We start from the raw sequence: 115,343 nt of genomic DNA, 5'->3' as shown, positions 1-115,343 counted from the left end.
GCTCGCGGCTGCGCGGACCACGAGCGGAACCGGCTGCTCGACGGCTTCCGCCTGGACTGCGACCAGACGCCGATCCACGTTGTTCCCGCCGCGCGCAGGCTCCTCGCATTCCTCGCGCTGTGCGAGGGGCCCGTGCCGCGCACCGTCGCGGCGACACTGCTCTGGCCGGAGGCCACCGTCCATCGCGCGAGCGCCTGTCTGCGGTCGTCGTTGTGACGGCTCGGCAAGCCGTCGACACCGCTGGTCGTGGTCGCCGACGACGCACTCACCCTCACCGCGGAGGTCGACGTCGACTTCCGGCGCGCGTGCGTTCGCCGCCGCACCGGGAACCAGTCCAGACGCCGTGGCCCTGCTCAAGGCCGATCTCCTACCGGGCTGGCGGCAACCGTGGGTCCAGGCCGAGCAGGACTGGTGGCGTCAAGCCCGGCTGCGCGCTGGAGGTGCTCAGCGACAGGTCCAGGTCGTGCGGTGACCACACAGGCGGTGCGTCAGTACCACAATTACCGAGCCCGGCTGCGCGCCGAACTCGGCCTCGAACCGTCCCGCCACATCCACTCAGCCCCTGGCTCGTCGTCATTTGCTCCGCCACCGTCGCGGCTGGTCTGTCGTTTCAACTCTGACGATGAACGAGGGCCGTGAGTCTCGCGGAAAGATCCCGCCAGCTGTCTGCTCAACCGCCGGAACCGTCCGGCCCACGAAAGCGTCGCCGCACTGACGCGGCCACCTAACGTGCTACCCCACTGGGAACGAAGCACACCGCGCGTGTCCGGTGGGCGCCGGCGGGATACCCCACACGTCATGAACTACGACAAGGTGCGGGATGACCTGAGGCAGTTCGTGCTCGGCCGGCTCGCCGAAGACGAGCAGCGCCTGGCGGACGACGAGTTGCCGTTCCTCGACGAGGCCGAGCGGCGAGGCAGGCTGCGGATCTTGCGGTCTGACGACGGCAAAGGCCTGCTGCTCATCCCTGGGCCGGTGCAGGCCCAGGGCGAACGGGCGCCTGTTCCGTTCCCGGAGAAGGTGGCGATGCTGCGCACCGAGATCGAGAACACCGAGGACGAGTCGCTGTTGCGGTTCCTGGCGCTCGCTTACGACACCCATCACAGCTGGCAGGAGGAGTGGCGTACGTGAACGGGACGCTGCGGTCCGATACCCGCTAAGAGTGCCAATAAACCGGTCCCACGTGCTTGTTCTTCAACCGGTGCATGCCTAGCGTGGTGATTCCGGGCGGCCACCGGCTGCCTGGAGGAGTGGCAATTCCGGGTTGAGGAGACAGCTCGCTGTCATTGCCCTGTGGCACAAGGGGACCTCACCGATGAATCAGCACGCCACCGAACGTTCAGGGTTGATCACCGATCACGTCCGTCGAACGCGACGGAGGTGGCAGGCATGAGGATCGCGATGGTGTCCGAGCACGCCAGTCCGCTCCCGGCACCGGACGCAGTCGACGTAGGCCCGCAGAGTCGCCACGTCGCCGAACTCGCGGCCGCGTTGTGCCGGCACGGGCACGAGGTCACCGTGTACACCCGCCGAGACGCCCCCCACCTGCCAGATCTCGTGCGCGCGGACCGCGGATACCAGGTTGTGCACGTCCCCGCCGGGCCCGCCGAACGACTCGAATCGTTGCCCCACTTGGGAGACTTCACCAACGTGCTCGTCGAGCACTGGAACGCGAACGCGCCCGATGTGGTGCATGCGCACTTCTGGACGTCCGGCCTAGCGAGCGTGCTGGCGTCACGCCGGACGGGTGTTCCCGTGGTGCAGAGCTACCACGAGCTCGGCATCGCTGCCTCTTCCGGCGACGGGAGCACGTCCAAGAGGACCGATGTCGAGCGGCTGCTCGCCCGCGAGGCGGCGCACGTCGTCGCGAACTGTTCGAACGAGGCGTTCGACTTGATCCGAATGGGCATGAACCGGTCTCGCATCTCGGTCATCCCGTCCGGTGTGGACATCGACGCCTTCACGCCCGACGGTCCGCGAGCGGGTCGCACCCTTCCGCGCCGCGTCGTCACCTTCGGCCACCTGTTGCCGCGCAGCGGTCTTGACCACATCATCGCCGCACTGCCCGCCCTCGATGACGCAGAGCTCGTGATCGCGGGACGCTCGGACGACGCTTCCGAAGCGAAGCGGCTGCGGGCGCTGACCGTGGAGTTCGGTGTCGCGGAGCGAGTTGTGTTCGCGGGCGAGGTGGCACGCTCCGCACAACCGGCCCTGTTGCGGTCGGCGGACGTCGTCGTGTGCGGCCCTTGGTGCGACAGACCCGACGCACTTGCGTTGGAAGCGATGGCCTGCGGCGCACCGGTGGTCACCACTGCGGTCGGCGGACTCGTCGACGCCGTCGTGAACGGCGTGACCGGCCGGCACGTGCCACCACGCGATCCCGGCGCACTGACGCGCACGCTGCACTCGCTGCTGGCAAGCGACACCGACCGCTACGAGTTCGGTATCGCGGGGCGGGACCGGGTCTGCGCTCGGTACTCCTGGGACCGCATCGCCTCCGACACGCTGCGCGTGTACGAACGCGCGCGAATGCTCGCCCGACAGGCCCCCGGCGCACGTGTGGCCGACCGGCCCTCATCGGGCTGACGCAAGGCGTCGACGTGTTTGCGGGGGGTCGCGCCCACCCGGCGGTGGGGGCCAGACGCGGGCAGGTCATGGCAGGACCGGACTGCTTCGTACCGGCCAGCTCGCTGATGTAGTCGTGGCACTGCTTGGCTCGAGCGGAGTCTTCCTCCATCACGCGGCTGAAGAAGTCGGCGATGTCACTCCTGCCCGCGTTCTCGGCGTCGCGGACGTACTGGCCGTAGTCGTGCCCCGCCTTGAGCGAGTGGTACTGCACCGAGATCAAGTCGAACGTGACGTCGTCGACGCCGGTCTCTCCAGTGGCCATTGCTTCCTCCTCGAACAGGCACATGAGACCTCCGAGACCTACCCCTGAACCACCGACCAAAACGACTGTCTCGCAATGACTTCTCTTGCTCCCGCTGCGTTTGCACGGAGTGCGGCGGGGTAGCTCGCAAGACGAGTACACGTCGACCGACGAGGAGTCCGTCGTGACGGAGAACCAGGTGGGCGGTGTCCGCGAAGCCGCCCAGCAGGAAGGTGCCGCGGTGGCGCACCACGCCAAGGAAGCTGCAGGAGAGGTGAGTGCGGCAGCTCAGGAGCAGGTCGGGCAGGTCGCACGGGAAGCAAGAGCCCAGGCGAACCACGTCGTGCGGGACGTGCGGGACAAGGTGGCCGACACCAGCAGGCAGGCGGCGCGCTACCTCGACGAGCGAGGCGCCCGCGGGCTGCTCGACTCCGCACAGGACTTCGCACGTCGCAGGCCCGACGCGTTTCTGCTGGGCGCCGCGGCGGCCGGGTTCGTCGTCGGCCGCGTCGCGAAGAGCGCGACCGACCAGCAGGGCAAGGGACAACACGTCGCGCGGCGGCCGGAGCCGGTTCGCCCGCCTGAGGCCCAGACGCGCGCGCCCTCAACACGGGTTTGCGGGCGCGGGAGCCGGGCAACGCCGATGGGGACGACAAGTGGCTGGAGGACTCGATGAAGGCTGTTGCCTGGCACGGCAAACGCGACGTCAGAGTGGACACGGTGCCGGACCCGGTGCTCGAGGAACCGACGGACATCATCGTGCGGATCACGTCCACCGGAATCTGCGGATCGGACCTGCACCTCTACGAAGTGCTCGGGGCGTTCATCGACGAGGGCGATGTGCTGGGTCACGAGCCGATGGGCGTCGTGGAGGAGGTAGGCCCCGAGGTCACCACGTTGAGCGTGGGCGACCGCGTCGTAGTCCCGTTCAACGTGTCCTGCGGCACCTGCTTCATGTGCGGACAGGGCCTGCACTCCCAGTGCGAGACGACCCAGGTCCGCGAACAGGGCACCGGCGCCGCGCTGTTCGGCTACACCAAGCTCTACGGTCAAATGCCCGGCGGCCAGGCGGAGTTCATGCGCGTTCCGTTCGGTGACACGTTGCCGATCAAAGTGCCGCACGGCCCACGGGATGACCGGTTCGTACTCCTGTCCGACGTCCTGCCGACCGCGTGGCAGGCGGTGGAGTACGCGGGTGTGCGCGAGGGCGGCAGCGTGGTCGTGCTCGGACTGGGCCCCATCGGTGACATGTCGGCGCGGATCGCACTGCACCGCGGTGCCGGCACGGTGATCGGCGTTGACCTGGTACCCGAACGGCTCGCTCGGGCACGGGCTCGCGGAGCGACCGCGCTCGACCTCAGGGAGCACGGCAAACGGCTGGCCGAGCACATCCGTGACCTGACGAACGGCCGCGGCCCGGATGCCGTGATCGACGCGGTGGGGATGGAGGCGCACGGCGCACCGGTCGCGAAGCTGGCCCAGGACGTCACCGGTTTCCTCCCGGATCCGGTGGCCGCCAGGCTGATGCGAACGGCCGGAATCGACCGGCTGAGCGCTCTGCACGCGGCCATCGACATCGTGCGGCGGGGCGGCACGATCTCCCTGGCCGGCGTGTACGGCGGGATGGCCGACCCCATGCCGCTGCTGACGATGTTCGACAAGCAGATCCAGCTGCGGATGGGGCAGGCCAATGTCAGGCGTTGGGTCGACGACATCCTGCCGCTGCTGTCCGACGACGACCCGCTGGGCACCGAGGCGTTCGTGACGCACAAGCTGCCGCTCGTCGAGGCGCCGCACGGCTACGAGATGTTCCAGAAGAAGCAGGACGGTGCCATCAAGGTGCTGCTCCAGCCCTGAGGGATCCCGACGGGCGATCGGTTCGGGCGTACCCACCAGAGGTAGCCGCCGGTTGTCGCGATCAGAGAAGAGGTGACCACGCAATGGTCGATGTCAGGACCCGCAATCCCGTGCAGGGCGCCGCCGCAGGAGTCGGAGCGGTCTTCCTGCTGGTCGGTGTGCTGGGTTTCATCCCAGGAATCACGACGGACTACGAGAGCATGACGTTCGCAGGCCCCGAGTCCGGCGCCATGCTGCTGGGGCTCTTCCACGTCTCGATCCTGCACAACGTCGTGCACCTGCTGTTCGGTGTCGCCGGACTGGCAATGGCTCGCACCGCGAGCGGCGCCAGGGGGTTCCTCATCGGCGGTGGAGCGATCTACCTGGTGCTGTGGCTCTACGGGCTGGTCGTCGACAAGGCGAGCGAAGCGAACTTCGTGCCGCTCAACGGCGCTGACGACTGGCTGCACCTCGCGCTCGGCATCGGCATGATCGGGCTGGGGGTGGCCCTTGCCAGGCGTCGAGCGGTCCGCTGAGACCATTGGCGTGGAAGAGGAGTTCTTGTTGATCGACCCGGCGTCCGGGCGCACAGCCGCGCGTGCGGACGCTGTGTTGTCGGTCCTCGAGAACACACAGCTGACGCGGTTCCACGCCGAGCTCGCGGCCACCCAGGTGGAGGCGGCCACCGGACCGTGCACCGAGCTGGCCGAGCTGCGGGTGGCTTTGTGCGACGCGCGGGAACGGGTGCGCGCCGCCGCGCGGCAGCACGGACTCCGAGTCGTGTCGGCGGGCCTCCCTGAACGCGGCGCGGAGCAACCCGTCGGCGGGCGCGGCAAGCGGTTCCGCGAGATCCTGATCCGGTATGCGGGCGTGGTCGCGGACTACGAGGCGTGCGCCTGCCAGGTGCACATCGGGGTACCCGACCGGAAGACCGGCGTGGCGGTGCTGAACCATCTGCGGCCGTGGTTGCCCACGCTGCTGGCGTTGTCGGCGAGCTCTCCGCACCGCGGCTACGCGAGCTGGCGGATGGTGCTCCAGTCGCGGTTTCCGGGATCCGGTGTGCCGCCGTGGTTCTCCTCGGCAGACGACTACGACGCGCACATCCGACGGATGGTCGAGTGCGGGACGCTGGTGGACGAGTCGATGACGTTCTGGCTCGCCCGGCTCTCACGCCGGTGGCCGACAGTCGAGTTCCGCGCCGCGGACGCCGTGCCCGACGTCGAGATGGCGGTCCTCCAGGCCGCGTTGTCACGGGCGTTGGTGCGCACTGCCATCACAGACATCGCTGCAGGGCGGGAGGCTCCGCGCGTCCGCGACGACGTGTGCGCCGCAGCGATCTGGACGGCCGCGCGGCACGGTCTGGACGGTCCCGCTGTGCACGTCCAGCACGAGTGCCAGGTGCCCGCGACGAAGTTGGTCAACGCGCTGGTCGAGCACGTAGCCGCCGCGTTGGAGGAGACCGGTGACACAGACACTCTGGAGAAACTCCCATGACGAAGCTGCCGGAGTCCAGGGGCCCGCTCTCCGCGGGCCTCAACGAGGCCCTGCTCGGCCGCGGGCCGCTGCCGTCCCCTGGTGACCTCCACCCGTTCGGCGAGGACGCGACCATCGCCCTGCACACCATGTACGAGCTGCACTACGCCGGGTTCGACGGGGTGGACGCGGCTTGGGAGTGGGACCCTGACCTGTTGCGACTGCGCGCCGCGCTCGAAAAGGACTTCGTGGAGGCACTGCGGGACGGCGTGACCACACCGTCGCTGGACGAGGCGCTGGACGCGTTGCTGGTCGAGGTCGTGCCCGGCGACGGCGTCTCGCACCACCTGCGCGACCACGGCGACCGAGAGCAGATGCGCGAGTACTTCGCGCACCGCTCGGTCTACCACCACAAGGAGGCCGACCCGCACGCGTGGGTCATCCCCCGGCTGCGCGGCCAGGCGAAGGCGTCGCTGGTGGCGGTTGAGTTCGACGAATTCGGCGGCGGGCGCGGCGACCGCATGCACTCACGGCTCTACGCGGACCTGCTCGCGGCGGCCGGTTTGTCCGCCGAGTACCTGCACTACCTGGACAACGTGCCCGCGCCCGCTATCGCGATCGTCAACATGATGTCGCTCTTCGGGCTGCACCGGTCACTGCGCGGCGCGCTGGTCGGCCACTTCGCCGCGGCCGAGATCACCACCGCTCCGAGCGCCGCGAGAATGCTGCAAGCGTTGGAACGGCTGGACGCTCCCCCGGCGTGCAAGCTCTTCTTCAGCGAGCACGTCGAGGCGGACGCCGTGCACGAGCAGATCATGCGCCGCGACGTCATCGGCGACCTGCTCGCGCGCGAACCGGAGCTGACCGCCGACGTGGTGTTCGGCATCCAGGCCACCGAACTCCTCGAAGCCCGGCTCGCCGATCACCTGCTGTCGTCGTGGCGCTCCGGCTCGACGTCCCTGCGCATGCGCCGCCGGTGGCTGGTGTCGCAGAACGGATAACGCTTGCTGCGACGGCACGCGCACAACGCCACCACGAACCGGTCCGACGCGTGCACCATGCCGTCGACCTCGATCTCGACCGGTCCCTCGATGAGAACCGGGCCGCCCGGCACGACGGTCACCCTACGCGGGCTTATCACCGCGAATCACCACCAGCTCCTCGTGCCGCTGGCCCGGTTCGACCAGTCTCCGCGCCTCGAGGAAGGCGATCCGCCGGCGCATCACCGGACCGAACGGTGTCCAACGCCGGTCGACAACGGATGCCTCGAGCCCGACGCCGCGCAACCTGCTCACAGTGGTGTCCACTCCACACAGGGCTGAGTGGACGAGGAGCAGCACGCCTCCTGGTTGGAGAAGCCCAGATACCTTGGCGCACAGCGGGTCCAGCAACTCACGCCCGTCAGCTCCCGCGTCCCACGCACGAGCCGGTCCCCTCGCAGCGTGGTTCGCGGGCACGTACGGCGGATTCGCCAGCACCAGGTCGAACCGGCCGCGGACGTCGAGCGCATTCCCCCAACGCACGCGAACCGGCCTGCAGAGCGTATTCAGCCGCGCGGTGAGCACCGCCCGCAGCGATACGTCGACCGCTGTCACCGTCGCCGCGCCCGCGCGCAACGCGGCCAGTGCGAGTGCTCCGGTACCCGTGCCGAAGTCGAGAACCTTCGCTCCCCTTGGAATCGCGGCGGCGCGCAGGGCCTCGATCAGGAACCGCGTGTCCTCTTGGGGCGCGTACACCCCAGGGGTGTTCGTCAGCATCACAGATACCAGATACCCGCGTGAGTGCGGTCCACACGGGAGGGGCGCACTTCGTCACACGACGTCGCGGACAACCTTGGACGCGCGCGGATTTCGTTCCGCTGCCGCAGGCGGCCGATGCGGCTCAGTCGAGAGCCGGTGCACCTGAGCCACCAGTCCGCGGTGCGCCACAAGAATCCGGCGCAACGTCAGCTGTCGTTCGGCTCCGTCCCGAACGACCTGCCTTGCGACTGGCCCGACCCGGTGTTCTCCGCACCGGCCGGTCGGAGGCGAACAGGGCGCTCATGTCGTCCACGCCCTCGGGGATCGGGATAGCGGTGTGGTGGGCGAACGGCACCCGCACGTACTGGGCGTGGCTGCCTTGAAACCGCCCATCGCACGGGAGTAGCCGAAGACCCCGCCTGGACCGCGCGGGCGTCACCAGGCGCGGGAGCCGGCCTTGGTGGAGAACCTGAATTCGACGGTGACCGGCAGGGTGTCCAGGTCGAGGGCATGCCGCAGGCGGGGTAGTCCGGTCGTGTCCAGCTCGTGGCGGATGGCAGCAAGGTCACCGTGCTGCTCGACGCTGACCACGAGCGCCAACGCCGCAGTGGCGCGAGTCCCGGCCAGGGTGGCGTGTGCGGCGTGCACTCCTGGGTAGGCGGAGACCTCGTCGAGGAACGGCTCGATCGCCGTGCTCGCCGCGAGTTCGGTCCGACCCCGATCCGGGTCCTGTTCGAAGTGCCAGGTGTGGGTTTTGGGTTTGCGCGCCAGTTGTGCGAGCAGCCACCGCAACGTCAGCAGGCCGATCACAACGGCAGCAACGGCGGTGGCGTAGAGGGCCGAGGTGGGTGGGTCGCCGACGGCGGGGACGAGCGCGGCATCGGGCCTCACCAGGGTCAGCGCGCCGAAGTGGGTCGCGACCGCGAAGCCACCTGCTGCGAGCAGCAGGAGTCCGACGACGGCCAGCAGGCTGCGGTTGAGGCGGGCGGGGCGGTTGAGGTTGGTCATGAAGCGCTCCTGACGGCCCTGACCTTGATCTTGATCTTCGGTCGGGCGGCGGGGGTGATCTGCTCGATCCTGTGCTCGATCGCCGCGCGCACTGCTTCGGCCAAGCCGTCGGTGTTGGTCCGCTGTGTGTTCACAGCCGCGGCGACCGTGTTCCTGCGCAACGTGAGCCGTGCGCCGGACACTCCATCCACTGTGGACGCTGCGACGCGCAGGGTGTTGCAGTAGCTCCGCCGCGAGGCGCCGGAGTCGATCGCGGTATCGCTGCCCCGCAACGGAAGTACCGTCGGTTTGCCGGGCATGACCGCGGCCAGCAGCAGGATCAGCCCCACAAGTGCGGTGACACCACCGATGATCGCGGGGATGGGGTCGTTCCATTCTGCGCCGTGCAGTGCGGCGGCGACCGCGCGGTAGTCCGTCCACGGGGCGCGGCCCAGGATCATCTGGATCGCGATGACCGCGATGAAGGCACACGCCACCAGCCCGACCACTGCGACGAGCACGGCAGGTGTGGTGCGGCGGGGCCTTCGCTTCACTGGACCCTCCTGGCGGCGGTGGCGCCGTGCAGCGCGGTGACGACGATGTCCATTCGCAACACCGTCAGGCCGGTGAGCTCCTCGACGCGGCGCGTCAGGTGCGCCCTGGCCCGTTCGGTGGTTCGCGTGATCGACTGCGGGTAATTGATCGACAAACGCACGTTGAGAACCACGGTGTCGCCGCTGACATGTGCGGTGATCTTCACGGCTCCTTCGCGGTCCTCGCCGCCAACGGCGAGGCCGAGCATGCGCGCGGCCGATCCCCCGACCCCGTCGACTTCTGTGGCCGCTTGAGCCGCGATCCGCTCGACCGCGCGGGCGCCGATCGTGAGCCGGCCACGGTCGGCACCCGGCGGGCTGGTGACCGGGCTCGGCTCGGTGGTGGTCGTCACGACGGCTCAGCCCCGGTCTCGGCCGGCGAGCTGCGAGAGGTCCAGCTTGCCGTCCAGCACGCGGCCAGCGAACAGGCCGAGCGCACCGAAGACGAGCACGGCGAGGAACGCGCCGAACCCGCCGAACGCGGCTGCGAAGCCGAGTGCGAGACCGGTCATGAGGCCGAGTTGGGTGGAGTTCATGGGATTTCTCCTTGCTGTGCCGGTCGGCCCGTGCCGAGACGGGGCCGTCCGAAAAACCAGTGAAGGCGCAGGCGGGACGCCGGGCCCGAGATCTCGCCGATCAGCACGTTCACCGGCCGATCGGTGGCGATCTCACCGAACCGGCCGTGCGGGCGGCGTCGAGATCGACGCCGGGACTCACAGCACGCGGCTGGAGTCAGTCGTCTCGCCGCTCTCGTCGTCACCGGGGACGTGCACATCGGAGACGTTGATGTTGACCTCCACGACCTCGAGACCGGTCATCTGCTCAACCGCGGTGATCACGTTGCGGCGGACCGCACGCGACAGGTCGCCGATGGAGACGCCGTACTCGACGAGGATCTGCAGATCGATCGCGGCCTGCTTCTCCCCCACCTCGACCGAAACACCCTGGCTCGCGCTGGCCGAGGCGCCGGGAATGCGCTCGCGGATCGCGGAGAACGCCCTGGCCGCACCGCCACCGAGGGCGTAGACGCCGGACACTTCGCGGGTGGCCAGACCGGAAACCTTCTGCACCACGACATCGGAGATGGTGGTAACACCCTGGGGGGACACCAGCGCGCTGACGGACGTCTTCTGCACTTCGCCGCTCGGGGCGGACGACTGGTCAGGGGCCTTGGTGGCCGGGTTCGTCATGTTCTCTCCTTGGGTCCACATGTGCTTGCCTGGCGCGAAAGTTCGCGGTGCCCCGCTTGCCTCCACACCAGGTAGACCCGGCCCGGCGCGGATCGTCACGGCATGTTCGCCACGACCGTACGGCGCCCTAATGGGTGACACCGGGCAAAGGCACCGACTCACCGGGCACCCATGACGAACCAGCACCTTGCCGTGTCATTCAACTGCCCGCCTCCATGACAGAGCGGCCGGGAGGAAAGGACGGGTCGAGCATGACCGGTGCAGACAAGTGACAGCCCCCGCCGAGATCAACCTTCGGCTCCCGCCCCCGGACGACGCGGCACTGGACGAGGGCACGCTGGTGGCCCGCGCACGCGAAGGCGATGTCCAGGCGTTCGAACAGCTCGTGCGCCGCTACCAGGGCCCGATGTACCGGCTCGCGTTGCGGATGCTGGCCAGCACGGGCGACGCTGAGGACGTGGTGCAGGAGGTGTTCCTCACCGCGTGGCGGCGTCTGGGGCAGCTCGAGCAGGACGCCGCGTTCGTCGGCTGGCTCTACCGGACCACGACAAACCGGTGTCTCAACGTCATCCGGGCCCGGAAACCGACCACCGACGCGGAGCTCGACCAGCACGAGTCGGCCGGATCGTCCGGACGCCCGGAGCGAGCGGCGGAGACCAGTGCGCAGATGACGGCGCTGACCGCGGCACTGGACCTGCTCACCTCCGAGCAGCGGGCGTGCTGGCTGCTGCGGGAGGTGCACGGGCGGTCCTACGACGAGATCGCGGACGCCACCGGAACGACGAGCACGGCGGTGCGCGGACGAATCGCGCGAGCACGAGCACAACTGGCGGAGGTGATGGCGCCATGGCGGTGAACCAGCCGACGCAGGAGTACCTGTTGCCGTGCGGCCGCGACGTGGAGACGGTGTGGGAACGAATCGACGAGGTCGAGACCGGTCGAGCCAACACACACGACATCCAGTGTCCGTACTGCGGCGCGGCGCGGGAGAGCCTGAAGGTCCTGCGCGACCTGACCGGCGTGCTCGCTGCCGACGACACCGAACCCTCACGCAACCTGACCAACCGAATCATGGCCGCGGTCCGCGCCGACGTGCGTCGCCACAACATGCTCGCGCTGCCGACCGACGAGCCAGGCGGAGTCCGCGTCAGTGAACAGGCCGTGGCCGCGGTGCTGCGTTTCGCCGCGGACACCGTCGGCGGCGTGCGCGCCCGCCGCTGCAGGGTGCGTCAGGCCGACTCGGACGCCTTGGCCATCGAAGTCGACATGAGCATCGCGGTCCGTGCCGGCGGATTCACCGCTGCCGCGATCGAGCAAGTGCGCGACAGGGTCACCGCGGCCGTCGGCGCACGGATCGGGGTGCGCCTCGCGCGCCTCGACCTGACCGTCGAAGACCTCTACAACGCATGACGGGCGACAGCAAGGGACAGCACCGCGATGAAGACCGACCTCCACGACACGGCAGGGGGCGTGCCCCGCACGGAATCGGTGATCACCAGTCCGGTGATCGCCGCGATCACCGCGCACGCCGCGATGACCGTCGCCGGTGTCGTGCGACTCGAACCGGGACTGCTCGGACTCGCCACGTCACTCGCCCACGCCGCACGCCAACGGATCACAGGGCTCGATCCCACGCCCACCGGGGGCGTGCGGGTCGTGACCGATGACACTCACACGGCACCGTCGATACGACTGGAGATCGACCTGGCGACTTCCTGCCACGACCAGACCGCCGCCGTAGCTCGGGACGTGCAACGCGCGGTCACTCGCGCCGTCACGGTCGCCACCGGCCTGACGCCGACAGCCGTGACCGTGTCCGTCCTGGACATCAGCCTCAAGGGAGGCGGCCGATGACCGCTCGCACCGATCTGGTCCGCACCCTGCTCGCCGTGGTGCACACGCTCCCCGGACTGCGGCCCGCCACCCCGTCGACCGACTCGCTGGCGTCCAAGATGCCGTGGGATCTCGACGCGATCGCGGTCGACGTCGACCACGAACTGGTCGAGATCCGGCTGGTCGCGCTGACTTTGCCGTTACCGCCGCTGCTGCGACACGCGGAGACCGTCCTTCGGTCCACATTGGATGACACACCGTGGGAGAAGGCGTTCCTGCGACTGGTCATCACCGACGTCGATGCTTCCGCCTTCGTCAGCGACTGAACGCCGTCGTGCGCATCGCTGCCACGCCAGAACCCGAAGCTGCACCGCTGATCCTCCACACGGCCGGCGCTGACAGTGGCAGCAAATACGTGATGAATGGCCGAAGATGACCCCTCGCCACCATTGGCGGGAGGGACACTCGACCGACCTGATCACACCAGCGAGCCACGATCTTGCTGGAGAAGTCCTCCAAGGACTCTTGTCAGCGCGAACACAAGAGCCCTCAACGAACTCGGTGCGGTTGACCACCGCTCAGCGCAGTTACATGCAGCTTCGCGACGTTCAACTCCTTGCCCCGCTCCAGTCAGCTCCAGCACGTTCAGTGACCCGCGTCCCATCGGAGGCGCAGTGCAGCAGGTCTGCCATCGGCTTCACACCCAGCTCAGCCAAAGACAGCACGTCCATCGAAAGAACTGCACTGCTGTGCCTCGGCGAAGATGCTTCGTGCGCTGGCGGGGCCACGGCAGGGGCCGAGCCGGAGAAGCGCGGTTGCGCCGCCGAGCAGGATTCGATTCGTCTCTGCAAGCCGCTGTGCGCTCACGGATCCATTACGAGCTCGAACTCGGTGTCCAGTAGCCGTCGAGCGTCGAGATCTCCCCATGAGGCGGCCTGCTCGAGCACGTCGGCAGCCTCGTCCTCGTCGCCGTGGTCGAGCAGGAACGCGCCGAGGTGGTAGCCGGCGGCCGGTTCGTCGAGTTCCCCGGCCAGCCGGTACTCGCGCTCGGCGGCCACGAGGTCGTTCCTGTGACGGTGCAGGAACTTCGCGTAGTCGATGTGCGCCTGCTGAGCCTCCAGATCGATGGCCTTGCGCAGCAACTGCTCGGCTTCGTCCTGACGTCCGAGTTCGGCGTAGACCTCGGCGAGGGCGCAGTAGGTGGTCGGTTTGGCCGGATCAAGATGCCGCTCGGCCACGGCGAGCGCGGCGGCGACGTCGCGCCGGTCGTGCAGGTGGGTGCGGGCCAGGTTGGCGGGCGCGAGGGTGTCGTCCAGCTCGACGGCACGCTCGAACATCGTCACCGCCTCGTCGAGGCGGCCCTGCTCGGCCAGGAACAACGCGAAGTTGTTCATCGCCTTGCTGTCGCCCCCGGCGACGGCCAGCAGGTACGCGCTCTCGGCGTCGGAGGTCATGCCGAGGTCGGCCAGCACATCGGCCAGCACATCAGCAAGATCGTCACGTCCGGCGGCGACCAGAGGACCGAGCAACTCCTGCGCCTCGATCAGCCGGCCCCGCTCGAGGTAACCACGCGCCAACAACCGAGCGGCCGCGGGTTCACCCGCCGCGACGGCCTGTTCGAGAACTTCGATCGCCCGTTCGTACGGCCTCCGGCCAGTGCCGCCGTCGAGCAAGTCAGAGCCACGACGGCTCAACGGGCCTAAGTCAGGCTCACTCATCAGGTCACCCACAATCTGCACGAAGGCTAACCCACCAGCAGACGTGTCTAGACCACACAGCGGCGCCGAACAGGCCCGGCTCACAGGGGCGGATCGTCGGGGTGCCGTCGCCGTCGCACATGCCGGATCAGATCGCTCCCCCCGCAGACCGCAGGCAGCAGCATGCCTATGTCCCCTGTTCGAGTAAATCTGTAGTCGCTGAGGTAGACATTCGCGTCTGGCTGAGTGTAGTGTTCTGCACGTTGCGAGAGAGAGAACGTCATATCGGCACGGGAGATGACGAACTACCCGTGGATCTGCGCAAGACGGTCGGACACGCCGGAGCCGATCAGTGGAAGGGGTTCCGGCGGCGACCAAGGACAGTCGGCAGGCAAGACCGGAAGCACGACCGCAGTACGCGTTACCCGGAGCCGACAGTCGCGTGAAGAGCAAGTGCAAGACGCAGTGCAGATGCAGTTGCAAGGCGGTCGGCGAGGTGAAACCGGCATGTGCAAGAGGTCCGGCGCCGACATTCACACAAGAACAGAAAAATCAGGTACCAGAGGAGAAGGGAAGGGTTGCACACCATCGGATCGCCCGTCTCAGGCTGAACATCGCCGGGCGGCTACCGCAGTTCCATCAGATTGGCAGGTGGTCTTCGGTTACGCACAAGCAACGATCCCCGCAGTTCCCGCCCCTGATGCGGGTCACGCGGACACAGGAACCCGATCTCACGGTCGGTTGATGGAAGTGAAACCCACAAACCCTTGGGGCCCCGGTGCTACCGCATCGGGGCCCCTCGTGATGCGGAGGCTCGATGACCCCAGAGACACCCCGGCCAGAAACCAACGAGCCGCACACCGCGGCCGAGAACCTCGACGACGACCACTACCCCGCCTACACCATGGGCCGCGCCGCGGAGATGCTCAACACCACCGCGGCATTCCTGCGCACCCTCGACGACGCGAAGCTCATCGAGCCGCAGCGCTCCACCGGTGGACACCGCCGGTACTCCCGCCACCAACTGCACCTGGCCGCCCGCGTCCGCACACTGATCGACGAAGGCATCGGCCTGGACGCCGCCTGCCGCATCGTCACCCTGGAAGACCAACTCGAAGAAGCCCGAAACCTCAACACCCAGACACCACCACCGCACACTCCCGACGAGCCGTACCCACCTTTGCGAGGCGTGTGACCACCTGAGGTCAGGACGTCGACGCCCCGCCAAGCCCGGCACGACCTGATAGCCAGGCCGAGGTCACACACCTGCCACAGCGATCGCGACCTCGGCCCGCGACTGTCCGACGACGGTGAAGAGGCAGGCCACCTCATCGCCGTCACCGATGACGCCGTGCCGATCTCGTCACCAGCCCGGCCGACCGGCCGTCCGGTCAGAGCGCAACTCAGGTCCGCCACGGCATCGCGCGGTTCCATGCGCCGCACCTCGTTAGCCATCGAGGCCGCCGACAGCGTTACCGAGCCCGTTGACGACAACACCAGTGGCGCCGCTGCCGACGTCGTTGCAGAGACGAGAAAAACACCGACCTGGAACGGCGAACCGCTGATCTTCAAGCCCTCCCGGCTGACAGCGCGACCTGCGACCTGCTCCGCGCCGGACGCGAAGACCCGATCCTGCAGGAACTCGACCCAGGCGACCCGCGATGGCCATGCCCGATGTCACCAGCTCGGACGGCGAACACCGGGACACGGATCGGCTCATGTCCACAAGAGACTGTCAGGGCCTCAGCCACGAGGCGCGTACATGATCACGGTGACGCCGAGCAGGCACACCGCGGCGGCGATTCACAACAGACCCCGATGCTCACGAACTCCCTGCCACACGCCGCTGGGCCGCCGAGGCACTGACCGACCTGACCGACGAGGAACTCGGCGATGTGCCGCTGGTCGCGACCGAGTTGGTGACCAACGCCTACGACCACGGCCGTTCCCCGCGTGAGATCCGGATGCTGCGCCTCCCCGAACCGTGCTCGGTCCGGGCCGGCAAGACCGTCCGGGCCGACATCAACTGCGGGGCGAGCTGAGTACCGCGTGATTCCCGCTGCCTGGCGCCGGAGTGATCCACCGCCCGGGGCGACCGAGCACACCTCAGCCTCGATTGTCGCAGCTTCGGGGGCACCGCGTTTCGTGAGTCTAGTGACGTTCCTCGAGGCCGACGGCTTCGCGCAGGGCCTTCGTGGCGTCTTGCAACTCGGGACTGTTGTTCGCATTCACAGCCATGAGCGCGGCCAGCGTCGTGGCGATGACGTTGAGTTTCTCCTGCGTGGCCTCACGCTCGCGGCGGCCCGCATTGGCGAGCAGCGCTACCAGAAGCAGCGTGACGACGCTTGAGACAGTGTGGATGGCCGTCTGCCACTCCTTGAGATCCGTCCACAGTGGCAGACTGATCAACCATCCCACGACGATGCCCGCGCACACGAAGAAGAACGGCGCTTGGCTGACCCGCAGGTGAGTCCACTCGACGAAGCGGTCGAAGGGTGAGCGGCGATCTCCGCTCGCGCGGGTTTGTGCTGCGGCAGTAATCTCCATCGTCATTCTCCCTCGTCGCAAGCGCAGTCGAAGGCCGGTGATCCTTTACAGGACAGGACACCGTCCACGACGGTGTCCTGTTTGGATGCTTCTAGGTGAACCCAGTCAGACTGCTTCGCTCCGGCACGGGCGGGCGCATGTGAGACGACAGCCCGCTACGTTCACCTCAGCGGCCCGCACCGGGACTTGGAGTGGCCATGGCGTCGCTGCCCCCTTGGCGCGGGCGGGCCGTTGCGGGGGTGCGTCAGCATCGCTACCAGGTTGGTGAGCCCGTTATCGGTTGGCGCGCCAGAAGCTGGGCTTGCGGGCGCCGCCGCTGGCCAAGTGGTAGAGCAGCAGCAGGACAGCGGATCCCAGGATGGCGGTGACCCAGGTGCGGATCTCGAAGAATCCTCCGACAGCGTCGATGCCGAACAGCGCCGATGCCAACCAGCCGCCGAGCAACGCCCCGGCGACGCCGATCAGGATGGTGACGATGACGCCGTGCTTCGCCCTGCCGCCCAGCAGCCACTTGGCGATGATGCCGGCGGCCAGACCGAGCACGATCCAGGCGATGATGCCCATGGTGCACCTCTCAATGCTTCAGATCGCAGACATATCTGCTGATCGGGTCGAAATGGCTCGCTTAACGTCCACTCAGGACGATCGCGAGTCGGAGACCCGGAACCGGCGCCGACGGGATTCCCGGCGGTATCGGCGGATGGCGATGAGGCCGCGTGAGATGTCGGCTGGCGCTGTGAGCGGGAACATGTCCACTGCCTCCTTGGCGCGTCTGCGGTTTCGACGCGTGCGCCGCCAAGGTCCGGAGCGGATTTCGATGCACCACGATCTGCCGTGTCAGGCCGTTGCGGGCCTGGCGGGACGCTGTGACCGGGTGGGTTGTCCACTCAGCGTAGACCTCTACGAGGCCTCTGAACAGGGCTGATGCGGTGTCGGCGAGGTGCGGGATCGGCTCCGCGGGGTTCTCACTCAGCGCGATCGCGCAGCACGTTGGGTGCGCCTTGTGCGGCCGCCGGACAGGTCTACGCTGGGGTTCTCATCCTTTCCGTCCGCCTGGACCCCGCGGTCGCCACGGTCTCGTGAGGAGACCTCCGTGAGCACCGTCATCAACTCTCAGGTGTCTGTTCCTCCGCGCTTCGCGACCGCAGGCCGATCCGCCCCGATCCCGGTTGCCGATCAGCTCACCGTGACGACCCCCACCGCCCGGCCGGGAACGATCGTGGTCACGGTGTGCGGAGAGGTGGACATGTTCACCGCTTCGCTGTTGCGGGATCGCCTGCACGATCAGATCCGCCACTGCGGCCCGGATCTGGTCGTCGATCTCACCGACGTCGGTTTCCTCGCCGTGACCGGTCTTTCCGTCCTGAACACCGCTCGCACCGCGGCGATCGCCGCGGAGATCGGGTTCTGCTTGGTCGCGGACACACCGCAGGTCCTCAGGCTGCTGGGGATCACCGAGTTGCACGGCGTGATCGCCTGCTACCCCGACCTCGACCACGCCCCCATGCGGACCCAGCCGCTGGATGTGATCGGGTCACCCCATCTTCCCGCACCGGTTACTTCCCCCGTCCGTCGAGTCCTGGCACAACTCCCGCCACACCGGCCCGATCTGCGCCCGGCACGGAGTGTTGCCCGGCCGGATCGGAATCTGCGCACGGGTGAACAACCCTCCACAAAGGACGAGTGAGCGCACGAGCGAACTTCCGGAAGACTCCGCGGTGATCGCCCAGCGGTTGCACCTCGCCACCGGCTTCCTCGCGAACGAGCGCGACCGGATCGTGGAACGCCTGGGCGCACTCGGCTCGCGTTTGCGGTCGTTCCGCGACGACCAGGTCGACCTCGAGATCAGCCTGAAGGACCTGGACCACGCAGCAAGCCCGCAACCTCCTCATGGACCTGCAGGACACGGGCACCGCCGTGAAGTACGTGATCCGGGATCGCGACAGCAGATACACCACTCAGTTCGACGCCGTCCTCACCGACAGCGGGATCACGATCGTCAAGACCGGGATCCGCGTCCCGCGAATGAACGCGATCATGGAACGCTGGATACACACCCGCCGAGTCGAACTTCTCGACCGCACCCTCATCCTCAACCGCTCACACCTACTGCACGCACTCCACGAAGACGAGGTTTCCGCACCTACACGGTCGCGGAGCTGCTTCCGCGACCGGCGACGGCCCGATCAAGCCACAGTGGACAGTCCTTTGGTCTCAGCGCTGTCACGGAAGTGCGAAGCCAAGTCAGGCCGGGGTGTACCGCGAGTAGGTGATGCCACAGCGGAACGCCTTCGCTTCGAGCAGCTTCAGTGCCGGCAACTCGAACCCGTCTGGGAACAGGCGACGGCCGCGCCCCTGCACGACGGGATACACGAACAGCCGGTACTCGTCGACCAGTCCTGCCTCGATCAGGGTGTGGCACAGCATGATGCTGCCGGTGACCACGATGTCGCTGCCTGGCTCGTCTTTGAGCGCACGAACCTCCTCGGCGGGGTCACCCGACAGCACCCTCGTGTTCTGCCACTGCGGGTCTGTCATCGTGGAGGAGATCACGTACTTCTGCACCCGGCCGAGGTAGTCGCTGACACCCGTGGCGTCGTCGGACAGAGTGGGCCAGTAGCCACGCAGATCCTCGAACGTCTGACGACCCACCAGGAAACCGTCGGCGTCGTGGCTTTGGCGGTGCATCTCCGCGAGCAGGTCCGACGTGTCCACGCCGGCCTGCCCCTCGGGATCGAACCAGTCCCCCAGCATCTCGATCGAGCCGTCGACCGTGATGTTCTGGGTGATTGCGAGCGTGCGCAACGGTGCCTCCCGGTAGGTAGCGGGGTCTAGCAGAGCGACGAGTGGCTCAGCGGGCCGCCAGTGCTTCCGGCAGGCTGAAGTACAGCTCCAGCAGCTCGTTCAGCGTGGTGGCCCGCAGCGCCCGCAGCACGCTCCCGGCGGGAGCCACCAGCCGCAGCGGCGTGCCCCGGTCGACACCGAGCAGGTGGTACTCGACCAGCACCGAAAGGCCGGACGACGCGAAGAAGGCGACGCCGCTCAGATCCAGCACGACCGGGAGCCCGCCGGACTTCGCGTCGGTGAACGCCGCGGCCAGGCGATCGCGCAGCAGCGGGGCCGTGTAGGAGTCGACCTCGCCCGCGCCCCGCACGACCACAGCGTCCTCACGCCGCTCGGTGTCCACTCGCAGTGGCGCCCCCACGCCGTCGTCCTCGGTGACCATGACACCTCCCTGTCAGTTCGTCTGCATCACGCTACTCAACCGGTCAGTCACAATCCTTCCCGCTGGTTGAACGCCATGACGTCGGTTCTCCGGCGGCGCGACGTTCCGGCCAGCTGGTAAACGTCATGTTGCTCGCGTTTCTCGCACTCCTCCACGGCAATCCTGCCTCTACTGGTCGAGGCGAGGAGAGACACGTTCATGCGTGCATTGCGTTCGTTGCGTTCCGTCGCCCGTGAGCACGTCGGGACGGCGATGCTCGGATTTCAGCTGATGGCCCACCCGGTGTGGCGTAACGCCGATCCGGACGAGGGCGCGGGACTGGGTGTCCTGCTCGTGCCGGGCTTCGGCGCCGCCGATGCCAGTCTGAGCTTCACCAGCACGTGGCTGGCCAGCCGCGGCTACCGTCCCGCGGGCGCTCGCATCGGGTTCAACCTCGGCTGCACCAGCGAACTCGTGGACCGGATCGAACGACGACTCGAGGAGCACACGGACGCCACCGGTGGGCCGGTGGCGCTGATCGGCCACAGCCGCGGTGGTGGTCTCGCCCGGCTCGCCGCCGCGCGCAGGCCCGATCTGGTCTGCGGCCTGGTGATGCTGGGCAGCCCAGTTGTCAATCCAACGGCCGCCAACCCTCGCGTGATGCTCGCGGCACGGGCGCTCGCCAAGCTGACCGCGGCAGGCATCCCCGGCCTGATGGACCAGGAGTGCTTCAGCGGCGCCTGCTACGCCGACAGCACCCGCGCACTGGCCACCCCGCTGCCATCAACGGTTCCGGCGGTGTCGATGTACTCCCGAACCGACGCCGTCGTACCGTGGCGCCTGAGCCTCGACCCGTCCGCCGAATGCGTCCAGGTGAACAGCACCCACATCGGAATGGGACTCGCCCCGGACGTCTACACCGCGCTGCGGCCGCGGCTCGCCGCGTGGGCCACCAGGCAGGCGCCGGCGCTGCGCAGGTCAGGTCGCCGTGATGAGAATTCCCATCGCAGGATCGCGGCTCGCCCGGAGTGCTGATCAGGGGGTAAGTGCCCATCATGGACCCCACTCCGATCGTCTACACCGGGCTCGGCGTCTCCACGCTGCTCGCGGCACTGCTGCCGCGCCTGCTGGGCCGGGCGCCGATCTCGATGCCGATGGTGTTCCTCGGAGCGGGTGCCCTGGTGTTCACCGTCATCGACCGCCTGCCCGACCCCGATCCGGTTCGGAACGCGGGCATCACGATGCACCTCACCGAACTGTGCGTCATCGTCTCGCTGATGGGCGCGGGACTCGCGCTCAACCGCCCGGTCGGCCGGCGCCGGTGGGCCACCACGTGGCGGCTGCTGGCGATCACGATGCCGCTGACGATCCTCGGCGTCGCCCTGCTCGGGTGGGCTGTGCTGGGGATCGGCGTCGCGTCGTCGTTGCTCCTCGCCGCCGCGCTGGCACCGACCGACCCGGTGCTCGCCACGGAGGTGCAGGTCGGCGAACCCGCGGAGAACCCCGAGACCGACGAGGACGAGGCGCGGTTCACGCTCACCTCCGAGGCAGGGCTCAACGACGGACTGGCGTTCCCCTTCACCTACGCCGCCGTCGCGATCAGCGCACTCGGCGCGGCACCCGCGGCGTGGCTGCCGCACTGGCTGGCCGTGGACGTCCTCTGGAGGCTCGGCTGCGGCATCGGAGTCGGACTGCTGGTCGGCTGGTGCCTGCGCACGTGGTTCTTCTCCGCGCCGTCGGAGAAGTTCCGGCTGTCCGAGCACGCGGAAGGCTTCGTGGCAGTGGCCGCCACGTTCCTCACCTACGGCCTCGCCGAGCTCGCGGAGGGCTACGGCTTCATCGCGGTGTTCGTCTGCGCGTGCACGATCCGCGCGGCCGAGCGGTCGCACGGCTACCACCGCGTGCTGCACCAGTACGTCGAGCAGATCGAGCGCGTGCTCACCGTACTGATCATCTTCCTGCTCGGCGGAGCCGCGGTCAGAGGGCTGCTCGCCGGCACCACGTGGCGCGAAGTCGGGGTCGCGCTGGCGGTTCTGCTGCTGGTGCGGCCGCTCACCGGTCTCATCGGACTCGCCCGAGGCCGGACCGGGCCGCGGGAACGCGCGGTGATCTCGTTCTTCGGTGTGCGCGGGGTCGGGTCGTTGTTCTACGTCGCCTACGCCGTCGAAGCCGGCCGGTTCGCCGAGCACGGCACGGTCTGGCGGGTCGTCGGACTCGTCGTGATCGGGTCGATCATCGTGCACGGGATCACCGCCACACCCGCCATGCTCTTCCTCGACCGCTTCTACGAGCGCCACTCGGCGCCCTGATCGCACCTGCGACCACCGCACCGAGCGGCGCCGCGCAGTCACCGAGCCGAGACGCGGTTCGCGGTACGACAAACCTGAACCTCGCTCGAGCATCAGCAGCACTACCCGCGAACCTTCGGTCAAAACCCTTGCGGCGCAATACTTCTGATGTCCGCCAATGAGGTTCGCGCAGGGTGCGACGGGGTAGCTCGCAAGACGAGTGCACATCGACCGTTGAGGAGTCAGTCGTGACCGAGAACCAGATGGGCGGGGTTCGAGGAACCGCCCAGCAGGAGGGTGCCGCGGTGACGCAGCACGCCCAGGACGCGGCCGGGGAGGTGCGTGCGACAGCTCAGGAGCAGGCCGGGCACGTGGTGCGGGAAGCCAAGGCTCAGGCAGGCCACGTCGTGCAGGACATGCGCGACAAGATGGCCGACGAGGCCGAACAGCAGGCCAAGAAGGCGTCGCACCAGCTCAGCAGAGTCGCGGACGAACTGAATGAGATGGCCGAACGCGCGTCGTCCGACTCGATGTCGGCAGGCGCGATCCGCCAGGTGGCCGACACCAGCAGGCAGGCGGCCCGTTACCTGGACGAGCGCGGCGCCTACGGGCTGCTCGACTCCGTGCAGGACTTCGCCCGCCGCAGGCCGGGCACGTTCCTGGTGGGCGCGGCCGTCGCCGGGTTCCTGGTCGGCCGTGTCGCCAAGAGCGCGACCGGTCAGCCCGGAAACGGGCGACCGGCCACCAGCCGGCCCGAGGCCGCGCGACAGACGACCGCGACGCCGGAGTTCGCCCCACCCGCGCCGCGCGGCCCGGCCATCAGCCGGACGACCACCGAGCCGAAGCTCGCCGAGGGGCGCACGAGCGCGCCCGGCCCGGTCACCACCGGGCCCGATCCGTCCCGGCAGCCGACATCGGCTCCGGGACCGGTGAGCACCGGAGGTGCGCGGCATGTCCAGCCCTGACATCGGGTTGCCGGACACGGCCGACCGCGAGTCGCTCGGCCAGCTGGTCGGAGAACTCGCCGAGGACCTCTCCCGGCTGATGCGGCAGGAGCTCGAGCTCGCCAAGGCGGAAATCCGCGAGGAGGCGGTGAAAGCGGGCAAGGCCACCGGGATGCTCGCCGGCGCGGGCTTCGCCGGGTACATGACCGCGGTGTTGCTCAGCCTCGCCGCGGTGTTCGCACTGGGTGCCGTGATGCCGCTGGGCTGGGCGGCACTGATCGTCGCGGCCGTGTGGGGCATTGCCGGTTTCGCCTTGTTCACCAGCGGCCGCACCCGGCTTCGCCAGGTCTCACCAAAACCCGAGCGCACGGTCGAAACCCTCAAGGAGGACGCGGAATGGGCACGACACCCGACCAAATAAGGCGCGAGATCGACATGACCCGCGCGGAGCTCGTCGACGACGCCAACCGACTGGTCGACCGGACGAGCCCCCGCCGCATCGCGCAACGGCGCGTCCGGGGAGCCCGGCGCGGCCTCATCGCGTTGCGGGACACGGTCATGGGCACCACCGCGGACACCACGTCGACGGTGCGGGATCAGGCGCACCAGGCGAAGGACGCCGTCGCCGAGGGTGCCGAAAGGGCTGCGGAGGCGGTGCAGGACGCACCGCAGCAGGCGATGCGGCAGACGCAGGGCAACCCGATCGCGGCAGGTCTGATCGCGTTCGGCGGCGGTCTGCTGGTCGCGTCGCTGCTGCCGAGGTCGGAGGCCGAGCAGCAGTTCGTGCAGGAGATCGGTGACCGCGCGAGTGACGCCATCGAGCCGGTCAAGGACGCCATCGGCGAGGCTGCGCAACACCTGAAGGAAGAGGTGAAGTCCGACGTCCGCGACGCGGCGGACGAGGTCAAGCAGACCGCATCGGACGCCGTCGCGACCACCACCGAGCACGCCAAGGCATCAGCCAAGGAGGTGGCCGATCACGGCCGCGAGGCCGCCCGCGAAGTCAAGTCCTGACGCAACTCGAAGCCGATCTCGACCCCCGATGGAGGTTGAGATCGGCTTCGGCGTGACGGCGACCGCGTGCCGACCGACACGGCGTCACGCGGGTTCTTCATCGTCCTCCGTGACGTCCTGGCCCGCCGGCCGTTCCCGGTCGTCCATGAACTGCTCCACGTCGACGTCGAGGTTCGGCGGTTCCGGCGTGCCGGGTGAGTACGGCGGGTCCGGGTTGATGCGTGGTTCTTCCCGTTCGGTCATGGCGCGATGTCCTCACTGTCGTGGACTGGGCGAGAGGCGAGCGTCAACGCGCGGGTGCGCTCGCGGCGCGAAGCGGTGCACTGACGTCGTGCAGGTGCTGCAGGACGTAGCGGTAGGTCCTCAGCAGTCCGCATTGCGCGTAGTCGATCCCGTGCTCGGCGCAGAACTCCCGCACCAGGGGTTGCGCGCGGCGCAGGTTGACGCGCGGCATGGTGGGGAACAAGTGGTGCTCGATCTGGTAGTTCAGCCCACCGAGCACGAAATCGACCCACGGGCCGCCGCGAACGTTGCGGCTGGTGAGGACCTGTTTGCGCAGAAAGTCGAGCTTGGTCTTGTCGGTGTAGGTGGGCATGCCCTTGTGGCCCGGTGCGAACGAGCAGCCCATGTACACGCCCCACAGTCCCTGGTGCACGACGATGAACGCGACCGCCACCGGCGCGGACAACACCGTGAACACCGCGGTGAGGTAGACACCGGCGTGCGCGAGCAGCAGCACTGCCTCGAGCCGGCGGGCTTTGATCTCGCCGCGCCGCACGGCTCGGATGCCGGCCCAGTGCAGGCTCACCCCTTCCAGCAACAGCAGGGGGAAGAACAGGGCCGCCTGGTGCTTCGTCGTCCAGCGCACGAACCCGCTCTTCTCGTCCGACTGCCCACGGGTGAAGGCGAGCAACTGGATGTCGAGATCAGGATCGTCACCTTCGTGGTTGGGGTTGGCGTGATGCCGGGTGTGCTTGCCCATCCACCAGCCGTAGCTGACGCCGACGAGCACCCCGAAAGCGTAGCCGGCAAGATCATTGGCCCGTCCGGTGCGGAAGATCTGGCCGTGCCCCGCATCGTGGCCGAGGAACGCGATCTGGGCGAACATCCCCGCGAAGAACACCGCGCTGACCAGCTGCCACCACGAGTCGCCCAGCACGACGAACCCCGCACACCCGGCGACCAGAGCGAGCAAGGTGAGGCTGATCTTCATCGCGTAGTAGCCGTAACGTCGGTCGAGCAGACCTGCACGCCGCACGAGGCGAGAAAGATCGCGGTAGTCGTCGGGCGACGACGTTGCGTGAGCGCCAGTGCCGAAGCTCGCCGGAGACGTGGCCATGTGCGTCCTTCCCCGAGTCCCGCGGCGCCGGGGACTGGGGCGACCACTCAATTCACCCCGTACGGGTTCCCGGACGTGCCCTGCGCTAAACAAGATCAGGTCGGTGGGCGTGGGAGTCCACATGTCCAGACTCGCCGTGCCCAGGCCGCATCAGTCTTGTTGGTTGGCCGCCATGCGCTCGCGGAGGCTGCGCGGCCGCATGTCGGTCCACACCTCATCGACGTACGACACGCAGTCCTCCTTGCTCCCTTCGGTGCCGGTGCTGCGCCAGCCCGCGGGGACGTCCTGGTCGGCCGGCCACAGCGAGTACTGCTCCTCGTCGTTGATCAGGACCTGGTACTGGGTGTCCTCGTCCATGTCGTCATCGTCCTTTCGTGGTTTCCGCTTCTGATGCGTCCGTCGCGACGGTCTCGTCGCGAGGGAACGAGCGCATGGTGGGACTGAGGGTCGCGATGACCGCGATGACCGCGATGGCGGCGGCGATCAGCAGGACCGCGTTGCTGCCGGAGACCGCCTGCACGAGCAGGCCACCGAACGCCGGGCCGGCCGCGGCGGACACCCCGGAGATCATCCCCATCACACCGCTCAGCCTGCCGCGCAGGCGGTCGGGCGTCAGCAACAGCTGGTAGGTGTTGATCGTCGTGTTCGCGGTCGGCGGCAGCAGGGCCATCGCGAAGAACAGCACTCCCATCACCAAGCCGCTGTCGATGAACACCGCCACCGGGGTGAGCGCTGCCAACGCCCAGAACACCCCGATGATCGATGTGTAGGGACTCACCATTCGATGCAGGTACGGCGCGAGAAGAGCACCGAGAACGCCGCCCACGCCGAGCATCGCCGCCATGACGCCGATCTCGCCCGGCGAGACTCCCCTGCCGGCGACCAGCACGATGATGACGATGTAGTAGGCGCTGAAGAAGAAGTTGAGGCTCACCGCGCACAGCACCGTGACCCGGACGTGCCGCTGCCGCCAGACCCAGCGCAGGCCTTCGACCATCTCCTGGCCCAGATGGCTGTCTGGTCGTTGCTCGACGTCCCTGGGCGGCACGCGGACGAACAACAACGCCAGGAACGAGATCGTGTGGGTGAGCACGTTGAACGCGAAGGGCACCAGTCTTCCCACCGCGAAGAGGAAACCGCCCAACGCCGTGCCCGACAGCTGCCCCACCGAACCGCGGGCCGAGTTCATCGCCAGCGCCGTCGACAACTGCTCCTGCGGCACGATCCGCACCAGCGCGGCACTTTCGGCAGGTCCGAACAGGGCGTTGCAGACGCCCATCAGCGCCGCCACCACCACCATGTGCAGCACGCTCAGCACATCCAGCCACAACGCGACGACCAGACTGGCGACGGCCAGCGCCTGCATAGCCTCAGCCGTGAGCATGATCTTCTTGCGGTCCCAGCGATCCACCAATGCACCGCCGGGGACTCCCACCACGACCTGGGCGATCGCTTCCACCCCCAGCACCAGCCCGGTCATCGCGGGCGACCCGGTGACGGCGAGCACCAGCAGCGGAAAGGCGATCATCGACGCGCTGAACCCGGCCCCCGACAACGCCTGGCTGATCCACAACAGCCGGTAGTCGCGGTTGCGGGACAGCGGAACAGTCATGGCGGCTCAGCCTTTCCCGCAGTCGCGCGCGATGCTCCGCAGAGCGACCGCGAAGTCACCGGCCACGGACTGCACAGTCGACAGGTCGTGCAGGTCAGGTTGGTAGAACCAGGAGAACACCAACTCGCCGCCCTGGACCGCACCCACGACCTCGAGCACGTGGGAACTGCTCTCAGCCAGATCGTGGTCCTGCCCCAGCGAGGAGTGCGACGCCACGTAAAGACCGCCGTCGGTGCCCCTGGCGGTGCTGTCCCACTGCCCGAGGTAGTTGAAGGCGATCTGCGGCCCCTGCCCGTCGGTGGACAGCCGCTCGCGTGCCTCGGGTGAACCGAGGTGGCGCAGGGCCGAGTAGCCGAACCCGTTTCCTGGAACGGCTCGCAGTTGCCGCCGGACCGACTTGATCAGCTCCCGCCACCGCGGTTCGTCCTCATCGGGCACGGTCAAGGCGATGGGGAAGATCGTGGTGAACCAGCCGACGGTTCGAGTCAGGTCGACGGCATCGAGGACGTCCTCGCGACCGTGCCCCTCGAGGTCGATCGACACGACGCGCCGCCGGGTCCACCGCGACAACGCCCAGGCGAGGGCGCTGAGCAGAACCTCGTTGATCCGCGTGCGGTACGTGGTGGGTGCTGAGTGCAGCAACGCGTCCGTGTCCTCGGCGTTCAGAGCGATCGACACCAACTCGGCCGGAGTCTCGGACTTCTCGGGCGCACGGTCCACCGGCAGGTCCCCCACGTCCGAGGCGCCGGCCCAGTGTCCGAGTTCGTGATCGAGGCCGCCCGCCGCCACGTGTTCGCTGAGGCGGTTGGCCCAGTCCAGGAACGAGGTCGTCTTGCCGCCGAGGTCGACCGGCTCACCTCGGGCCGACTGCTGGTAGGCCACCTCGAGATCGTCCAGCAGAATCCGCCATGAGACTCCGTCGACCACGATGTGGTGCGACGCCAGGAAGAGGTACGGCTGCCCGCGGCCGGTGAACAGGACGGCCTTCAGCAGTGGGCCGGTCAGCAGGTCGAAGCTCGCGTGGACCTCGTCGGCCACCTTCTCCATCGCGGCCATCTGCCCGTCAACATCCACATCGGACAGATCGCGTCGTTGCAACAGCGGGACCGGCTCGGGGGCGGCGTTGTGCTGCTGCCACCGACCATCGACGCACTCGAAACGCATCCGCAGGGCGTCGTGGTGGAGCCACAACGCGTCCAGGGCTTGCCGCAACGCCGCCTCGTCCAGGTCGGCGGACAGCTCCAGCAGCATCGACTGGTTGAAGTGGTGCGGATTGACCGCGTGGCTTTCGAAGAACCACCGCTGGATCGGTGTCAGCGGTACCGATCCGACGACCGGTTCCGCCGGCCCTCGCGGCACCGAAGTGCCAGCCGACGCGCCCAGTTCGACGGCGAGCACGTCGATGCTCTGGTGCAGGAAGAGATCCTTGGACGTCAGCCCCAGGCCGGCCTTCCTGGCCCTGGACACCACCTGCATGCTGAGGATCGAATCGCCGCCCAGATCGAAGAAGTTGTCTCGCACTCCGACTCGGTCCAGCCCGAGTACGTCGGCCCAGATCTGAGCCAGCGCACTCTCGGCCGGCGTGCTCGGCTCCACGTAGGAGGTTCCCGGATCGGGAGCCGCGGTCACCGAGGGCAGCAGGCGGCGGTCGACTTTTCCGCTCGGGTTCAGCGGCAACGCGTCCAACGCCGTGAAAGCGACGGGCACCATGTGGTCAGGCAACGTCCGGCCGAGGAACTCGCGCAGGTCCGCCGTACCGGGTGCGGCCGAACCCGGCGCCGGCACCACGTGGGCGACCAAGCGTTCGTCCTGCACGACCACGACGGCCTCGCCGACATCCGGGTGCCGCAACAGCACCGACTCGACTTCGCCCAGCTCGATCCGGAATCCGCGGATCTGCACCTGGTCGTCCATCCGTCCGATGAAGTCCAGCTCGCCGGCCGCGGTCCATCTGACGACGTCTCCGGTGCGGTAGATCCGCGACCCGGCCGGCCCGAAGGGGTTCGCCACGAACCTGTCCGCGGTCAGCCCAGGGCGGTTGAGATAGCCGCGGGCCAGACCCGTGCCCGCGATGTACAGCTCGCCGGGAACACCGACCGGCACGGGCTGCAGGGCACTGTCCACCACGTACACGCGGGTGTTCCAGATCGGCCTGCCGATAGGCGGGGTTTCCACACCCGTCAGTGGTCCGCTCCAGGTCGTCGACACCGTGAACTCCGTCGGCCCGTAGCCGTTGATCATCCGCAGGCCAGGCGCCCAGCGGGCCGCCAGGTCCGCGGTGCACACGTCACCACCCACGATGAGCGTGCGGAGGTCCGGTAGCGGAGTCTTCGGCACGGTGGCCAGTGCGGCGGGAGGGATCTCCGCGATGGTCACCGCGTGATCAGCCAGCACATCGGCGAGCTGTTCGCCCAGCAACGTGCCAGGAGGTGGTACGACCAGCGCTGCTCCGGCTGGCAACGACATGCACAGCTCCAGCACCGAGACGTCGAAGCTCGGGGAGGAGTACTCCAGGACGCGATCGGCCGGTGTGATGACGAAATGATCTGTTGCGGCCGCCGAGAGACTGGCCAGGCCGGTGTGCGGCACGACGACCCCCTTGGGCCGCCCGGTCGATCCGGACGTGTAGATCACGTAGGCCGGGTGCCCCGGCAACAGGGTTGAGGTCCGGTCCGCGTCAGTCAGATTGTCGGCCCGCCTACCGTCCACTTCGGACATCACATCGGGCTCGTCGAGCACCAGCACGGTGATTCCCCCGGCGCTGGTCAGGTTCGTGACCATGTCGCTGCGAGTCAGGATCAGTGCGGGACGGGCATCGGCGAGCATGAAGCCGATTCGTTCCGCCGGATAGGCCGCGTCCACCGGAAGGAACGCCGCCCCGGCCTTCAGCACCGCGAGCTGAGCGACGATGATGTCCACCGAACGCGGCAAGATGAGCGCGACGATCTGCTCCGGGCCGACTCCTCTGTCGACCAGCACCCTGGCCAGCCGGTTGGCTCGCGCGTTGAGTTCGAGGTAGCGCACCACCTCGTCCTCGCCGGTGGCGAGGCGCGAGAACACCGCTGGAGCGTGCGGATCACGCCGCGCCTGCGACTCGATCAACTCCGGCAGCAGGCCGGCGGACACGTCGCGATCCGTGTCGTTCCACTCGACCAGCAGGCGCCGTCGTTCGGTCTCGGAAAGCAGGGCCAGCCGGGAGACAGGTCGTGCCGGATCGTCCGCGATGGCGCCGAGCAGCACCTGCAACTGGTCCGCGAGCCGCTCGATCGTGGCCGGCTCGAACAAGTCCGTGCTGTAGTTCAACGCGACCCGCAGGTGGCCGTCGACCTCCTGGAACTCGGCCGTGACGTCGAAGTTGGCCGTCGTCACCGGCAGCGGCACGTCCTCGACCACCAGGCCTGGCAGCAGCGGCGCCTCCTGGGGAGCGTTCTGCAGCACCACCATGACCTGGAACAACGGAGTGCGGCTGGTGTCGCGGTCGGGCTGGACGCTGTCCACGACCCGCTCGAACGGGAGGTCCTGGCGGTCGAACGCGTCGCGGACGGTCTCGTGCACGCCTCCGAGGAACTCGGTGAACGTGAGGTCCCCACGCACGTGAGATCGCAGCACCAGCGTGTTCACGAAGAACCCGACCAGTCCGGTCAGCTCGGCACGCTCACGGCCGGAGGCCACCGTTCCCACAGTCACGTCGTCCTGCCCGGCCAATCGTCCGAAGAGGACCTGACAGGCCGCGACCAGCGTCGTGAACAAGGTGGTCTCCCGCTCGCGGCTCAGCTCCACGAGCCGCGCGGTGACCGCCGCGGGAATGACGGTCTCTCTCATCGCACCACTGGTCGAGCGCACCGCGGGCCTGGGGTGGTCCGTCGGCAGCTCCAGCGGCGGGACGTCTGCGAGTTGCCCGCGCCAGTAGGACACCTGCTCGTCCAGCACGCTCTCCGACAGCAGTCCTCGCTGCCAGGTGGCGAAGTCCGCGTACTGCACGGGAAGCGGTGGCAGATCCGGCAGCTCGCCGCGCAGGGCAGAGCTGTACAGCACGCTCAACTCACCGGCGATCACTCCGTTGGACCAGCCGTCGGTGATGATGTGGTGCAGGGCCAAGGTCAGCACGTGCTCGTCATCAGCCAGCCGGATCAACCCCGGCCGCATCAGCGGGCCGCGGCGAAGGTCGAACGGGCGACCGCCTTCCTCGGCGAGCAACGCCATCAGATCCCCGTCCTGAGGCAGGTCGGCCACCGGAATCTGAACCTCGAACGGCGAATGCACCACCTGGACGCCACTGCCCGCCATCGACCCGAACGTCGTGCGGAGAGACTCGTGCCTGGCGACCAGTGCCGTGAACGCTTCGGACAACGCGCCGACGTCCAGCGCGCCCACCAGACGCACAGCGGTGAACGTGACGTACTCGGCGCCACCGGGCTCGAAGTCGTCGAGGAACCAGAGTCGTTGCTGGGCGAACGACTGCGCGATGGTGCCGTGCCGCGGCAGCACCGGAATCCGGTCGGCAGGCGTGGCGTTCTCCGCGCCGATCGCGGCAGCCAGACCAGCGACCGTCGGATTGCTGAACACCGCTCGCGGGGACACGCTCAGCCCGCACTCGGCCAGCAACCCGGACACCAGCCGGATGCTCATGATCGAGTCGCCGCCGAGCTCGAAGAAGTTGTCGTCGACGCCGACGCGCTCCACACCGAGCAGGCGTGCCCAGATGTTCGCGACGGCTCGTTCGAGGCCGGTACGCGGTGCCACATGGCGTTCGCCGGCCGCCGCGCCCGGTGCCGGGAGCGCCCGGCGGTCCAGCTTTCCGTTGCGGCTCAACGGCAGCTCGTCAAGAACCATGATCACGGCGGGAACCATGTACTCCGGCAGCATCGCCACGGCGTGCTCGCGCACGTCCGAAGGTTCGACGGCCGCGGGTACGACGTAGGCGACCAACCTGTCACCGTTGAGGACGGCCACCGCCTGGCCGACGGTGGGGTGAGCGGCCAGCACAGCCTCCACCTCGCCCAGTTCGACCCGGAATCCGCGCAGCTTCACCTGCTCGTCGGATCGGCCGAGGAAGGCGAGTTCGCCGCTGGCGATCCGCTGGACGACGTCTCCGGTTCGGTACATGCGCTCCCCAGGGACACCGAACGGGTCCGCCACGAACCGCTCCGCTGTCAGCCCGGGCCGGTTCAGGTAGCCGCGGGACAGCCCCGAACCGGCAACGCACAGCTCGCCTGGCACACCACGAGGCACCGGGCGCAGCTCGTGATCGAGCACGTAGCCGCGCATGTTGTCCAACGGTCGCCCGATCGGCACCGGGTCGGCCACCGGCCCGTGCATCCGGTAGGCGGTCGCGAAAGTAGTGGTCTCGGTCGGACCGTAGCCGTCGACGACCACCACACCGGGGCACGCCGCCAGGACCCGGCGCACCGCCGCCGCAGGAACCACGTCGCCGCCGGTCCACACTTCTCGGACACCGGCCAGACAACCAGGTGCGTCCTGGGCCACCAACCGGAACAGGCCCGCGGTCAGCCACAATGCGGTCACCTCGTGGTCGGCGATGGCTCGGCCCAAGGACTCCACGCTCAGGTCCGGGGTGCTCGCCAGCACGACCTGGCCGCCGCTGAGCAACGGCACCCACAGTTCGCAGGTCGAAGCGTCGAACGCCAGCGGTGAATGGGCCAGCACCCGCTGGTGGGCGCCACTGCGGAAGAGGCCGTCGGAGGCCAGGCCCACCACGTCCCGGTGGCGGACCGCGACACCCTTGGGCGTTCCGGTCGACCCCGACGTGTACATGACGTAGGCCAAGTTGTCTTGGTTCGCGCGCGGTGCCGGACCCGTTGCCGACTCGCCGGCATCGACCAGCACGGTTCGTCCGCCGTGAACGTCGTCGGCCACCGCCTGCCAGGTGAGATCGGTGATCAGCACCGACGCGGCGGCTTCCGCCAGCATCGAGCGCATTCGCTTCCGTGGCGCACGAACGTCCAGCGGAACATAGGCCCCGCCAGCCTTCAGCACAGCCAGCTCGGCGACGCAGTGGCCGAGCGAGGGCTCCAGCAGCAGTCCGACCCGGTCTTCCAGCCGGACACCGAGCTCCACCAGCCGATTCGCCAGATGATTCGAGCGGGCGTCCAGTTCCGCGTACGACAGGGTGACGGCCCCGTGCACGACCGCCGGTGCGTCCGGCGTGCGGGCCACCTGGGCGGCGAACAGTTCGGGGACCGTCGCCGCGGGCACGTCACGCCAGGTCCCCAGAGATTCTGCGACAACGTGACCACGCTCGTCGTCGGACATCCACGGCAGCCTGGCCACCAGACCGTCCGGATCGCCCGCGATGCCCTCGAGCAAGAAGCGCAGGCGCTGGACCATCGCACGGATCGTGCCGGCGTCGAACAGCTTCGGATCATAGGCGAGGTCCAGGGCGAGACTTTCACCGAGTGAGGCGCGCAGACACAGCGGGAAGCTCGTCGCGTCCGAGGAGTTCACCTCGAGCACCTGTGGCGCCCCAGCGGTCGCGGGTTCGCTGATCGGGTAGTTCTCGAACACCACCATGCTGTCGAACAGGTTCTGCCCAGCAGGAACGTCGCTCCAGGGCCGCAGCTGTCCGAGGGACACGAAGTCGAAGCTCCGCGACTCGCTCTGCGCGGCCTGCAACTCCCTCAACCACTTGGCCCGCGTCCATCCACTGCGGACCTGAACACGGGTCGGCACGGTGTTGATGAACATCCCGAGCATCGATTCGACACCGGGAAGCTCCGCCGGGCGGCCGGACACCGTGGTGCCGAACAGCACGTCCCGCTCGCCGCTGTAGCGGGACAGCAGCAGCGACCACGCTCCCTGGATGATCGTGTTGATGGTGAGCGCGTTCTGCTTGGCGACTTCGTGCAACCTGGTTGTCTCGTCCGGCTGGAGTTCGACGCGGACCGACGCGGCTGACTGCGTTCGGTGCGCCTGCAGCGGACGACGGTCGCAGGGCAACGGGGTCGGCGACTCGAAGCCGGACAGCGTCCGCCGCCAGTACTCCTCGGCCTGTCCCGGATCCTGGTCGGACAGCCAGCTCAGGTAGTCGCGGAACGGGCGGCGAGCCACGAGCTGAGGCTCGCTTCCTCCAGCCGCGGCCGCGTACTGTTCGCAGACCTCGGCGAACACCTGGGCAGCGCTCCACCCGTCGAGCACGACGTGGTGCGAGGTCCACACCATCAGCACCTCGTCATCGGACAGCGCGATGATCGCCACCCTGGACAGCGGCGCCGTGGCGAGGTCGAACCTGTCGGCCTGATCGCGTTCCAGCAGGTCTCGCAGCGCGGTTTCCCGATCGGCCTCGGACCGGTCCCGCCAGTCGTGCTGGACGACGGGCAGCACCACGTCACGTTCGACGACCTGCACCGGCTCGTCGACGCCCGCCCACGCGAGTCTGCTGCGCAGCGCCGGGGTCCGGTCCGCCACCCGTTGCCACGCCTCACCCAGCCCACTCGGGTCGGGCACACCGGACAGCCGGATGCGGATCTGCTCGAAGTAGGCAGCCGATTCGGTGTCCACCAGACCGTGGAACAGCATTCCGGCCTGCAACGGGGTCAACGGGTGGATGTCCTCGACCGAACGTCCGCCGACCAGGTCGTCCACCTGTGCCTGGTTCAGCCGGGCGAAGGGGAAGTCCGACGGGGTCCGGCCGCCCGCTCCCGGTGAACCGCAGTGGTCGACGATCTCCCGCAGGGCCGAGATGAGCTGTTCTGCGAGCCATTGCACGGTTTCCTCGTCGTGCACGGCCGTGGAGTACGTCCAGCCCAGCTCCAGCTCGCCGTCCTCGACGACGCCGGTCACCTCCAGCAGGTAGGTGCGCAGCCGGTCAGTGGCGACGTCCTGGCCGATGCCGGTCCCCCAGGAGCGGTAGAACCCCTCTGAGTCGGCGGTGGCGTTCCACTGGCCGTGGTAGTTGAAGCAGATCTCCGCCACTTGGCCGGTCTTCAGCACGCCGTTCAGATAGCGCAGCGCGCCGTAGCTGAGTCCTTTGTGGGGGATCGCGCGCAGCTGTTCCTTGGTGGACTTGAGCGCGTCGCCCCAGCCGGTGCCGGGCACCTCGAGCGCGACGGGGAACTCCGCGGTGAACCAGCCGACGGTGCGCGACAGGTCGATCCGGTCGAGGATCTCCTCGCGGCCGTGCCCCTCCATGGCCACCAGGACCCGCTCACGACCGGTCCACTGCGCCAACACCCGGCCGAGCGCCGCGATCAGCACGTCGTTGACCTGCGTGCGGTACACGTCGGGAACCTTGCGCAGCAAGGCATCGGTGTTGTCCCGGTCCAGCCGCACCGAGATCGTGCGACTCGATCCGGCCGTGTTGGCACCTCTGCGATCCACCGGCAGCTCCGGTGATGCGACGACCTTCTCCCAATGCGCGAGGTCTTCGTCGAGGCCGCCGGCCACGACGTGCTCGGTCAGCCGCCGCGCCCACAGGTGATAGGAACTCGTCTTGGCACCGAGGTCGATCGGCTGACCCGCCCGCACCTGGTGGTAGGCGGTCTCGAGGTCGCCGAGCAGGATGCGCCACGACACGCCGTCGACGACGAGGTGGTGGATGGCCAGGAAGAGCTGAGGTGCCCGGTCGCTGAAGGTGAACAACACCGCCGCGATCAGCGGGCCGTTCGTCAGGTCCAGGCCCGACTGAGCTCCGATGGCGGTGTCCTGAACGTCCTCTTCGGACAGATCGAAGCACCTCACCACCGGGATGTGATCGGTCGGCGCGAACTCCTGCTGCCACTGGCCGTCGACCTGGGTGAAACGGGCGCGCAGCGCGTCGTGGTGGGCCACGACCGCGTCCAACGCCGACGACAGCGCCTCCGCGTCGAGGTCGGGGGGCAGCTCCGCGAGCGTCGACATCGTGAAGTGGTGTGGATCATCGGTTTCCAGCAGCCAGCGCTGGATCGGGGTGAGCGGCGCCGGGCCGATGATCAGGTCGAGGTCGGCGGGCTCGGCCGCTGCTCCCTCCCCCACGACGACCGCGAGTTCGGCGATCGTCTGGTGGCGGAAGATGTCCTTCGAGGTCAGCCGCAAGCCCGCCTGCCGGGCGCGGGAGACGACCTGGATGCTCAGGATCGAGTCACCGCCGAGCGCGAAGAAGTTGTCCTCCACGCCCAGCCGCTCGACGCCGAGCACGGCGGCCCACACCTCAGCCAGTTGACGCTCGATCGGCGTGCGCGGCGAGGTCCCGCTCGGACCTTCCCGCAGGCGGTCCGGTGCGGGCAGGGCACTGCGATCGACCTTGCCGCTCGTGGTCAGGGGCAGCCGGTCGAGCACGACGAACGCGGACGGCACCATGTAGTCCGGCAGGGTCTGCTTGAGCCGGGCACGCAGTTCCAATGCCTCAGGAGCGCGCTCGCCAGCAGGCACGAGGTAGGCCACCAGTCTCCGGTGCCCCTCGTCCTCCCTGGCGACGACGACGGCCTCGGCGACCTCGCCGTTGCCGCGCAGTGCCGCCTCGACCTCACCGGGCTCGATGCGGAAGCCCCGGATCTTGACCTGCTCGTCGACGCGTCCCAGGTACTCCAGGAGTCCGCCGGGGGTCCAGCGCACCTGGTCGCCGGTGCCGTAGAGCCGGCTGCCAGGCGGTCCGAACGGGTTGGCCGTGAACCTCTCCGCGGTCAGTCCCGGCCGGTTCAGGTATCCACGGGCAAGGCGGCCGCCCGCCAGGTGGAGCTGACCGGGGACGCCGATCGGCACCGGGCGCAGCAGTTCGTCGAGCACGTACGCACGCACGTTGTGGCCCGGCCGGCCGATCACCGGGCGATCGTGGGCGTCGAGGCGCGTCCACACGACGTCGACCGTGGTCTCGGTCGGCCCGTAGTGGTTGTAGGAGACCGTCTCCTCGACCGCTGACAGCTCACGCCACAACGCTTGGTCGACGGCGTCTCCACCGAGCATGAGGACCGACGGCTGATGACGTCCGGCGAACAGACCGGCCAGCATCAGTTGCTGGACATGGGAAGGGGTCGAGTCGACCAGGTCGATCCGACGGCTGACGACGTAGTCCACCAACGCCTCGGGGTCGAGCCGCATGACGTCGTCGATCAGGTGCAGCTCGTGACCGTCGGCCATCATGAGCAGGCCGTCCCACGACGCGTCGAACGAGAACGCGGACGTCAACGCCACCCGCATCCGGTCGTTCCCCTGGGCGGCACCGAACTCGGCCCGGTGGTCGTGGCTCAGATCGGCCAGAGCGTGGTGGTCGACGACCACGCCTTTCGGCACACCGGTCGAACCCGAGGTGTAGATGCAGTACGCGGCACCGCCGGCCGGGATGGTCGGGTTCGCATCGGAGCCGTCGAGCGCCGGGATCGAGTCGAGGACCACGACCGGCTGTGCGTCGCGCAGCACGAAGTCGATCCGGTCGGGTGGCAGTTCAGGATCGATGGGCAGGTAGACCGCTCCCGACTTGAGCACGGCGAGGATCGCCACGACCACCTCTGCGGACCGAGGCAGGGACACGGCCACGAACCGCTCGGCAGCCGCGCCGCTGTCGACGAGGTAGCGGGCCAACCGGTTCGCGCGGGCGTTCAGCTCGGCGAAGGTCAGTTCCTCGTCCTGGAACACCAACGCGGTCGCGTCCGGGGTCCGCGCCGCCTGTTGCTCGAACAACTCCGGCCAGGTCGCCGGGGGCACATCGACGTCAGTGTCGTTCCAGGAGACCAGGAGTTGGTCCTGCTCGGTGCCGGTCAGCAGGTCGAGCTGCGCCACGGGCCGATCAGGGTCAGCCACGACGGCATCGAGCAGAACGCCGAGGTGCCCGATCATCCGGTCGATCGTGTCCGCGTCGAACAGGTCGGTGTTGTAGTCGACGAGTCCGCGCAGGCCGTCGTCGTGTTCCTCGAACTCGAACCCGATGTCGAAGCTCGCCTTGGTGATCGGCAGCGTGAGCTCACTGACAGCGAGGCCACCCAGTTCGGGCAGTCGATTGCCCGCGTTCTGCAACGTCACCATCACCTGGAACAGGGGCGAGCGGCTGGTGTCGCGGTCGGGCTGGAGTTCGTCCACCACCCGCTCGAAGGGCAGATCCTGGTGGGCGAAGGCGTCCAGCACGGTCCCCCGGACTTCCGCGAGGAACTCCCGGAACCCGCGCCTGCCGTCCACCTGTGACCGCAGCACGAGGGTGTTGACGAAGATTCCGACGAGCCGCTCCACCTCTGGCTGCTCGCGACCGGAACTCACGGTGCCGACCGCGATGTCGTTCTGACCGGACAGGCGTTGCAGCAACAGCTGACAACCGGCCACGAGCGTCATGAACAGCGTCGTGTCCTTCTGGCGCCCCAGCTCCCTGAGTCCGGCCGTGACCCCGGCCGGCACGGTGAACTCTCGTGAGGCACCGTTGGTGGTTTGAATCGGAGGCCGGGGCCGGTCGGTCAGCAACTCCAGCGCGGCGAGCCCGTCGAGCTGACCACGCCAGTACTCGACCTGCGCGCTCATCGAGTCGTCTGCCGAACGTTCCCGTTGCCACACGGCGAAGTCCGCGTACTGGATCGGCAGCGCGGGCAGCTCGACGGATCCGCTGTACAGCGCGCTCAACTCCTCGGCGAGCACGCCCATCGACCAGCCGTCGGTGACGATGTGGTGCAGGGACAGCACGAGAGCGTGTTCGTCCGCGGCCAACCGCGCCAGCAGGACGCGCAGCAGCGGACCGTGCCCGAGATCGAACGGGCGGGTCGTGTCGTTCTCGATCAATCCGCGAAGTTCGGTCTCGTCCTTGGCCTCGACCTCGGACACAGCGACCACGGACACCGCGGTCTCGTGCGGCGGGTGCACGACCTGCCGCGGTCGGCCGTCGACCGAGTCGAAAGTGGTGCGCAGCGACTCGTGCCTGGCGATCAGCGAGTTCAGCGCGCGGCCGAGGGCGTCGACGTCCAGGTGACCTTTCAGGCGGACCGCGAAGACCGTCACGTACTCGGCGCTGTCCGGATCGAACTCGTTGAGGAACCACAACCGCTGCTGCGCGAAGGACAACGGAAGGTCCTGGTCGCGGCGCACGGCCGGGATGGCGGACAGGACCGGGCCGCTGGAGCTCGCGGGCAGATCGGCAGCCAGCGAAGCGGGCGTCGGCGAGGAGAACAGGACGCGCGGGGACACATCGACACCGAAGGCCGCGCGCAGCCGGGACGCGACCCGGATGCTCAGGATCGAGTCGCCGCCGAGCTCGAAGAAGTTGTCCTCCGCGCCCACGTGCTCGACGCCCAGAACCTCGGCCCAGATGGCGGTGACCGTCCGCTCGGCATCCGTCCGAGGCGCTCGGTACCCGTTGCTCGCCACAGCGCCCGCATCCAGCGCCCGCAGTGCCTGTCGGTCCAGTTTCCCGTTGCGCGTCAACGGGATCTCCGCGAGCGCGACGAAAGCCGACGGCACCATGTAGCCGGGCAGGGTGCGCATCAGCGCGTCGCGGAAGTCCGCTGTGCTCGGCAAGTCCCCGTCCGCGACCGGCACGACGTAGGCCACCAGCCGGTTGAGGCCCGTCTCGTCCTCACGCACCATCACAACGGCTGCGGCGATCTGGGGCAGCCCGAGCAGGGTGGCCTCGACCTCACCGAGTTCGATGCGGAAACCGCGGATCTTCACCTGCCGGTCGGCGCGGCCGACGTACTCCAGCGCACCTTCCTTGCTCCACCGAGCGACGTCACCGGTGCGGTACATCCGGGTACCGGCCACGCCGAACGGGTCGGCGACGAACCGTTCAGCGGTGAGGCCGGGGCGGTTGAGGTAGCCACGTGCCAGGCCTGCCCCGGCCACGTACACCTCGCCGGACACTCCGGCCGGAACCGGGCGCAAGCCGGCGTCGAGCACGTACACCCTCAGGTCAGGCAGGCCGACACCGATCGTGTTGGTCGAGTCCTTCGTGAGCACCGAACAGGTGACGTGCACGGTGGTTTCGGTGATCCCGTACATGTTCACCAGCACCGGGGCGGAGTCGTCGTGCCGGCCGTACCACTCCCCCAGCCGCCGCACGTCGAGCGCTTCGCCGCCGAAGATCACGTAGCGCAGCGCTTCGAGTTCGGGGGCGTCCATCAGTTCGTAGAAGGCCGACGGGGTTTGGTTGAGCACGGTCACCCGCTCGTCGACCAGCAGCTGCAGGAACTCGCGCGGTGATCTGGAGACGGACTGGGGCACGACGACCAGACGCCCGCCGTGCAGCAGCGGACCCCAGATCTCCCAGACCGAGAAGTCGAACGCGCAGGAGTGGAACAACGTCCACACGTCGTGCTCGTCGAAGGAGAACCATTTGCGGGTGGCCTCGAACAGGCGCGTGACGTTGCTGTGCGGGACGACGACGCCCTTGGGCACACCGGTCGATCCCGACGTGTAGATCACGTATGCCGGGTTCATCGGGGACAGCGGCGGGTGGGGATCGGTGTCCGGGTAGCCCGCGTTGTCACCGATGTCCTCCAGCACCACAACGGGCTGGACGTCGTCGAGCATCGCCCTGATCCGCTCCGGCGGCTGGTCCGGATCCAACGGCAGATACGCCGCCCCTGTCTTGAGCACCGCGAGGATCGCCACGACCACCTCGGCCGACCGCGGCAGGACCAACGCCACGAATCGTTCAGGACCCGCGCCCAGTTCGATCAACCGGTGAGCCAGGCGGTTGGCCCGTGCGTTGAGCTCCGCGTACGACAGGCTGTCGCCCTCGCACGTGACCGCGATCGCTTCAGGAGTCCTGCCCGCCTGCGCCTCGAACAGCGCGGGCAAGGTGCCGGTGGGCAGGTCGGAGGCGGAGCCGTTCCACTCCACCAGCACCTGGTGTCGCTCGGACTCGGTCAGCATCGGCGACTCCGACACGGACCGAGCCGGGTCGGTGATGAACCCGGTCAGCAACACACCCAGGTGTGCCGCCATCCGTTCGACGGTGTCCGCGTCGAACAACCTCGGATCGTAGGAGAGCGCGACGTGGAGTCGCTCGTCGAGGTGAGCACGCACGCTGAGCGGGAAGCTCGTCGTGTCCACCGCCCGCACGTCGGTCACCCGGATACCTGCGCCCGCGGTGGCTGTGTCGTCGAACGGGTAGTTCTCGAAGACGACCGAGCTGTCGAACAGGGAGTTCCCGCCCGCCAGGTCGCTCCAGGTCCGCAGTTCGGCCAGTGACACCGCCTCGAACCGCCTGGACTCGGCCTGCTGCACCTGCAGGTCGCGCAACCAGTGCACCAACTGCTGGGTGTCGTCGACCCGGACGCGGGTCGGCACCGTGTTGATGAACATGCCGATCATCGATTCGACACCGGCGAGCTCGGCCGGACGCCCGGACACGGTGGTGCCGAAAACGACGTCCCGCTCGCCGCTGTAGCGGGACAGCAGCACTGCCCACGCGCCTTGGACGACTGTGTTCACGGTCAAGCCGTTCTGCATGCCCATCTGGCGCAGCTGCCCGGACTCCTCCTCAGACAGGGCGATGTGCACCGATTCGGAAGACTCGGTTCGGTGGGCCTCCAGCGGTGTCCGATCGAACGGCAGCACAGTGGCCGACTCGAACCCCGACAGCAGTGCTCGCCAGTACTCCTCGGCCGCGGACCGGTCCTGCCGGTGCAGCCACTGCAGGTAGTCGCGGAACGGCCGCCGGGCAGGCAGTTCCGGCTGCCGGTCCTGAACGATCGCCGCGTACTGCTCGCACACCTCTGCGAAGACCTGCCCCAGGCTCCAGCCGTCCAGCAGGACGTGGTGGAAGGTCCAGACGAGCAGCACCTCGCCGGCCGGCAGTGCGGCGATGCTCACCCGCATCAACGGAGCCTTGGTCAGGTCCTTCGCGGCGGCACGGTCCTCAGCCGCCACCCGCGACACCTCGTTGTCGCGGTCCACATCGGACAGGCCGTGCCAGTCGTGATGCGAAGTCGGGACCACGACTCGCCCGTGCACCAGGAGAAGCGGCTCGGCCACGCCTTCCCACGCCACGGAACTTCTCAAGACCGGCGTGCGATCCACCACGCGCTGCCAGGCCACGCCGAGGGCCTCGGGATCGGAAACGCCTGCCAACGTCAGACGCGCCTGGTCGAAGTAGGCGCCGGATTCCGCGTCCACCAGGCTGTGGAACACCATCCCCGCCTGCAACGGCGTCAGCGGGCAGACGTCCTCCACGGCCTTTCCGTTGCCCACCAGGCGGTCCACCGCGGCCTGATCGAGCTGCGCCAGCGGGAAGTCGGACGGCGTGCGTCCACCGGCGTCCGGCAGGGCGCAGTGGTCGACGACCTCCAGCAGTGCCTGGCGCATCTCCCCGGCCAGGCGCGCCACCGTGGCATCGTCGTGCAACTGGTCGGAGTACAGCCAACTGATGGCCAGCTCCCCGTCCTCCACCGCACATGAGATGTCCAGCACGTGGGCACGGGCCTGTTCAGGGGCCAGGTCCTGGCCGACGTTGGCGCAGCGGGCCGTGTACAACGCGTCAGCGGTCGGCGCCATGTCCCACTGGCCGTGGTAGTTGAAACTGATCTGCGGCGACGGATCGTCATTCAGCGCGTTCCGGCGCAGGTAACGCAGGGCGCCGTAGCTCAGTCCTCGCCGCGGCACGGCACGCAGCTGTTCCTTCACCGACTGGAGGACCTGGCCCCAGTGGCTGTCAGCGGGCACCGTGAGCGCGAGCGGGAACATGGTCGTGAACCAACCGACCGTCCGGGAGAGATCGACACCGTCGAGGATCTCCTCACGGCCGTGTCCCTCCATCGCGACCAGCACGCTGTCCCGCCCCGTCCACCTCGACAGGACCACGCCGAGGGCACTGAGCAGAACGTCGTTGATCTGAGTGCGATACACACGGGGAACCTCGTGCAGCAACGCGTCCGTGTGCTCCTCGTCCAGCCTGACCGTGACGGTTCGGGTCGATCCGACGGTGTTGACGCCGGAACGGTCGATCGGCAGGTCGGCCGACGCCGAGCTCGATGCCGCCGTCCACCGCGCGAGGTCGTCGTCGAACGCACCGGCTTCGACGTGCTCCGTCAGGCGTTGTGCCCAGCGGGCGAACGAGGTGCCGACCGGCTCCAGCTCCACCCGGTGACCCGCGGTCCTCTGGTGGTAGGCCGTCTCGAGGTCGTCGAGCAGGATTCGCCAGGACACTCCGTCGATCACGAGGTGATGCGCGGTCAGGAAGAGCCGCGGCCGTCGCTGAGACCCCAGATCGAACAGCAGAGCCTTGATCACTGGACCGGTGTGCGGGCTCAGACCGGTCTGGGCGGTCAGCGCCTCGGTCTCGATCGCTTCCTGCTGCGCTTCGGGGTCCAGTGCGGACAGATCGCGACGACGCACCACCTCGGCCGGTTCGGATGGCGCGATGTCCACACGCCACTCGCCATCGATCGGCGCGAACCGCATGCGTAGCGCGTCGTGGTGCGACACCACTGCCTCAACGGCCTCGCGCAACGCCTTCTCGTCAACGCCGGCGGGCAGCTCCACCAGCATGGACATCGTGAAGTGCTCGCGAGCCACCGGCACTGCGTCGAAGAACCAGCGCTGGATCGGCGTCAGCGGCACCGGACCGGTGAGTGGCCGGTGATCGTCGCTCGCCTGCTCTGCCACCGTCTCGACGCTGGTGGCGAGCTCGGCGATGGTCTGGCACAGGAAGAGGTCCCGGGAGGTCAGCCGCAGGCCTGCGCGCCGGGCCCTGGACACGACCTGGATGCTCAGGATCGAATCGCCGCCCAGTTCGAAGAAGTTGTCCTGGACCCCGACCCGCTCCGCGCCGACGACGTCCGCCCAGATCTCAGCCAGCGTGGTCTCCACCGCGCTGCGCGGCGCCACGTACCGTGCTCCCGCGTCCGGGCCGGGTTCGGGAGAGGGCAACGCCTTGCGATCCACCTTGCCGTTGGGATTCAGCGGCAGCTCGCCGAGCACCACGAACGCCGACGGCACCATGTAGTCGGGCAAGGTCCGCTTCAGCCAGGGCCGCAGGTCTCCCGTTGCCGTCCCCGCGGAGGTCACGTAGGCCACCAGGCGCTTGCGCCCACTGTCCTCCCTCGCAACCACCACCGCCTCGGCTACGTCAGGGTGCCGCGTCAGCGCGTTCTCGATCTCGCCCGGTTCGATCCGGAACCCGCGGATCTTCACCTGATCATCGGCCCGGCCCTGGTACTCCAGCAGGCCGCCAGCCGTCCACCGCACCACGTCCCCGGTCCGGTACATCCGCGTACCCGGCTCCCCGAAGGGATCGGCCGCGAACCGGTCCGCGGTCAACCCCGGCCGGTTCAGATAGCCACGTACCAATCCGGCACCTGCGACGAACAACTCGCCGGGAACGCCGACCGGTACCGGTGACAGCGCGTCGTCGAGGACGTAGACCCGCATGTTGTCCAACGGACGCCCGATCGGCACCGCGTCCGGCACCTGCTCGGTGTCGGACAACTCGTGCGAGGTCGCGAACGTCGTGGTTTCGGTCGGCCCGTAGACGTCCGAGACCGAGATACCAGGACAAGCGGCCAACATCCTGCGCGCCGCGGACGCGGACACCACGTCGCCGCCGGTCCAGACCTCGCGGGCACCCGCGAGGCAGTCCGGTGCGTCCTGTGCCACCGCCTGGAACAACCCCGACGTCAAGAACAAGCCGGTCACCCCGTGCTCGGTGACCATCAGTCGCAGCACGTCCGCGTCCACATCGCCCGGCGGGGCGACGACGACGCTGCCACCGTTGAGCAACGGCACCCACAGCTCGTAGCTCGAGGCGTCGAACGCGGATGGCGAATGCAGCAGCACGCGGTCGTGCCCGCCGCCGTCGAACCGGCGATCGGCAGCCAGCGCGACCACGTCGCGGTGACGGACCGCCACGCCCTTCGGCGTGCCCGTCGAGCCCGAGGTGTACATGACGTAGACCAGGTTGTCGGGGTGCATCTCGATGCCGGGATCGGTATCCGGCCCGTCGGCGCTGTCCACCGGAACCACTCGCCCGCAGTGGATCTCCTCGGCCGTGGTCTCCCAGGCGAAGTCGGTGAGCAGGACCGACGCGCCGGTCTCCAGCAGGAGCGACCGCATCCGTTCGACCGGTGCTCGTACGTCCAGCGGTACGTACGCTCCGCCAGCCTTGACGATCGCCAGCACGGCCACGACGAGGTCGGCCGAGCGGTCCATCAGCAGGCCAACCGGGTGCTCTGGCCGGACACCGAGCCCAATCAGGTGGTGCGCCAGCCGATTGGCTCGCGCGTTCAACTCCGCATAGGTCAACGACACCCCGTCGGCGATCAGGGCAGTGGTGTCGGGCGCCTGCCGAGCCCGGTCCGCGAACAAACCGGCAACTGTCCCGTCCGGGTACTCGCGATCGGTGTTGTTCCACTCCACCAGCACCCGGTCCCGCTCGGCACCGGACATCAACGGCAGCCCCGACACCGGCTGCTCCGGGTCGCAGGCGATGGCCTCGACCAGCCGCACCAGGTGCCCGGCCAGCCGATCGATCGTGGTGGCGTCGAACAGATCCGTGCTGTAGTCGATCGAGCCGCACAGCACGCCGGCCGACTCCTGGAACTCCACCGTGATGTCGAAGTTGGCCGTGCGCTTGGTCAGGGCGACCGGGCTGACGTCGAGACCGGCGAACCGAGGGGACTCGCCCTGGGCCCCGTGCAGCAGAACCATGACGTCGAACAGAGGGTTGTGACTGGGATCGCGCTCGATCCGCAGTGCCTCCACCAGCTTCTCGAACGGGGCCTCGTCGTGCGCGAAGGCGTCCAGCACAGTGCCCTTCACCGCATCCAGGAGGTCGGTGAACCGGGTCGAACCGTCCACTGTGGAGCGCAGGACGACGGTGTTCACGAAGAACCCGACCATCCGCTCCACCTCCGGCCGGCCCCTGCCGGAGACCACCGTGCCGAGTGCGACGTCCTGCTGACCGGTGTACTTGGCGAACAGGACCTGGCAGGCCGCGATCAGGACGGTGAACAAGGTCGTGCCGTGCGCGCGGGCCAGCACGGCCAAACCACTGGCGATCTCCGCACGGACCTCGAACTCGTGCACCGCACCCGCGGAAGTGCGCACGGCCGGCCTCGGCCGGTCGGTCGGCAACGCCAGCGGGACGATGTCGGCCAGTTGCCCGGTCCAGTAGTCGACGTGCTGGTCCATCACGGCACCGGCCAGCCTGGCGCGCTGCCACACCGCGAAGTCGACGTGATGCAGCGAAAGCGCCGGCAGCTCGGTGTCCCCGTACAGCTTGCTCAACTCGTCGACGACGATGCCCATCGACGCACCGTCGGTGACGATGTGGTGCGCCGTGAGCAGCAGCACGTGTTCCTTCGCGTCGAAGCGAAGGAGCCGGGCTCGCCACAGCGGTCCCTGCCGCAGGTCGAAGGCCTCGGAGTACTCCTCGAACAGCACCCGGTCCAGCTCGTCCCGTCCCAGATCGATGATCGGCAACGGGAGCTCGGCCGCTGGATGAACGATCTGCACGGCACTGCCGTCGACGTCATCGATCGTGGTGCGCATGGATTCGTGCCGCACCACCAGCTCGTTCAGCGCGGCCACCAGTGCGGCGACGTCCAGCTCACCGGCCAGCCGGAGGGCCACCGCACTGTTGTACTCGGAGTCCCCTGGCTGGAACTCGTTGAGGAACCAGAGGCGCTGCTGGGCGAATGACAGCGGGAGCGAGCCGTCACGCTCGGCTCGAGGGATGACGTCCGTGCGCTCGGCGTCTCCCGCCAGCCGGCGCTTCAACAGTTCCCGTACCTCGGCGGGCAACGCGTCAATGCGATTCTGCTTCGATACGGTCATCGCCGTTCCCCACTGTTCCGTGCCCGGACTATCCGACGAGCCTTTCCAGTTCACGCAGGACGTGTTCCTCGACGACGTCAGCCAATGCGGAGACCGTTCGCGCGACCAGAACGTCGCGTGGTGTCAGCGAGATGTCGAACGCCACCTTGGCCTTGGCCGCGATGCCGAGGCTGCTCAGCGATTCGCCACCGAGGTCGAAGAAGTCGTCATGGATCCCGACCCGTTGCACACCGAGAGCGTCCGCCCAGATTCCGGCCAGTATCCGTTCGGTGTCGGTTCGCGGCTCGACATGTCCCGCCCCCGGCACCGCACCAGAAGGTTCAGGCAACGCCCGCCGGTCCAGCTTTCCGTTGGGGCTCAACGGCAACCTGTCCAGCACCACGAACGCCGACGGGACCATGTACTCCGGCAGGGACTCGGCCACCACGGCCCGGAGCGTCCCGACGAAGTTCTCGTTCGCGTTCGATGTCGCCACATAGGCAACCAGCCGTTTGGTTCCTGGCGTCTCTTCACCCGCGACCACGACGACATCGTCGACGTCGGCGTGCCGGCGCAGGACCGCCTCGATCTCGCCGGGCTCGATCCGGAACCCCCGAATCTTCACCTGATGATCCACTCGCCCGGCGAACGTCAACTCGCCCGACGAGTTCCACCGCGCGAGGTCCCCCGTCCGGTACATCCGGGACCCGGCAGGCCCGAACGGGCACGCCACAAAACGTTCCGCCGTCAAGCCCGCGCGGTTCAGATATCCCCGTGCCAGCCCCGCGCCGGACACGTACAGCTCACCCACCACGCCCACTGGAACCGGACGCACCGCACCGTCCAGGACGTAGACCCTGGTGTTCCAGATCGGCCCACCGATCGCGGGCACACCGCCCGGCGACAACGGGCCACTCCACGTCGACACCACCGTGGACTCCGTCGGGCCGTACGAGTTGATCATTCGCCGGCCAGCCGCCCACCGCGTCACCAACTCGGCCGGACACGCGTCTCCACCCACTGTGAGCATCCGCAGCCCTGGCAACTCCGAGCCGTCCGGCACAGTCGACAACGCCACCGGCGGAATCAGCGCATGTGTGATGCCCTGCGACACGACGAAGTCCGCCAATGCCTCACCCAGCAACGGACCTGGCGGTGGCACCACCAACGCCGCACCGACCGGCAAGGACATGCACAGCTCCAGCACCGACGCGTCGAAGCTCGGCGACGAGAACTGCAGCACTCGATCACCAGCGCCCACCTGGTAGTGCTCAACCTCCGCCGCCGAGAAACTCGCAAGCCCGGCATGGGACACCACGACGCCCTTCGGCGTCCCCGTCGACCCGGACGTGTAGATCACGTACGCGGAACTGGCCAACGACACGGGCGGCAGCCGATCCACCTCGACCGGTCCATCCACAACGGACTGGTCGAGCACCGTCACCTGGACGTCGCCAGGCAGCATCGCGGCGAGATCAGCGGTGGTCACCACCAACACCGGACGTGCGTCCGCCAACATGAACGCGATCCGCTCCGGCGGATAGGCAGGATCAACCGGCAGATACGCACCGCCTGCCTTCGCCACAGCCAGCTGCGCCACCACGATGTCCGCTGACCGCGGCAAAACCAGTGCCACGATCCCCTCAGGCCCGACACCGCGATCGATCAACGCACGCGCCAGCCGATCCGCCCGCGCATCCAACTCGGCGTAACTCAACGACCCGCCCTCGAACACCACGGCTGTCGCCTCGGGCGTCCGCGCCACCTGGCACTCGAACAGCTCCGCCAACGTCAGCCCCGGCACGTCCCGCGCGGTGTCGTTCCACTCCACCAGGATCTGATCACGCTCGCGCTCGGCCAGAACGTCGATCTGCCCCAGGACAACGGTGGGATCGTCGGCGACCAGTCCGAGCACACGGGTCAAGTGCCCGGCGATCCGCTCGATGCTCGTGGCGTCGAACAGGTGGGGGTCGTAGCCGAACTCGACCGACAACCGCTCACCAGGAGACACCACCACGCTCAACGGGTAGTTCGTCGTCTCCACCGCCGACAACGCGCGCAGCCGCAACCCGCGCACAGCGGCTGCTTCGTCGTTGATCGGATAGTTCTCGAACACCAGAATGCTGTCGAACAGGTTCGTCCCACCCGGCAGCCCGCTCCACCCCTGCACCTTGCCCAGCGACACGAAGTCGAAGCGCCGGGACTCCGCCTGCGAAGCCTGCAGCGACCGCAGCCAGTCGACCAGGCCGGACGCATCATCGACGGCTACCCGGACGGGCAGTGTGTTGATGAATATGCCGGTGATGTCATCCACGCCGGGCAGATCGGCGGGACGGCCGGACACCGTGGCGCCGAAGCAGACATCGCGATGCCCGCTGTACCTGGACAGCAGCAGAGCCCAGGCACCTTGCACCACCGTGTTCACGGTCAATCCGTTGCGCTGGGCCATGTCGCGCAGGCGACTCGTCTGGCCGGCGCCCAACTCGAACGGGAGCCACTCCGACGAGCGGGTGGCGTACGCCTGAACCGGCGTCCGGTCGTACGGCAGCGTCGCCGACGCCTCGTAGCTCGCGAGCAGCTGACGCCAGTGGGTTTCCGCGGCAGCATGGTCCTGTTCCACCAGCCACCGGAGATAGTCCCGGAACGGACGGCGGCTCGAGGGCGTCGGTGGCCGTCCACCGGCCAGAGCGGCGTGCGCGTCGAACACGTCCGACAGCACGCGGAAGACGCTCCAACCGTCCAGCAGGACGTGGTGGAAGGTCCACACGACTTGGACCTCGGTGGCCGACAGCCTCGCCAGAACGAGCCGCATCAACGGAACGGCTCGCAGATCCAGCCCTTCGGACCGGTCGGCCGCCAGAAGCTCTGCCAGCCTGCGCTCACGGTCCTGCTCGGTCGAGGAGTCCCAGTCGAGGAAGGTCACCGGGACCTCAGCCTCGGCGTGGACCAGCTGCAGCGGCTCGTCGACACCCTCCCAGACCATGCCGCTGCGCAGAACCGGTGTGCTGTCGACGACGTGCTGGAAAGCACGGGCCAGCACGTCCGGATCGGGCACGCCGTCGAGCACGAACGTCGCCTGCTCGAAGTAGAGGCCCTGCCCTTCCTGCGACACCCCGTGGAACACCATGCCGGCCTGCATCGGTGTCATGGGGTAGACGTCCTCGACCGAACGTCCGTCTCCCACGAGCCGATCCACCCCTGCCTGGTCGAGTCCGGCCAGCGGGAAATCGGACGGAGTACGACCACCCGCGCCCGGTTCGGCGCAGTGCGCGATGATCTCGCGCAGTGCCGCCACCAGCTTCTCCGCCAGGACCCGGATCGTGCTCTCCTCGTGCACGTCGCTCGAGTACAACCAGGTGAACTCCAGTCGCTTGTCCTCGACACTTCCCACGACGTCGAGCAGGTGTCCGCGAGCGGCGTCGGCGCTGATGTCGGACTGAAGGCCACCGAGCACCTCGTGGAACAGGCCTTCACCGAGGTTCGTCCAGTCGAACTGGCCCAGGTAGTTGAAGCTGACCGGCGGCGTGGACGTCACCTCACGGCCCGCGAGGTAGCGCAGGGCTCCGTAGCCCGAGCCGCGACGTGGCACCGCACGCAGCCCTTCCTTCACCGACTTCAGCGTCGAGCCCCATTCACCCGCGCCGCCATCCAGGACCACCGGGAACATGCTCGTGAACCACCCCACCGTGCGAGACACGTCCACGCCGGCGAGGACCTCCTCACGACCGTGCCCTTCAAGATCCACCACGACCCGGTCGCGACCGGTCCACCGGCCCAGCACCCGGCCCAACGCCGCCAGCAGCACGTCGTTGACCTGTGTCCGGTACACCCCGGGAACATCTCGCAACAACGACTCGGTCTCCGCGACGCCCAGACCCACCGACACCGACCGGACCGAAGCGGCGGTGTTGTCCCCACCGCGGTCCACCGGGAGACCGGGATCGCCTCGCACCTCGGCCCAGTGCGTCAGTTCGTCATCGAACCCGCCGCCGAGCGCGAACTCGGTGAGCCGCAACGCCCAGTCGCGGAACGCGGTCGTCTTCTGCTCGATGTTGACCGGCTCACCGGCGACCAACTGCTGATAGGTGGCGTTGACGTCCTCGAGCAAGATCCGCCACGACACACCGTCCACCACCAGGTGATGCACGGCCAGCAACAACACCGGCCGCCGGTCACCGGGGAACCGGAACAACACCGCCTTCAGCAACGGCCCGCCGGCGAGGTCGAAGCCTGCGTGCACATTCGCGGAGATGTCCCGCATCGCCGATTCACCCTCTGCATCGGGCAAGTCGCAGACCTGCAACAGATCAACCGGTTCGACCGGAGCGTTGTGTTGTGTCCAGCGGCCGTCGACCACGTCGAAGCACATCCGCAGCGCGTCGTGGTGGCTGACCACCGCCGCCAACGCACCGCGGAGAGCCTCCTCGTCCGCTCCGCCACCCAGTTCGATCAGCACCGACTGGTCGAAGTGCTCGGCGTGATCCGGGTTGGTCTGGAAGTACCAGTGCTGAATCGGGGTCAGCGGCACATCGCCGGTCACCGCACCCTGGTCGACCCGCTCGGCGACGACCTCACTGACACTGGCCGCGAGCCCTGCGACAGTGGGATAGCGGAACAGATCTCTCGGCGTCATCCCGAATCCGGACTTCCGAGCTCTGGACACGACCTGGATGCTCAGGATCGAATCGCCGCCCAGCTCGAAGAAGTCGTCCTCGACACCGACCTGCTGCACGCCCAGGACCTCGGCCCAGATCCGCACCAGTTCGGTCTCCGCGGCGGTGCGCGGTGCCACGTGGTCGGCGAGTGAGCTGTGGAAGTCCTTGGCGGCCAGTGCGTCCCGGTCGAGCTTTCCGTTGCGGGTCAGCGGTAGTTCATCCAGCACCAGCACCGCGGAGGGGACCATGTAGTCGGGCAGCAGCACAGCCGCGTGCCGCCGCAGCTCTTCGACGTCGACACCGCCTCCGCTGTCCGGCACGACATATGCCACGAGTCGTTTGACACCGCTGCGGTCCTGGCGAGCGACGACCACGGCTTCACCGACACCGTCATGACCGATCAGCGCCGCCTCGATCTCACCCAGCTCGATCCGGAAACCGCGCACCTTGACCTGATCATCGGCGCGGCCGACGAACTCCACCACGCCGTCGCCCGTCCAGCGTGCGACATCCCCCGTCCGGTACATCCGGCCGCCGGGAGTGCCGAACGGATCAGCGATGAAGGACTCCGCGGTCAAACCGGGACGGCCGAGGTATCCCCGAGCGACTCCGGCTCCCGCGATGAACAACTCCCCTGGGGCACCGATGGGAACCGGCCCGGAGCCGCCGTCCAGAACGTAGACTTGTTTGCCGTCCATAGGACTTCCGATGGGCACGATGTCCGGCACCAGGCTCGGCGACCGGTAAGCGGTCGCGAACGTCGTCGTCTCCGTCGGACCGTAGCCGTCGACGACAGCCAACCCCGGACATGCCTCCAGCACCCGGCGCACCGCGCCGGCGGGCACGACATCCCCACCGGTCCACACCTCGGACACCCCCGCCAGACATGACGGATCATCCTGTGCCAGCACGGTGAACAACCCCGCCGTCAGCCACAACGCCGTCACACCGTGGTGGGAGACCAGCACACGCAACACATCGGGATCCACGTCACCCGCCGACGCCACCACGACCCGGCCTCCGGTCAGCAGCGGAACCCACACCTCGTACGTCGACGCGTCGAATGCCGACGCGGAATGCAGCAGCACGCGGTCGTGGGCGCCACCTGCGAACCGCCTGTCCGCGGCCAGTGCGACGACATCGCGATGGCACACCGCCACACCCTTCGGCACTCCCGAAGAGCCCGACGTGTACATCACGTACGCAAGACCGTCCGGATCGATCCGCACCTCAGGCGAGTCACTCGACTCCGCGTCGACGTCGGTCGCCAGCACAACAGATCCGTTGTGCACCGATGAAGCTGTCTCGTGCCAGGTCTGATCGGTGATCAGCACCGATGCACCGGCCTCCGTCAGGATCGCCCGCATCCGATCCACCGGAGCGCGCAGATCCACCGGTACGTACGCCCCACCGGCCTTGAGCACCGCCAGCTCGGCGACGACGAAGTCGGCAGATCGGGCCATCAGCAGACCGACGCGCTGTTCCCGGTCAACTCCCAGCCGGTCAAGGCGATGTGCCAACCGGTTCGACCACGCGTCCAACTCCGCGTACGTCAAGGACGAGCCGTCCGTCACGAGCGCCACCGCTTCCGGCGCACGCGACACCTGAGCGGCGAACTTCTCGGGAACTGTCGCGTGCTCGACCCCGCGGACGTTCTCGTTCCACTTCAGCAAGACGTGGATGCGCTCGGCCGGGGACACCGCGTGCAACTCGCGCAGGGTCCGGCCGAAGTCCCTGGAGATGCTCGACAGCAGAGCTTCGAGGTTGGCCGCCATCCGCTCGATCGTGGTGGCTTGGAACAACGTCGGGTCGTAGTCGAGCCGGATGGACAGTTCGGTGTCGGGGCTCACCACGACCGTGAGCGGGTAGTTGGTGGGCTCCACGTCCTGCGACTCGACCAGGCTGATTCCGTGCCTGGCCGTGGCGCCGGGGTTGAACGGGTAGTTCTCGAACACCACGATGCTGTCGAAGAGGTTCGTACCGCACCAGTTCTGCAGCTGAGCCAGGGAGACGTACTCGAAACGCCGCGACTCCGCCTGAGTCGCCTGCAGATCACGCAGCCACGAGACCAGCCGCCTGGCACCTTGGACACCCACTCGTGTCGGCACCGTGTTGATGAACAAGCCGACCATGGGTTCCACGCCGGGCAGTTCGGCCGGGCGGCCCGACACAGTCGTGCCGAACACCACGTCCTGCTGTCCGCTGTACGCCGACAACAACACGGCCCACGCGCCCTGAACGACTGTGCTCAGCGTCAAGCCGTTCCGTTGCGCCGCTGTCCGGACACGCGCGGATTCCTCAGCGGAAAGCGTGATGCGGACGGTCTTGGAGGACAGCCTCCGATGCGCCTCGCCAGGTTTCCGGTCGTAGGGCAACAGGGTGGTGGACTCGACATCGCCGAGCAAGGCTCGCCAGTACTCCTCGGCCTCACCGAGGTCGCGTTCGGACAGCCACTCGATGTAGTCGCGGAACGGCCTTCTGGCAGGCAGGTCCGGCACACGCTCCTCGACGATCGACGCGTACTGCTCGCACACCTCCTGGAACACCTGGGCCGCGCTCCACCCGTCGAGCAGCACGTGGTGGAAGGTCCACACCAGCAAGACCTGGTCGGGCGATGTCGTGATCACAGCGAGCCGCATCAGCGGTGGTTCGGCGAGATCCAGCCCCTCGGCCCTGCCATCGGCGAGAACGCGCACCAGTTCGTCGTCCTGCCGCTGCGCTGTCCACTCCGCCGACGTACTTTCCCCCGCGGAGGCGGAATCCGATACCGTCCAGTCGTCGTAGTGGACCGGCAACACCACATCGCGCGCCACGACCTGCAAGGGCTCGGCGAGACCGTCCCACACCACACTGCTGCGCAGCATCGGAGTGCGGTCCAGGACCCGTTGCCATGCGGTTCCCATCGCCGCCGGGTCACGAACACCGGACAGGCGAAGGCGCACCTGGTTGAGGTAGGCACCCGAGCTCGTGTCCACCAGGCTGTGGAACAGCATCCCGGCCTGCATCGACGTCAGCGGATAGACGTCCTCGACGCGGCTCCCGTCGCCGGCCAGAACGTCCACAGCAGCCTGATCGAGGCCCGCCAACGGGAAGTCCGACGGGGTGCGGCCACCTGCCCCCGGCTCGGCGCAATGCGCGATGATCTCACGGAGTGCGTGGACCACGTGCTGCGCCAACGACTGAACGGTCGGCTCGCGGTGCACGTTCGGCGAGTAGTACCAAGTGAGTTCCAGTGCCCCGCGCTCAACTCGGCCGACCACGTCGAGCAAGTGCGGCCTGGGTGCCCGCGGACTCGCAGCACCGCCCACACCGCCACGGACTTCGTGGAAGAGGCCACCGGTGGACCAGTCGAACTGGCCGAGGTAGTTGAAGCTGACCTGTGGTGATGCTTCGGAAACCGACAGAGTGGTGCCGGCGAGATGACGGAGGGCACCGTGGCCAACGCCACGTCTGGGCACGGAACGCAGCTGTTCTTTGACCGCCTTCAGCACCGAACCCCAGTCACCCGCGCCGGCGTCCAGCACCACCGGGAACATGCTGGTGAACCACCCGACGGTCCGGGACAGGTCGACGTCGGAGAACAACTCCTCACGACCGTGTCCCTCGAGGTCGACGAGCACCTGGTCACGGCCCGACCACCGGGACAGCGTCCGGGTGAGTGCACTCAGCAGAACATCGTTGACCTGCGTGCGATACACCGCGGGAACGTCCTGCAGCAACGCCTTGGTCTCCTCGACTCCCAGGCGCACCACCACCTCCCGCATCGACCCGATCGTGTTGGCACCGTGATCATCGGCTGGCAACGCCGGCTCGTGATCGGTGGTCACGGTCGCCCAGTGCGCCAGCTCGTCCGAGAACCCGCCGTTGTGCGCGTGGTCGGTCAGCCGCACGGACCAGTCCCGGAACGACGTCGTCTTCGGCTGCAGGGGAAGGTTCCGGTAGGCGGTGTCGATGTCCTCCAGCAGGATCCGCCATGACACGCCGTCCACCACGAGGTGGTGCACCGCTATGAACAGCAACGGCCGCCGAGTCTCGCCGCGGTCGAACAACGCCGCCTTGAGCAGCGGCCCACGGCGCAGGTCGAAACTCGCGTGCATCGCGTCGATCACCGGCTGCACGTCAGCATCGGGCAGGGTGTGCACCTGGAGAACGTCGACCGGTTCAATCGGAGCGTTGTGCTGCGTCCACTGACCGTCGACGTCGTCGAACCGCATCCGCAACGCGTCGTGGTGAGCGATCACCGCGGCCAGCGCATCGGCGAGCGCGGCGCGGTCGGTGTCCAGGTCCAGTTCGGCGAGGATCGACTGGTTGAAGTGCTCCGGATGCACGGTCTGGGTCTCGAAGAACCAACTCTGGATCGGCGTCAACGGCAGGTCGCCGGTCACCGGCCCCTGGTCGACAGCCGTCAGCACGGCGCCGGCACCGCCGGCGGCCAACGAGGCCACGGTGGGGTGCCGGAACAGATCCCGGGGCAGAATCGTGAGACCGGCCTGGCGCGCGCGGGAAGCGACTTGAATGCTGAGAATCGAATCGCCGCCCAGCTCGAAGAAGTTGTCCTCGACACCCACCTGCGACACGCGGAGGACCTCGGCGAAGATCCTGGCGAGCTCCAGCTCCGCGGCATCACGTGGTGCCACATGGCCGGACGTCGTCAGCCCGGCCCAGTCGACCTCGGGCAGCGCACGGCGATCGACCTTGCCGTTGACGTTGAGCGGCAACCGGTCCAGCGGTACGAACACCGAGGGCACCATGTAGTCCGGCAGAGTTCGCGCCAGGAACGTGCGCAACTCCGCGGTGTCGGGGATTCGCCCCGGCGAACCCACGACGTAGGCGACGAGCCTCTTGCGACCGGCGCTGTCGCCAGGCGCGACGATGACGGCCTCGGCCACGTCGGCGTGGTCCAGCAGCGCGGCTTCGATCTCGCCGAGCTCGATCCGGAACCCGCGGATCTTCACCTGGTCGTCCGCCCGGCCGACGAACTCCAGTTCACCACCAGCGGTCCACCGGACCACGTCACCCGTGCGGTACATCCGTTCGCCGGCAGCGCCGAGGTCCGGCACCGCCACGAACCGGTCCGCGGTCAGTCCGGGCTGGTCCAGATACCCGCGCGCCAACCCGGCACCGGCGATGTGCAGCTCGCCCGGCGCACCGATCGGCACCGGCCGCAACGCGCTGTCCAACACGTGCACTCGCACGTTGTCCAGCGGGCGACCGATCGGCACCACGTCGGGTACCGCGTCCACGCCGACCATGCTCCGCTGGGTGGCGTACGTGGTCGTCTCGGTCGGCCCGTAGACGTCAACGACCACGAGCCCTGGGCAGGCGGCCGACACGCGACGCAACGCCGCGGCCGGAACGACCTCTCCGCCGGTCCAGACCTCCTGCGCGCCGGCGAGGCAGTCGGGTGCGTCCTGGGCCACCATCCGGAACAGCCCGGAGGTGAGGAACACCGCGGTCACCCCGTGCTGGTCGATCATCCGGCGCAGCACGTCCGCGTCCACATCACCCGGCGGTGCCAGCACGACCCGTCCCCCGTTGAGCAGGGGCACCCACAACTCGTACGTCGAGGCGTCGAAGGCCAGCGGTGAGTGCAGGAGTACGCACTCGTGTCCACCGCCGCGGAACCGGCGGTCCATGGCGAACGAGGCGACGTCGCACTGGCGGGCCATCACCCCCTTCGGAGTGCCCGTCGAACCCGACGTGTACATCACGTATGCGAGGTTCTCCGGATCGATGACCGCGGCAGGCTGGGCAGTCGACTCCCGCGCCAACGAGAGATCGCCGTCCACGGCAATGAGATGTCCACTGCAGACATCGCGGGCGGTCGGCACCCAACGCTGATCGACCAGCAGCACCGAGACGCCGACCAGCATGGCGCGCATCCGGTCAGCGGGCGCCCGCACATCGACCGGTACGTAAGCCCCACCGGCTTTGACCACCGCGAGTTCCGCGACCACGACGTCGATCGAGCGCTCCATCAGCACACCGACGAGGTCCTCCGGTCGCACACCCAAGCCGATCAGGCGATTCGCGAGCTGGTTCGCCCGCGAGTCCAGTTCGGCGTAGCTCAGCGATCCGGCGTCCGAAGTCAGGGCCACGGCCTGCGGGGTGCGACTTGCCTGATCGGTGAACAAACTCGACACCGTGGCCCGCGGGAGCTCGTTGTCGGTGCTGTTCCACTCGACGACGACCTGATGGCGTTCGGCAGCTGTCGTGACGAGGAGCTGGGACACCCGTCGTTCCACGTCATCGGCGATGCCGCCCAGCACGAGTGCGAGGCGCTGAGTCAGCCGGTTGATCGTGGCCGCGTCGAACAGGGCCGGGTCGTAGCCGAGCTCGACCGACAACTGCCGTCCGGGAGTCACCATGACGCTCAGCGGGTAGTTCGTCGTTTCCACCGCCGACAGCTCGCGCAACCCCAAGCCACGTGAGGCGGCGGCTTCGACGTCGATCGGATAGTTCTCGACCACCACGATGCTGTCGAACAGAGCGGTGCCGCTCTTCTGCAGCCGCGCCAGCGAGACGTAGCCGAACCGCTGGGCCTCGGCCTGGCCGGCCTGCAGCTCCCGCAACCACTCCAGCAGGCTCTGCTGCCAGCGAATGCCCACTCTGGTCGGGATGGTGTTGATGAACATGCCGATCATCGACTCCACCCCGGCCAGTTCGGCCGGGCGACCTGACACGGTCGTCCCGAACACCACGTCCCGTTGACCGCTGCACGCGGACAACACCAACGCCCAAGCACCTTGGACGACCGTGCTCAACGTCAGACCGGCCTGCTGGGTCATCGCACGCAACCGGTCCGTCTGCTCCGGGGAGAGGGTCGCGTCCACGGTGTCCGACGACTCGGCGTGGTGGGCGTCCAGCGGTGGCCGGTCGTAGGGCAACGGCGTCGGCGAATCGAGATCCCCGACGACTTCCCGCCAGTACGCGTCACTCGCGTCCTGATCCTGTTCGGACAACCACCGCAGGTAGTCGTGGAACGGCCGGCGGCTCACCGGCTCGGGACGCCGGCCTCCGGCGAGCGCGGCGTGGGCGGCGAACACATCCGAGAGAACGCTGAAGATGCTCCACCCGTCCAGCAGCACGTGGTGGAAGGTCCACACCACCTGGACCTCGCCGGTTGACAGCCGCGCCAGCGCGAGCCGCATCAACGGGGCGGTTCCCAGGTCCAGTCCCCGCACCTGGTCCGCGACCAGGAACTCGGCGAGCTGCCGTGTTCGGTCGACCGCGGACAACTCGCTCCAGTCCAGGAAGGACACCGGAATCGCGGCTTCGCGCATGACCAGTTGCAGTGGCTCGTCGACGTCGTCCCAGAGGACACTGCTGCGGCACACCGGATTCTGATCGACCGCGTGCTGGAAGGACAGTGCCAGCGTCCGCGGGTCGGGAACGCCGTCGAGCACGAACGTGAGCTGCTGGAAGTAGACGCTCTGATCACCTTGCGAGACACCGTGGAACACCATTCCCCGCTGGGCCGGAGTGAGCGGGTAGATGTCCTCGACGGTGCGTCCGTCACCGGCGAGGAGATCCACGCCCGCCTGATCCAGTCGCGCCAGCGGGAAGTCCGACGGGGTGCGGCCTCCTGACTCAGCCAGAGCGCAGTGCGCGATGATCTCCCGCAACGCCGAGACCAACTCCTCGGCCACTGCGCGGACAGTGTCCTCGTCGTGCACGGTCACCGAGTAGAACCAGGTGAACTTCAGCGTCCCTTCCTCGACCATGCCTACGATGTCGAGCGCATGGGTACGACGGGCCGCCGGATCGTCACTCAACTCGAGCCCGCTGTGCAGACCGCGGTACAGCGCACTGTCGCCGGTCACCCAGTCGGCCTGGCCGAGGTAGTTGAACCGCACGGGTGACGCGGGTGTGTGCGGCAGCTTGTGCGCGAGATGGCGCAGGGCTCCGTACCCGAATCCGCGCTGTGGTACCGAACGCAGCTGCTCCTTGACCGACTTCAGCGCTGTGCCCCACTCGCCGGAAGTCGCCTCCAGCACCACTGGGAACATGGTCGTGAACCACCCCACCGTGCGAGATGTGTCCACATCGGCAAGGACTTCCTCACGACCGTGACCTTCCAGGTCCACCACGACCCGGTCGCGACCGGTCCAGCTCCCCAGCACCCGGCCCAACGCCGCCAGCAGCACATCGTTGACCTGCGTCCGATACACCCGCGGAACGTCCTGCAGCAACGCTTTCGTCTCCGCGGCGGTCAGCACCGCTGAGACTGACCGCGTCGAGGCGACACCGCCCCGCTCGATGTCGGCGGGGCCGGTTTCGTCTGTCGACGTGGTCGCGTCCCAGTACGTCAGTTCGTCGTCGAACCCGCCGTCGAGCGCGTGCTCGGTGAGTTTGAGCGACCAGTCCTGGAACGACGTGGTCTTCGGGCGCAGGGCCGCGTTCCGGTACGCGGCGTCGATGTCCTCCAGCAGGATCCGCCACGACACACCGTCCACCACCAGGTGATGCACGGCCAACGACAGCACCGGCCGCTCGCCACCGACCACCAGCACCGCCTTGAGCAGCGGCCCTCGACCGAGGTCGAAGGTCACTCGCCCGTCGCCGTCCACATCGCACGCGTTCCGCACTTCGAGAACGTCCGCGGCCTCGGCGGGAGCGTTGTGCTGCGACCACCGGCCATCCGCGACCTCGAACCGCATGCGCAGGGCGTCGTGGTGAGCGATCACCGCGTTCAGCGCACCCCGGAGTGCCCCGTGGTCGACATCTCCGGCCAGTTCCACCGCGAGCGATTGGCCGAAGTGCTCCGATCCGGTCGTGCGGGCGTCGAACAGCCAGTGCTGAATCGGCGTCAAGGGCACCGGTCCCGCCACCGCACCCTGATCGATCACTCCGGCCCGCGCCGTTGTCACGTGCGGAGCGAGGGACGCGACGGTCTGATGGAGGAACAGGTCTCTCGACATCATCATCAAGCCCGCTCGCCGTGCCAGGGACACGACCTGGATGCTCAGGATCGAGTCACCACCCAGGCCGAAGAAGTTGTCCTGGACGCCGACCCGCTCCAGCCCGAGCACGTCGGCCCAGATCTGGACGAGCGTGCGCTCGACTTGGGTCCTGGGGCCCGCGTAACCGGTCCGGCCCGCGCCGAAGTCCGGTGCCGGTAGGGCCGCGCGGTCCAGCTTCCCGCTGGAGTTGAGCGGAAATCCGTCGAGGGCGACGAACGCCGACGGAACCATGTGGTCCGGCAGCGTCCGGCAGAGGAAGTCGCGCAGCTCGGCGACGTCGATGGCCGCTGCGACGACATAGGCCACGAGCCGTTTGTGCCCGGACTCCTCCTGCCGCACGACCACGACCACTTCCGCGATGTCCTCGTGCTGACGCAGAGCGGCCTCGACCTCGCCGAGTTCGATCCGGAATCCGCGGATCTTCACCTGGTGGTCGGCCCGGCCGAGGTACTCCAGCTCACCGGCGCGGTTCCACCGCACCACGTCTCCGGTGCGGTACATCCGGGCACCCGGCTCACCGAACGGGTCGGCGATGAAGCGGTCGGCGGTCAGGCCCGGCCGGTTGAGGTATCCGCGGGCCAGGCCGCGGCCGCCCAGGTGGAGTTCGCCGGGTACGCCGATCGGGGTGGGTCGAAGCGACGGGTCGAGCACGTAGGCGGTGGTGTTGGCGATGGGACGGCCGATCGGCGGCGCCTGCTGCTGATCGCCACCGTCGGAGTACCAGGCCGCCGCGTACACCGTCGCCTCGGTCGGGCCGTAGATGTTGGCGATCCGGCTGCTGGGCAGTGCGGTACGGATGTCCCGGACCATTTTCGCCGGCAGCGCCTCACCCGCGAGGACGACAGCACCCGCGCTGACGGGTAGTCCGTCCTGAGCGAGCAGCTGGGCGAACGCCGAGGGAACGCCGCCGATCAGACTGACCGGCTCGGTCACCACGCCCTCGCCGAGCGCCAGCAGGTCGCGCACGATCTGGACGGTCCCGCCGACGGCCAGTGGACCGAAGATCTCGAACACGGACACGTCGAAAGTCAGCGAGGTCGATGCCACGACGCTGGACAGGCCGGTCGCGCCGAACTCTGCCGCCGCCCACGCCACCAGGTCGACCATGCTCCGGTGCGTGACCACGACCCCCTTGGGCCTGCCGGTCGAACCGGAGGTGTAGATCACGTAAGCCGGATTGGCCGCGAGCAGGCCGCCCGCCGGATCTCCGGCCGGGCTCCCGGCGAGCGCCTCGACAACAACGGGATCGTCGAGGACCAGCTGAACCACGTCTTCGTGGGCGGGGATCTGGTCGGTGACGCCAGTCGTCGCCAGCACCAACTCGGGCCGGGCGTCGTCGAGGATCAGGGCGATCCGCTCCGCCGGGTAGCCGGGGTCGATCGGCAGGTACGCGGCGCCGGCCTTCAGCACGGCCATGGCCGCCACGACGAGGTCTGCCGACCGCGGCATCGCCAGCACCACGAATCGTTCGGGCCCCACGCCTCGGCTGATCAGCAGATGCGCCAACCGGTTGGCGCGCTGGTTCAGCTCCACGTAGGACAGACGGACGTCGTCGCAGACCAGGGCCGTGGCCTCTGGTGTCCGGGCCACCTGCGCCTCGAACAGCGCCGGCAACGTCGTCGTGGGGACGTCCTGCGTGGTGTCGTTCCACGTCACGACCACCTGGTGCTGTTCGGCGTCGGTCAGCAGGGGCAGCTGCGCCAGCGGCCGGCCCGGTTCGGTGAGGATTCCCTTCAGCAGAACCAGGAGGTGATCGGTCATCCGCTCCACGGTGTGCGCGTCGAACAGGTCGGTGTTGTACTCGATCGCGACATCCATCTCCTGGGGCCCGGCTTCGCCGCCGCGCGGCCAGAACTCGACCACGAGGTCGAACCTGGCCGATGGTCGCGGCAGGTCCTGCTCGGTGATCCGCAGTCCACCGGCCTCGTGCGGCCGGATCATCGCGTTCTGCAGCACGACCAAGGCCTGCACGAGCGGCGTCCGGCTGGGGTCGCGTTCGGGTCGCAGCTCCTCGACGACGCTGTCGAAGGGGACCTCGCCGTTGGCGAACGCTTCCAGCACGGTCTCGCGGACCTCGCGAAGGAACTCGGTGAACGGCCGGGCAGGCTCGACCCACGACCGCAGGACGAGGGTGTTGACGAAGAAGCCGGCGAGGTTCTCCAGCTCGGCTCTGTCTCGTCCGGCGACCACGGTTCCGATCGAGATGTCCCGCTGATCGCCGTAACGCGAGAACAACACCTGCACGGCCGCGGTGAGGGTCATGAACACAGTGGCTCCGTGTTCACGTCCCATCGCCGTCAGTCCTTCGACCAGCTCCGACGGCAAGGACGCACGGTGAATCGCACCGGAACTCGTCCGCAGCCGCGGACGTGGCCGGTCGGTGGGCAGTTCGAGCGCCTGGATACCGGCCAGCTTCCGCTTCCAGTAGCCCAGTTGCCCGGCCGCGGCGGGGGTGGACAGCTGCAAGCGCTGCCACACCGCGAAATCCGGGTACTGGATCGGCAGTTCGCACAGGTCCGCCGTGCCCGCGTAGAGCTTGCCGAGCTCATCCACCAGCAGGCCGACCGACCAGCCATCGGTGACGATGTGATGCTGGCCGAGCATCAGCACGTGGTCGTCGTCGGCGATCCGCACCAACACCGCGCGGGTCAGCGGGCCCTGCCGGAGGTCGAATGGCAGGGTCAGCTCCTCGGCCAGAACCTGATCCAGCTCCTCCGCGGTGGACAGGGTGACCTCGCGCAGCGGGAGGTCCGCTTCCGCGGCCACGACCTGGACTCCACGGCCGTCCACGGTGTGGACTGTCGTTCGCAGCGCTTCGTGCCGGGCGCTCAGAGCGGTCAACGCGCTCCGCAGCGCCTCGACATCCACTGTTCCGGACAGGCGCAGCCCGACACCGGTGTTGTACTCCGTCCCTCCCCTGGTCAGATCATCGAGGAACCACAACCGTTGCTGCGCGGAGGAAAGCGGCAACGCCTGATCCCTCCGTGCAGGAGTGATCTCCGCCGCGTGCGCGGACTCCGCCCGCACCGGCAGCAACTCGGCGAGCTCCGCGACGGTACTGGCGTCGAACACGGCACGCGCGGAAAGTCCGATCCCGAACGCCCCGCGCACTCGCGCCAGCACTCGGGCGCCGAGGATCGAGTCACCGCCGAGTTCGAAGAAGTCGTCCTCGACACCGACTCGCCGCACACCCAGAACGTCCGCCCAGATCCCGGCCAGAACCCGTTCAGTGCCGGTCCGCGGCTCCACATGTCCCACCCCCGGCGCCGTACCGGACGGCTCAGGCAACGCCAGACGATCCAACTTGCCGTTCGGACTCAACGGCAATCGGTCCAGCACCACGAACACCGCCGGAACCATGTAGTCCGGCAAGCGTTCGGCAGTCATGACCCGCAGCTCGGCCGGCAACGCCTCATCGACGTTCGACGCGGCGACGTAGGCCACCAGCCGCTTGACGCCTGACAGCTGTTCCTGTGCCACGACGACAACGTCGTCGACTTCCGCGTGCCCTCGTAGCACCGTCTCGATCTCACCAGGCTCGATCCGGAACCCTCGCACCTTCACCTGATGGTCCACCCGGCCGATGAACTCCAGGTCACCCGCCGGATTCCACCGAACCCGGTCTCCGGTCCGATACATCCTGGCCCCCGCGGGCCCGAACGGGCACGCCACGAACCGCTCCGCCGTCAGGCCCGCACGCCCCAGATACCCGCGCGCCAGCCCCGCGCCGGCCACGTGCAATTCACCGACGACACCCACGGGAACCGGACGCAACCCGCTGTCCAGCACGAACACCCGTGTGTTCCAGATCGGCCTGCCGATCGGGGGCACCTCCCCCGCCGACAACGGACCGCTCCACGTCGAGACCACAGTGGACTCCGTCGGGCCATACGAGTTGATCAACCGCCGACCCGGCGCCCACCGCGCCACCAGCTCCGCCGAACACGCGTCCCCACCTACCGCCAGCATCCGCAACCCCGGCAAGTCCACGCTTTCGGCAACCGTCGACAGCGCCACCGGCGGAATCAACGCGTGCGTCACGCCCTGGGACGCCACGACATCCGCCAACTCCTCCCCCAGCAACGGACCCGGCGGAGGAATCACCAACGCCGCTCCCGCGGGCAGCGACATGCACAACTCGAGCACCGATGCGTCGAAACTCGGCGACGAGAACTGCAACACCCGATCACCAGCACCGACCTCGTAGTGCTCAACCTCCGCCGCTGAGAAGCTCGCCAGCCCGGCATGCGACACGACGACGCCCTTCGGACGTCCCGTCGACCCGGACGTGTAGATCACATAGGCGGGATTCGCCAACTCCAACGGGGTCAGCCGATCCTGGTCGACCGGACAGCGATCATCTCCGTCCACAGCGGACAGTTCATCGAGCAGCACCACGTCGGCACCGGGCACCACACCCGCGAACTCCGCCGTTGTCACCACCAGCACCGGACACGAGTCCGACAACATGAACGCGATGCGCTCAGCCGGATAGGCCGGATCGACCGGCAGGTACGCCCCACCCGCCTTCGCCACCGCCAGCTGCGCGACAACGATCTCCACCGACCGCGGCAACACCAACGCCACGATCCCCTCGGGACCCACACCGCGCCCGATCAACACGTGCGCAAGCCGATTCGCCCGCACGTCCAACTCCGCGAAACTCAACGACCCGCCCTCGAACACCACGGCCGTCGCTTCCGGCGAGCGCTGAACCTGCCTCTCGACCAACTCGGCCAGCGTCAGTCCTGGAACAGCCCGAGCAGTGTCGTTCCACCCCACCAACAACCGCTCGCGCTCAGCCACTCCCAGAACGTCGATCTTCCCCACCGGCACGGCCGGGTCCCCGGCGGCAACCTCGAGCACTCGGCTGAGGTGCTGGGCAAACCTTTCCGCCGCGAGAGGATCGAAGCCATCTCGTTGGTGTTCGATCACGCCTGACACGCCACCGCGGTGCTCGACCAGACGCACCACGAGATCGGCGAGACGCAGTCCCCCGAACGACGGGGTACCGGCGAACCGATCCGAGACGACCACCACCGTCGGCGGCGAATCGTCCAGGCTCGCCTCGTGCGCCAAGCCGCCGACCTGGCTCAGCAAGTCCGAGAACGGGCGCGAATCGTCCACTCGGGATCGCAGGGTCACCACCGTCGTGAACGAGCCGGCCGCCGGGTCGAGATCGCCGTCACGGCCGTCGAGCAGCAAGCCCACGGGGACTTCTCGCCGGCCCGTCCACCGGGAGAGCACGATCGCCGCGGCCGCGACGAGCACGTCGACCGCACTGGCGTCGTGGAGTTCGGCGAGGTCCGCGGGGATGGGCAGTCCGTGCGTCTCCGCCGCGGGCCTGTCGATGACGGAAGCGGTGTAGAGGACCCCGAGCTCCTCGACCAGGACGTGCAACGACCGCTCATCGACCTCGCTGCGGTGCGCGGAGAGCAGCACCACGTGTTCGTTCTCGGCCACCCGCAGCACGTCGACATCGACGGACCGAAGAGCCTCGTGCCGAGCACCCAGCCCCCGCGCGGCCTCGGCCAGTGCGGTCGCGTCCAGCGCACCGAACAGCCGGATCGAACAACTCACCGTCTCGTGCGGCATCGTGTCATGGGCCATGGTGGATCTCGAACCTTCCGGGCGCGATCGAGCGACCAGTGCCATCACAGGACACCGGCGAACACAGGACAGAAGATGTGATGCGTCAGGGATTCCCACGACCGGCGACACGACCGCCGGACTGGATCCCACTCGCCTGTCCCGTCGACGAATCCCCCAGGAAACGACCACCGAGGATCCGGCGGCCGGAGGCGGGCTCCCGGACGGAGAAGAGCCAGCCTTCGTGCAGCATCAACTCCTGGTACCTCTCTCCGTTGACCACGAGGGTGGCCGTGGCACCGTCCGGCCCGTCCACCACGTACTCCATGTCACCGTTCGAGTAACTGCCGAACAGGGTGCCGGGAACCGGGATCCGCGCGCCCAGTTCGGGCGCGGCGTAGTCACCCACTGGAATGTCCACGGCCCGCAACTCATCGACCAACTCGTCCCACAACGCCGAGCCGGTGTTCGCATTCGTGGTGAGCGCGACCACGCGGTCGTGCGCCGGATCGATCCGGAGACGGCACGACGTGCCGTCGGCGTTGCCGTCGTGACCGGCCCAGTCGGCATCAGCACCCCGGAAGACCGCCAAGCCCAGCCCCCAGCCGTCGGCGAGCCCGAACGGTTCGGAGCCGGAGACAGGACGCCGCATGTCCTGGAACGCACGCGGGTCCAGTGGCGCGGAACCGGTCAGATGCGCGCGCCCGAACGTGACCAGGTCCTTGGCGCTCAACGCGAGCGCGCCACAGGGCGCTTCGACCGCTCGCATTGTCTGGGCGACTGCGAGTGCCCTGCCGGTCGTTTCGTTCACAGCGTGCCCGGAAACAAAGGAATCGAGCGGATTGCGCGGGTCCGGCGGCACGATGAACGACGGCACGATGCCGAGCGGCTTGAGCAGGAGCGCCTCGATCGCGTCCCGCCAGCTCATCCCGGTGATCTCTTCGACGATGCGGCCGATGAACACATACCCCACGTTGGAATAGGTGAACCCCGAACCGGGAGGCTGGACGAGAGTGAGCTGACGGCAGTCGCGCAGGTACTCGCGCGGCGAGGAGACCACGTCGGACCGCTCATCCGAACTCGACGGCAACCCGCTGGTGTGGCTGAGAATCTGGCGCAGAGTCAGCCGGCCGCCGAGACTGTCCGATTCGGTTCCCAGTTCGGGGAGGTACGCACCGATCCAGTCGTCCACATCGAGGTCGCCGTCGGCGACCAGGAGCATCGCCAACGACGCCGTGAACGCCTTGGTGATCGACCCCACCGGGAATTTGGCGTCCGGGGTGACGCCACCGGCCGTGACGTCCACAGCGCGGCCGTCCATCTGGATGGCGAGCTGGGCAGCCGGAACACCGTGTCGTCGCACGAGATCGGCGAATACTTTCCCGAGGTGCGCAGTTTCGGCGCCAGGCATACCGGTGAATCCTCCCCAGTGCTTCGACTGACTTGCCGGGCACGAAATGATCGATGGCGCCCAACGCACGATCAGCCGATGCGGACGCGTTTGCTCCTGGAGAACCGACCGGGGATCCGCATGATGCACAAAGGACCCCAGTTCGCTGTTCGCGCTACCGAGGTCCAGGGCAACACCATCACATTACTACTGCGCCACGCCGACGAGTACCGCCGGATACCGCAGATTCGCCCTCCAATCGCCGATGATCTTTCCGCGTGCGAGATCGCGACTGCCATCACCATCCACACGAGACTTTCACGGCCGGGCTGGGCAACTCGGTATGACGTTCGTCATCCGGCGACCCGTTCAGCACAATGCTCCCAGTTTCAACAGCGGAATCTCAGCCGCATTGGCGGATCGCGGCGGAGCGGCTCGCCGTCCAGATGCGATCGGGTGGAATAGGGGCGAGGACTCCTTCCGGCTGCCACACTCGACGGATGATTCTGGGATACGTCTTCGCTGTGCTGGCGACGCTGGCGTCAGGCAGTGGCTCGATCCTGGAATCCATGGGCGTCCGACGTGCCGGCGTCTACGGCGGCACGTCCGTCGACCTGATGGCCCTCCGGCGCCAGTGGATCTACTTCCTCGGGCTCGGCGTGGACGTGCTGGGATTCGTCTTCGCGGCCGCGGCCCTGCACCGGCTGCCGCTGTTCCTGGTCCAGTCGCTGCTCGCGTTCAGCATCGGGGTGACCGCCACGATCTCGGTCTTCATGGGCACCCGCCTGGCCGCGGCGGGATGGGGCGCGCTGGGTGTCGGCGCGGCCGGCCTCGTTCTGCTGGGCGTCTCCGCCGACCCGAGCCCGGCACGAACCCTGCCACCGGAGTGGCGCTGGATCCTCGTGGGCATCGTGGTCCCGGTGGCGGCCATCGCCGTCTACTCCAGGCGCCGCAACCACGTTCGGGCAGCACCGTTGTTGGCGTTCGGCTCCGGTCTCGGCTACTGCGTCGTCGGCATCTCAGCGCGGACACTCACCCTCCCCGACGCGGCATGGCGGCTCGTCCTGGAACCATCGGTCTGGGCGATCATCCTCAACGGACTCGCCGCGGCGGTGTTGTTCGCGATGGCACTGCAGAACGGCGGACCGACCACGGTCACCGCGATCATGTTCACCACCAACACGGCATTGTCTTCCCTCGTCGGACTGACCTACCTCGACGACCGAGTACGCGCCGGATACGCCGTCCCCGCGGCCGCGGGGTTCGTGCTGGCGATCGCCGGAGCGATCGGCGTCGCGCACTACGCGGCCACCGTCCGCCAGAAGGTTGGCGTCCCAGACGGCCTGCGGACGACCTGATCACGGTCCAGCGCGGGGCGCCCCGGTGCCGGTGGCATCGGGGCGCCGTGCTCGCCGGCCAAGACCGCTGCGGCAGCGGCCGTGATGGCGATTCCTTTGCGCATGGATTTCCCCGAAAGTGTTGTGGCGATTGGGTTTTCACCGTCACGTGACGTTGTCGCAGATGTCGTTCGACACCGAACAGGGAAAGCCTTCGGCCCGCTGAGCGGAACCGGCGCAGCTGAGAGCGGCTCTTGCCGCAGGAAGGCCGGCAAGAGCCACTTTCGAGCAATCAGATCGGTCTACGAGGCGAGCGGGATGTCACCTCCGATGCCCCACTGGATGGTGAACTGACCCCGTACGTACCAGTTGCCTTCCCACGGCCGCCACACGGCGAGGTCCGTGACGCCGTCGCCGTTGAAGTCACCGGGGACCGGGACGTCACCTGCGACACCCCACTGGGTGGTGCTGATGCCACGCACGTACCAGTTGCCCTCGGAAGGCCGCCACACCGTCAGGTCGGTGGCCCCGTCGCCGTTGTAGTCACCGGGAACCGGGATGTCACCGCCGACGCCCCACTGCGTGGTGCTGATCCCGCGGACGTACCAGTTGCCCTCAGAAGGCCGCCACACAGCCAAATCCGTGACACCGTCACCGTTGTAGTCACCAGGGACCGGAACATCGCCCGCGACACCCCACTGGGTAGTGCTGATCCCGCGGACATACCAGTTGCCCTCAGAAGGCCGCCACACAGCCAAATCCGTGACGCCATCGCCGTTGTAGTCACCAGGGACCGGAACATCGCCCGCGACACCCCACTGCGTGGTGCTGATCCCACGGACATACCAGTTGCCCTCAGAAGGCCGCCACACAGCCAAATCCGTGACACCGTCACCGTTGTAGTCACCCGGAACCGGGATGTCACCGCCGACGCCCCACTGCGTGGTGCTGATGCCGCGCACGTACCAGTTGCCTTCCCACGGCCGCCACACCGTCAAGTCGGTGGTCAGGTCGCCGTTGTAGTCACCTTCCGGACCCCACCGGGTGAACAGCGAGTAGAGCAACCGGTTCGGCGAGCCCGGCCCGGGATTGGCGACCACACCGGCTGTGGCGTTGCGGACGATGGCGTCGTTCACGCGCTGGGCCGGAGCGGCTGGATGCCGCTGCAGGTACAGCGCGGCCACCCCGGCCACGTGCGGAGCGGCCATCGAGGTGCCGCTGAGCGTGCTGGTGGCCGTGTCGCTCGCGTTCCACGACGAGACGATGCCCACGCCGGGTGCGAACAAGTCCGTGCAGGTGCCGAAGTTGGAGAACGGCGCCCTGACGTCGTTGATGTCCGTCGCGTTCACCGTCAGCGCTTCCGCGACCCTGGCCGGCGAGAACCCGCACGCGTCGGCGTTGGAGTTCGCGGACGCCAGCGCGTAGGTGACCCGCGACGCGATCGAGTTCCGGACCGCGGTGTCCAACGGGTCGAACGCGCCGCCGCCCAGGCTCATGTTCGCCACCGCCGGCCTGATCGCGTTCGCGGTCACCCAGTCGACTCCGCTGATCACACCGGCGAAGCTGCCGCTGCCGGAGCAGTTCAGCACCTTGACGGCAACCAGCTGCGTCGCCTTCGCCACGCCGTACTCCTGGCCACCGATCGTGCCCGCCACGTGCGTGCCGTGGCCGTGGCAGTCGGTGTTGATGCCGTCCCCTGTCGTGTTGGTGCCCCAGCTCGCGCGCCCGCCGAACGTCGTGTGGGTCACGCGGATGCCGGTGTCGATCACGTACGCGTGCACGCCGGATCCGGTCGGCGTGTAGTTGTAGCGCTGGTCGAGCGGCCGGCTGCGCTGGTCGATCCGGTCCAGCCCCCAGGACGGCGGGTTCACCTGAACGGCGTCCGCCTGCACCTTGGCGTCCTGGTAGACCCCCGACACTCGGGAGTCACGGGCCAACGCCTTGGCGTTCGCCGCGTTCGCGTGGATCGCGAACCCCTGCAAGGCGTGCTGCCACGTAGCGGTCACCTTCCCGCCGTACTGGCGCGCCAGCGCGTTCGCGCTGGCGGTGGCGTTGAGCGCCGCCGCACCGTTCTTGAGCACGACCACGTACTGATCCGCGATCGCCTGGCCGGCAGGCGCCGCGATGACAGCCTTGTCGGCCGCCGAAGCCGTCGCCACACCGGACAGTCCGGTCGCGGCGGCCACCAAGATCCCTACAAGCGCGCGCCGTGTGGCGCGTCTGCCCGAGGTTTTCACAAACGCCCCTCTCATCCGACAACCCTTGCGAGGCGCACGGACAGCGATCGGCTGATCGCGGAACGAATCCGCCACGCCATCAAGGAGGTCGTTGCAGCGGGCGGTTTGTAACTCGAAAAAGCGGGTATCGGGCGAAGTGACTCCGTCGGGACCATCCGGCTACCCGGTGTGGCCACCGCGTTCAACGCAGACAGCAGTCATGGGTCTGGTCCTTTAGCCGCGTCGCGGACCGACCGTCGTGTTCGTCAACCGGCGACCGAGGTTCCCAGCGCAACTGAAACCCAAGCGGTGCAACACACCTCGCATGTGGCGGCGATGTGGTGACCGGGGCCTATGGTCACCGTCGTGCGCGAACTACAAGACCCGGCCGCCGAGGTTCGTCTGCGAGCCGTGCGTGAGCTGGCGGCGATCGGCGACCCCGCGGCGGTCCCCGACCTGGCCCGCCTGCTCACCGACGACAACGAGGCCGTGGTCTTCTCCGTCGCCGGCGCACTCGCCGAGTTCGGCGACCCGCGCGCGGCCGATCCGCTGCTCGCCGCGTTCCGCAGGCGAACCGGGGAGATCCGGCACGCGCTCGCCGACGCGTTGGGCGCGTTGAAGGTTCGTGAGGCCGTGCCGGATCTCCTGGCCGCACTGGACGACGAGGACGAACTCGTACAAGGCTCGTCGGCCGACGCCCTGGCCGCGATCGGCGACGTCTCCGCGGCCGACGGGCTCGTCGCGCGGTTCACCACGGCGGACTGGCACGCCAGGTACTCGATCGCGGGTGCGCTCGCCGCACTGCGGCCCGCCACCGCCGTGACGCCGATGCTCGACGCGCTGCACCACCAGGACCCCGGCGTGCGCGCCGACGCCGCCTACGTGCTGGGACATCTCGGCGGCACGGAGGTGACCGCGGCGCTGCTGGAGTGCCTGCGGGACCAGGACCCGGACGTGCGCTGCCTGGCCGCCAACGCGCTCGGCGACCTGGGCGAGGCCGGCGCGCTACCCGTCCTGCGCGAACTGGCCGAGCACGACCACGCCCCGATGTCGCAGGACGTGCAGATCACCACGAACCTCTACCGGGTCAGCGAGATGGCCACCACCGTCATCGGGCGCCTGACCCGAGCCGACGAAGGCTGATTCGACTGTGGACGGTCCGACAGCGGTCACCCGCTATCCGATCTGAATGGTCGAGGCCACGCCGGGTGTGCCGGCCGAGTCGAGCGCGAACAACAGGTAGGTGCCGGGCAGCGCCACACCGCGGTCAGCGGGCACGGTGAGCGTGTACGTCGTGCCGCTGGTCGACGTGATGGGCAGGGGAACCCGGCGCTGGTCGTTGTTCACAGAATGGGTGGAAGCGCCGGTGCGGACCAATGAGAACGCCTTCACCGCCTTCTCGGTCCGCACGGTGATCTTGGCTCCGGGAGCGGTCGCGGGTGGCGCGGACACGATGACGGGCCGGGCCCGCGGCGTGCCGTCGGCCTTCAGCAGGTAGGGCGGGCTGAAGATCTGACCGTCGAAGTGATTGGTCGCGCACTCGCCGCACAACCCACCGCCACCGGAGAACACCCGTCCGTCCGGCAACAGGTTGGCGACGCTGTGGTAGTTGCGCGGCACGGCCATCGGCGCCATCGGGGTGAACTTCCCGTTCGCCGGATCCCACAGCTCGGGGACCAGGACGGACTTCTCGTCGCTGAACGGCACCGCGAACGACTGGCCGCCGACCACGAGCACCTTGCCGTCGGGCAGCACCACGCTGTTCGCGAACGCCCTGGCGTTCGCCATGTCCCCGACGCGCTTGGTGACCGGCTTGGCGCCCTTGACGTCCACGGTGTACGCCCGTTTGCTGGCGGACACCTCCTCGTACGCGGTCGCACCGCCGACGGTGAGGATCTTGCCCACGTCGTAGAGGACCGCGTTGCCGTTCATCGCGTCCTCGCCGCGGGTGCCCGCGTCGGTGACGGATCCGTCGCCATCGGTGCTGATCCAGTGCATCTTCCGGCTCGGCCCCGCGTGGAACACCCGGCCGCCGGCCACCGCGAGGTACCAGCCGTGGTTGTCCGAACGCCACACGCCGCCGGGGTCGTCGGTCAGCGTCGGCTCCACCGGCACGCCCGGCAGCACGCGCCAGCCACCGTTCGGCGACCACACCTCGCCCTGCTTGCCTCCGACCGCACCGCTCCACGATCCGCCCAGCACGAACGCGCCGCCCGTCGCGAGCGGCGTCATGCCCTGGTAGCCACGTGGGATCCGCAGGTCCGGTCCCGGCTGCCAGGTGTTCGTGGCCGGGGTGTAGATGCTGGTCTTCGCGCTGTTGCTGCCGCCGGTCACCATCAGCCTGCCGTCGCCGAGCATCGCGGTGCCGGGGCAGAACATGTCGTGCCCGGTCTCGACCACCTTCCTGCTGCTCACCGCACCGGTGGTCAGGTCGAGCACGGCCGTCTCGGTGTACCCCTGCTCGTCACCGTGGTCGCCGGGCAGATACGCCGACCAGGCCAGCAACCGGTTGCCCGGCAAGGTGACCGACGCGACGGGCACGAGCGGGAAGCCGATGACCTTTCCCCACGATCCGGCGACGGCCGGGTTCACCGCCGCGACCGGGCCACCACCGAGCACGTCGAACTCCGTGTCCGGGAGGTCCCCGGAGGTGGCCACGAGCCGCACGAACCTGGCGGCTCGCGGGGAGAAGCTCAGCGTCCGCGGGGTGTCGGCCTGGGAGCCGGACGCGACCGGCTCACCCCAGGTCCGGCCGTCCGCGCTCAACCGGATCTCGTAGCCACCGATCGCGCCGCGCGACCGGTGGACGAGCGCGGACACGACCTGGATCCGGTGCACGTCCAGGGTGATCGAGTGCGCGTCGCGTGCGACCACGGTCCGCGGCAACGCGGGCGCGTGTCTCATCGCCGCTGGAGGCAACGGCCCGTGGTGTGCGGCGCCGCTCGACAGCACGGACACGACCAGCACCACGGCGCACGTCGCCGCGGCCACGAAGGTCAGTCGCCTGGCCAGGAGGAAATGATTGCGCCGCAACAGTTCCAACACGCCGCCGCCTCGAGGAATCGTCGTGGTCCTCGGCGTCGGACACCCGTTGTACCACGGCGAGAACGGCGGTGACGATCCCTCGAGACGGCGTTGAACGTTCATGTGACGCGGCGGAGCAACCTCGACCGCACTCGGTCCCGTCCTTTCGGCATGAGAACCCTGACCGGTGCGGCGCTCGTGGCCGGAGTGCTGTTGACGGCGGCTTGTGGTGGCGGTTCGGGACAGGCCGGAGCACCCTGGGGCCGGACGTTCCTGTCCTCCTCGGTCACCGAAGACGGCAAACCTCGGCCGTTGGTCACGGGTACCCGGTTGCGGATGACGTTCGAGAACGACGAGCTGAAGGCCCACGCCGGCTGCAACCACATCGGCGGCCGAGCCAGCCTCGACAGCGGCAAGCTCACCGTCTCCGACCTCAGCACGACCGGGATCGGATGCGATCCCCCGCTGCAGGAGCAGGACGCGTGGTTCTCCCGGTTCATCAGTGCCGGCCCCGCCTGGCGGCTCGAGGGCGACGACCTGCTGCTGAGCACGAACGGCACCGAACTGCGCCTCACCGACCGCAGGACGGCCGATCCGGACCGGCCGCTGCGATCGACCCGGTGGCAGGTCGACTCCCTCGCCGACGGCCAGTCCGTCAGCTCGGTCCCGGCGGGCGCGGAGGCCCACCTCGTGTTCGCCGACGGCAACCGGGTGGAGGGGACGACCGGGTGCAACCGGCTCACCGGCACTGCCGTCCAGGACGGGACCACGATCACCTTCTCCGAGATCACGACCACGAAAGTCCAGTGCGCACAGGAACAACAGCTGGTGGAGAACGCCGTCCTCGCCGTGCTCGACGGCCCGGTCACCCAGGACATCTCCGCCGACGCCCTCGTGCTCACCCATCCCAGCGGCCGTGGCCTGCACCTGCGCGCCTCGTCGTGACAACGGCCGATCAGGCACCGTTGACGTTGAACAGCAACGTGTAGACCGACCTCGTCGCGGTGATGAACAGGCGGTTGCGCTTCGGGCCGCCGAAGCAGAGGTTCGGCACCACCTCGGGCACACCGATCCTGCCGAGCAACGAGCCGTCCGGGTGGATGCAGTGCACACCGTCCGCCGCGGCGGCCCAGATGCGGTCGTTCGGGCCGCGAGCCGATCGGATTCCACCGAAGGATGGTGGTGTGATCACGAGCAGTTCGGCCATCGTTCAGACCACGCCGCAATCCTGAAGCCGCCGTGTGTCAACGACGTTAGGACGGCCGACGTGATCGAACCACGCACCTCCCGCTTCTCCGTCATCGCAGGATCGGTGCTGGTGGCCGGGTTGCTGACGACCGGCGTGGCCCACGCCGCTCCAGCCGGCGCGGTCCGCATCAACGAGGTCGTGACCACGGGTGCTGTCGACGACTCGATCGAGCTGCACAACACGGGCGCCGTCGCCGTCGACGTCTCGGGCTGGATTCTGAAGGACGACAAGAACAGCTCGAAGTACGCGATCCCCTCCGGCACCACCCTGGCCGCCGGCGCGTTCCGCGCGTTCGACGTGCACAACGCCTTCGGCCTCGGCTCCGCGGACAAGGCGCGCCTGTACCAGCGCGACGGCAGCACGCTGGTCGACGACGTCAGCTGGAGCGATCACTCCGACCCGTCGTGGTCCCGTTGCCCTGACGGAACCGGGGCGTTCGGCAAGGCCGCGCTGACGCTCGGCGCACCGAACCAGTGCGGCGGCTCCGCGCCGCTGGCCTGGCCCGGCGGCGCATCGGTGACGAACGCCGACGGCTCGAACGTCTTCGACCAGGACGTCAGCGGCCTCTACCAGGACGGCGACGTCCTGTGGGCCGCCCAGAACTCCGGGAAGTTGTGGCGCCTGGTGCGCAACGGTTCGGGCGGGTGGACCCCGGACACCGCGTCCGGATGGTCGTCCGGCAAGGCGCTGCGGTTCCCCGGCGGCTCCGGCACGCCGGACAGCGAAGGCGTGACCGTCGCGGCCGGTGGCGTGTTCATCGCCAGTGAACGCAACGGCAGCGGCTCGAGCCGCACGTCGGTGCTCCGGTACGACGTGGGCGGAACGGGTTCCGCGCTGACCGCGGCCAAGGAGTGGAACCTGACCTCCGACCTGCCGCCGGTGGGTGCCAACCTCGGCTTCGAAGGCATCACCTGGGTTCCCGACTCGGTCCTGACCGGCGCCGGGTTCATCGACGCGTCGACGGGCGCGGCCTACACGCCGAGCCGCTACGGCACCCACAGCGGCGGGGTGTTCTTCGTCGGGGTCGAGGGCACCGGCGTGGTCCACGGCTACGTGTTGCAGGACTCGGGCACCCACACCCGTGTGGCTTCCTTCAGCAGTGGCATGAGCGCGGTCGTGGAGCTGCAGTGGGAACCGCAGGCCTCCCGTCTGTGGGTCGTCTGCGACGACACGTGCGACGGCCAGCACCGCACCATGAAGATCAACGCCTCCGGCACGTTCACGACCACCGCGGTGCACACCAGGCCCGGCGGCATGCCCAACATCAACAACGAGGGCTTCTTCCCCGCCGGTGCCGACGAGTGCGTGGGCGGCGCCAAGCCCGTCTACTGGGCCGACGACAGCAACACCGGCGGCCACGCGCTGCGCAGGGGCACCATCACGTGCTGATCGGCCTCTGATCCGGATGCGGATCGTCCGGAACCCGTCCTAGGGTGACGTGACCGCACTGGAGATCGGAGCCTGATCGTGGACATCCTGCTCGTGGCCGGCCTGTGGCTGGACGGATCGGTCTGGGACGACGTCGCGGCCGAGCTGGAGAAGCTCGGCCACCGCGCCGTGCCGGTCACCCTGCCGGGACAGGGGGACGGCGCCACGTCCGCCACGCTGGACGACCAGGTGGCGGCGGTGCTGTCCGCGGTGGACTCCGCGGCCGGCGAACCCGTGGTGGTCGGGCACTCCGCGGCCTGCACCCTGGCGTGGCTCGCCGCCGACGCGCGACCGGGCCGCCTCGCCAAGGTCGTCCTCATCGGCGGCTTCCCGACCTCCGACGGCAAGCCCTACGCCGACTTCTTCGAGATCGTGGACGGCGCCATGCCGTTCCCCGGCTGGGGCCCGTTCGAGGGACCGGACTCCGCCGACCTGGACGAGCAGGCCAAACAACGCTTCGCCGCCGCGGCCATCCCCGTGCCGGAAGGGGTGGCCGGCGGCGTCGTGCGCCTGACCGACGAACGGCGGTTCGCCGTCCCGGTCGTGCTCGTGTGTCCCGAGTTCAGCCCCGCACAGGCGAAGGAGTGGATCGACGCGGGCGAGATCCCGGAGCTGGCCAGGGCCGAGCACCTCGACCTGGTCGACATCGACTCAGGCCACTGGCCCATGGTCACCCGGCCGCGGGAGCTCGCCGAGCTGCTCGCCTCGGTGGCCGACAAATCGTGACATCACCCGAAGGACTCACGATGTCGTACACCGCCCGGCCACTGGACTCCTCGACGTGGCCCGCGTTCGCCGAGCTCGTCGAGCGCAACAACGGGATCTTCGGCGGCTGCTGGTGCATCGGCTTCCACCCGGAGTGCCGCCAGCCGGGTGTCGACCACCGCGCGGCCAAAGAGGACCGGGTCCGCACGGACCGCGCGCACGCCGCACTCGTACTGGACGAGAGCGGCATCGCACAGGGATGGTGCCAGTACGGGAGTCCCGAGGAACTGCCGCGCATCAAGCACCGCCGCGAGTACGAGAAGGACGCGCCGCCACTCCCGGACTGGCGGATCACCTGCTTCTACGTCGACACGAAGCACCGCGGCCATGGCGTGGCACGCACGGCGCTCGGAGGCGCCATCGACCAGATCGCCCGAGCCGGCGGCGGGCTCGTCGAGGCCATCCCCGAGGTCACCGCGGGCCGCGAGGCGCAGGGCCGTTTCCTGTACAGCGCGACCGTCGAACTGTTCGAGGACTTCGAGTTCGACCGGGTCCGGCAGGTCGGCAAACACGCGTGGATCGTCAGCAGGGTCGTCGATCCGGCATGACGAGCAGAGCCGGCGGCGAGCGCACAAGGTGTCGCGCAACACGCTGGTGAGGCGTCTCAGTTCGCACCGGTGTTGATCCATCCGCGGACTTCCGGCGTGGATTGTCGATATGGGATGGAAAATGCGACGTCAAGCCGCACGGGTTCGGGCCATCGTCCTGGCGGATGTCCGTGCATCGCAGCGATGGGACGCATCGGCGGGGGAAGACGCGCTCGGCTGCCGAGGAGTGGACGACCGGGCGGGCAGGGCGGTGGCCCACATCATCGGGATGGGACGCCACCGTCCGCTGGGGCGCTGTTCCTGATCACAGCTGCCGGACACATCAGGTCACGCCCGCGGTGAGTGCGGCGCGGCACACTTCAACGGGGTCGCGAACATCGGCCGCGGTCGCCGCCGCACTCGCCGCCGCGGCGGCGAAACGCGGGTCGCCCAGCACGCGTGCCACCGCATCCCGCAGACCGTCCACAGTGGATGGACGCACGATCACCCCGCAACCCTGCCGGGCAACGCGGTTCGCCATCTCCCACTGGTCGCCCGCCCCCGGCACCACCACGACGGGAACCTCGGCCAGCAACGCCTTGGCCAGCATGCCGTGCCCGCCACCGCAGACCAGCACCGAGGACTGAAGCAGCAACTCGTCCTGCCTGCCCGGCCCCGACCGCGCCCACTCCGGCAGCCCGGCCGGTGCCGGTCCGAACGTCGACACCACGGCCCGCACTCCCATGTCCCGCAACGCGGTCAGCGTCATCTCGGCCATGCCGACAGCCCCGGTCCACGCCGTCGACGGGGCGACCATCACCAGCGGAGCGTCGCCCGGTGGCGGGCTCATCTTCTGCGCGCTCGCCTCCCACAGCAGCGGCCCGACCACGTGAGCGTTGTCCGGCCAGTCCGGGCGCGGCACCTCCAGCGCGGGCAACGTCGCGATCAGCCGTGCCACCGGCCCCGCTCCCCGCGCGCTCAGGCCGATCCGCTGTCGCACGACGGCACGTTGCCGATCGCCCTGGCGGATCGACCTGGCCGTCATCGCCCGCAACACCCCGTCCCGCAGCCTGCCGCGCACACCGGCTCCGACAGCGAGCCCGCTGCCGATCGGCGGCAGCCCTCTCGACGGCTCGTAGAGCGGATGAGGCGACAGCTGCACCCACGGCACACCGAGCAGCTCCGCGGCCATGCTCGCGCCCAGCGCGAGGACGTCGCACACCACCAGATCCGGCTCGAGAGCCGTCAGCTGAGGGGTGAGCGCCGAGGCCAGCACCGCGGCCTGATCGTGCAGCGCACGACCGAGATCCGCTTCATCCCTCAGGTCACTCAGCGCCAGATCGGTCACCCGTGCCGCCGTGATCCCGGCACTCGCGGCCGCGTCGACCCACCGGTCGCCGGTGAGCAGAGTCGGCGTGTCACCGGCCTCTTTGAACCTCAGGCACAACGCGATCGCCGGCACGACATGGCCCGGATCTCCCCCGGAGACAACAGTTACGCGCACATCAGACTCCCCGCACACCACGCTGACAGCGCGTACGACCGGACTACCCGTGATCAGCATGCCCACCGCGGCACGTCGTGTCGACGAGCACGTCTGATCCACGCCGGTCTCCGCACGCCCCATGACCGTAACGCGTTCTGCACCGACGTCGATGTCCAACGGTGCCTACGCGCCGCGAAGCTCTCTTCACCGAACTGCTCGACCAAGCCGTGGACAGCGACGAGGTGAAGCGTGGGCTCAGCGAGACGTCCGCGGTCACGGCGGACGAACTGCGTGAGCGGTGCCTGTCGCAGCAGAGCCGCATGTGGGACGAGCTCGGATTCCGGGCGACGGAGTTCGACGAGGCCGCGCAACGGTGGGAGCGGCTGGAGCGACTGCACCGTCCTGGCCGCTTCCTGCGTTGGTGGCTGACTTCCTCCCGAGCACAGGTCACACTGGCCCTCCTGGGGCTGATGGCCATCGCCTACGGGTTCTGGAGGAGCGTGCCCAGCTCCGCGGGATTCCGCCCTCATGAGGGCGGACTGCTCTTCGCGATGCTGCTGATGTGTGCCGCGATCCTGTCGGTGTTGCTGTCGAAGGATTTCCTGGGCATCTTCCCGAAGCACCGCATCTGGATCCCGAGGCTGATCGTCAAGCTGGATCCGGCATTGCTGACAGGTCTGAGCATCGTGGTCTTCTTCTTCGCCATCACCCGCGTCATGAACGAAGACGCGCTGCGGCTGCTGGGAGGTTTTGACCGCGCCGGACTGCTCGGGCCGACCTGTCTGTTGATGGGCGTGTTGTTCGGTGCGCCGTTCATCGTCGACGCGTTCAGACGTCCGGCGCGACGTGGCCGGTGGGGCAGCCTGTTCGCCCTCGAAGTCGTGTTGTTCTGCGCGCCGGTGCTGTTCCTGCTGGCGGACGGAACAGGTGCCCTGGCGATCGACATCGCTCAGCCCGACCTGCTGTCCGTCTTCGGTGGAGAGGGCTTGATCGTCGTCGCGGCGCTTGCGGCGACGACCGGCGGGCGCATTCCGACCGCCCAGCGCGTCGAGGAGGCGCACGTCGTCAGCCGCGGCGCGGTCGCGACGAAGCTGACCGAGTCGCACATCATGCCGTTCCTCCGGGTCGATCTCAGTCGGCACAACGAGGACTACGGCGTCCAGATCGACATTCGGGACGCGCCGGGTGTGAGTCAGGTGTTCGACGCGCTGTACCGCGTGCCGACCGCGGCGGCGAGAGAGGTTGCCGCACTGCTCAACGGGATGCCCGGTGGCAGCATCGGACTGGCTGGGGCCAGGGGCTCGGGCAAGACGACCTTGATGGAGTCCTACTGCACCGGGCAACGCGGCGACGACACGTTGTCGACGATGGTGGCCGCACCGGTGGAGTACTCCGCGCGAGAGTTCCTGCTGCACCTGTACGCCAAGGTGTGCCAGGAGATCCTCGGGGCGGAGCACGATCCTGTCCGGCACATGCACCGGCTGACGATCGCCAGGCAGTCCCGCCAGGGCGTGGTCGCCGTGATGGTGGGACTGCTGTCGACAGTCGTCGGCGCGGCGCTGGTCACCTTTCCTGAGCTCCAACAGGTCAGTTCTGCCCAGCTGTGGGGCGTGCTGCTGATCGTGACCGGTGGCGGCGTGATCTTGTCGTTCCTCGGGCTGACCAACTCTCTGCGCCGATCAGTGGCGGCGCCGCGCACGTTGGAGGAGCGCGCCGCCGAGAGGTTGGAGGAGATCCGCTACCAGCAGTCGTTCACAGCCACCCTGACCGGGACGACCAAGCTGTCCGTCGGCATCGAGGGGGCGCTGAGCCGTGCACGGGGACTGACCCGGCAACCGATGAACCTGCCGGAGATCGTGGACTCCCTGCGGACCTTCCTGGCGGAGGCGAGCACGGTCCGCAAGCGAGTGATCGTCGGAATCGACGAGCTGGACAAGATGAAGTCCGAGACCGCCGCGGAACAGTTCCTCAACGAGATCAAGGGGGTGTTCGGCATCCGGGGCTGCTACTTCCTCGTATCGGTCTCCGAAGAGGCGATGAGCACGTTCGAACGGCGGGGGTTGCCGTTCCGGGACGTCTTCGACAGCACGTTCGACGAAATCGTGTGGTTCGAGCACCTCACCACCGCCGAGGCGATCACGACGATCGATCGCAGGGTGCTGATGCCCATCCCCTTCAAGCAGCTCTGTTTCACGCTCTCGGGTGGCCTGCCGCGCGACCTGATCCGAGTGGTGCGGACGATGCTGGACAGGCAGGACGAGCATTCGACCGGCCTGTCCGTTGTCGCACAACGACTCGTGGCCGACGACGTGCGGCGGAAGACCCGTGCGGTCGCGGTGGCCGCGCGGCGCATCCAGGACGGCGTGAACGTCGGCCGGTTCCTCGTGCTCTGCGATCGCGTGAAGGACGTGCGGATCGACTCGAGTGCGCTGCGTCGGCTGGTCACCGAAGCCGTGCCGGACGAAGTGGACGACACCACGAAACTGATCGGTGAGCTGGTGTGCTTCTTCTACTACTCGGCCACGGTGCTGGACTTCTTCCACGTCCAGCCCGACGAGCAACGGTGGCGGGAGGCGGGTTCGGACAACGGGCGGGGACTCGCCGAACTCGCGAGGGCGCGGCAGGCGTTCTCGGCGAGCACACTCGTTGCCTGGGAGGGTGTTTCGAAGTTCCGCAGGTCCTGGTACATGGACGAGATCCCGTATCCGGCGGGCCTGCTCGCCACTGCGGGCTCGGTGTGAGACGGCCTTGGCGATACCCTCATGTGGCCGGGGAGGACGATCATGCGCGGGCGGGCTGACGTACGAATTTCGGTGCTGGACACCTCACCGATCGTGCAGGGGTCCACACCCAGACAGGCGCTGCGCAACACGGTGGATCTCGCGATCCTGGCCGATGCCTTGGGCTATCACCGCTACTGGGTGCCCGAACACCACGGCATGCGCGGCGTCGCCGGCTCCGCACCCGCTGTTCTAGTCGGGCACCTCGCGAACGCCACCCGGCGCCTGCGCGTCGGCGCGGGCGGGGTGCTGCTGCCCAACCACGCTCCCCTCGTGGTGGCCGAGCAGTTCGGCACGCTGGCCGCACTCCATCCTGGACGGATCGACCTCGGTCTCGGCCGGGCGCCGGGCGGACCCCGGCACGCCGTGGACGCGGTCCGCCCAGAGGCGGAGCGGACCGCGAAGACCTTCCGCCAGCAGCTCGACGAACTCCAGGCCTGCTTCACCCCACCCGAGGGTGCACAGATCCAGGCGATTCCAGCCCTCGGGGGCAACGTCCCGCCGATGTGGCTGCTCGGCTCCACGACCACCAGCGCCGCGCTCGCCGCCGAACTCGGCTTGCCGTACGCCTTCGCCCATCACCTGAACCCGGCCGCGGCAGTGGACGCGATGCGCATCTACCGGGACCAGTTCCGCCCATCCGGGCACGCCACGTCTCCGACGACGTTGGTCAGCGTCTCCGTCATCGCCGCCGAGGACGACGACCGCGCCGAATGGCTCGCCGGGTCCACCCGGTTGAAGATGCTCAGCCGGATCCGCGGGAACCGCATCCTGCTGCCGAGTCCCGAGGACGCGGCCGCCTGCTCCTACACCGAAAACGACCGCGCGGAGATCGTCTCCCGCTCCGGCGGCGTCCTCGTCGGCAGCACCGAGACGGTGACCGAGAGCTTGCGAACGGTGCTCGACGACACCGGTACCGAGGAGCTCATGGTGGCCACGCCGGTGTACCACCACGCGGATCGCCGTCGTTCCTACGAGCTGATCGCCTCCATCGCCTGCGGGCTCCGGAGTTCCGCGGCGGGAAGGGCCCGTTGACGAGTCAGGACGTCGGCGGGGGCCAGCCGATGTCACCTTCGATCATGCGGCGCGCGAAGTCCGCCGCCTCGTCGACGAACTCGTAGTGGCGCGCCGCGTTGCCGCGGAAGTCGCGGTCGGCACCGTCGCCGTCACCTTCGTCGGTGTCGATGTCCTCGAGCTCCTCCATGTCGAGGTGGGTGAGGAACGCGACCAGCTCGGGTCGTGTGGCGCTCGCTGATGCGATGTCCTCCCGGATGCGGGTGGGAAATCCGCTGGAGTACCGCGCACCGTGGTACTCGTCGACGATGCCGAGGAAGACCGCGTCGAGGCTCGGAAACGACGCCTGGTCGAGGACTTCGACCGGCAGCGGCGCACCGTACTTCCGCGCATGCGCGTTCCAGCAGTCCTGTTCCAGGTCGAGTTCGAGCAGCCGCTGAGCCGCTCGGGAGGTGGCCAGGTCGGCCAGACCGTCGTCGCCGATGACGTTGTCGTGCAGGTTCAGCTCCCAGAGCTGCGGCAGCACCGCCCACGAGGCGAGTGCTCTCGCGCCACGCGACCCGACGCTGTTGTAGGCCAGCGAGATGCCGTGCAGCGGGGGAGCCGAGGGCGTCGAGGCGAGGGATTCGACGTCGTCATCGCCGAGACCGCACTCGGTGACGTCCAGAGTTCGCAACGTGCGCCAGACCGACGCCTTGCGGAGCGCTGCGGGCCAGCTGCCCACGGGATTGTGCGACACGTCGAGGAAGCCGAGCCCCAGTAGCCGTTCGGACCTCATCAGCGCGATGAGCCCGTCCTGTCCGAGCCCGGTCGCCGCCATGTTCAGGTACGTCAGCTTCGCGGCGTTGTCCGACGAAGCCCAAGCCTCGGCGCCGGTGTCGCCGACCGGTTGGACGCTGGGGCACCCGTAGTACGGCGAGCCACCCTTTCGGCCCTTCAGGTCGAGGTGCTCCAGCGCGGGGAGCCGGACGTCGGTCGCCAGCTGCCGCGCCCCGTTCGCGCCGAGGCGGTTGCGGCTCAGGTCGAGGCGGCGGAGGCGTGGAAAGGCTTCGGTGGCGACGAACGCCGCCGCTGTCACGTCCGTGGCGACGAGGTCCGCGAGCGTCAACTCCTCGATGTGATCGTGGTCGACGGCCTCCAGCACGCGGGCGATGGTCGGGTCGCCGACGGGCAGCAGTTCGAGCGTCAGCTCAGTCAGCTGACGCAGCACGCCGCTGGCGACGACGGCGTCAACGCCGCGGGCACCGAGCCCTTCGCGACCGAGCCCCATCGTGGTGCCCCGCACCGTGAGGTCCCGCAGGCCCGCGAGATCGGCGCGCGCGAAGAACGCTTCGCCGGCGTCGTCGTCCTCGTCGATGACGTTGCCGAAGTACGGCTTCCACAACGGCTGGCGCCCGTTCCTGCCGCAGCGGAACCCGATCGCGAGTCGATCCAGCCGGGCGAGTTCCGGGCAGTCGGCGAGTTCCTGCGCCTCGTCGACGCCGCACACCAGGACATCTGCGGAGCGCAGGTGCGGCACCAGTCCCGAACGGATCAAGTGGACGAGGTCCGGCGCACGTAGTCCCGCGTGCCGCAGCCGCCACGGCTGCCCGGCGGGCGGGCGGAACGGCGGCTTCTCGAAGTGCCACATGTTCTCTCTTGCGGTGACCAGGTTCAGCGATTCGATCCGCGTGATGGCGGGGTTGCCCGCGAGCTTCGCGAGCAACTCGTCGTCCATGTCGGTGAGGCCGCCGGTCTCGATCGCACGCAGGTCGTCCCAGTGGCCCATCGTCTCGACCAGTGCCGCGAGGTGATCGCTCGCGAACCAGCCGAGGTCGAGGTGGGTCACGCCGCGCACTTCGGGTTGAGAGCGCGGGTCCGGCAGGGCGGGATCGAGGGTGCCGTTGTGCGTTGATCGCAGCGCGAGCGACCGGACGAGCGGCCATGTCGGCTTCGAGTGACCGGCGTCCAGCGCGGCGAGCCACGACCACGGTGCCTCTCGCACCGCGTCAGGCCACGAAGCAAGTCGCTCGGCGCACCGCGGCACGAGGTCGTGAGGACTTCCCGATCGCCCGACAGCAGCGCAGAGTGCGCGGAACGCGAGTTTGCTGGGCGGACCGCTCAGCAGTCGCTCGATCTCGGCTTCGTAGTCGATCACCGTCGCAACCTACTGCCGCGGTTCGTCGCCTGACTCCGGAACGTGCAACGGCCACACCTCGACAACCCCCTGCGCGACCGCGCACGGAGTCCCCGACACGAGCTGGACGGCTTCCTCCAGCGTGGCCGCCTCGATGATCGCGAACCCGGCAACAGGGAAACCGGACGACGCGAAAGCGCCGTTCTCCACGGCGACGCCGGCACCGTCGTGGTTCCGCACCTGCACGGGCGAACCGGCAACCCCCATGACAACGCCCGCCGCACGCAGGCGGGCGTCGTGCGCGTGCGCCTGGTCGCGCACCGCCGCGTCGGTGCGGTCGTACCCTTCTCGGTCGCCGTACCCGATGGTCACGAACTTCGGCATGACGCCTCCTCTGATTGATGCGAACTGCGACACCCGTACTGACCTCACCAGCGACCAGAACTCATCGGTGCGTCCGAAGATCCGCGACAGCACGGTGAGGTTCTACGAGCGCCGTGGCCAGGTGACCCCCACCGCCCGCACCCCGCGGCGGCTACCGCCCGACGCCACTCAGCTCGACGTGGACGAGCTGGGCGGCGCTGGCCGACCACTGATCGCAGCAACTCGTTTGCGCGCAACAGGTTCCTTGACACGCACCTCACGTCATTCATACATTCGGTGACACTTTGTATGAATGACGTGGGGAGTTGGTCCGAGTGGAGCTCGGCAAGACCGCCGTCGTCCTCGGTGGCAGCGCCGCCGGTCTGTGCACCGCGGGGGCGCTCGCCCCGTACTTCGACCAAGTGCTCGTGCTGGAACGCGATGTGCTCCCCGCGGAAGCCGAGCACCGGCGTGGCGTGCCGCAGAGCAAGCATCCGCACTTCCTGCTGAACTCCGGCCGCCGCGCGATCGGGGAGCTGTTCCCCGGCTTCGAGGACGACCTCATCGCCGCTGGCGGGCTGCACCTGATGCCGTCCATGGACGCCGCCTACCTCGACGGGGAGGGCTGGTCGGCGCGCAAGCGCGGCGCGATGACGATGATCTACGGCTCGCGGATCCTCATCGAACGCGTGCTGCGCGACGAGGTGCGCGCGCTGGGCAACGTCGTGATCCGCGAAGGTGTCTCGGTGAACGGCCTGACCGTTCAGGGTGGCGGCACCCGCGACGGCGCGGTCACCGGGGTCGACTTCTCCACGTACACCGGCGACGAGCACGTCGACGCGGACTTCGTGGTGGACGCGATGGGCCGCGGCTCCTCGGTCGGCAGCTGGCTGGTGGCGGCGGGGTGGCCGGAGCCCGAGGTGCGGACACTCGACGCCAAGGTCACCTACACCTCGCGCTGGTACGAACTGCCGTCACCCGCGGAGCGACCCGCGTCCTGGTGGTGGCAGCACCTGGTGATCATGCCGACGCCGGACAAGGGCGAGCACCCCGCCGAGCACGAGTTCCTGGTGAACTTCTTCCCGATCGAGGGGAACCGCGTCATCGCCTGCATGGGCTCGTGGGGCATCGAGATGCCGCGCACCACCGACGCGTTCGTCGAGTCGGCCCGCCGGGTGCGGACGCCGTTGTTCGCGGCCGCGATGGACCAGAGCACCCCGACCTCGGAGGTGCACCTGACCCGGTCGACCGGCAACAAGTGGCGACGCTACGACCGCTGGGCGACACCGCCGAAGGGGCTGGTGTTCGTCGGTGACTCGATCTGCGCGTTCAACCCGTTCTACGGACAGGGCATCAGTTCCGCGGCGATGTCGGCGCTGTTGCTGCGCGAGCACCTCTCCCGCGCCCGGCAGCTCGACGCGGGGTTCTGCTCGCGGTTCCTCGCGGCGCAGCGCAAGGAGCTCACCGTGCCGTGGTCCTTGGCGATGGCCAGGGACCAGGGCTACGAGTGCGCGGTGGGCACCGAGCAGGTGCCCGAGTGGCGACGGCGCATCCTCGCCGCCGTGTCCGGCCCGGCGTTCAGCCTCATCGTCGGTGCCGCCCGCGAGTACGAGGTGGTCGACGAGCACTTCGCCAAGGTGTTCAACCTCGACGAGTCGCTCAGGGACATGATGACGAACCCGCGGGTGCTCGCGGCACTCGTGCGCTATCGCATCCGCACCGCGCTGGGACGGCACCGGGTTCCGTTCGGGTTCGACCCTCAGGCCGAGCCGCCGGGCACCGACTACTCACCGGCCGACGCCAACCGCGCCGCCTCCCCCGCGGCCGCGCGATGAGCGCGGTGTGCGGACCTGAAGCGGAGGCCGTCACCCGCGGCCTCGGCTTCGACTGCCACGACGTCTCCCCCGTGGTCTCGGTCCGCTTCCCCTGGGACCTCGCGCACTGGACGATGCCGCTGCTCGAGCTGCTCGTCATCGCGGGCGCCGTTTTCGCGCTGGTGCACGCACTCCGCCGCCACCGCGACGGCGATCCGGTCAACCTGGCGCTGTGGTGGACCTCGCTGGTCTACCTCGTCGTGGTCGAACCGCCGCTGTACTTCCCGGAGTGGTTCGGCCTCGACCAGCAGTACGGCTTCATCTTCGCCCACAACCAGTTCACCGTGCAGTTCATGTGGGACCGGCTGCCGCTTTACATCGTGGCGTTCTACCCGATGATCAGCCAGCTCGCCTACGAGCTCGTGCGGTCGCTCGGGATCTTCCGGCACCGCGGTGCACTGGCCGGGTCGGTGGCCGTCGCCCTTGCCTGCCAGGTGTTCTACGAGATCTTCGACCACATCGGACCGCAGCTGAAGTGGTGGGCGTGGAACCCCGGCAACCACATCGTCAACCACCCCGCGCTCGCGGCCGTGCCGATGACCAGCATGCTGCTGTTCGCCTCCGTCTCGTTGGCGGCCATGACCTACCTGGTCGTGCGCCTGGTCGGCAGCCCAGCCGCGGACGGCGGCCCGCGCCGCGGCCGGTCGCTGGTGCTGCGCATCCTGGTGGCCGGCGTGCTGACGCCGCCGACGATGGCGATCGCCGGCCTCCCGTCGAGCCTCTTCGGCGGGGAGAGTCCGAACGCCACCGCGCAGGCCTGGGCCCTCGGTGTCGAGCTGGCACTGGTCTGGCTGGGAGGCGCCTGGGTCGTCGTCTCGCACCTGCGGTCCGCGGATCGCGGACCGGACGAGCCCCTGTCCGACTTCGCCCGGTACTACCCCGCCGCCTATCTGGGTGTGCTGGCGGTGTGCTGGATCGGCGCCCTGCCTGCGTACCTCGCCGCGGACAACGGCATCACCGCTGACGGCACCCCGATCGGCAGCGGACCTTACGCGCTCGCCTGCTTCATCGGGGCCGGTCTGCTGGTGGCCGCGCTGCATCGCGTGCACCGCAAGGCACCTGCCACCGTCTGAGGTAGTCCTCTCGGGGAAGATGGAACGCATGGGGCACCACGGATGGCAGGGCAACCCACCCGGCACGGAGGACGAGGCACGCCGCCGGATCGTCGAGGCGGCGACGGCGTGCATCGACCGCTCCGGACTGCCCAGGACCAGCCTCTCCGACGTCGCCGCCGAGGCCGGGGTGACCCGGCAGACCGTCTACCGCTACTTCCCGAGCCTGACGGACATCCTCAGCGCCGTCGCACTGGCCCGCGTCGAGGAGTTCGCCGAGCGGATGGAACGCCACCTGGCGTCGTTCGGCAGCGCCGCCGAGGTCGCCGTGGAGTCCGTGGTGTTCGGCGTCCGGACGGTCCCCGGCGAGCCCCACCTCGGCCTGCTCCTGCAGGCGGGCGAAACCGACTTCTTCACCACCGCGGTCACCTCTCCCGAGTCCTTCTCGCTCGGCGCGCGCATCCTGCGCAACGTGCCGGTCGACTGGGCCGGTGCCGGCGTCACCACCGACGACGACCTCCGCGGGCTCGCCGAGATCCTGATGCGACTCTTCATCTCGTTCCTGCAGCACCCCTCGACGCCCGCGCTCACCGACGACCAGCTGCGGGCACTCGTCCGCCGCTGGATCGGACCGGCGCTCCGCGGCTGACCGCGCCGGGCGGCGTCAGCGTGCGTGCGCGGTCATCAGCAGGTCCCTCGGCGCGTAGGTGCTCTTGACCACCGGCCGCATCGGCCTGCCGGCGACCGGCCGCAGCCGCCACCGGCTCGTCAGGGTCGCCAGCACGGTGACCATCTCGGTCATCGCGTACCCCTCACCGACGCACTTCCTGGCGCCGCCACCGAACGGCAGGTAGGCGTGCCGCGGGATGCCCGCGGCGTTCTCCGGCAGCCAGCGGTCGGGGTCGAAGTCGTGCGGCCGCGGGTAGAACCGCGGGTCGTGGTGCACCCCGTAGGCGCTGAAGAACACGTCCGCACCCGCGGGGATGTGGTGCCCGCCGATCGTGCAGTCCACAGCGGTGTTGCGGGTCAGCAGCCACACCGGGGTGAACGTCCGCAGCGTCTCCTTCAGCACCCGGCGCAGGTAGTCCAATGTGGACAGGTCGGCGAACGTCACGGGCCTGCCACCGAGCACCTCGTCGACCTCGGCGTGCACGCGCGACTCGACATCGGGGTGTGACGCCAGGACGTGGAAGAACCAGCTCATCGTCGTTCCGGCGGTCTCGAGGCCCGCGCTGAACATGGTGATCAGCTCGTCGCGGACCTCCCGGTCGCTCATCGTCTCACCGGTCTCGGGGTCCGTGGCGAACATCAGCGACGAGAGCAGGTCGCCGTGGTCCGTGCCCGCCGAGCGATGGGCGGTGATGACCGAGTCGACGAGCTCGAAGAGGCGGCCCTGCGCCTCGTTCGTCCTGCGGTTGATCGGGAAGGGCAGCTCGTGCACGAAGTCGACCGGGAGCAGCGCCCGCCTGCCGATCGCGCCCAGCACCGCCGGAATCGACCCGTGCAGCTCGGCGGCGACCTCCTCCCAGTCGTCCACCGCGAACAGCGTGCGGGTGAGGATGTGCAGCGCGATCCCGGCGGTGTCCGCCTTGACGTCGACCACCTGGCCGTCCCGCCAGGAGTTCGCCGTCGTCTCGGAGACCTCGCGCATGACGTCCGTGTAGTCGGCGATCCGCTGGTGGTGGAACCCCGGCTGGACCAGCCGCCGCTGACGGCGGTAGTAGTCGCCCTCGGACGCGAAGATCCCGTTGCCGATCATCTTGACGGCCTGCTCGCACATCGGCCCGCCCTTGGTGAACCTGGTGCGCTGGACCGTCAGCATCTCGTTGATCAGGTCCGGGTCGTTCACCATGTACGCGGGCTTCGGGCCGAGCTGGAACCGCACGACGTCGCCGTGCTCCCGGATGGAGCTGACGAACTCACGCGGGCGCAGGAGCATCTGCGCGGCGTGGCCGAGAAGTGGCAGCCGGCGGGGCATGGTCGCCATGGGCATGTCGGTGAACCTCAGATCCGGACGTCGAAAGAGCCTGCGACCCTGGGGTGATCCAGGTCGTAACGCTGGTTGGCCGTCGAGCCGAACCAGTAGTGCAGCGCGAACGCGATGCCCTTCACGGCCGCCACGAACCGCATGGCGTCGTCCGTCCGGTCCCGCAGGTCGAGGCGGTCGAGCACGGCGGGCAGCTGCTGCTCGGCCCGCATGAGCGTCAGCTGGCGGTCGCGGTGCATCCGCATCGCGCGGTCGACGGCCTGCTCGGTCGTGTAGCCGAAGGTGTCCATCAGCACCGGCACGATGTTGCAGCGGTAGCCCTCCAGCTCCTCCTTCTCGAAGGAGTGGACGTCCTGGCCGATGCCCTGGATGTCGGTGCTGCACTCGACGATCTCGCGCATCACGTAGTGCTCGCGCAGCTGGTCGGGCAGGTGCAGGCCGAGCGCGGAGTCGAGGAACTCGGCCCACGCGGGCATGCCGACGGTCGCGCGGCGCATCGTGATGAACTCGAGCAGGTCGGGTGCGTCCTTCTCCGCGCTGTACTGCGCCTGGCGTTCGATGGCGTCGAAGTACTCGAGGAACCGGTCGGCGAGCCGTTGCCGCGCGATGGGGCCGCAGCCGCGCTCCAGCTCCGTCCACATCGAAGCGAGTCCGGCCATGAACGGGTTGTCCGAAGTGGACCGATGCGCGAACACCTCGCGCGCCTCGTCGCGGATGCCCCTGATCCGGTCCGGCGCGTCCGTGAGGTCGGCGTTGTCCATCTGGTCGTCGAGCAGCACGAACCAGAACATTCCCTGGTGCGCCAGCACGAGCTGGCCGAGGTCGGCGTCGGGCATGCCCGCACCGGTGATCGTGCCGAGGTCGAACGAGCGGAGCTGCTTCTCGTGCGCGTCGGTGGCCACGATGCCGAGCTGCCGCGTCCACCTCACCGCCTCTTCGAGCGCGAGCGGGGTCAGCGGGTTGACGACGTCGCCCGGCGGCTCGTGGAATCCGGGCAGGAAGACGCCGTGGTCGATGTGCGGCAAGGTGTTCGCTCCTAGTGGTTGCGTGCGGTGACCAGCGTCGCCAGAGCGACCAGCGGCTCGGCCGCGGCGGGCGACGGGTTGGGCGGCAGCGAGGTGGTCCAGTGCCAGAGCGACGTGCCGGTCGGCCTCCGCGCGTGCCCACGCGCGGCCGCCCGCCCGGTCGACGAGGTCGGCGATCTCGGCGAGCTGTCGTTCGTCGAGCGGGCCGCGGTAGAGCTCGGCGAGCTCAGGGCAGGTCGCCAGCGCGGCCGCGACGGGAAGGGACTTCCTGCGGGAACGCAGGTCGGACAGCACCGGTTTGCCGGTGACGGCCGGATCGCCCCAGATGCCGAGCAGGTCGTCCACGAGCTGGAACGCGATGCCGAGGTGTCTGCCGAACCGGCGCAGCGCCGCCGCCTGCTCGGTCGTGCCGCCGCCGCTGAGCGCGCCCAGCTCGCAGGCGCAGGCCAGCAATGCGGAGGTCTTCCCGTCCGCCATCGCGAGGCATTCTTCGACAGAAACGTCGTCGCGGCTCGAGAACGACAGATCCCGGCCTTGTCCTTCGACGAGCTCCTGCATCGCCCGGCAGAGGACCTCGACGGCTCGCGGGTCGGCTGCGATCGTCTGCACGGCGGCGACCAGCAGCGAGTCGCCGGCGAGGACGGCCGTGGGCACGCCGAACACCGACCAGGCGGACGCGCGGTGCCTGCGCGTCGGGTCGCCGTCCATCACGTCGTCGTGGACCAGCGAGAAGTTGTGGACCAGCTCGATCGCGACCGCGGCGTCCACAGCGGACTCCACGCGGTCGCCGACGGCCTGTGCCGACAACAGGGTCAGCGCGGGACGCAGCAGCTTTCCCGGCGATCCGTCGGCGGGACGGCCGTGTTCGTCGAACCAGCCGAAGTGATAACGGGCGACAGCACGAATGGAGGGCGGGAGTTCTTCCACGGCCTTGCGCAGGTGGGGCAGAACGGAGTCCAGGACGGCGCGCTCGTGTCCGTGGACGAGAGTGCGGGCAGCGCCGTGCTGGGTGAGTTCGTGCGGCATCGGGCGGAGTGCCCCCGTCCCATTGTCGGCGGGTTTGGACGACTAAAGCCGACAGAGGTGGAAAAGTGCAATTGAGATGGCCATCTGAGATGGCCATCACCCGATCAGCGCACCGTTTTTCAGGACATTTGTCTCACGCGCTGTCCAAATCGGACACTCGCCCCCGGCGGGTCAGTGCTTGATCTCGTCCAGGTGGAGCATCCGCGCGATCACGGTGTCGAGCTGGTCGTCGCTGAAGATCTTCTTCCAGTCGTCCTTGATGATCGTCTCGCGGCCGTAGTCCATCGCGATGAGGCAGGCGTCGGAGAACGGGTTGTCGCCCTTCAAGGTGTTCGCGAGAGCGACCTGGGTGTGCCCGAGCAGCATCGCCCGCGCGGCCGGCTCGGGAACACCGACGGTCTCCACCGTCTCCTTGAGCGCCTCGGTCAGCAGGGAGCCGATCATGCAGGCGACGGTCTCGACGAGCGTCGGCTCCAGGTAGGCGAGCTGTTTGACGGTCACCCAGTGCACGTCGAGCACGGGCGCGTACATCGAGCGGATGACGGCCTCGGCCGTCCGCGCGGCGGCAGCGGAGCCGGACTCCATCGCCGCGACCACGTCCTGTGCGGCCGCGATGCCGCCGAAGGTGTCCGCGTACTCCTCGGGCGTGGTCCGCTCGAGGAACACCGACGGGTGGCACGGGTGGGCGACCGCGAACTCGACGTCGTCGCGCTTGGCCAGCAGGTTCGCGTACGCCGCCGCCGGGTCGAGGGTGAGCACGATCGCGCCCGGCTTCACCTGCGGCACGACCTCCGCCGAGACCGGGCCGAGCGCGATGTCGGGAACCGCCAGCACGACGACGTCGGCGTCGGCGACCGCCTTCTCCGTGTCGGTCACCTCGCGCCCGGCGTCGCGCACCCGCTCCTGGCCCGCCGGGGAGTTCTCGCTGTAGAACACCGCGTGCTCGGTGCGCTGCAGGTTGTCGGAGATGCGCATGCCCATCTTGCCGCCTGCTCCGATGACGGCGATGGTCAGTTCTGCGGTCATGACTGCTTGCTCCTCAGGTAGTCGAGATTGTGGGCGGTCCACTGCTCTTCGAGCAGGCAGGTGTAGTCCGGCGATCCCTGCCACGGCAGCCAGTGTTCGATCACCTGGTTGATCCGCCGCGTGTCCACGACGTCGACCAGGTGGGCGTGGTCGAGAAGTCCCTCGCCCAGCGGGCAGCCGATCAGCTTGAAGCCGACCCAGCCGTCCTCTCGGGCGAAGGTGAAGTCCTTGACGTGGACGTTCACCACGTGCGCGGCGGTCTGGTCGATGACGGTGCGCGGATGTTCCAGTGCGGCAACGACGTTCGCCGGGTCGAGGCAGATGCCGATCCGCGGGTGGCCGATCCGCGGGTGGCCGATCCGCTCGACGAGCTCGACGAGCACGCCGGTCGGCACCTTCTCGTAGGTCTCCAGCGCCAGGGTGACGCCCTGGTCGACGAGCCGCGGGAGAACGAGGCGGATGCACTCCTCCGCCTCGGCAGGCGTCGAGTTGACCATGCTGCGGAGCGTGGTGGCACCGAGGATCTCGGCGATGTCCAGGTAGCGGCGCAGGTGCTCGGGGGCGAGACCTCGGGTGCCGAGCTCGAGCTCGATGCCCGCCTGGTCGGCCGCCGCACGCAGATCGCGCAGTTCGCCGGGGAGCATGGACTCGATGGCCTGGTAGTCGCAGATCTGCAGCAGCGACACGTCCGCGTCGGCGGTCCGGTCGAGCACGTCGAACAGGGTCAGCGGCTTCTCGACGCGGTCGGAGAGCTGCCAGAAGAACGCGTAGGTGCTCAGTCCGATCGTCACGTCCGCACCCCCACGACCTCGTCGAGCACGAACTCGAGCGCGGTCGGGTCGTGGGCGAAGCGGCCGAGGAAGAGGCCGTCGACGCCGTGCCGCAGCGCGGTGAGCAGACCGGGTCCGGCGCTTCCGCCGTAGATGACCCGGCTGCCCGGAACGGCGCAGACGTGCTCCCGGAGTGCCGCGCACACCGCGGAGACGTGGTGGCCGGGCGCCGGTTCGTCCGCGCCGATGGCCCACACCGGTTCGTAGGCGACGGTGATCGGGCCACCGAGCCGCAGTGCGGGCTCGAGCTGACGCAGGCACGTCCGGACGGCGTCGTCCGGTGACTCGGGGAACGCCTCTCCCACGCACAGCACGGGCCGAAGTCCGTTGCGCAGCGCGGCGGCCGCCTTCGCGGTCACGACCTCGTCGTCCTCGCCGAACAACCTGCGCCGCTCGGCGTGGCCCACCGCGGCGTACGTGCAGCCGATCTCCCGCAGCACCGCCGCACTCACCTCACCGGTGTACGCGCCCCGGTCGGCCCAGAAGAGGTCCTGCGCGCCGACCGCGACCACGCTGCCGCGCGCCGCCGCCGCCACCGGTGCCAGCTCCGTCAGGGCGGGGAGCACGAACAGCTCCGCCGCGCCGTCCCGCAGCGCCGGGTGCCGTTCGGCGATGTCCAGCACGCGGGCGAACCAGTCGAGGGTCTGCCGGTGGCCGAAGTACAGCTTCAGGCTGATCCCGATCACGACCGGGTTCACCGGGCGCTCCCCGCGCCGGCGCGCAGGCCGCCGTCGTCGTAGTCGGTGATGAGCTGGACCTTGTCGGCGGACGCCGACGAGGTGTCGAACCGGTAGGTCAGCCACTCGCGGGCGAGGCGGCGGGCCAGTTCGAGTCCGATGACCCGCTGGCCGAAGGTGAGCACCTGGGCGTTGTTGCTCAGGATCGCCCGTTCCACGGAGAAGCTGTCGTGCGCGGTCACCGCGCGCACCCCCTGCACCTTGTTGGCGGCGATGGCGACGCCGAGACCCGTCCCGCACACCAGCAGTGCGCGGTCGGCCCGGCCGAGTGCGACGAGCTCCGCCGCGGCCAGTGCGATCTGGGGGTACGGCGTCTGGCTGTCGGCGTCGACGCCGACGTCCTCGACGGACTCGACGAGGTGGCTCGCTTCGAGATCCCGCTTCAGGGCTTCCTTGTACTCGTAGCCCGCGTCGTCCGATCCGACGACGATGCGCAGCCTGTCGGTCACTGTCCTTCTCCTTCACCGAGAACGGTCGAGACGGCGCGCACGATGAGAGCGAGCGACACCGCTCCCGCGTCGGGAGATCCGACGCTGCGTTCCGCGTGCGGGCGGGCACGGCCGATGCGCGGCACGAGCGACGCGGTCGCCTCGGCGGCCGCCTCGGCCACGTCGGCCGCGGCGCTCCACGCGGCGGCGAGGTCCACTTCGGACTCGACGCGCGCGGCCAGTTCGGTGCGGAACGGGACGAGGACGTCGACCATGGTCTTGTCACCGAGCTCGGCCTTGCCGAGGCGCACGATCGCCGCCTCCGCCGCGCACACACCGGTGACCACGTCCGACGGCGTCGGCTTCGCTTCGTCGCCCAACTCCGCGCCGAGTGCGTGCAACGCGACGCCCCACAGCGCGCCGGACGTTCCTCCGGCCTTGTCGGCCCACGCGTCGGCGGCGCGTTCCAGCACGGTTCCCGCGCCCGCGCCCAGGTCGACCGCGTGCCGGGCGGCGGCGAGCGCCGCGGTGGCGCCGCGTTGCATCCCGATGCCGTGGTCACCGTCGCCGGCGATCGCGTCGATGCGGCCAAGCTCGTCCGCGTTGTCGTCGACCGTGCGCCTGATGACGTCGAATGCGGCGAGCACCCGCCGTGCGGTCCGTTGCGACGCCTCGGACGCGGCGGGCACCTGGTCGGTCCGGGTCTCCGGCGCGCGGTCGGTACCGACGGTCGCCGCCGACGCGAGCACCTTCCGGTACGCCGGGGTGTCCGCGGGTGCGCGCCAGTAGCCTTCGAGCTCGTCGTCGAGCCAGCACACCGACAGCGACACACCGGCCATGTCGAAGCTCGTGAAGAACTCCCCGACCTCGGGTTCCACCACCGTCACGCCCGCGGCGGCGAGCAGCCGCGCGACGCGGCTGTAGACGACGAACAGCTCCTCGTACTTGACCGAGCCGAGTCCGTTCAGCACGACCGCGACGCGCGTATCGGTGACGCCCAGCGGCTTCTCGGCGAGCACGCGGCCGACCAGCAGCTCGGCGAGACCATCGGCGGTGGGCACGTCCTGCTCGCTGATGCCCGGTTCGCCGTGCACGCCCATCCCCACGGCCATTCGCCCCGGTGCGACGGAGAACAGCGGCTCGGCGGCGCCCGGCAGGGTGCAGCCGGTGAAGGCCACGCCCATGGTGCGGGTGCGGGAGTTCGCGAGCTCCGCGACCCGCGCGACCTCGTCGAGCGGGTGGCCCGCGTCGGCCGCGGTACCCGCGACCTTGAAGACGATCAGCCCGCCCGCGACGCCGCGCCGGTCTGCCAGCCGGTCGGCCGACGCACTCGACACGTCGTCGGTGACGGTGACCGTGTGGCACGGGATGCCTTGCGCCACCAGGCTTTCCTGCGCCTGGCCGAAGTGCAGGACGTCCCCCGCGTAGTTGCCGAACGTGAACAGCACGCCCGCGCCGGTCTCGGCAGCGCGAGCGACCGAGCACACCTGGCGCGCGGAGGGTGAGGCGAAGAGGTTGCCCATCGCGGCACCGTGTGCGAGGCCGGGCCCGACGAGCCCGCCGAACGCCGGGTAGTGGCCGGAGCCCCCGCCGATGACGACGGCGACGGTGCCGGGCTCACCGCGCTGCGCCCTGACCACACCACCTTCGACACGGCGGACCCAGCGGTCGTGGGCGGCGACGAAGCCGTCGATCAGTTCGTCGGCGAAGGTCGTGGGTTCGTTGAACAAGAAGGTCATTGCGGATTCCCCTACGCCTTCACGAGCTGGTCGTCGGCCTTCGCGGCCTGGTCGCGGCGGCTGAGGGCGACGATGAGCACCGCCGACAGCAACATGAACACGCCCACCACGAACATCGGCACGACGTAGGAACCGGTCAGGTCGCGCAGCAGTCCGGTGACGTACGGGGCGGCGAACCCGGCGACGTTGCCCATCGTGTTGATGAGCGCGATCCCGGCCGCCGCCGCGATTCCGGACAGGAACCGCGTCGGGAGCGTCCAGAAGTTGGGCAGTGCCGCGAAGATCGCGCAGGCCGTGACCGTGATGACGGCGATGGTCGCGGCCGGGGATCCGGCGAACAGGGCGAGGGGGATGCTGACCGCGCCGACGACCGCGGGGATCGCGATGTGCCAGGTGCGGACGCCGCGGCGGGTCGCGTCACGGGACCACAGGTAGAGGACCACGGCGGCGGGCAGGTACGGGATCGCGGTGACGAGCCCCTTCTCCAGCAGGTCGAGCTTGGTGCCGAACTGCTTCTCGAAACCGGTGATGATCGTCGGCAGGAAGAAGGCGAGGGTGTAGAGGCCGTAGATGAATCCGAAGTAGACGAACGACAGCACCCACACGCGGCCGTTGCCGAACACCGACCAGATCGACGGGTGCGCGGTGCGCTCCTTGACCTGACGTTCCTTCTCCAGCGCACCGGTCAGCCAGCGCTTCTCGTCCGCCGTCAGCCACTTCGCGTCGGCGGGCCGGTCCGCGAGGTAGAACCAGGCGATGACGCCCACGACGATCGCGGGGATCGCGACGCCGAAGAACATGAACCGCCAGCCGTCGAGACCGAAGAACAAGCCGTGCTGCTGGATCAGCCAGCCGGCCAGCGGTGCGCCGAGCACGGTCGTCAGCGGCTGCGCCAGGTAGAACAACCCGAGGATCTTGCTCCGGTACTGCACGGGCACCCAGAGGCTGAGGAACAGCACGGCTCCGGGGAAGAACCCGGCCTCGGCGACGCCGAGCAGGAACCGCAGGGCCGTCAGCTGGGTGTAGCTCTGCACGAAGGTGAACAGCAGGGCGACGATGCCCCAGCTGACCATGATCCTGGCGAGCCAGCGCCGCGCGCCGAACTTGTGCAGTGCGACGTTGCTGGGGATCTCCAACAGGATGTAGCCGATGAAGAAGACGCCGGACGCGAAGCCGAACTGGGCGGCGGTCAGTCCGAGATCGGCGTTCATCCCGTTGGGAGCGGCGAAACCGATGGCGGTCCGGTCCAGGTAGTTGATGAAGAACATCAACGCCACGAACGGAACGAGCCGGGTCGCGACCTTGCGGATCGCTGACTTCCCGACGGCGGCCTCGGTGGGCGGCGGCGGTGCTGTGGTGGCGGTGTCCACGCTGACTCCTCGACTGGCTGGTCGGCCACGACGAGTGCCTGGCCGCTGGAGCAGGGAGTTGGGATGCATCGAGTATGTGAACAATTGGTCAACCTGTCAACCGGTTGACCAATTTCGAGGTAGCGTGAGGCTCCACACAGATCGACACCATCGAGGTCATTACCATGAGGAACGTGCCGGCTTTCGCGAAAGACCAGTCCATCCAGCTCCCTGCCGCCCTGGGAACCATGCCCACCGGATCGACGGTCTCCGAGGTCGCGAAACTCCTGCTCAAGCTCTTCACCAGCGGTGAGATCGAGCCGGGCACGCGCCTGCCGCCGGAGCGCGCGCTCGCCGCGTCGCTCGGCGTCGGCCGGTCCGCGGTGCGCGAAGCACTCGCCGCACTGGAGATCCTCGGCATCGTGATCGTGAAGGCGGGCTCCGGCACGTACCTCCGCGACAGCGTGTCCGAGCTGCTCCCCCAGACCCTGAGCTGGGGGCTCATGCTCGGCCAGCCCCGCACCCAGGAGCTGATCCAGGTGCGCCACGGCCTCGAGGTCTACGCCGCGCGCCTCGCCGCGGAGAACATCACCGACGAGGGTGTGGCCCGCCTGACCGGTTACCTCGACACGATGCGCGCCAGCAAGGACGACCTCGACCGGTTCGTCGAGGCGGACATGCACTTCCACCTCGAGATCGGCGCGATCGCGGGCAACGTCGTGCTGCAGCACCTGTTGCAGAGCATCCGCTCACTGCTGCGCGTGTGGGTCGAGCGCGCGCTGCGCGACCGTCCGCACGCCGACCTCGCCGTGGCGGAGCACCAGCTGATTCTGGACGCGCTGAAGGCGCGCGACGGGGACACCGCGGCGAAGGTGATGGGTGACCACATGCTGACCGCCGGGGCGCGTCTCACCGAAACGCGGACGACACCCGCCGGGGCGGCGGACTGAGCCCGGCGGACTTCCCGAGTGGGTTGCGGGGCTTGGTCCGGACCACGCGCGTCGTGCTAGGACCTAGTATGCGGAGCATGACGCGGTATCTCGACGAGGATCTGCACGGTGCGGAGTTCCGCGAGTGCGATCTGACCGGTGCGCGCCTGATCGGCGTCGTCATGCAGGATGCCGTGATCGACGGGCTCATCACCAACCTCGTGGTGAACGGTGTCGAGGTCACCGAGTACGTCGAGGCAGAGCTCGACCGGCGTCACCCGGTGCGGGTGCTGATCCGCTCCGAGGACCCCGCCGATCTGCGCGAGGCATCGCGTCAGCTCCATGCCGGCTGGGCCGCCACGATCGAGCGAATCCGCCGTACGCCCGGCATCGAGCGTCGCAGCGTGAACGACGAGTGGTCGGCGGTGCAGACGATGCGCCACCTGGTCTTCGTCCACGACTCGTGGTTCCGCCGTTGCTGCCTGGGCTCGACGGAGCTGTTCACGCCGATGGGCATCGGGCCGACCGTCGAGCCCTACCGCGGAGCGCACGGGCTTGACCTCTCGCTCGATCCGGTCCTCGACGAGATCGTGAGCGTGCGTGACGCCCAGGCCGCCGAGCTCGAGGCCTGGCTCGACGAGGTCACCGCTGTGCAGCTCGCAGCGCGAGCGCCGGTGCCCGACGACGATGTCTGGCCGCCGTACGCCAGGGGCCGCTCGGTGCGGCAGTGCCTCGGCACGGTGCTCAACGAGACCTTCGAGCACCACGGCTTCTGCGTCCGCGACCTCGACCTGATCGAGGCACAGGACACTGAGTAGGGCCGGCTGCGGACTCAGCATCTTGCGGATGGCGAAGCCCGGCGATCCGGGCCGTTCGCCGAACAGCCCGGACCTCACCACGACCTCAGACCGCGGGCCCGATCCGAGCACCCAGGTCGAGCTCGAAGTCGCCGCGCTGCTGCAGCCCCTGCTCGAGCGCGTCGCGCACGCGTTGCTGCGTACCGGGCCTGGCGCTGGCCTCGCGGAACGCCACCAACGCCTCCACGCGCTGCTCCCCCGACGGCACCCCGGCTCGTTCGGTGACCAGTTCCTTGGCCGTGACGAGGGCGTCCTGGTCGAAGCTCGCGATGCGGCGGGCGAGCCGGTCGACGAACGTCGCGAGCTCCGCGTCCGGGAGCGCGCGGTTGATCCACCCGTACTGCTGCGCCGTGTCGGCGTCGAAGTCGTCGCCACCGAGAACGATCTCCAGAGCGCGTGATCGGCCCACCAGCGCCGGCAGCGCCTCGGTCGCGCCGCCGCCGGGGATGAGCCCCAGGCCGATCTCCGGTTGCCCGAAGACGGCCCTCTCCCTGCTCGCGAACCGCATGTCGAGCGCGAGCGCGAACTCGCTGCCGAGACCGCGCGCCCGGCCGCGGATCTCGGCGATGGTCACGAACCGCGCCGCCGTCAGCCTGGTCGCGAGGTCGGCCAGGATCGGCAAGCCGGTGGGGCCGGGCTCGCGGGGCAGCCGGTCGGCGCGCGCCACGTCGAAGTGCGCCAGGAAGAAGTCCTCGTCGGCGCTGTCGAAGACCACGACCTTCACCGCCGGGTCTGCCTCCAGCCGGTCCAGCAACGCGCTCAGCGCGACGATGGTCTCCGGGTCGACCAGGTTGATCGGCGGGTTGTCGAACGTGACGCGCCAATAGCCGTCCGACCACTCGCTGACGGCCAGTGGTGAGCTCTCCATGATCCGTGCCTCCTGCCGTTGTGCCGCGGCACGGATCATGCTCGCACGGCGGGAGCATCACCTCCGCAAGTCCGCCACCTCTTCCAGCCGCCCCAGCTTGTGCGGGTTGCGGATCGCGTAGATGCGGGCGATCCGGCCGTCCTCGACCACGAAGGTGACGGCCGTGTTGAGCTCGGCCGACCCGTCGATCCGCACCGCGAGGGCGCCGTTGAGCAGCAGCGTGGTGATCTCCGCGCTCGGCGCGAACTCGGCGAAGTGCGACAGCAGCGCCGCCACCCGCCGCACGCCCGTGATCGGGTGCTTGACCGCGGCCGCCAGGCCTCCGCCGTCCGCGACCAGCACGACGTCGGGCGCGAGCACGTCCATCAGACCCTGCACATCACCCGTGGTGAGGGCGGCGAGGAACCGGTCGACGACCTGCTGCTGCTCGGTGCGGCTCACCGCCATCCGCGGACGTCGCGCGGCCACGTGCTTGCGCGCCCGGTTCGCGATCTGCCTGACCGCCGCGGCGGACTTGTCGACGGCCTCGGCGATCTCCTCGTACGGCAGGTCGAACACCTCGCGCAGCACGAAGACCGCACGTTCGGCGGGCCCGAGCGTCTCGAGCACCGTGAGCATCGCGATCGAGACGCTCGCGGCGAGCTCGACGTCCTCGGCCACGTCCGGGCTCGTCAGCAGCGGCTCCGGCAGCCACTCGCCGACGTAGTCCTCGCGCTGGCGGGCCAGCGTGCGCAGCCGGTTGAGCGCCTGCCGGGTGGCGATCCGGACGAGGTACGCGCGCGGGTCGCGCACCTCGTCCCGGTCGGCGACACCGGCCCACCGCAACCAGGTCTCCTGCACGACGTCCTCGGCGTCGGCCGCGGAGCCGAGCATCTCGTAGGCGACGGTGAAGAGCAGGCCGCGGTGGGTGACGAACGCGTCGTCGCTCATGCCTTCGACGCCACGGCGAGCGGCTTGAGGTCGCAGGCCGCCGAGAACCCCTGCGACTCGATGCCGAACGCGGTGTTGGTGCGGCTGGCCATGTTCGCCATCGCGACGAAGGACGTCAGCTCGACCAGCGCCGACGCACCGAGCTGCTCCAGCAGCCGCGCGGACATCTCGTCGGTGACCGTCGGCGGGGTCTGCGTCATCGCCTCGGCGTACTCCATGACGTCGCGCTCCAGCGGCGTGAAGACCGTCGACTCGCGCCACCGCGGCACCTCACGCGCCTTCGCCTCGTCGAGACCCTCGTTGTGCGCCATGAAGTAGCCGAGGTCGAGGCAGAAACCGCAGCCCACCAGCGACACGGCAGCCATGTGCGCGAACGACTTCAGCGTCTCGTCACACGCGTCCCACTTCTGGACCCTGCGGTTCAGCGCGAAGCTGAAGTTGAGCACCTTGCGGTTGTGCCACACCACCTCGACCGGCTCGGCCACGTCGCCGAGCATCTTGCGGGACATCCGCTTGACCAGCCAGCCGTAGACGCCGGTCAGCTCCGCCTTCGGGATCCGGGCCATGTTCCCCTCCAGGGTCTCTCTCGAGTTCGACATGAAGACACCGGCCACGTCTCGAATGTGACACCCGTGTCCTCGGGAGAACCACTTGACGCCCCGGCCTGACGGTGCGACCCTTTCACTAGTTGACTAGTGAAAGGGTCTTTAGGTGATCGAGTTCCGGATCGACCGCCGTTCCGGTGTGGCCACCTACCAGCAGCTGGTCAACCAGACCAAGCACGCGCTGCGGCTCGGCCTGCTGCAGCCCGGCGACCAGCTGCCGACGGCCAAGGAGGTCGTCGCCGCGACCTCGATCAACCCGAACACCGTGCTGAAGGCCTACCGGGAGCTGGAGCGCGAAGGGCTGGTCGAGGGACGCCGCGGGATGGGCACGTTCGTCTCCGCGTCGCTGGCGCAGCCGGATCCGACCGAGCTGCGGGAGGAGCTGGCCGCCTGGATGGGGCGGGCGCGCGCGGAGGGCCTCGACCGCGAGTACGTGGAAGCACTTGTCAAAGCCCAGCTGGACGAGCACTACGAAGGAGAAGGACGTTGACCACCATCGCGCTGGACGCGACAGCGCTCACCATGCGCTACCGACGCGGCTGGGGGCTGCGCGACTGCACGTTCCAGCTGCCGACCGGCCGGATCTCCGCGCTGATCGGCCCGAACGGCGCGGGCAAGAGCACCCTCATGCGCATCGCCACCGGACTGCTGCGCCCGACCGGAGGTTCCATCGAGGTCCTCGGTGAAGCACCGGGAAAGCGCGGCACGAACCGGAAGCTGGCCTTCCTCGCCCAGGACAAGCCGCTGTACAAGGGGTTCACCGTCGAGGAGATGCTGAAGGCGGGCGCGAAGCTCAATCCCGACTGGGACTCCGGCTACGCGCGTCGCCTCGTGCGCGAGGCAGACGTACCGTTCGACGCCAAGGTCGGCACGCTGTCCGGCGGCCAGCGCACCCGAATCGCACTGGCCATCGCGCTCGGCAGGCGCCCTGAGCTGGTGATGCTCGACGAACCGCTCGCGGACCTCGACCCGATCGCGCGGCAGGAGGTCATGCAGTCCCTGCTGGCCGAGGTCGCGGAGACCGGCATGACCGTGCTGCTCTCGTCCCACGTGATCGCCGATCTCGACGGCGTCTGCGACCACCTGCTGCTGCTCGCCGACGGACGGGTCCAGCTGCACGGCGACGTCGACGATCTGCTGACCCAGCACCGGATCCTGATCGGCTCGCGCGAGCTCGTGCTGCCGGACGGTGTCGTCGAGGCGCGCACGACCGGGCGGCAGGCGACCGTGCTCGCCCGCACCACCGACGTCCCCGGCTGGGACAACACCGAGCCGTCGCTCGAGGAGCTGGCGCTGGCGTACCTGCGTTCGACGAAGAAGGTGGCGGCATGACCTGGGTGGCGTGGCGGCAGCAGCGGTTCCAGGTGCTGCTCAGCATCGGGATCGTCGCCGTGCTGGCGGCGGTGATGGCGTTCGTCCGGTTCGACGCGCTCTCGCTGGGCGGCAACGAGGCCCTGATCGACGAGCGGTACGGCACGTACCTCAACTACCTGCGACTGGTGCTGATCGCGCTGCCGGTGCTGCTGGGCATGTTCGCCGGGGCGCCGCTCTTCGCGCGGGAGATCGAGCACGGCACGCACGTGTTCGGGCTGACCCAGTCGATCGGGCGCACCCGCTGGTGGGCGACGAAGATCGCGGTCGCGGGCATCCCCGTCGTCATCGCCATGACGGTGCTCGGCCTGGTGAACGCGTGGTCGTCGGCGCCGCTGCAGGCGGTGATGTTCGGCGGCCGGCTGGCGACACCGACGTTCGAGATCCAGGGCCTGACGCTCGGGGCGTACACGCTGCTGACGTTCACGCTCAGCGCCGCCATCGGGCTGCTCATGCGCAACACGCTCGCGGCCATGGTCGTCACGGTGGTCGTGTACATCCCGCTGCTCGGCGCGGTGGCCAACGCGCTGCGTCCCGGCTACGGGACACCGATCACCTCGCGGTACCAGGACATCCCCCGCGACGCGTGGGTGGTCGAGTCGTCCTATGTGGACGCCGCGGGCAACCAGGTCTCCTTCTCGCCCGCCGGCTGCACCGCGAGCATCAACGACTGCCTGACGGCGGGCGGCGTCGTCCAGCAGGTCGCGTACCAGCCGGATGACCGGTTCTGGTCGTTCCAGGCGATCGAGGCCGGCCTGTTCGCGGTGCTGGCCGTCGCGTTGCTCGGTGTCGGCGCGTGGGCGCTCCACCGGCGGCTCCGGCTGGCCTGAGTCACTCGGGAGCGATCCATCGGCGCTCACCGTCGACCACGACGTCCGTCGGCACCATGCCCAGTTTCGCCGCGACCCGTTCGCTGGCCGTGTGCCCGCGGGCGACGTGCGCGCACAGGGTGACGACGTCGTGGTCGGCGAGCCACCTGATCACTCGCCCGGTCGCCTCGACGGCGAACCCGCGGCGCTGGAAGGACGAGCCGACCACCCACGCGAGCTCGGCCCGTGCGCCTTGTCCCACAAGGGTGATCGTCGCCTGCACGGTGCCGACGGCGGCATCGTCCTCGGCGCGGAACACGATCCAGTTGAGCCAGCCCTCCGCGCCGTCCGCGGACCGGGGTGTCTGCCATCGCCCGTACCGCTCGCGCAACTGCGGGGCGGTGGGCGGCTCCCCACCGATCACCTCGTACAGGACCGGGTCGGCCAGCACCTGCTCCATCGCCTCGGCGTGCGCGACCTCGACCGGCTCCAGGCGCAACCGGTCAGATGCCAGGAACGCCTGATGCGGCCAGCCTTCCGGCACCACGTCGACCATGTCAGCCTTCGGTTGCGACAAAGGGGCGTTCTGCTCTATGCGTCCGGCGAGCCTACCGCCAGCATCGACCCGGCCGACGGAGAACGAGGTGGTGCGGATGAACGGCAAGGCGGTGGACGCCGACGCGTTCGACCGGTTCGAGGCGGCCTCCTGGGGCCGGCGCACGGACGGCTACGAACAGTTCTTCGTCTCGCTCACGAGCCGTACGATCACGCCACTGCTCGACGCGGCCGGGGTCGGGCCGGGCACCCGCGTCCTCGACATCGCCAGCGGACCCGGCCACGTCGCCGCCGCCTGCGCCGCACGCGGCGCGAGCGTCACCGGCCTGGACATCGCCCCCGAGATGGTGGCGCTGGCCGGCAGGCGGCACCCCGGGATCCGATTCGAGCGGGCCGACGCCCAGCGGCTGCCGTTCCCCGAGGCGTCGGCGGACGCGGTGGTCGGCAACTTCGCGATCCTGCACGTCGGCCGCCCCGAACTGGTGGCGGGCGAGGCGGCCAGGGTGCTCGCGCCCGGCGGGACGCTGGCGCTGTCGACCTGGGACGTCCCGGCGCGGTGCCGGCTTCTCGGTGTCTTCCTCGACGCGATCGGCGAGGTCGGCGCGGTGCCGCCGCCGGACGTCCCCGTCGGCCCACCGTTCTTCCGGTTCGCCGACGACGACGAGTGCACCCGCCTGCTCACCGGCGCCGGGCTCACCGGGGTCGGGGTCCAGACGATCACCTTCGGCCATCGCGTCGGCACCGCCGCGGAGCTGTGGGAGGGGATGATCGGCGGAACTGTCCGGACTCGGGCGCTGGTACTGAGCCAGCCGGACGACGTGCAGGGCCGCATCCGCGGCGCGTTCGAGCGCATCACCGCCGAGTACGCCACGCCCGACGGGCTCGATCTCCCGGTCTCCGTGAAGATCGTCTCGGGAGTGCGGCCGTGACCGAGACGATCTCCCTGCTCGCCGCGGTGATCAGCGCGATCGCGGCGGCCGTCGGGACCGCGGTGTCGGTCGCCCAGTGGCGCGCGTCGAGGCCGGCGGGCACTCCGTCGCCACCGGCCGCCGCCCCGGTTTCACCAGTCCCCGCACCGAATCGGCCCGCGCCTGGCGTCCAGCGACCGGCCGGCCGCGGCTTGACCCGCACCACCGCGGTGGCGGTCGCCGCGGGGGCGATCACCGCGGTACTCGCCGCGTTGGGCGATGTCGTCTTCTGGGCGCAGCAGTCCGCCGGGCCGGGCAGCGGGCACGGTTGGGAGCCGGTGCTGACCGTCCTGCTGGGAGGCGGGCTCCTGACGAGTGCGGTGGCCGCCGCGGGCGGGCTCGTCGTTATCGTGGTGGGCCTGGTGACGCGGCGGAAGCGGAGCGTCCGGCTCGGCCTGCTCGCGGTCGTGCTCAGCTTGTCGCTCTGGCTGGCGATCTGGTTGACCAGCCTGATCTAGCTGGAACGACGCGAATTGTCAGACCCCTCCCGTACGGTCTCCCCATCGGAGGTCCGGATCATGGGGGCGTGGCACGTGCGCAGGTGGGAACTGGTCGCCGACGGCTCGGCGAAGTTCTGGGAGGTCGGCCAGGAGGGGAAGGACGTGACCGTCCGGTTCGGGCGGCTGCAGACCGACGGGCAGACCAAGACGAAGTCGCTCGCCGACGAGCGGGAAGCGAGCGCGCACGTCGCGAAACTGGTGGCGGAGAAGGAGAAGAAGGGCTACCGCCCGGTCACCGAGCCTGCCGCCGCTCCACCGGCCTGTGCGCCGGACGAGGACGCGTTCGTCATGCCCCCGTTGTGGCGCAAGCACGTCCACCCGCGCCGCGACCGGCCGCGGTGGAGCGAGTTCGAGGTCGACCAGGCCGCGGTCGCCGAGACGAGGAAGCGGCTCGAGGACAAGCGCCAGGAGATCGACGAGGTGCTCACCGAGCCGGAATCGGCCCCGCCGCTCGTCGCGGCGGCGCGGGCCTGGCTCGCCGGTGAGCCGGACCCGCTCGGCGCGGCCGCGGTGGCGACGATCGTCGGCGCCGCATCGACCCACCACTGGATCGCCGAGCACGGCCTCCCGTTCGCGGCCGTCGCCGCCTTGCGCACTGCCGAGGTCGCTCTCGACTGGACCTGGGACCAGCTGCACCGCCAGCCGCGCAACCGCCATCTGCGCCCGCGCGCTGCGGACGACATCACGCGGTTCGGCCTGACGGCGCAGGCGATCACGACGGTCAGGACCGCACTGGCGGACGCCGGTGAGGCGGAGTACGAGGCCGCCACCGCGGCACTCGAACCGATCGACACTTCCGTGGTGGCCAGATCGGGCCGTGCGTTCATGGTGCCGACGCGCGCCGACTGGGTGGCCGAGGCGTACAGCGCGTCCACCGACGGCCCGTGGTGGCTCAGCCCGTGCTGCGTGGGCACCGCGGAGGAGCTGGCGACCCGGTCGGATCCGCGGCTCACCTCGTCCGAGAGCGTCATGTTCACCGTGCTCAACGCGCTCGGCCCCGCCGTCGCACCGGCGCTGGCCGCTGAGCTGGACGGTCCGCACCAGATCAAGGAGTGCCGCCAGCTCGCACTGAAGGTGCTGGCCGCGCTGCCGACCGACGAGGCGTTCACGGTCCTGCTCGACCGGCTGGGCCAGAAGTACGTCCACGCCGCCGCGATGACCGCGATGAAGTCCTTCCCGGTGCGCGCGGCGCGACTGCTCGCGCCGCGCGCCGCGACGGACGAGGCGGCGCGGTACCTGCTCGACGCGCACCTGACCGAGCACCCGTCGCTCGACCTGCCCGAGGAGACCCGCGCGGCGCTCGCCGAGCTGGCCGCCACGCGCGTGGAGATCCCGGAGGCACCCGCCGAACTGCTGCCCGAGGTGCTCGTCCGGCCTCCGTGGGCGGTGCAGGTCGCGCCGGCCGCGCCCGTGCGGCAGGCCGCTCCGATCGTCGTCGAGGGGCTGCCGGTGCCCGAGCCGCATCTGGTGTGGGCGCGGGGTGAGCAGGCGGAGTGGGCGAGTGTCCGCGGCAACTGGGACATGCGCACACCGTGGGAACCGGCCCCCGCCAAGCCGGACTGGCCCGCGCTGCGGGAGGAGTTCCTGGCCCCTCGGCGTTCCCGTTTCTTCCACGAGGAAGCGTTCTTCGTGATGGGGCCCGAGGAGATCGTGCGGCCGCTGCTCGCCGACTGGAAGCCGAACACCGGCTACTACGCCGCCGCGTGCGGCCAGCGGCTCGCGGCCGCGCACGGCATGGACGCGCTCCCGCCACTGATGCATCTTGCCGCGCTGGAAGCACATCGCAACGGCGTGCTGCTGATGCCGTTCGCGTCGGCCGAGGTCGCCGCGCTGATGGCCGACTGGCTGGTCCGCCTCAAGCAGGCCGGTGAGTTCGCCAGGGCGTGGCTGACCCGCCACGGCGACACGGCGGTCCGGTTCCTGCTGCCCGCCGCGCTGGGCAAGCCGGGCCGTCCGCGCAAGAACGCCGGTGCGGCGCTGGTGTTCCTCGCGGAGCAGGGCCACGACGTGGTGGCAGCAGCGGCCGAGCACGGCGACGCCGCCCGTGCCGCGATCCAGGCGCTCGTCGACGCCGAGAAGCCCGCACCGCCGCCCGCGAAGCTGCCGGTGATCGGCGCGTGGGCGGATCCGGCGCTCATGCCTCGGGTGCTGCTGCGCGACCGCGCGCACGCGTTGCCGTCGAGCGCCACGCGTCACCTGCTGATGACGGCCGCGTTGTCCCGTCCGGGAGAGGTCCACGAGGGCCTGCTGCTCGCCCGCGAGGTGTGCGACCCGGTGTCGCTCGCGGAGTTCGCGTGGGCGGTCTTCCAGCGCTGGCAGGACATCGGCGCGCCGGCGAAGGAGGGCTGGGCGCTCACCGCGCTCGGCTGGTTCGGCGACGACGACACGGTCCGCCGCCTCACGCCGCTGATCCGCGCGTGGCCGGGCGAGAGCGCGCACGCCAAGGCGGTCACCGGTCTCGACGTGCTCGCCGAGATCGGCACCGAGGTGGCGCTCGCGCACCTGAACGGCATCGCGGAGAAGGTGAAGTTCAAGGCGCTCAAGGCCCGCGCGCAGGAGAAGGTCGCAGCGATCGCGGCCCGGCTCGGCCTGAGCCGCGACCAGCTCGCCGACCGTCTCGTGCCGCGACTCGGTCTCGACGACGACGCGTCCCTGGTGATCGACTACGGCTCGCGCACGTTCACCGTCGGCTTCGACGAGCAGCTCAAGCCCTACGTCGTCGACCAGGACGGCAAGCGCCGCAAGGAACTGCCGAAGCCGGGCGCCCGCGACGACCAGGACCTGGCCGTGGCGGAGCACAAGAGGTTCACGACGCTGAAGAAGGACGTCCGCACCGTCGCGGCCGACCAGATCCACCGCCTCGAAGCCGCGATGGTCACCCGGCGCCAGTGGACAGCGGCCGAGTTCCACACCGTGCTCGCCGCCCACCCGCTGCTGTGGCACATCGTCCGCAGGCTCGTCTGGATCACCGCCGACGGCACGTCGTTCCGCCTGGCCGAGGACCGGACCCTCGCCGACGCGCAGGACGACGCCTACGTGCTCCCCGAGCACGCGAAGATGCGGGTGGCGCACCCGGTCGATCTCGCCACCGAGGCGGCGGCGTGGGGCGAGGTGTTCGCCGACTACGAGATCCTCCAGCCGTTCCCGCAGCTGGGCAGGCCGGTCCACGCGTTCGACGCGGGCCCGCTCCTCCCCCAGCTGGAGAAGTACCGCGACGTGCCGATGCCGGTGGGCAAGGTCCTCGGTCTCACCAAGCGCGGCTGGGTGCGCGGCGCGCCGCAGGACGCGGGCGTGGAGTGCTGGATCACCCGCCCGCTCCCCGGCGGCGGAGCACTCGTCGCCGCGCTCGACCCCGGCATCGCGATCGGCGCGATCGACGTCTTCCCCGAGGTGAAGTTCACCGAGTTCTGGTTCGACGCCAGGGGCGAGGGCTCGTGGACCGCACCTCGGGACCGCGCGCACGGGCTCGAACTGGACCCGGTCACGGCCTCCGAGCTGCTGTCCGAACTGACCTCACTCCACAACTGACACACCCGAAGGCACACCCTTGAGCGACCACAACACCCTTCAGCGCCCGCCGGCGGAGCTGAGATACGCCGACGAGCTCACCCGCCTGCGAGCCGAGGACACCGCACCACGCCCACCAGGCTGGGCCATGAGCCTCGACGCGGCCCGCCGGTTCGTCGTCGGCGACGACAGCCGTGGCATCAGCCGGAAGTTCGTCGGCGATCCATCCCTCGTGGACCGAGCGCTGGTGACGCTGGCGACCAGCAGGGGCCTGATGCTGGTCGGCGAGCCCGGCACGGCGAAGTCGCTGCTGTCCGAGCTGATCGCGGCCGCGGTCAGCGGTGAGTCCACGCTGACCGTGCAGGGCGGGGCGGCGACGACCGAGGACCAGATCAAGTACTCGTGGAACTACGCGCTGCTCGTCGCGGAGGGGCCGTCCACGCGGTCGCTGGTGCCCGCGCCGATGTTGCGCGGCATGGCCGAGGGCAAGGTCGTGCGGTTCGAGGAGATCACCCGCTGTCCGCTGGAGGTGCAGGACTCCCTGCTCTCGCTGCTGTCCGAGCGGGTGCTGGCGATCCCGGAGCTGACCGGGCCGGACGGGATGGTGTTCGCGCACGCCGGGTTCAACGTGATCGCCACGGCCAACACGCGCGACCGGGGCGTCAACGAGATGAGTGCCGCGCTCAAGCGGCGCTTCAACTTCGAGACCGTCTTCCCCATCGGCGACTTCCAGACGGAGCTCGGGCTCGTCGAGCAGGAGGCGGCGAAGCTGCTCGCGCAGTCCGGGGTCGGCGTGGCACCGCAGCGAGACGTGCTGGAGGTGCTGGTGCGGACGTTCCGCGACCTGCGGGAGGGCAACGGGACCGACCGGTTGTCGACGGTGATGAGCACGGCCGAGGCGGTGTCGGTCGCGCACGCCGTGGGGTTGCGGGGCTGGTTCCTGCGCGGGGAGGCGGGCACGCCCGCGGACGTGGTGGAGTGCCTCGCGGGCACCGCGGCCAAGGACAACACCGACGACCTGGCGCGGCTGCGGCGGTACCTGGAGCAGCACGCGGTGCGGCGCAAGGGTGCGCAGTGGCAGGCGCTGCACCAGGCCCGGCACCTGCTGCCCGGCTGATGGGCGCCACCTTCGTCGGCGTCCGCCACCACAGCCCGGCCTGCGCGCGGCTGGTCGCGGCGACCATCGAGGAGCTGCGGCCCGCGTACGTCCTGATCGAGGGCCCGGCGGACGTCAACGACCGCGTGGACGAGCTGCTGCTCGGGCACGAGCTGCCGATCGCGATCTTCAGCTACGACGCGGACCACGCGTCGTGGACGCCGTTCTGCGACTACTCGCCCGAGTGGGTCGCGTTGACGACCGGACGTGCGTGCGGAGCCGAGGTGCGGTTCATCGACCTGCCCGCGTGGCACCCGGCGTTCGCCGGCCGCAGCAACCGGTACGCCGACGCCGAGCTGCGCTACGCCGAGGTGGTCGAGCGGCTGTGCCGCGAGTTCGGTGTGGACAACGTGGACGTGTTGTGGGACCACCTGTTCGAGATCGAGACCGGTGACATCCGCGAGCGCCTCAGCCGGTACTTCGACCTCCTGCGCGGCTCGGCGCAGGCCGACGACGGCGACGCGGCGCGCGAGGAGTACATGGCGCGGTGGGTGCGGGCCGCGGTGGCGGACGCGGGTGACCGCCCCGTGGTCGTGGTGACCGGCGGGTTCCACACACCCGCGCTGAAGGCGATGACGGCCGGCGACACCGAGCCGCCGGACGCGCTGAAAGCGAAGGCTACGACAGCTGGCCACACCACCTCGCCCGAGCAGCCACAAGCCAAGACACCCAGCGAAACCGAGTGGCCGGAAGCGCCAGAGACCATGACAGCTGGCGACACCACCTGGCCAGAGCGGCCCAAAGCCAAGACGCCCAGCCACACCACGACGCCAGCGCAGCCACACGCCACAACTGCCGGCGACACCGCGTGGCCCGAGGTGCCGAAGTCGACCGGTGCGAGCTACCTCGTGCCGTACTCGCACCAGCGGCTCGACGCGTTCACCGGCTACCAGTCCGGCATGCCGTCGCCCGAGTACTACCAACGGGTGTGGGCCGACGGACCGGCCCGCGCGGCGGACGCGCTCGTCGAGTCGGTCGTGACGCGGTTGCGGCGGCGCGGGCAGCCGGCGTCGACGGCGGACCTCATCGCCGCGCGCACGCTCGCCGACGGGTTGGCCGGGCTGCGCGGGCATCCGCATCCGGCGCGCACGGACGTGCTGGACGGGTTGGTCAGCGCGCTCGTGTCGGAGGACCTCACGCAGCCGCCGCCGTGGACGCGGCGCGGTCCGCTGCTGCCCGGCGCGCATCCGGCGCTGGTCGAGATGGTGGCGGCGCTGAGCGGCGACCGCACGGGCAGGCTGCACCCGGCCACCCCGGCACCACCGCTGGTCACGGCGGTGACCGAACTGCTCACGACGCTGCGGCTCGGGCACGAGGGCGAGGTGCGGCTCGACCTGACCGAGCCGGACGGGCTCGAACGCAGCCGCGTGCTGCACCGCCTGCGGGTGCTGGCCATACCTGGCTTCGACCGGGTGTCGGGACCGGCGGCGGGAACGGATCCGGCGCTGGACGAGCGGTGGGAGCTGAAGCCCTCCGACCTGCGCGTGCCCGCGTTGATCGAGGCGGCCGCGTTCGGTGCGACGCTCGAGGAAGCCGCGGGCACCGCACTGGAACGCCGCGCCGCCTGCGCGGGGCTCGCCGAGCTGGCCGGGGTCGTGTTCGACGCGGTGCTGTGCGGCGTCACCTCGTTGTCCGCCACCGTGATCGCGTCGTTGACCGACCGGGTCGCGGTGACCGCCGACCTGGCCGCGCTCGGGCACGTGCTGGGTGGCGTGCTGGCGTTGTGGCGCCACGACCGGCTCTTCGGCACGGCGCGCGACCCGGTGCTGGGAGCGGTGCTCGACGCGAGCACGCGGCGGATCCTGTGGCTGGTCGAGGGCCTGCACGGCGGACCTGCGCCCGCGGACCCGGACCGGTTGCGGGCACTGGTCGCGACCCGCGACGCGGTGGTGCACGCGGACCCCGCGCTCGCGGTGGCTCGTGCGGACGTCGCCGGGGTGGCCGGCCGGGTGGCCGCGGACGCGTTGGCACCGCCGGATCTGCGCGGTGCGGCGCTGGGTCTCGGGTGGGTGCTCGGCGAGGACGAGCAGCCGGACGTCGGGCACGCCGCGGCGGGCATGGCGGCGCCGAACGTGCTCGGCGACTGGCTGGCCGGGCTCTTCGCGGTCGCCCGCGAGGAGGTGCTGAGCAGCCCGAGCGTGGTCGGTGTGCTGGACGAGATCGTGCACGCGCTGACCGAGGACGAGTTTCTGATCGCGCTGCCCGCGCTGCGGCTCGCGTTCACGTACTTCCCGCCGGTGGAACGAGAACGGATCGCCGGCGCGGTGCTGGCGCATCGCGGGGTGATGGGCTCGGCGCGCGCACTGCTGCGCACCGAGGTCGACCCGCTGGTGGTCGCCGAGGCGATGGCGCTGGAGCGCCGGGTCGACGAACTGCTGGAGGGCCTGCGATGACCGATCTCGAACGCTGGCGGCTGATCCTCGGCGCACCCGCGCAGCGGCACACCGGGTGCCTGAGCGGCGAGGCGGCCGGGCGAGACGCGGCGCTCGACTGGCTGTACGGCCGCGACGACGACCTGGCGAAGAGGGGCATCCGCCGGGGCGGCGACGCCGAGTCGGTGGTGCGCACCGTCGACTGGCTCGACGACGTGCACCAGCTGTTCCCGAAGGAGACCGTCGAGCGGCTCGAACGCGACGCCGTCGAACGCTACGAGATCACCGACGTGGTCACGGATCCCTCGGTGCTGCAACGGATCGAGCCCAACGCCGCGCTGCTGCGCGCGGTGCTGCGCACCAAGCACCTGATGAACCCGGCGGTGCTGGCGATGGCCCGCCGCATCGTCGAGGCCGTCGTCCGCGACCTGATGGCGAAGCTCGTCACCGAGATCCGGCGGACCTTCAGCGGCGCGCGGTCACGGCATCCGAGCAACCACAAGAACTCCCGCAACTTCGACTTCCGCGCGACGATCAGGTCGAACCTCGCGCACTACCAGCCCGATCAGCGGCGCATCGCGATCGAGAAGCCCCGGTTCGTGTCCCGCACCCGCAGGCACGTCGAGCAGTGGCAGGTGATCCTGCTGGTCGACCAGTCGGGTTCGATGGCCAGCTCGGTGATCCACTCCGCGGTGACGGCGGCGTGCCTGTGGGGGCTGCCGGGCCTGCGCACCCACCTGATCGCCTTCGACACCGCGGTCGTCGACCTCACCTCGGACGTGACCGATCCGGTCGAGCTGCTGATGAAGGTGCAGCTGGGCGGCGGCACGAACATCGCCAAGGCGGTCGCGTACGGCGCGGAGCTCGTCGACAACCCGCGCCGCGCGGTCGTCGTCGTGATCACCGACTTCTACGAGGGCGGCAACGAGCAGCAGCTCGTGCGCACGGTGCGCAAGCTGGTCGAGCAGGGCACGCACGTGCTCGGCCTCGCCGCGCTGGACGAGCAGGCGAACCCCGACTACGACCGGGTCCTCGCCCAGCGCCTCGCCGCCGTGGGCGCCCACGACGGCGCCATGACCCCGGGCCAGCTGGCCGAGTTCGTCGCGGAGAAGCTCA

At 69.1% G+C, this 115,343-nt stretch carries 79 protein-coding genes (1 of these 79 running past the window's edge); 41 read left to right on the top strand and 38 right to left on the bottom strand.

Going from position 1 to position 115,343, the window contains the following annotated elements; all coding sequences use genetic code 11:
- Nucleotides 1-78, bottom strand: partial view of a GAF and ANTAR domain-containing protein gene (locus FKR81_RS02560; protein ID WP_235921246.1) — the 5' end (the start) only. The gene continues 909 nt to the left of window position 1, outside the view; the window shows 78 of its 987 coding nt (coding positions 1-78); it begins with the start codon at nucleotides 76-78; its stop codon lies off the left edge, out of view.
- A gap of 720 nt (nucleotides 79-798) precedes the next feature.
- On the opposite strand from FKR81_RS02560, the gene FKR81_RS02555 reads away from it, so the two are divergent.
- The 7 genes from FKR81_RS02555 to FKR81_RS02520 all read left to right on the top strand — a co-directional run bounded on the left by FKR81_RS02555 (nucleotide 799) and on the right by FKR81_RS02520 (nucleotide 7,179).
- Nucleotides 799-1,131, top strand: a complete 333-nt coding sequence (locus FKR81_RS02555) for a hypothetical protein (RefSeq protein ID WP_146349256.1) — start codon at nucleotides 799-801, stop codon at nucleotides 1,129-1,131.
- Between the two features lie 258 nt (nucleotides 1,132-1,389).
- The gene (locus tag FKR81_RS02550) at nucleotides 1,390-2,586 is read left to right on the top strand and encodes a glycosyltransferase (protein ID WP_146349255.1); all 1,197 of its coding nucleotides are present in this window, start codon (nucleotides 1,390-1,392) and stop codon (nucleotides 2,584-2,586) included.
- 467 nt (nucleotides 2,587-3,053) lie between these two features.
- Entirely contained in the window at nucleotides 3,054-3,545 is a 492-nt protein-coding gene (locus FKR81_RS02540) for a hypothetical protein (RefSeq protein WP_146349254.1), read from the top strand.
- Nucleotides 3,542-4,726, top strand: a complete 1,185-nt coding sequence (locus tag FKR81_RS02535) for an alcohol dehydrogenase catalytic domain-containing protein (RefSeq protein ID WP_146349253.1) — start codon at nucleotides 3,542-3,544, stop codon at nucleotides 4,724-4,726. Before FKR81_RS02540 ends, FKR81_RS02535 begins: the two co-directional genes overlap by 4 nt.
- Nucleotides 4,727-4,809: 83 nt before the next feature.
- A complete protein-coding gene (locus tag FKR81_RS02530; protein ID WP_146349252.1) occupies nucleotides 4,810-5,241 on the top strand; it encodes a DUF4383 domain-containing protein in 432 nt (143 codons plus the stop codon).
- A 10-nt stretch (nucleotides 5,242-5,251) separates the two neighbouring features.
- Entirely contained in the window at nucleotides 5,252-6,199 is a 948-nt protein-coding gene (locus tag FKR81_RS02525; RefSeq protein ID WP_222598156.1) for a carboxylate-amine ligase, read from the top strand.
- Nucleotides 6,196-7,179 carry an iron-containing redox enzyme family protein gene (locus tag FKR81_RS02520; protein ID WP_146349250.1) on the top strand — a complete coding sequence of 328 codons (984 nt, stop codon included), beginning with the start codon at nucleotides 6,196-6,198 and terminating at the stop codon, nucleotides 7,177-7,179. Before FKR81_RS02525 ends, FKR81_RS02520 begins: the two co-directional genes overlap by 4 nt.
- Here FKR81_RS02520 and FKR81_RS02515 read toward each other — a convergent pair.
- The 7 genes from FKR81_RS02515 to FKR81_RS02485 all read right to left on the bottom strand — a co-directional run bounded on the left by FKR81_RS02515 (nucleotide 7,101) and on the right by FKR81_RS02485 (nucleotide 10,687).
- Nucleotides 7,101-7,319, bottom strand: a complete 219-nt coding sequence (locus FKR81_RS02515; protein ID WP_146349249.1) for a CDGSH iron-sulfur domain-containing protein — start codon at nucleotides 7,317-7,319, stop codon at nucleotides 7,101-7,103. The two genes, FKR81_RS02520 and FKR81_RS02515, sit on opposite strands and share 79 nt — an antisense overlap.
- On the bottom strand, nucleotides 7,303-7,938 hold the full coding sequence (locus FKR81_RS02510; RefSeq protein WP_407936496.1) for a HemK2/MTQ2 family protein methyltransferase: 636 nt from the start codon (nucleotides 7,936-7,938) through the stop codon (nucleotides 7,303-7,305). The genes FKR81_RS02515 and FKR81_RS02510 overlap by 17 nt, the downstream gene beginning before the upstream one ends.
- A gap of 414 nt (nucleotides 7,939-8,352) precedes the next feature.
- On the bottom strand, nucleotides 8,353-8,925 hold the full coding sequence (locus FKR81_RS02500) for an alkaline shock response membrane anchor protein AmaP (protein WP_146349247.1): 573 nt from the start codon (nucleotides 8,923-8,925) through the stop codon (nucleotides 8,353-8,355).
- Complete coding sequence (locus FKR81_RS02495; protein ID WP_146349246.1) at nucleotides 8,922-9,458, bottom strand: DUF6286 domain-containing protein; 537 nt, start codon at nucleotides 9,456-9,458, stop codon at nucleotides 8,922-8,924. Before FKR81_RS02495 ends, FKR81_RS02500 begins: the two co-directional genes overlap by 4 nt.
- Nucleotides 9,455-9,850 (bottom strand): Asp23/Gls24 family envelope stress response protein, encoded by a 396-nt coding sequence (locus FKR81_RS02490; protein ID WP_235921244.1) that lies wholly within the window; start codon nucleotides 9,848-9,850, stop codon nucleotides 9,455-9,457. Before FKR81_RS02490 ends, FKR81_RS02495 begins: the two co-directional genes overlap by 4 nt.
- Before the next feature lie 6 nt (nucleotides 9,851-9,856).
- On the bottom strand, nucleotides 9,857-10,033 hold the full coding sequence (locus FKR81_RS43240; protein ID WP_186762714.1) for a hypothetical protein: 177 nt from the start codon (nucleotides 10,031-10,033) through the stop codon (nucleotides 9,857-9,859).
- Between the two features lie 177 nt (nucleotides 10,034-10,210).
- The gene (locus tag FKR81_RS02485) at nucleotides 10,211-10,687 is read right to left on the bottom strand and encodes an Asp23/Gls24 family envelope stress response protein (RefSeq protein ID WP_146349245.1); all 477 of its coding nucleotides are present in this window, start codon (nucleotides 10,685-10,687) and stop codon (nucleotides 10,211-10,213) included.
- Nucleotides 10,688-10,955: 268 nt separating this feature from the next.
- On the opposite strand from FKR81_RS02485, the gene FKR81_RS02480 reads away from it, so the two are divergent.
- From FKR81_RS02480 to FKR81_RS02465, 4 genes are read left to right on the top strand one after another with little or no spacing between them, the layout of a single operon-like run.
- On the top strand, nucleotides 10,956-11,543 hold the full coding sequence (locus FKR81_RS02480) for an RNA polymerase sigma factor (RefSeq protein WP_235921242.1): 588 nt from the start codon (nucleotides 10,956-10,958) through the stop codon (nucleotides 11,541-11,543).
- The gene (locus FKR81_RS02475; RefSeq protein WP_146349244.1) at nucleotides 11,534-12,097 is read left to right on the top strand and encodes an Asp23/Gls24 family envelope stress response protein; all 564 of its coding nucleotides are present in this window, start codon (nucleotides 11,534-11,536) and stop codon (nucleotides 12,095-12,097) included. The genes FKR81_RS02480 and FKR81_RS02475 overlap by 10 nt, the downstream gene beginning before the upstream one ends.
- Nucleotides 12,098-12,124: 27 nt before the next feature.
- The gene (locus FKR81_RS02470) at nucleotides 12,125-12,541 is read left to right on the top strand and encodes an Asp23/Gls24 family envelope stress response protein (protein ID WP_146349243.1); all 417 of its coding nucleotides are present in this window, start codon (nucleotides 12,125-12,127) and stop codon (nucleotides 12,539-12,541) included.
- Nucleotides 12,538-12,846, top strand: a complete 309-nt coding sequence (locus FKR81_RS02465) for a hypothetical protein (protein WP_146349242.1) — start codon at nucleotides 12,538-12,540, stop codon at nucleotides 12,844-12,846. The genes FKR81_RS02470 and FKR81_RS02465 overlap by 4 nt, the downstream gene beginning before the upstream one ends.
- Nucleotides 12,847-13,383: 537 nt before the next feature.
- Here the strand turns inward: FKR81_RS02465 and FKR81_RS02460 are convergent.
- Complete coding sequence (locus tag FKR81_RS02460) at nucleotides 13,384-14,322, bottom strand: tetratricopeptide repeat protein (protein WP_235921240.1); 939 nt, start codon at nucleotides 14,320-14,322, stop codon at nucleotides 13,384-13,386.
- 712 nt (nucleotides 14,323-15,034) lie between these two features.
- On the opposite strand from FKR81_RS02460, the gene FKR81_RS02455 reads away from it, so the two are divergent.
- Together FKR81_RS02455 and FKR81_RS43235 are read left to right on the top strand one after the other, a co-directional pair.
- On the top strand, nucleotides 15,035-15,412 hold the full coding sequence (locus tag FKR81_RS02455) for a MerR family transcriptional regulator (RefSeq protein ID WP_146349241.1): 378 nt from the start codon (nucleotides 15,035-15,037) through the stop codon (nucleotides 15,410-15,412).
- Between the two features lie 700 nt (nucleotides 15,413-16,112).
- The gene (locus FKR81_RS43235) at nucleotides 16,113-16,259 is read left to right on the top strand and encodes a hypothetical protein (RefSeq protein ID WP_186762713.1); all 147 of its coding nucleotides are present in this window, start codon (nucleotides 16,113-16,115) and stop codon (nucleotides 16,257-16,259) included.
- 109 nt (nucleotides 16,260-16,368) lie between these two features.
- On the opposite strand, the gene FKR81_RS02450 is transcribed toward FKR81_RS43235, so the two are convergent.
- Together FKR81_RS02450 and FKR81_RS02445 are read right to left on the bottom strand one after the other, a co-directional pair.
- Nucleotides 16,369-16,770, bottom strand: coding sequence for a low affinity iron permease family protein (locus FKR81_RS02450; RefSeq protein WP_222598155.1), 402 nt, complete (start codon nucleotides 16,768-16,770; stop codon nucleotides 16,369-16,371).
- Nucleotides 16,771-17,037: 267 nt separating this feature from the next.
- The gene (locus tag FKR81_RS02445; protein WP_146349240.1) at nucleotides 17,038-17,328 is read right to left on the bottom strand and encodes a GlsB/YeaQ/YmgE family stress response membrane protein; all 291 of its coding nucleotides are present in this window, start codon (nucleotides 17,326-17,328) and stop codon (nucleotides 17,038-17,040) included.
- 529 nt (nucleotides 17,329-17,857) lie between these two features.
- On the opposite strand from FKR81_RS02445, the gene FKR81_RS02440 reads away from it, so the two are divergent.
- Nucleotides 17,858-18,451: an STAS domain-containing protein gene (locus FKR81_RS02440; RefSeq protein ID WP_146349239.1), complete on the top strand. Its 594-nt coding sequence runs from the start codon at nucleotides 17,858-17,860 to the stop codon at nucleotides 18,449-18,451.
- Nucleotides 18,452-19,008: 557 nt separating this feature from the next.
- Here the strand turns inward: FKR81_RS02440 and FKR81_RS02425 are convergent.
- Together FKR81_RS02425 and FKR81_RS02420 are read right to left on the bottom strand one after the other, a co-directional pair.
- Nucleotides 19,009-19,569, bottom strand: a complete 561-nt coding sequence (locus tag FKR81_RS02425) for a dihydrofolate reductase family protein (RefSeq protein WP_146349238.1) — start codon at nucleotides 19,567-19,569, stop codon at nucleotides 19,009-19,011.
- Nucleotides 19,570-19,615: 46 nt separating this feature from the next.
- Nucleotides 19,616-19,990 (bottom strand): STAS domain-containing protein, encoded by a 375-nt coding sequence (locus FKR81_RS02420; protein ID WP_146349237.1) that lies wholly within the window; start codon nucleotides 19,988-19,990, stop codon nucleotides 19,616-19,618.
- Nucleotides 19,991-20,188: 198 nt separating this feature from the next.
- Here FKR81_RS02420 and FKR81_RS02415 point away from each other — a divergent pair, with 198 nt between their 5' ends.
- From FKR81_RS02415 to FKR81_RS02395, 5 genes are all read left to right on the top strand, one after another.
- A complete protein-coding gene (locus FKR81_RS02415) occupies nucleotides 20,189-21,004 on the top strand; it encodes a lipase family alpha/beta hydrolase (RefSeq protein ID WP_146349236.1) in 816 nt (271 codons plus the stop codon).
- A 20-nt stretch (nucleotides 21,005-21,024) separates the two neighbouring features.
- Nucleotides 21,025-22,278, top strand: coding sequence for a cation:proton antiporter (locus tag FKR81_RS02410; protein WP_146349235.1), 1,254 nt, complete (start codon nucleotides 21,025-21,027; stop codon nucleotides 22,276-22,278).
- 227 nt (nucleotides 22,279-22,505) lie between these two features.
- On the top strand, nucleotides 22,506-23,222 hold the full coding sequence (locus tag FKR81_RS02405; RefSeq protein ID WP_146349234.1) for a hypothetical protein: 717 nt from the start codon (nucleotides 22,506-22,508) through the stop codon (nucleotides 23,220-23,222).
- Nucleotides 23,209-23,622, top strand: a complete 414-nt coding sequence (locus FKR81_RS02400) for a phage holin family protein (RefSeq protein ID WP_146349233.1) — start codon at nucleotides 23,209-23,211, stop codon at nucleotides 23,620-23,622. Before FKR81_RS02405 ends, FKR81_RS02400 begins: the two co-directional genes overlap by 14 nt.
- A complete protein-coding gene (locus FKR81_RS02395; protein WP_146349232.1) occupies nucleotides 23,598-24,215 on the top strand; it encodes a DUF3618 domain-containing protein in 618 nt (205 codons plus the stop codon). Before FKR81_RS02400 ends, FKR81_RS02395 begins: the two co-directional genes overlap by 25 nt.
- 84 nt (nucleotides 24,216-24,299) lie before the next feature.
- On the opposite strand, the gene FKR81_RS43230 is transcribed toward FKR81_RS02395, so the two are convergent.
- The 7 genes from FKR81_RS43230 to FKR81_RS02365 form a co-directional block, all read right to left on the bottom strand.
- Nucleotides 24,300-24,458 (bottom strand): hypothetical protein, encoded by a 159-nt coding sequence (locus FKR81_RS43230; protein WP_186762712.1) that lies wholly within the window; start codon nucleotides 24,456-24,458, stop codon nucleotides 24,300-24,302.
- Between the two features lie 43 nt (nucleotides 24,459-24,501).
- Entirely contained in the window at nucleotides 24,502-25,554 is a 1,053-nt protein-coding gene (locus FKR81_RS02390; RefSeq protein ID WP_146349231.1) for a fatty acid desaturase family protein, read from the bottom strand.
- Between the two features lie 150 nt (nucleotides 25,555-25,704).
- A complete protein-coding gene (locus FKR81_RS02385; RefSeq protein WP_146349230.1) occupies nucleotides 25,705-25,911 on the bottom strand; it encodes an MbtH family protein in 207 nt (68 codons plus the stop codon).
- A gap of 4 nt (nucleotides 25,912-25,915) precedes the next feature.
- Nucleotides 25,916-27,166, bottom strand: a complete 1,251-nt coding sequence (locus FKR81_RS02380; protein ID WP_146349229.1) for an MFS transporter — start codon at nucleotides 27,164-27,166, stop codon at nucleotides 25,916-25,918.
- Nucleotides 27,167-27,172: 6 nt separating this feature from the next.
- Complete coding sequence (locus tag FKR81_RS45570; protein ID WP_146349228.1) at nucleotides 27,173-46,846, bottom strand: non-ribosomal peptide synthase/polyketide synthase; 19,674 nt, start codon at nucleotides 46,844-46,846, stop codon at nucleotides 27,173-27,175.
- Nucleotides 46,847-46,874: 28 nt separating this feature from the next.
- Nucleotides 46,875-66,053, bottom strand: coding sequence for a non-ribosomal peptide synthase/polyketide synthase (locus tag FKR81_RS45565; protein ID WP_186762711.1), 19,179 nt, complete (start codon nucleotides 66,051-66,053; stop codon nucleotides 46,875-46,877).
- A gap of 85 nt (nucleotides 66,054-66,138) precedes the next feature.
- Nucleotides 66,139-67,443, bottom strand: a complete 1,305-nt coding sequence (locus FKR81_RS02365; RefSeq protein WP_146349226.1) for a serine hydrolase domain-containing protein — start codon at nucleotides 67,441-67,443, stop codon at nucleotides 66,139-66,141.
- Nucleotides 67,444-67,922: 479 nt separating this feature from the next.
- Here FKR81_RS02365 and FKR81_RS02360 point away from each other — a divergent pair, with 479 nt between their 5' ends.
- Nucleotides 67,923-68,780 (top strand): DMT family protein, encoded by an 858-nt coding sequence (locus FKR81_RS02360; protein WP_146349225.1) that lies wholly within the window; start codon nucleotides 67,923-67,925, stop codon nucleotides 68,778-68,780.
- A 281-nt stretch (nucleotides 68,781-69,061) separates the two neighbouring features.
- On the opposite strand, the gene FKR81_RS44840 is transcribed toward FKR81_RS02360, so the two are convergent.
- On the bottom strand, nucleotides 69,062-70,945 hold the full coding sequence (locus tag FKR81_RS44840; RefSeq protein WP_235921235.1) for a S8 family serine peptidase: 1,884 nt from the start codon (nucleotides 70,943-70,945) through the stop codon (nucleotides 69,062-69,064).
- Nucleotides 70,946-71,341: 396 nt separating this feature from the next.
- Here FKR81_RS44840 and FKR81_RS02350 point away from each other — a divergent pair, with 396 nt between their 5' ends.
- The gene (locus FKR81_RS02350) at nucleotides 71,342-72,118 is read left to right on the top strand and encodes a HEAT repeat domain-containing protein (protein WP_186762710.1); all 777 of its coding nucleotides are present in this window, start codon (nucleotides 71,342-71,344) and stop codon (nucleotides 72,116-72,118) included.
- A gap of 33 nt (nucleotides 72,119-72,151) precedes the next feature.
- Here the strand turns inward: FKR81_RS02350 and FKR81_RS02345 are convergent, their stop codons facing one another.
- Nucleotides 72,152-74,020, bottom strand: a complete 1,869-nt coding sequence (locus FKR81_RS02345) for a galactose oxidase-like domain-containing protein (RefSeq protein ID WP_222598154.1) — start codon at nucleotides 74,018-74,020, stop codon at nucleotides 72,152-72,154.
- A 150-nt stretch (nucleotides 74,021-74,170) separates the two neighbouring features.
- On the opposite strand from FKR81_RS02345, the gene FKR81_RS02340 reads away from it, so the two are divergent.
- Nucleotides 74,171-74,944 (top strand): META domain-containing protein, encoded by a 774-nt coding sequence (locus FKR81_RS02340; RefSeq protein WP_146349221.1) that lies wholly within the window; start codon nucleotides 74,171-74,173, stop codon nucleotides 74,942-74,944.
- A 10-nt stretch (nucleotides 74,945-74,954) separates the two neighbouring features.
- Here the strand turns inward: FKR81_RS02340 and FKR81_RS02335 are convergent, their stop codons facing one another.
- Nucleotides 74,955-75,206, bottom strand: coding sequence for an SMP-30/gluconolactonase/LRE family protein (locus FKR81_RS02335; RefSeq protein WP_146349220.1), 252 nt, complete (start codon nucleotides 75,204-75,206; stop codon nucleotides 74,955-74,957).
- Nucleotides 75,207-75,266: 60 nt separating this feature from the next.
- Here FKR81_RS02335 and FKR81_RS02330 point away from each other — a divergent pair, with 60 nt between their 5' ends.
- From FKR81_RS02330 to FKR81_RS02320, 3 genes are all read left to right on the top strand, one after another.
- Nucleotides 75,267-76,637: a lamin tail domain-containing protein gene (locus FKR81_RS02330; RefSeq protein WP_222598153.1), complete on the top strand. Its 1,371-nt coding sequence runs from the start codon at nucleotides 75,267-75,269 to the stop codon at nucleotides 76,635-76,637.
- Between the two features lie 78 nt (nucleotides 76,638-76,715).
- Complete coding sequence (locus FKR81_RS02325) at nucleotides 76,716-77,402, top strand: alpha/beta fold hydrolase (RefSeq protein ID WP_146349219.1); 687 nt, start codon at nucleotides 76,716-76,718, stop codon at nucleotides 77,400-77,402.
- A gap of 20 nt (nucleotides 77,403-77,422) precedes the next feature.
- The gene (locus FKR81_RS02320; protein WP_146349218.1) at nucleotides 77,423-77,989 is read left to right on the top strand and encodes a GNAT family N-acetyltransferase; all 567 of its coding nucleotides are present in this window, start codon (nucleotides 77,423-77,425) and stop codon (nucleotides 77,987-77,989) included.
- 322 nt (nucleotides 77,990-78,311) lie between these two features.
- Here FKR81_RS02320 and FKR81_RS02315 read toward each other — a convergent pair whose 3' ends face one another.
- Nucleotides 78,312-79,472 carry a glycosyltransferase gene (locus tag FKR81_RS02315; RefSeq protein ID WP_146349217.1) on the bottom strand — a complete coding sequence of 387 codons (1,161 nt, stop codon included), beginning with the start codon at nucleotides 79,470-79,472 and terminating at the stop codon, nucleotides 78,312-78,314.
- Between the two features lie 161 nt (nucleotides 79,473-79,633).
- Here FKR81_RS02315 and FKR81_RS02310 point away from each other — a divergent pair, with 161 nt between their 5' ends.
- On the top strand, nucleotides 79,634-82,195 hold the full coding sequence (locus FKR81_RS02310) for a hypothetical protein (protein ID WP_146349216.1): 2,562 nt from the start codon (nucleotides 79,634-79,636) through the stop codon (nucleotides 82,193-82,195).
- A 42-nt stretch (nucleotides 82,196-82,237) separates the two neighbouring features.
- Entirely contained in the window at nucleotides 82,238-83,269 is a 1,032-nt protein-coding gene (locus FKR81_RS02305) for an LLM class flavin-dependent oxidoreductase (protein ID WP_146349215.1), read from the top strand.
- Between the two features lie 4 nt (nucleotides 83,270-83,273).
- On the opposite strand, the gene FKR81_RS02300 is transcribed toward FKR81_RS02305, so the two are convergent.
- Together FKR81_RS02300 and FKR81_RS02295 are read right to left on the bottom strand one after the other, a co-directional pair.
- The gene (locus FKR81_RS02300) at nucleotides 83,274-85,385 is read right to left on the bottom strand and encodes a leucine-rich repeat domain-containing protein (RefSeq protein ID WP_146349214.1); all 2,112 of its coding nucleotides are present in this window, start codon (nucleotides 85,383-85,385) and stop codon (nucleotides 83,274-83,276) included.
- 9 nt (nucleotides 85,386-85,394) lie between these two features.
- Entirely contained in the window at nucleotides 85,395-85,748 is a 354-nt protein-coding gene (locus FKR81_RS02295) for a YciI family protein (protein ID WP_146349213.1), read from the bottom strand.
- 314 nt (nucleotides 85,749-86,062) lie between these two features.
- On the opposite strand from FKR81_RS02295, the gene FKR81_RS02290 reads away from it, so the two are divergent.
- From FKR81_RS02290 to FKR81_RS02280, 3 genes are read left to right on the top strand one after another with little or no spacing between them, the layout of a single operon-like run.
- The gene (locus FKR81_RS02290; RefSeq protein WP_146349561.1) at nucleotides 86,063-87,562 is read left to right on the top strand and encodes an FAD-dependent oxidoreductase; all 1,500 of its coding nucleotides are present in this window, start codon (nucleotides 86,063-86,065) and stop codon (nucleotides 87,560-87,562) included.
- Complete coding sequence (locus FKR81_RS02285) at nucleotides 87,559-88,674, top strand: hypothetical protein (protein WP_146349212.1); 1,116 nt, start codon at nucleotides 87,559-87,561, stop codon at nucleotides 88,672-88,674. Before FKR81_RS02290 ends, FKR81_RS02285 begins: the two co-directional genes overlap by 4 nt.
- 28 nt (nucleotides 88,675-88,702) lie before the next feature.
- Nucleotides 88,703-89,302 carry a TetR/AcrR family transcriptional regulator gene (locus FKR81_RS02280; RefSeq protein WP_146349211.1) on the top strand — a complete coding sequence of 200 codons (600 nt, stop codon included), beginning with the start codon at nucleotides 88,703-88,705 and terminating at the stop codon, nucleotides 89,300-89,302.
- Between the two features lie 15 nt (nucleotides 89,303-89,317).
- Here the strand turns inward: FKR81_RS02280 and FKR81_RS02275 are convergent, their stop codons facing one another.
- The 8 genes from FKR81_RS02275 to FKR81_RS02240 form a co-directional block, all read right to left on the bottom strand.
- On the bottom strand, nucleotides 89,318-90,646 hold the full coding sequence (locus FKR81_RS02275; protein WP_146349210.1) for a cytochrome P450: 1,329 nt from the start codon (nucleotides 90,644-90,646) through the stop codon (nucleotides 89,318-89,320).
- An 11-nt stretch (nucleotides 90,647-90,657) separates the two neighbouring features.
- Nucleotides 90,658-92,691 (bottom strand): polyprenyl synthetase family protein, encoded by a 2,034-nt coding sequence (locus FKR81_RS44835; protein WP_146349209.1) that lies wholly within the window; start codon nucleotides 92,689-92,691, stop codon nucleotides 90,658-90,660.
- 171 nt (nucleotides 92,692-92,862) lie between these two features.
- A complete protein-coding gene (locus FKR81_RS02265; protein WP_146349208.1) occupies nucleotides 92,863-93,717 on the bottom strand; it encodes a phosphogluconate dehydrogenase C-terminal domain-containing protein in 855 nt (284 codons plus the stop codon).
- A complete protein-coding gene (locus FKR81_RS02260; RefSeq protein WP_146349207.1) occupies nucleotides 93,714-94,508 on the bottom strand; it encodes a sugar phosphate isomerase/epimerase family protein in 795 nt (264 codons plus the stop codon). The genes FKR81_RS02265 and FKR81_RS02260 overlap by 4 nt, the downstream gene beginning before the upstream one ends.
- Nucleotides 94,505-95,245, bottom strand: coding sequence for a triose-phosphate isomerase family protein (locus FKR81_RS02255; RefSeq protein ID WP_146349206.1), 741 nt, complete (start codon nucleotides 95,243-95,245; stop codon nucleotides 94,505-94,507). The genes FKR81_RS02260 and FKR81_RS02255 overlap by 4 nt, the downstream gene beginning before the upstream one ends.
- Nucleotides 95,242-95,733, bottom strand: coding sequence for a ribose-5-phosphate isomerase (locus FKR81_RS02250; RefSeq protein WP_146349205.1), 492 nt, complete (start codon nucleotides 95,731-95,733; stop codon nucleotides 95,242-95,244). The genes FKR81_RS02255 and FKR81_RS02250 overlap by 4 nt, the downstream gene beginning before the upstream one ends.
- Complete coding sequence (locus FKR81_RS02245; RefSeq protein WP_146349204.1) at nucleotides 95,730-97,451, bottom strand: dihydroxyacetone kinase family protein; 1,722 nt, start codon at nucleotides 97,449-97,451, stop codon at nucleotides 95,730-95,732. The genes FKR81_RS02250 and FKR81_RS02245 overlap by 4 nt, the downstream gene beginning before the upstream one ends.
- Before the next feature lie 11 nt (nucleotides 97,452-97,462).
- Nucleotides 97,463-98,821, bottom strand: coding sequence for an MFS transporter (locus FKR81_RS02240; RefSeq protein WP_235921233.1), 1,359 nt, complete (start codon nucleotides 98,819-98,821; stop codon nucleotides 97,463-97,465).
- 173 nt (nucleotides 98,822-98,994) lie between these two features.
- Between FKR81_RS02240 and FKR81_RS02235 the strand changes: the two genes are divergently transcribed.
- Both FKR81_RS02235 and FKR81_RS02230 read left to right on the top strand, forming a co-directional pair.
- Complete coding sequence (locus FKR81_RS02235; protein ID WP_222598151.1) at nucleotides 98,995-99,750, top strand: FadR/GntR family transcriptional regulator; 756 nt, start codon at nucleotides 98,995-98,997, stop codon at nucleotides 99,748-99,750.
- A 77-nt stretch (nucleotides 99,751-99,827) separates the two neighbouring features.
- Nucleotides 99,828-100,547, top strand: a complete 720-nt coding sequence (locus FKR81_RS02230) for a DinB family protein (RefSeq protein ID WP_186762708.1) — start codon at nucleotides 99,828-99,830, stop codon at nucleotides 100,545-100,547.
- A gap of 85 nt (nucleotides 100,548-100,632) precedes the next feature.
- Here the strand turns inward: FKR81_RS02230 and FKR81_RS02225 are convergent, their stop codons facing one another.
- From FKR81_RS02225 to FKR81_RS02215, 3 genes are read right to left on the bottom strand one after another with little or no spacing between them, the layout of a single operon-like run.
- Complete coding sequence (locus FKR81_RS02225; RefSeq protein WP_222598150.1) at nucleotides 100,633-101,493, bottom strand: enoyl-CoA hydratase/isomerase family protein; 861 nt, start codon at nucleotides 101,491-101,493, stop codon at nucleotides 100,633-100,635.
- Nucleotides 101,494-101,511: 18 nt separating this feature from the next.
- Nucleotides 101,512-102,384: an RNA polymerase sigma-70 factor gene (locus tag FKR81_RS02220; protein WP_146349200.1), complete on the bottom strand. Its 873-nt coding sequence runs from the start codon at nucleotides 102,382-102,384 to the stop codon at nucleotides 101,512-101,514.
- Nucleotides 102,381-102,983, bottom strand: coding sequence for a carboxymuconolactone decarboxylase family protein (locus tag FKR81_RS02215; RefSeq protein WP_235921232.1), 603 nt, complete (start codon nucleotides 102,981-102,983; stop codon nucleotides 102,381-102,383). Before FKR81_RS02215 ends, FKR81_RS02220 begins: the two co-directional genes overlap by 4 nt.
- A gap of 112 nt (nucleotides 102,984-103,095) precedes the next feature.
- Here FKR81_RS02215 and FKR81_RS02210 point away from each other — a divergent pair, with 112 nt between their 5' ends.
- From FKR81_RS02210 to FKR81_RS02200, 3 genes are read left to right on the top strand one after another with little or no spacing between them, the layout of a single operon-like run.
- Nucleotides 103,096-103,479, top strand: a complete 384-nt coding sequence (locus FKR81_RS02210) for a GntR family transcriptional regulator (RefSeq protein ID WP_146349199.1) — start codon at nucleotides 103,096-103,098, stop codon at nucleotides 103,477-103,479.
- 32 nt (nucleotides 103,480-103,511) lie between these two features.
- A complete protein-coding gene (locus FKR81_RS02205; RefSeq protein WP_146349558.1) occupies nucleotides 103,512-104,321 on the top strand; it encodes an ABC transporter ATP-binding protein in 810 nt (269 codons plus the stop codon).
- The gene (locus FKR81_RS02200) at nucleotides 104,318-105,190 is read left to right on the top strand and encodes an ABC transporter permease (protein WP_146349198.1); all 873 of its coding nucleotides are present in this window, start codon (nucleotides 104,318-104,320) and stop codon (nucleotides 105,188-105,190) included. Before FKR81_RS02205 ends, FKR81_RS02200 begins: the two co-directional genes overlap by 4 nt.
- Before the next feature lies 1 nt (nucleotide 105,191).
- On the opposite strand, the gene FKR81_RS02195 is transcribed toward FKR81_RS02200, so the two are convergent.
- Entirely contained in the window at nucleotides 105,192-105,725 is a 534-nt protein-coding gene (locus tag FKR81_RS02195; protein WP_146349197.1) for a GNAT family N-acetyltransferase, read from the bottom strand.
- A 97-nt stretch (nucleotides 105,726-105,822) separates the two neighbouring features.
- Between FKR81_RS02195 and FKR81_RS02190 the strand changes: the two genes are divergently transcribed.
- The 6 genes from FKR81_RS02190 to FKR81_RS02165 form a co-directional block, all read left to right on the top strand.
- Nucleotides 105,823-106,653: a class I SAM-dependent methyltransferase gene (locus FKR81_RS02190; RefSeq protein ID WP_186762707.1), complete on the top strand. Its 831-nt coding sequence runs from the start codon at nucleotides 105,823-105,825 to the stop codon at nucleotides 106,651-106,653.
- Complete coding sequence (locus FKR81_RS02185) at nucleotides 106,650-107,150, top strand: hypothetical protein (RefSeq protein WP_146349195.1); 501 nt, start codon at nucleotides 106,650-106,652, stop codon at nucleotides 107,148-107,150. The genes FKR81_RS02190 and FKR81_RS02185 overlap by 4 nt, the downstream gene beginning before the upstream one ends.
- 60 nt (nucleotides 107,151-107,210) lie before the next feature.
- A complete protein-coding gene (locus tag FKR81_RS02180; RefSeq protein ID WP_146349194.1) occupies nucleotides 107,211-110,720 on the top strand; it encodes a DUF4132 domain-containing protein in 3,510 nt (1,169 codons plus the stop codon).
- Between the two features lie 19 nt (nucleotides 110,721-110,739).
- Nucleotides 110,740-111,816, top strand: coding sequence for an ATP-binding protein (locus FKR81_RS02175; protein WP_146349193.1), 1,077 nt, complete (start codon nucleotides 110,740-110,742; stop codon nucleotides 111,814-111,816).
- Nucleotides 111,816-114,248, top strand: coding sequence for a DUF5682 family protein (locus FKR81_RS02170; RefSeq protein ID WP_146349192.1), 2,433 nt, complete (start codon nucleotides 111,816-111,818; stop codon nucleotides 114,246-114,248). The genes FKR81_RS02175 and FKR81_RS02170 overlap by 1 nt, the downstream gene beginning before the upstream one ends.
- Nucleotides 114,245-115,343, top strand: a 1,099-nt coding sequence (locus FKR81_RS02165) for a VWA domain-containing protein (RefSeq protein WP_146349191.1), incomplete at its 3' end; no start/stop codon positions are given. The genes FKR81_RS02170 and FKR81_RS02165, both read left to right, overlap by 4 nt.

Origin of the sequence: Lentzea tibetensis (assembly GCF_007845675.1) — a bacterium.
Classification (GTDB): Bacteria; Actinomycetota; Actinomycetes; order Mycobacteriales; family Pseudonocardiaceae; genus Lentzea; species Lentzea tibetensis.
The sequence above is the reverse complement of the archived record's forward strand: the minus strand, read 5'-3'. Positions and strand labels throughout refer to the sequence as shown.

Coding starts and splice junctions, on each gene's coding strand:
- FKR81_RS02220 (WP_146349200.1), bottom strand. CDS start 102,384: ATGAGCGACGACGCGTTCGTCACCCACCGCGGCCTGCTCTTCACCGTC.
- FKR81_RS02465 (WP_146349242.1), top strand. CDS start 12,538: ATGACCGCTCGCACCGATCTGGTCCGCACCCTGCTCGCCGTGGTGCAC.
- FKR81_RS02205 (WP_146349558.1), top strand. CDS start 103,512: ATGCGCTACCGACGCGGCTGGGGGCTGCGCGACTGCACGTTCCAGCTG.
- FKR81_RS02340 (WP_146349221.1), top strand. CDS start 74,171: ATGAGAACCCTGACCGGTGCGGCGCTCGTGGCCGGAGTGCTGTTGACG.
- FKR81_RS02190 (WP_186762707.1), top strand. CDS start 105,823: ATGAACGGCAAGGCGGTGGACGCCGACGCGTTCGACCGGTTCGAGGCG.
- FKR81_RS02215 (WP_235921232.1), bottom strand. CDS start 102,983: ATGTCGAACTCGAGAGAGACCCTGGAGGGGAACATGGCCCGGATCCCG.
- FKR81_RS02380 (WP_146349229.1), bottom strand. CDS start 27,166: ATGACTGTTCCGCTGTCCCGCAACCGCGACTACCGGCTGTTGTGGATC.
- FKR81_RS02500 (WP_146349247.1), bottom strand. CDS start 8,925: ATGACCAACCTCAACCGCCCCGCCCGCCTCAACCGCAGCCTGCTGGCC.
- FKR81_RS02295 (WP_146349213.1), bottom strand. CDS start 85,748: ATGCCGAAGTTCGTGACCATCGGGTACGGCGACCGAGAAGGGTACGAC.
- FKR81_RS02265 (WP_146349208.1), bottom strand. CDS start 93,717: ATGACCGCAGAACTGACCATCGCCGTCATCGGAGCAGGCGGCAAGATG.
- FKR81_RS02475 (WP_146349244.1), top strand. CDS start 11,534: ATGGCGGTGAACCAGCCGACGCAGGAGTACCTGTTGCCGTGCGGCCGC.
- FKR81_RS02485 (WP_146349245.1), bottom strand. CDS start 10,687: ATGACGAACCCGGCCACCAAGGCCCCTGACCAGTCGTCCGCCCCGAGC.
- FKR81_RS02320 (WP_146349218.1), top strand. CDS start 77,423: ATGTCGTACACCGCCCGGCCACTGGACTCCTCGACGTGGCCCGCGTTC.
- FKR81_RS02200 (WP_146349198.1), top strand. CDS start 104,318: ATGACCTGGGTGGCGTGGCGGCAGCAGCGGTTCCAGGTGCTGCTCAGC.
- FKR81_RS02360 (WP_146349225.1), top strand. CDS start 67,923: ATGATTCTGGGATACGTCTTCGCTGTGCTGGCGACGCTGGCGTCAGGC.
- FKR81_RS02520 (WP_146349250.1), top strand. CDS start 6,196: ATGACGAAGCTGCCGGAGTCCAGGGGCCCGCTCTCCGCGGGCCTCAAC.
- FKR81_RS02305 (WP_146349215.1), top strand. CDS start 82,238: ATGCGCGGGCGGGCTGACGTACGAATTTCGGTGCTGGACACCTCACCG.
- FKR81_RS02455 (WP_146349241.1), top strand. CDS start 15,035: ATGACCCCAGAGACACCCCGGCCAGAAACCAACGAGCCGCACACCGCG.
- FKR81_RS45565 (WP_186762711.1), bottom strand. CDS start 66,053: ATGGCCCATGACACGATGCCGCACGAGACGGTGAGTTGTTCGATCCGG.
- FKR81_RS02450 (WP_222598155.1), bottom strand. CDS start 16,770: ATGACGATGGAGATTACTGCCGCAGCACAAACCCGCGCGAGCGGAGAT.
- FKR81_RS02445 (WP_146349240.1), bottom strand. CDS start 17,328: ATGGGCATCATCGCCTGGATCGTGCTCGGTCTGGCCGCCGGCATCATC.
- FKR81_RS02385 (WP_146349230.1), bottom strand. CDS start 25,911: ATGGACGAGGACACCCAGTACCAGGTCCTGATCAACGACGAGGAGCAG.
- FKR81_RS02420 (WP_146349237.1), bottom strand. CDS start 19,990: ATGGTCACCGAGGACGACGGCGTGGGGGCGCCACTGCGAGTGGACACC.
- FKR81_RS02395 (WP_146349232.1), top strand. CDS start 23,598: ATGGGCACGACACCCGACCAAATAAGGCGCGAGATCGACATGACCCGC.
- FKR81_RS02245 (WP_146349204.1), bottom strand. CDS start 97,451: ATGACCTTCTTGTTCAACGAACCCACGACCTTCGCCGACGAACTGATC.
- FKR81_RS02365 (WP_146349226.1), bottom strand. CDS start 67,443: ATGCCTGGCGCCGAAACTGCGCACCTCGGGAAAGTATTCGCCGATCTC.
- FKR81_RS02180 (WP_146349194.1), top strand. CDS start 107,211: ATGGGGGCGTGGCACGTGCGCAGGTGGGAACTGGTCGCCGACGGCTCG.
- FKR81_RS02470 (WP_146349243.1), top strand. CDS start 12,125: ATGAAGACCGACCTCCACGACACGGCAGGGGGCGTGCCCCGCACGGAA.
- FKR81_RS02410 (WP_146349235.1), top strand. CDS start 21,025: ATGGACCCCACTCCGATCGTCTACACCGGGCTCGGCGTCTCCACGCTG.
- FKR81_RS43230 (WP_186762712.1), bottom strand. CDS start 24,458: ATGACCGAACGGGAAGAACCACGCATCAACCCGGACCCGCCGTACTCA.
- FKR81_RS02195 (WP_146349197.1), bottom strand. CDS start 105,725: ATGGTCGACGTGGTGCCGGAAGGCTGGCCGCATCAGGCGTTCCTGGCA.
- FKR81_RS45570 (WP_146349228.1), bottom strand. CDS start 46,846: ATGACCGTATCGAAGCAGAATCGCATTGACGCGTTGCCCGCCGAGGTA.
- FKR81_RS02415 (WP_146349236.1), top strand. CDS start 20,189: ATGCGTGCATTGCGTTCGTTGCGTTCCGTCGCCCGTGAGCACGTCGGG.
- FKR81_RS02230 (WP_186762708.1), top strand. CDS start 99,828: ATGACGCGGTATCTCGACGAGGATCTGCACGGTGCGGAGTTCCGCGAG.
- FKR81_RS02280 (WP_146349211.1), top strand. CDS start 88,703: ATGGGGCACCACGGATGGCAGGGCAACCCACCCGGCACGGAGGACGAG.
- FKR81_RS02550 (WP_146349255.1), top strand. CDS start 1,390: ATGAGGATCGCGATGGTGTCCGAGCACGCCAGTCCGCTCCCGGCACCG.
- FKR81_RS02390 (WP_146349231.1), bottom strand. CDS start 25,554: ATGGCCACGTCTCCGGCGAGCTTCGGCACTGGCGCTCACGCAACGTCG.
- FKR81_RS43240 (WP_186762714.1), bottom strand. CDS start 10,033: ATGAACTCCACCCAACTCGGCCTCATGACCGGTCTCGCACTCGGCTTC.
- FKR81_RS02555 (WP_146349256.1), top strand. CDS start 799: ATGAACTACGACAAGGTGCGGGATGACCTGAGGCAGTTCGTGCTCGGC.
- FKR81_RS02530 (WP_146349252.1), top strand. CDS start 4,810: ATGGTCGATGTCAGGACCCGCAATCCCGTGCAGGGCGCCGCCGCAGGA.
- FKR81_RS02225 (WP_222598150.1), bottom strand. CDS start 101,493: ATGATCCGTGCCGCGGCACAACGGCAGGAGGCACGGATCATGGAGAGC.
- FKR81_RS02335 (WP_146349220.1), bottom strand. CDS start 75,206: ATGGCCGAACTGCTCGTGATCACACCACCATCCTTCGGTGGAATCCGA.
- FKR81_RS02400 (WP_146349233.1), top strand. CDS start 23,209: ATGTCCAGCCCTGACATCGGGTTGCCGGACACGGCCGACCGCGAGTCG.
- FKR81_RS02285 (WP_146349212.1), top strand. CDS start 87,559: ATGAGCGCGGTGTGCGGACCTGAAGCGGAGGCCGTCACCCGCGGCCTC.
- FKR81_RS44835 (WP_146349209.1), bottom strand. CDS start 92,691: ATGCCGCACGAACTCACCCAGCACGGCGCTGCCCGCACTCTCGTCCAC.
- FKR81_RS02275 (WP_146349210.1), bottom strand. CDS start 90,646: ATGCCCATGGCGACCATGCCCCGCCGGCTGCCACTTCTCGGCCACGCC.
- FKR81_RS02170 (WP_146349192.1), top strand. CDS start 111,816: ATGGGCGCCACCTTCGTCGGCGTCCGCCACCACAGCCCGGCCTGCGCG.
- FKR81_RS02535 (WP_146349253.1), top strand. CDS start 3,542: ATGAAGGCTGTTGCCTGGCACGGCAAACGCGACGTCAGAGTGGACACG.